We start from the raw sequence: 112,990 nt of genomic DNA, 5'->3' as shown, positions 1-112,990 counted from the left end.
GGACCATGACGGTACGCGCGAGGTGCTCGATGTTCACCTGGTGGACGATGCCGGTGCCCGGCGGGACGACCTTGAAGTCGTCGAAGGCGGTCTGGCCCCAGCGCAGGAACTGGTAGCGCTCCTTGTTGCGGCCGTACTCCAGCTCGACGTTCTGCGCGAAGGCGTCGTTGGTGCCGAACTTGTCGGCGATGACGGAGTGGTCGATGACCAGCTCGGCCGGGGAGAGCGGGTTGACCTTCGCGGGGTCGCCACCGAGCTCCTTGACGGCCTCACGCATGGTGGCGAGGTCGACGACGCAGGGCACGCCGGTGAAGTCCTGCATGATCACGCGGGCCGGCGTGAACTGGATCTCCTGGCTCGGCTGCGCCTGGGAGTCCCAGCCGCCGAGGGCCCGGATGTGGTCGGCGGTGATGTTGGCGCCGTCCTCGGTGCGGAGCAGGTTCTCCAGCAGCACCTTCAGGCTGTACGGAAGGCGAGCCGAGCCTTCCACCTTGTCCAGCCGGAAGATCTCGTACGACTCGTCGCCCACCTGCAGCGTGCTGCGGGCGTCGAAGCTGTTCGCCGACACGACAGTCTCCTTCATTGATGTGCGCGTACCACCGCAATCCTGCCGCCACGCGGTCTTGGCCGATCCGCTAAGGTAAGGCTAAGTTAGGTAACCCTTACCGAGGTGGCGGCTGCGGGGCGCCTCGGCAGATATCTCGATGTCGAGATAACTCTAGTACATGGGCGCGGGCTGGTCATGCCCGGCCCGTTGCGGGGTACCCGGTGTCGGCCGGGAGCCACCCGGCGTAACCGACACAAGGGGGGGCAGCCATGCCGCTCACGTTCCGCAAGAGTTTCCGCATACTTCCCGGGGTCCGGCTCAACATCAACCGCAAGTCGTGGTCCATCACCACCGGCGGCCGGCACGGGCCGAAGCACACCCACAGCAGCACCGGGCGCCGGACGACGTCGATGGACCTGCCGGGGCCGTTCGGATGGCGGCGCACCACACGCGCCCGGCGACGCTGAGGCCCCCTCCCGCCTCTCGCACAGGCGTTCGCACCCCATGTGATGAAGTGTGCACGACAGTCGGTCACCGTCGCGGCGGTGCCGTACGGGGATCACGTGCACAGGGGGCGCTGCGTGACGGCGGGCTCGACGACCGGATACGACCACCACGGGGCGCACTTCCTGGCCCTGCTCACGCCCGCGGCCGGGCCCGGCGAGGCGGGACGGATCAGACGGCGCCTCGGAGAGCGGGAGCCCCGCCACCTCACCTGGGTGCCGTTGTCCGCCGAGGCCCGCGCGAGCGCCGCCCAGGACCCCGACCCACTGGTGCGGCGCGCGCTCGTCCGGGCCAAGGACGTCACCTCCGACGACCTGGCCCTGCTGCTCCTGCGCCCCGATCCGGTCGTCGACCTGCACGTGTACGAGCACCGCTGGGCACGGTCGTGGATGCGCCGGCTCGTCCTGACGCCCGGGCGGCACGCCGACCCGGCGGCCCTCGCACCACTGCGCGAACGCATCCTCGCCACGCAACGGGAGCTGCCCGGCGTCCCGCACTTCGTGGGTGCCGGTGTCGTGAGCGACGTGCCCGAGGTGGTGGAGCACGCCCTGAGGGTGCGCGGCAGGGACCTCACCAGCGCCGAGCAACTGCGCGCGGTGCAGGGTCTGCTGCCCCATCCCGGCCGGCTGCGCGCGCTGTTCGAGGCGGCGGACGCACCGCTGCATCCCGCCGTCGCCGAACTCGCGCGCGCGGCGCTCGACTCCGGCGGCGACCGGCTGCGCGCCGCCGTCGTGACCGCCGAGGGGCCGCACGGGCTCGTGGCGGGACTGCGCGCGGGCGAGGCCGAACCGCGCTGGCGCCGGACGCTGGAGTGGGACGCGCTCGTCGCCGCGCATCGCGAGGAGCCGCTTCCCGAGGCCGCCGTGCGGTTCCTGGCCGCTCGCTCCGACTGCCCAAAGTCCGCGCTCGCCGAGCTGTACCGCACCCACCCGGCGGTCGTGGCCGACGTCGCCCGCGCCTGCCCCGCGCTGGTGCGCGCCGCCGCGGCCACTCCCGGTCACCCGGAACTGGCCCGGATCTGCGCCGCGCTGAGCAGGCAGGACACCGACCCGTCCGCCGCCCCCTCCCCCGCGGTTCTCGCCGACCTTTCCGCCGTGGTGCTGGACGCCGTCGCGCCCGCCCGCACGGCCGCCGCGGCCCTCACCGAGCTGGGCGCCACTCCGCCGTTGCGGGATCTGCTGCACCTCCGCCTCGGCGCGGACCCGGACCGGTGGGCCACGCTGCGCACCACCCTGTCCCGGTACAAGGGCGCGCTGGCCGCGCTGCTCGACGCCGTGGCCGAGGGCACCGCACCCGCCGGATCGGCGAAACCGCCCGCGCTGACGAAGCCGTACCGATTCCTGCTGTACGCGGCCGGGCCGGCCGATCTGAGCGCCCTGCTGCCGCGGCTGCCCGACGACCTGCTGACGGCGCTGCTCGGCAAGGGCTCGCTGCCGCCGCACGCGCTGGACACCGCGCTCTCGGCGGGCGATCCGCGGGTCGCCGCCGCCATCGGCGGCAATGTCGCGCTCGGCGCCGGTGCGCTGCGCCGGCTCACCGAGCTGGACGAACCGTCCGTCAACGCCGCCGTGTTCCTGAACCAGAAGGCCACGCTGTCGCTGCGTCGCGCGATCGCCTCGGGACTCCCCCGCACCCCGGGCCGCTCGGAGCGGGTGCCGCTCGACGAGAAGCTGCGCACCGCGCTGCTCGGCGACACGCTCCAGCATCTGCGGACGCCGCTCGTCACCAGCGGGGACCCCGAACTCGTGCACCACGCCTGGCCGTTCCTCAGCGACCGCGCACGGCACTACGCCGTCGTCCGGGTCCAGGAGCACGGCGGCGCGACGGAGGTGCGCCGGCTGCTCGGGCTGTTCGGCGAGGAGGCCCTCACCCACCCCGTACTCCGAAGGGCGCGGGAGACGGACGAGCCGGGCGGGCTGAAGGAGGACCTGTACCCCTTCGACGACCCGGACACCCTGCCCGCGCTGCTCGCCGAGCCGCGCGGGCGCAACGCCACCCGGCGCCTGATGCCGGTCCTCGTCCACGAGCCGTACGCCTACGACTTCGGGCGGCTGGTGGCGGCGCACCGCGCGACGCCCTTCCAGCCGGAGCCGGTCGAGGAGCTGTTGCGTCACGAGGACGTCGACGACACGGTCCGGGCGGCGTTCACGGAGGACGCCGACGACGGGCAGGACGCCGACCCGGCCGGGCGGCTGCGGTCCGCGCCCTTTCCGGGCTGGGCCTGGTTCGCGCGCATGGCGGGGCGCGGGCTGCTCGCCCCCGAGCGGCTGGTCGACACCGCCCGCCCGGCCCGCGCGGTGCTCACCGGTCTGCGCCGGCCCGACGACGCCGTGGCCGCCGCGGCCCGCGCGAGCGCCGCGGGCCTCGTACGGGAGCATCTGGCCGGTCACCCCGAAGGATGGGTCGTGGCGCTGCACCTCCTGCCGACGTACGAGGGGACGCTCGCCGAACTGATCCAGGTGGCCGCGCAGGTGGCGGGCCCCCGGCCCGACGCCGAGGACCTGGCCCGCCGGGACGCGCGCGAACTGGCCGCGGTGCGGGCGACCTCGGTGTCCGTCGCGGCCGTCCCCGCCCTCACCCCGGTCCAGGAGCGCTCGCTGCGCGAGGAGGCGGGGCCCCTCTCGGCGCTGCCCGCGGTGCATCTGCTGCGCACGCTCGTGCCGGGTGCGCCCGTGCCCATCGACCGGCAGGTGCTGCGCACCCTGGCGAACGCCTACCCCTACAGCGTGCCGGGGGTCGAGCGCCCCGACTGGCTCGTCGGGGCCTGTGCCGCGCACGGATCCGCCGCGGGCGGTGAGCCGGTGGTTCCCCGTGAGGCCCCGCTGCGGCCGCTGTCCGACATGGACGAGTACCGGCACGGGTTCGTCACGCCCCGCGAGATGGTCGCCCGGACGCCCGTGCGTGCCATGGACCCCGTGCCGAAGGCGTGGCGCACGCACGGCGCGGAGGGGCCGCAGCTGCGGGCCGCACGCACCCTGGTCGCCGAGCGGCTCGGCGTCGACGGCGGGCGCTGGCTGCGCGCCCTCGGCACGCTGGAGGCGGACGGGGCCGACCTGACCTTCGGCGAGGCCCTCGACGCGGGCACGGCGGACCGGCCCCTCGGAGAGGCGCCCGACTCGGGCGGCACGAGCGGCACGGGCAGCACAGGCGCGGAGGCCACGTCCGTCACTCCGTCGGGCGCGCGACTCCTGCTGCACGCCGACGTCGACGCGCTGACGGCCGTGCTCCCCCTGCTCGGCCCCGGGGCGGCGGCCGCGCTGACCGGGCACGCGTGCGCGAGCGGCCATCTGCCCGAGGCGCTCGTGGCGTGTCTCTTCGCCCGCGACGACCGCGACGCGCTGCTCGTGCTCGCCCGGTCGTGGCGCGAGCTGTACCGCGACCACGCGCTTCAGCTGCGGCTCCTCGGTCTCGACGAACCCGAGGTCAACGCGGCCCTGTACGGCAGGGCGCTGGGCGGCGCGGCCTCCATGGACGTGCGCCGGACGATCCTGTCCCGGCGGCCGCAGGGCCGCGCGGCGCGGGGCCCGGACGACCTGCTGCCGCTGGCGCCGGAGCTGCGCCGGGAGTTGCTGGGTTCCTCGTACTACTCCGTCCAGCGGGAGCACCTCCAGCGCATCCAGCTCGAAGCCGCCGACGCCGAGATCGTCGAGCACGCGCTCGCCTCGTGGGGCCGGCGGCGTCCTCAGCTCGATCATCTGCTCGCCGCACGCGCCTCGCTGCGGTCGGGCGGTCCGGAACACCTGCGGTCGCTCGTGGACCGGGGTTTGCTGAGTTCCGCCGCGGCCAAGCTGGCCGTGAAGGCGCTCGGCTCGGCCGACCCGGACGCGGTGCTCACCGCCCGCCTCGACCGCGAGCTCGGCGCGGACCGGCTGGTGGCGCGGTTGCGGTCGTGCAAGGCGTACAACGAGGAACTCCGTGTCCTCGAACTGCCGTACGTACGTGATTGGGGCCTGCTGCGCAGAGCGCACGAGGAGCAGCCCTTTCCGTCCGCCGTGTGGAGGGCGCTCGGGGAACTGCCGGACGCCCCCGACACGGTCACCGCGACCGGCATGGACTGGCAGCGGCTGCGCAGGCGCGCCCTGGTCGGGCGCAGCGCCGAATGCGCCCGCGCCGCCGTGGCGCACCGCGAACGGACGGGCCACCGCGACGTGCGGACCGCGATGTTCGACCACCTCGTCGAGCGGGGCCTGCTCACCGGCGGGGACCTGGTGCACCGCGCCGCGGGCGCGGCAGGGGTGCTGCACTACCTCGCCGAAGGAGCCGTGCGCCGCGAGCTTCCCGATCCCGTCCGCACGGCGGTGCGGGAGGCTACGGACGAAATCGCCAGACTTGCGACAAAGCTCATCAGTACCGACGAATCGTCATGGAAGCGACTGTTCGCGGCACTCACCGGACAGGACGTGAACTGGCTGCGCCCCGGATGCGCCACCACGGTCGCCGCACTGCTGGAACACAGCGCCCGAACTCCCGTGTGACGGACCCGCGATGACCCCCACCACCCGGAAGGGCGCGCTCCATTTTTCTTTATCTCACATCCGATATACGGTCGCGCCATGGCAGACGACTACCTCGTACGCATCGGCAAGCTCATCCGTGACGCCCGTCAGCACCGGGGCTGGACACAGTCGCAGCTCGCCGAAGCGCTCGGCACCAGTCAGAGCGCCGTCAATCGCATCGAGCGCGGCAACCAAAACATCAGCCTTGAGATGATCGCCCGAATCGGTGAGGCCCTGGACAGCGAGATCGTCTCGCTGGGCTACGCCGGGCCGATGCATCTGCGGGTCGTGGGCGGACGTCGTCTGTCCGGCTCGATCGACGTCAAGACCAGCAAGAACGCCTGTGTGGCGCTGCTGTGCGCGACGCTCCTGAACAAGGGGCGCACGGTGCTGCGCCGCGTGGCCCGCATCGAAGAGGTGTACCGCCTTCTGGAGGTACTCGGTTCGATCGGCGTCCGCACCCGGTGGATCAACGACGGGGTCGACCTGGAGATCGTGCCTCCGAGCGAGCTGGAGATGGAGGCCATCGACGCCGAGGCCGCCCGCCGCACGCGGTCCATCATCATGTTCCTCGGGCCGCTGCTGCACCGTATGGACCACTTCAAGCTGCCCTACGCGGGCGGTTGCGACCTCGGTACCCGCACCATCGAGCCGCACATGATCGCGCTGCGCCGGTTCGGGCTCGACATCGCCGCCACCGAGGGGCTCTACCACGCCCAGGTGGACCGCTCGGTGACTCCGGGCCGCCCGATCGTGCTGACCGAGCGCGGCGACACGGTGACCGAGAACGCGCTGCTCGCCGCCGCCCGCCACGACGGCGTCACCGTCATCCGCAACGCCTCCTCCAACTACATGGTCCAGGACCTGTGCTTCTTCCTGGAGGCCCTGGGCGTCCGGGTGGAGGGCATCGGCACCACCACGCTCACCGTGCACGGTGTACCGAACATCGACGTGGACGTGGACTACTCGCCCTCCGAGGACCCGGTCGAGGCGATGAGCCTGCTGGCCGCCGCCGTGGTCACCGAGTCCGAGCTGACGGTGCGACGGGTGCCGATCGAGTTCCTGGAGATCGAGCTCGCGGTCCTGGAGGAGATGGGCCTCGACCACGACCGCAGCGCGGAGTACTTCGCCGACAACGGACGTACGCGGCTGATCGACCTGACCGTCCGGCCCTCCAAGCTGGAGGCGCCGATCGACAAGATCCACCCGATGCCGTTCCCGGGCCTGAACATCGACAACGTCCCCTTCTTCGCGGCCATCGCGGCCTCGGCGCAGGGCAAGACGCTGATCCACGACTGGGTCTACGACAACCGGGCGATCTACCTGACGGACCTCAACCGTCTCGGCGGACGCCTCCAGCTCCTCGACCCGCACCGGGTGCTGGTCGAGGGACCGACGCGCTGGCGCGCCGCCGAGATGATGTGCCCGCCCGCACTGCGGCCCGCCGTGGTCGTGCTGCTGGCGATGATGGCCGCCGACGGGACGTCGGTCCTGCGCAACGTGTACGTCATCAACCGCGGTTACGAGGACCTCGCCGAGCGCCTCAACTCGATCGGGGCGCAGATCGAGACGTTCCGGGACATCTGAGGGGACCGGAGCCCGCGCCGCCGCACGGGTGCGGCGGCGCCGGCGACGGGCGGTGTCTCCGGCGGTCGCGGCGGTGTCAGTCCGCGACGACCGTGATGTCCTGCTCCCGGGTCGCGTGGAAGATCGGCAGGGGCAGCGGGCCGGAGCTCAGTTCCATGAGAGTGGCCGCGACGTGGGCCGGGCCGGGTACGAGGGTGCCCGGCTCGCGCTTCTCCGAGTTGGTCCAGCGGTGCAGGACGCCGTCGCAGACCGCGGCGGTGCCGCCGATGCCGTGCTGCACCTCGGAGTCCCCCTGCGACACCGCCGAGGACACGAACACCGGTCCGGTGCTGCTCGCGCATCGGTACGTCCCGGACAGGGTGATGGTGCCGTCGGCGACGACGCTTCCGGTCGCGTCGACGGTGAGTTCGTCGCCCGGGGTCGAGCGGGCGGACGCGGACGGGGCGGCGAGCAGGAGCAGCGCGGCACCGGCGGCCGTGACCACGGCATGACGCAGCGACATGGGGTACCTCCAGGGGCGGGGTGCGGGGACGGGCGCTCCACAGGTACCGGCCCGGCGGCCCCGGGGCGGCGACCGTCACCCCAACGGTGGCGAGTCCGTGGCGGATCCGCACCGTCCGTCCCGGGCCCGTCCGAGAGTTGTCCGCGTGTTGTCACGCTTCACGGCCGGCTGTTCCGATGAGTTCGCGGCGCGCGCATGGTCTATCCATGCGAGGGCGACGACACCGCCGCCGACACTCATCGCATCCGACGTGGAGGTGCACCATGTGTTCCCACCGGTCTTCGTGCCCGTCCGCGGACTCCATCGCCCCGCACATCGTGGCGGCCCACCCCGAGCAGGGCTGGAACCTCCTGTGCAACGGCGCGATCGTCTTCGACGACAGCGGCGAACTGCTCCCCGACGGCAGCGTCGTAGCGCCGCACCGGGTGTTCGTCGAGCAGCTCGCCGTCGCGGCCTGAACGTCCCGGGCTACGGCAGCACCGCGAAGCCGTCCAGTTCGACGAGGGCCTGTTCGTCCCAGAGGCGGGCCGCGCCGATCACGGCCATCGCGGGGTAGTCCCGCCCCGCCAACCGGCGCCAGACGCGGCCGAGTTCGGACGCGTGGACGCGGTAGTCGGCGACGTCCGTGGCGTAGACGGTGACCCGGGCGAGGTCCGACGGGGCGCCGCCCGCCGCGCGCAGCGCGGTCAGCAGATTCGTCAGCGCCCGCTCGAACTGCTCGGGCAGGGTCGCGCCCACCACCTTCCCGTCCGCGTCGAGCGAGGTCTGGCCCGCCAGGAAGACGACGCGGCTGCCGCTCGCGACGACCGCGTGGGAGAAGCCGGTGGGCGGCGACAGTCCGGGCGGGTTGACGCGCTCGGCGGTCATGGGGCCTCGCTCTCTCCTTCGGCACCGGAGTGCGGCCTGCGCTCCCGGGCGTTCCCCGGGGGCGGTGTCCCGGCCGGTCCGGCCGGCCGGTACAGCTCCTTGGCGATGACCGCCCGCTGGACCTCGCTCGCGCCCTCGTAGATCCGCGGTGCGCGCACCTCGCGGTAGAGGTGTTCGAGGAGGTGGCCGCGGCGCAGGGCGCGGGCGCCGTGCAGCTGGACGGCGGCGTCCACGACGTACTGGGCCGTCTCGGTGGCCAGCAGCTTCGCCATGGCCGCCCGCTTGGGCACGTCCGGGGCCCCTTCGTCGTACGCCGCCGCGGCCGCGTACACCATCAGGCGGGCGGCCTCCGTGCGCAGGGCCATCTCGGCGACCTGGTGGGCCACGGCCTGGAGGTCCTTCAGGGGGCCGCCGAAGGCCTCGCGCCGGCTCGTGTGCGCCAGGGTCGCGTCGAGTGCCGCCTGCGCCATGCCGACCGCGAAGGCGCCCACGCTCGGCCGGAAGCGGTTGAGAGTGTTCATGGCGACCCGGAAACCACGGTCCGGTTCGCCGAGCACGTCGTCGGCGGTGACCGGCACGGCGTCGAAGGCGAGGGCCCCGATGGGGTGCGGCGAGAGCATGTCGAGCGGGGTGCCGGTGAGTCCCGCCCGGTCACCGGGGACGAGGAAGGCGGTGACGCCGCGGGCGCCGGCGTCGGCGGTGGTGCGCGCGAAGACGGTGTAGAAGTCGGCCTCGGGCGCGTTGGAGATCCAGCACTTCTCGCCGGTCAGCCGCCAGGCCCCGGAGCCGTCCTTGTCCGCCCGCAGGGCGAGCGCCGCCGCGTCCGAGCCGGCGCCGGGCTCGCTGAGCGCGAAGGCGGCGACCGTCGTGCCGGCGTGGACGCCGGGGAGCCAGCGGTCGCGCTGGGCCCCGGTGCCGTACGCGTGCACCGGATGGGCGCCCAGGCCCTGGAGGGCGAGCGCGGTCTCGGCCTCCGTGCAGGTCTGGGCGAGCGACTCGCGCATCAGGCACAGGTCGAGCGCGTCGGAGGTGAACAGGCGGGCGAGCAGGCCGAGTCGGCCGAGTTCGGCGACGAGGGGGCGGTTGACGTGGCCCGGTTCGCCCTCCTGGGCGAGCGGGAGCAGCCGCTCACCGGCCAGTCCGCGCAGCTCCGCACACCAGGCGGTCCGCGCCGGATCGAGTGAGAATGCGGTCATCGCCGGTCCCCTCTCCCCCGGTGGCCCGCGCGTCGGGGCCGGTCGGGTCGCGCCTCCACGTTATCGCGTACCGTTGACTGTCGTCACCAACACGATACGCTCCTTGTGCGAGCCCACCACGACGAGGGGGCGAACCACCATGGACCCCAGGGATGCCGGTGACACCGTGCGGCCGACGGACTCGGCCCACGTCGACACGTTCCCCCGCGACCATCTCCCGCCCCCCGGGCAGTGGCCCGAGCTCCGCTTCGACCTCCCGGAGCTGCGCTACCCCGACCGGCTGAACTGCGCCGTCGAACTCCTCGGCCACGCCCGCCCCGAGCGCCCCGTGTTCCGCACGGCCTCCGGCGAGCCGTGGACGTACGGCCAGCTCCGCGCCCGCGTCGACCGCATCGCGCATGTGCTGACCGCCGAGCTGGGCGTCGTCCCGGGCAACCGGGTGCTGCTGCGCGGCCCGACCACGCCGTGGCTGGCCGCCTGCTGGCTAGCGGTCCTGAAGGCCGGGGCCGTCGCCGTCACGGTGCTCGCCCAGCAGCGGCAGCACGAACTGAGCACGATCTGCGCCATCGCCCGGGTGACCCACGCCCTGTGCGACGTACGGTCGGTCGACGACCTGGTCAAGGCGGAGATCCCCGGGCTCCAGGTCACCACCTTCGGCGGCGACACCCCGGACGACCTGCTGCTGCGCATCACGGGCGCGCCGGACGAACCGTACGAGGCCGTCGACACCGCGGCCGACGACGTCGCGCTGATCGCGTTCACCTCGGGCACGACCGGCCGGCCCAAGGGCTGCATGCACTTCCACCGCGATGTGCTGGCGATCGCGGACACCTTCTCCAAGCATGTGCTGCAGCCGCGCGACGACGACGTCTTCGCGGGCAGCCCCCCGCTGGGATTCACCTTCGGGCTCGGTGGGCTCGTCGTCTTCCCGATGCGCGCCGGCGCCTGTTCCCTGCTGCTCGAACAGGCGGGCCCGAAGCAGCTGTTGCCCGCGATCGCCGAGCATCGCGTCTCCGTGCTGTTCACCGCCCCGACCGCCTACCGGGCGATGCTGGCCGAGCTGGACGACCATGACACCGGGTCGCTGCGGCGCTGCGTGTCGGCGGGCGAGAACCTGCCGGCCGGGACCTGGCAGGACTGGCACGCGCGCACCGGACTGCGCATCATCAACGGCATCGGCGCCACCGAGCTGCTGCACATCTTCATCTCCGCCGCCGACGGGCACATCCGCCCCGGCACGACCGGCGTCCCGGTACCGGGGTGGCACGCGCGCGTGGTCGACGCCGACGGGGAGCCGGTGCCGGACGGGGAGCCCGGACTGCTCGCCGTGCGCGGCCCGGTGGGCTGTCGCTACCTCGCCGACCCGCGGCAGCGCGAGTACGTGCGCGGCGGCTGGAACATCACCGGCGACACCTATGTGCGCGACCCCGACGGCTACTTCCGCTATGTCGCCCGCGCCGACGACATGATCATCTCGGCGGGCTACAACATCGCCGGCCCGGAGGTCGAGGACGCGCTGCTGCGCCATCCCGACGTGGTGGAGACCGCGGTGGTGGGGAGACCCGACGAGGACCGCGGGCAGGTCGTCGTCGCCCACGTCGTGCTGCGGCCCGGCGCGCACCGGGACCCCGAGGCGCTCCGCGGCTTCCTCAAGTCCGAGCTGGCGCCGTACAAATGCCCCCGCGAGATCGTTTTCCTCGACGCGCTGCCACGCACCGCGACAGGGAAGCTCCAGCGCTTCCGGCTGCGCACCGGGACGGGTTCCAAAGCGGTCCCCGGTCCCCCCGCGACCGGTGGCGTGCCCACGGGCGGCGATTCCAAGTGATCTTCGCGCACTAGAGTGATCAACGTGTCAGAGCAGCACGCCCCCCGGTCCCTCATCGTCACGTTCTACGGCGCGTACGGCCGATTCATGCCCGGCCCCGTGCCGGTGGCCGAGTTGATCCGGCTCCTCGCCGCGGTGGGCGTCGACGCGCCCTCCGTGCGGTCGTCGGTGTCACGGCTCAAACGCCGTGGCCTTCTCGAACCGGTCCGCACGGCGGCGGGTGCGGCCGGGTACGCGCTCTCCCCGGACGCGCGGCAGCTGCTCGACGACGGCGACCGCCGGGTGTACGCGACGACGCCTCCCGAGGAAGAGGGCTGGGTGCTCGCCGTGTTCTCGGTACCGGAGTCGGAGCGGCAGAAGCGGCACGTACTGCGCTCCCGGCTCGCCGGACTCGGCTTCGGGACGGCGGCCCCCGGGGTCTGGATCGCCCCGGCGCGGCTCCACGAGGAGACGCGGCACACTCTTGAGCGCCTGCGGCTCGACCCGTACGTGGAACTGTTCCGCGGGGAACACCTGGGGTTCGCGGCGACGGCCGACGCGGTCGCCCGCTGGTGGGACCTGGCCGCGATCGCCAAAGAGCACGAGGCGTTCCTCGACCAGCACGCGCCCGTCCTGCACGACTGGGAGCGGCGCGCGGACACCTCGCCCGAAGAGGCCTACCGCGACTACCTGCTGGCCCTGGACTCCTGGCGGCACCTCCCGTACACCGATCCGGGGCTGCCCGCCGCGCTGCTCCCCCGGGACTGGCCCGGCGCCCGCTCGGCCGCGGTGTTCAGGGCGCTGCACGCACGACTGCGGGACGCCGGGGCGGAGTTCGCGCAGGTGCCCGGGGGATCCGGGGGCTCCGCCGGGTGTGACCCCGGTGACATCGACGGTGGCTAAGGGAACCCTCAGGCTCCTCCGTCCCTCTTCTCATCTTCCTTGCCTAGCGTCGTGAACCGCACGCCAGGAGAGGAAGAGGGACAGCACGGATGACCATCACGGCAAGGGCTCAGGGAGCCACCGTCTGGCTCACGGGACTGCCGAGCGCGGGCAAGACGACCATCGCACGCATCCTGGGCAGTCGCCTGAGGGCCGAGGGGCACCGCGTGGAGGTCCTCGACGGTCATCTGGCGGACCGCGCGCTGCGGGTCGGTGACCGGGTGCTGGTCAAGCACACGACACGGACCGTGAAGGCGGTCGTCGAGGATCTGGGCGGCGCCGCCGAGCTGACCGCGAACGATCTCGGCAGGATCGTGCTGCGCACCGCCGGTCCGCTCGCACTCGACGACTATGCCGAGGTACGCCGGACGGGTGCGTTCATCCTGGTCGACCCGGCCGACGGGGCGACGCTGACAGCCGGTATGGCCGACCTGTCCGCGTAGCCCGCGACGGCCGCTCCTTCGGCCCTCGACACCCTCAAGTGCCCAGCGTGAGGCGGGGTTTGGGGGCATCCGTGCGCCCGGTCCGCGGAGGCCTGCTGCCCGCCCGGTAGGGCATCGGCCAGGCGATCCCGGGGCCGTCGTACCCCTGCTCGGCCGCCGCGTGCAGGGTCCAGTGGGGGTCGTAGAGGTGCGGTCGGGCGAGCGCGCACAGGTCCGTGCGTCCGGCCAGGACGAGGGAGTTGACGTCGTCCCAGGAGGAGATCGCGCCGACGGCGATCACCGGGACGCCGGTCTCGTGGCGGATCCGGTCGGCGTACGGCGTCTGGTACGACCGGCCGTAGTCGGGCCGCTCGTCCGACACCACCTGCCCCGTCGACACGTCGACCGCGTCGGCACCGTGCGCGGCGAAGGCCCGCGCGATCTCCACGGCGTCGTCGCCGGTGGTGCCGCCGTCCGCCCAGTCGGTGGCGGAGATGCGGACGGTCATGGGCCGCTCCTCGGGCCACACGGCGCGTACGGCGTCGAAGACCTCGAGCGGGAAACGCAGCCGCCGGGCGAGGTCGCCGCCGTATCCGTCGGTGCGCCTGTTGGTCAGCGGCGACAGGAAGCCGGAGAGCAGATAGCCGTGGGCGCAGTGCAGTTCGAGCAGGTCGAAGCCGCAGCGTGCGGCCCGCCAGGCGGCCGACACGAACTGCTCGCGCAGATCGGTGAGCTGGGCGCGGGACAGCTCGCGGGGCGTCTGGCTCCCCGGCTTGTAGGGGATCGGGGAGGCCGCCACGAGGGGCCAGTTGCCGTCGTCCAGGGGCTCGTCGATGCCCTCCCACATCAGCTTCGTCGACCCTTTGCGCCCGGCGTGGCCGAGCTGCACGCCGATGGCGGTGCCGGGGGACTGCCGGTGCACGAACTCGATGATCCGCCGCCAGGAGTCCGCCTGTCGCTGGGTGTAGATCCCCGCGCACCCGGGGGTGATGCGGCCCTCGGCGCTCACGCACACCATCTCGGTCATCACCAGGCCGGCGCCGCCCAGTGCCCGCGCGCCCAGGTGGACGAGGTGGAAGTCGCCGGGGACGCCGTCGACGGCCGAGTACATGTCCATGGGTGAGACGACGACGCGGTTGCGCAGGGTCAGGCCGCGCATCCGGAACGGCGTGAACATCGGGGGTGTCCCGGGCGGGCAGCCGAACTCGCGCTCCACCGACTCCGTGAAGCGCGCGTCGCGCAGCCGCAGGTTGTCGTGCGTGACGCGGCGGCTGCGGGTGAGCAGGTTGAAGGCGAACTGCCGGGCGGGCTGGTCCAGATGGAAGCGGATGTCCTCGAACCACTCCAGGCTGGCGCGGGCGGCCCGCTGGGTGGAGGCGACGACCGGCCGCCGCTCCTCCTCGTAGGCGGCGAGGGCCCGGGTGAGGCCGGGCTGCTCCTCCAGGCAGGCGGCGAGCGCGAGCGCGTCCTCGACGGCGAGCTTGGTGCCGGAGCCGATGGAGAAGTGCGCGGTGTGCGCGGCGTCGCCGAGCAGGACCAGGTTCTCGTGCGACCAGTGGTCGTTGACGACGGTGCGGAAGGTCGTCCAGGCTGACTTGTTCGACCGCAGCGGCCGGCCGCCGAGGGTGTCCGCGAAGATCTTCCCGCACTGTTCGACGGACTGCTCCTCGTCGAGGTCCGCGAAGCCGGCCGCGCGCCACACCTCCTCGCGCATCTCCACGATGACGGTGGAGGCGTCGGGGGCGTACGGGTAGCCGTGCAGCTGCATCACGCCGTGCTCGGTCTCGGCGATCTCGAAGCGGAAGGCGTCGAAGGCGAAGTCGGCGGCGAGCCAGATGTAACGGCAGCGGTGTTCCTCGACGGACGGCCCGAACACGTCGGCGTGGGCGGCCCGGGTGGCGCTGTGCACGCCGTCGGCGGCGATCACGAGGTCGTGGGCCGCCATGAGCTCGGCCACGGGTGGGGCCGGCGCCCGGAAGCGGAGGTCGACGCCGAGCGAGCGGCAGCGGTCGTGCAGGATCTCCAGGAGCCTGCGCCGCCCGAGGGCGGCGAAGCCGTGGCCGCCTGAGGTGTGACGGACCGAGCGGTGCACGATGTCGATGTCGTCCCAGCGTACGAACTCGTCCTGGAGCGCCGCGTACACGACCGGGTCGGCGTGCTCGATGCCGCCGAGCGTCTCGTCGGAGAGCACGACGCCGAAGCCGAAGGTGTCGTCGGGGGCGTTGCGTTCCCAGACGGTGATCTCGCGGCGCGGGTCGAGGCGCTTGAGCAGCGCGGCGGCGTACAGTCCGCCGGGCCCGCCGCCGATCACGGCGACCCGCAGGGGGTCGCCCGGCCGTCCGCAGGTGCCGCTGTGCGTCGCCGTGGCCGTGTCGCGCGGTGTCGTCATGGCTATCGCCCCCGCCACTTCGGCGGCCGCTTCTCCGTGAAGGCGGCATGGAACTCGGCGTAGTCCTCCCCGTTCATCAGGAGGGCCTGGGTCGAGGCGTCGAGTTCGACGGAGGCGGCGAGCGGCATGTCCAGTTCGGCGGTGAGCAGGGCCTTCGTCTGGGCGTACGCGAGGGCCGGACCCTCGGCGAGGCGGTGGGCGAGCCGCCGGGCGGTCTCGTCGGCTCCGCCCTCGTCGGCCATTTCGCTGATCAGTCCGATGCGCTCGGCCTCGGGGGCGCGCACGGGTTCGCCGAGCATGAGCAGCCGGGTCGCGTGGCCGAGTCCGACGACCCGGGGCAGCAGATAGGCCGCGCCCATGTCGCCGCCGGACAGTCCGACACGGGTGAAGAGGAAGGCGAAGCGGGCGCTCGGGTCGGCGATCCGGAAGTCGGCGGCGAGCGCGAGGACGGCTCCCGCTCCTGCGGCCACTCCGTGCACCGCCGCGATCACCGGGAAGGGGCACTCGCGTACGGCGCGGACGACCTGGCCGGTCATCCGGTTGAAGTCGAGGAGCTGGGCGGTGTCCATGGCGAGGGTGGCGCCGATGATCTCGTCGACGTCACCGCCGGAGCAGAAGCCGCGGCCCTCGCCCGCCAGCACCAGGGCGCGGACCGACCTCTCGCGGGACAGCTGGGCGAGCAGGTCGCGCAGGTCGGCGTAGGCGCCGAAGGTGAGCGCGTTGAGTTTCTCGGGGCGGGCCAGCGTGACCGTGGCGACCCCGTCGGCGATCTCGCACCTGAGGTGCTGCCAGTCGGAGGTGCGGGCGGCGGATCCGGTGAAGGGACTCATGACGTGCGGCCTCCTCGGGCGGGGGCGGCGGTCTGCGGCCTGGGGGAACGGGGCGGCGGGTGCCGGAGGGCTCCTCCCTCACGAAGTTATCACCGATCCGTGACTGTCGTCACGACCACGCAATAGCCCGCGTGGTGTGTCGGGTGTCGCACCTCGTCGTCACGAGGCGACAGCGCACCGTCACCGAGTCACCGTTCCTCGATAGCCGCGTAACGGCTGGAGCACCTCGGGGAGACGGGGCGTCCCCCTGGGTACGCACCCTCATGCCGGGGCGAACGTCCCGGCGGATCACCGACCGACGTCCCGCAGCACCACCAAAAGGTCCCGAACGGCCCGCCGACCGCCTCTGCCCGGCGGCGCCGTACCATTCCTGAGGTTGAAAGCAGGACAGGCTGCTCCATGAACGGACTCGCCTTGCACGACACCCCGGCCCCCGCCTCCTGGCGCATCGCGCTGCCGCACACCGTCGCGGCCGTGCCCGTCGCGCGCGCTCTGGTGCGGACGGCACTGGCCGAGCTGGAGCACGCGGCCGACAGTGACACGGCGGAGCTGCTCACCGCGGAGCTGGTCGCGAACGCGGTGGAGCACACCGCGGGCACCGGCCCCATAGAGCTGGTCGTGGAGCTGCTGCCGACCGGCTGCCGGGTCGAGGTGCACGACCCGGACCCGGCGCCGCCGGGCCACCTCACGGTGCCCCACCCGGTGGGCGAGCCGGACCCCTGGCAGGAGCACGGGCGCGGCCTGCTGCTGATCCGTACCCTGAGCTCGTCCTGCGGCCACCGCCCCACCGACACGGGCAAGGCGGTCTGGTTCAGACTGCCTGTGGTACCTCGTCAGCGACGGCCTGCGTAGCCGTCGCCGCGGCCCGGGCCGCCAGCCGTGAGTTGCGGCGCCCGTAGAGCACGTAGACCAGGAGTCCGGCCGCGAGGAAGCAGGCGAACTGGATCCAGGTCGTCCAGCCCGTCTCGTACATCAGGTAGAGGCAGAAGCCCACGCCCAGCAGGGGCACGACGGGGTGGAGCGGCACCCGGAACGTGCGCGCCAGGCCCGGCTCCGAACGGCGCAGCGCGATCACGGCGATGTTCACGGCGGCCATCACGGCGAGGGTCCCGATGGTGCACAGGTTGACCACGGAGTCCAGGGACGCGAAGGCCGCGGGGATCGCGAACACGATCGCGACGATCAGCGTGCCGGCGACGGGCGTCGAGGTCCTCGGGGAGACCCGCTCGAAGACCCGCGGGATCAGGCCGTCGCGGGACATCGACATGAGGATGCGGGTCTGGCCGTACATCACCGCGAGGACCACCGACGCGATGGCGACCACGGCCCCGAAGGCGATGACCCCGCCGCCGACCGAGGAGCCGGTGACCTCGTTCACGACGTACGACAGCGCGGCGGGGCGGCCGCCGACCTCGTCCCCGCCGATGGCGCCGATCGCCGCGAGGGCGACCGCGCAGTAGAGCAGCGTGACCAGGCCGATGCAGACCAGGACGGCGATGGGGATGTTGCGGCGCGGGTTCTTGGCCTCCTCGCCGGCGGTGGTGATCGCGTCGAAGCCGATGTACGAGAAGAAGGCGGCGGTGGTGCCCGCGCCGATGCCGCCGAGTCCCGCCGGGGAGAACGGGGTGAGGTTGCCGTCCTTGAAGGCGCTGAAGCCGACGGCGCAGAACAGGACGAGGACGACGAGCTTGAGCACGGCCATCGCGGCCGTCGCCCGCGCGCTCTCGCGCACGCCGCGCACCAGCAGGACCGACGCCAGCGCGATCACGATGACCGCGGGGAGGTTGACGATCCCGCCGTCCGACGGGCCCGCGGAGAGCGCGGCGGGAAGCTGGGCGCCGGTGAGGCTGCCGAGCAGTTCGTTCACGTACTGGCTCCAGCCGACCGCCACGGCCGACACGGAGACGCCGTACTCCAGGAGCAGGCACCAGCCGACGAGGAAGGCGGTGCCCTCGCCCAGTCCGGCGTAGGCGAAGGAGTAGGACGAGCCCGAGACCGGGATCGCGCCGCCGAGCTCCGCGAACGAGAACGCGGTGAAGACGCAGGTGATGGCGGCGAGGATGAAGGACACGACCACGGCGGGTCCGGCTTGGGCGACCGAGTCGGACAGGCCGACGAAGATGCCGGTGCCGACGATCGCGCCGACGCCGAAGCAGATGAGCTGGAAGAGACCCATGGTGCGCTTGAGTCCGTGCCCGTCGAGGTCCGCGCCGGATTCGGCGATCAGCAGCTCGGGGGACTTGACGCGGCGGGTGGGCCTGAGGGTGGGAGCGGGCATGCGGGTGGTGCTCATTTCGGTGGTGCGGGTGCGGCTGGGTTGGCCGCGCGACGGGCTGCGGAAGGGGTGGTTCCGGGGCCGTCGAGGATGGTACGGGCAGGTCGGGCCGGTGTGCGACACGCGTCGGCATTCCCGGCCGGCGTACGACACGTGTCGCGGGCCCCGCCGGACGAAGGTGCCGTGCGCGGCGCGCGTACCGCCGGGCCGGGGAGCCACGCGCGGTACGGGTGGCACCGGGGCCGGCGGCGCGGGTCGTGCCGGGACCGGGGCACCCCGGGGCGCGACCTGCCCGGCGGTCAGGCGAGCGTGGCGACGAGGATCGCCTTGATGGTGTGCAGCCGGTTCTCCGCCTCGTCGAAGACGACCGAGTGCGCCGATTCGAAGACCTCGTCGGTGACCTCCAGGGAGTCCAGGCCGTGGGTCTCGTACAGCTCGCGGCCGACCTTGGTGCCGAGGTCGTGGAAGGCGGGCAGGCAGTGCAGGAACTTGACGTCGGGGTTGCCGGTGAGCCGCAGGACGTCCATCGTCACGGCGTACGGGGACAGGGCGCCGATGCGCTCGTCCCACACCTCCTTGGGCTCGCCCATGGAGACCCAGACGTCGGTCGCGACGAAGTCGACGCCGGCGACCCCTTCCGAGGGGATCTCGGTCAGCGTGACGCGTCCGCCGCTGCCCTCGGCGAGCTTGCGGGCGCGCGCGACGATCTCGTCGGCGGGCCAGTAGGACCGCGGGGCGACGATACGGACGTCCATGCCCAGCAGCGCGCCGGTGATCAGGTACGAGTTGCCCATGTTGAAGCGGGCGTCGCCGAGGTAGGCGAAGGCGATCTCACCCAGCGGCTTGTCGCAGTGCTCGGTCATGGTGAGCACGTCGGCGAGCATCTGGGTGGGGTGCCAGTCGTCCGTCAGGCCGTTGTAGACGGGCACGCCCGCGTAGGCGGCGAGCTCCTCGACGGACGCCTGGCTGTCCCCTCGGTACTGGATGGCGTCGAACATCCGGCCGAGGACGCGAGCGGTGTCCTTCACGGACTCCTTGTGCCCTATCTGCGAGCCGGAGGGGTCGAGGTAGGTCGTCGAGGCGCCCTGGTCCGCGGCGGCCACCTCGAACGCGCAGCGGGTGCGCGTGGAGGTCTTCTCGAAGATCAGCGCGATGTTCCTGCCCCGCAGGTACTGGGTCTCGGTCCCCGCCTTCTTGGCCGCCTTGAGCTCCGCGGCCAGCTCGATCAGACCGCGGAACTCCTCCTCGGTGAAGTCCAGCTCCTTGAGGAAGTGGCGGCCGGCGAGGGCGGTCGGGACTGTCGCCATGGGGGCGCTCCAGGGTTACGAAGACGAGGACCTTGGAATTCTATACGACACTCAGCATTTCTATACAGCACCCTGCCTCCTCGTGCGCGGCAGCCGCACCCCCTCCACGATGCCCCCACCTCCTGTACGCGGCGTCCCGACCGGCCCCACCGCGGGCGCCGACCGCCTACACGGCGTCCCGCTGGACCGGGCAGCTCATACAGCGCGGCCCGCCCCGGCCGCGACCCAGCTCACTGCCCGGGATCTCGATGACCTCGATGCCCTGCTTGCGCAGGTGCGTGTTGGTGGTGGAGTTCCGCTCGTAGGCGATGACGACGCCCGGCTCGACGGCGAGGACGTTGCATCCGTCGTCCCACTGCTCGCGCTCGGCCGCGTGGACGTCCTGGGTGGCGGTCAGCACACGGATCTCATTGAGTCCGAGCGCGGCGGCGATCGCGCGGTGCATGTGCTCCGGGGGGTGGTCGGTGACCTTGAGCTCCTTGTCCTCCACGCCCGGCTCGATGGTGTACGAGCGGAGCATGCCGAGGCCCGCGTACTGCGTGAAGATGTCAGCGTCGACCATGGTCATCACGGTGTCGAGGTGCATCAGGGCCCGCCGCTTGGGCATGTCGAGGGCGACGATGGTGCGCGCCGAGCCGGCGGCGAAGAGTTTGTGCGCGAGCATCTCGACGGCCTGCGGCGTGGTCCGCTCGCTCATGCCGATGAGCACGGCGCCGTTGCCGATGACGAGCACGTCGCCGCCCTCGATGGTGGACGGGTAGTCGGCCTGACCCTCCGACCAGATGCGGAAGCCCTCGTCACGGAAGAGCGGGTGGTGCCGGTAGATCGCCTCGAAGTGCACGGTCTCGCGCTGGCGCGCCGGCCAGCGCATGGCGTTGATGGAGACCCCGTCGTAGATCCAGGCCGAGGTGTCCCTGGTGAAGAGGTGGTTGGGCAGCGGCCCGAGCAGGAAGTCGTCGAGGTCCATGACGTGGAAGCGCACGGAGGTCGGCTCCGGGTGGACGTCCAGGAACTCCCGCTTGGTCATCCCCCCGACGAGGACGGACGCCAGCTCGGGGGCGGGCAGGGTCTCGAACGAGGCTCTCAAGTGGTCGGTGGCCAGCGGCCCGTACTCCTTCTCGTCGAAGACCCGGTCGAGGACGAGCGCTCTGGCCGCCGGGATCTCCAGCGTCTCGGCGAGCAGGTCACCGAAGAGGTGGACGGCGACCCCGCGGTCGCGCAGGACGTCCGCGAATCCGTCGTGCTCGGCGCGCGCCCGGCGCACCCAGAGCACGTCGTCGAAGAGCAGGGCGTCCTTGTTGCTGGGGGTGAGCCTTTTGAGCTCAAGATCCGGCCGGTGAAGGATGACGCGGCGCAGCCGCCCGGCCTCGGAGTCGACTTGGAATCCCATGCCTCCATCCTGACCATCCGGACGCGCGTTCACCCGCCGATCGCACGAGCTCGAACGCATTCATTTCGTCCTCTTGACGATAAGCCTGCCCCGCCTTTATCGTCTCACTGACGACAACCAGGAGTGGACGACGGGCGCACGGCGGCGGGAGATCATCCCCGCCCGGGGGACGCCCGACGACGAGGGGGTTTCCCATGGCCGACATCACGCGCCGGTTCGGCTGGCGCCATCTGCGCGGAGCGCCGACCGCGCACGTCCGGCACCACCGGTCGGGCCGGCTGGTCCACGACGGCCCCGGGCTCAGCTTCTGGTACCGCTCCCTGACCGCCGCGCTCTCCGAGGTCCCGGTCGACGACCGCGAACTGGCGATGACGTTCCACGCCCGCACCTCCGACTTCCAGGACGTCGCCGTCCAGGCGACCGTCACCTACCGCGTCGTCGACCCCGCGATCGCCGCCGCCCGCCTGGACTTCTCCATCGACCCCGACACCGGCGCCTGGCGCGGCACTCCCCTGGAACAGCTGGGATCGTTGCTGACCGAGACGGCCCAGCAGCACGCGCTGGACGTCCTGGCCCGCACCTCGCTGGCGTCCGCCCTGGTCGACGGCGTCGCCGCGGTGCGGGAGCGGATCGCCGGAGGGCTCGCGGCCGAGCCCCGGCTGCCCGCGACGGGTATCGAGGTGGTGGCCGTCCGCGTGGTCGCCCTGCGCCCGGAGCCCGAGGTGGAGCGGGCGCTGCGCACGCCGGCCCGCGAGCAGATCCAGCAGGACGCCGACAAGGCGACGTACGAGCGCCGCGCCGTCGCCGTCGAGCGCGAACGCGCCATCGCCGAGAACGAGCTCGCCAGCCAGATCGAACTCGCGCGGCGCGAGGAGCAGCTGGTCGACCAGCGCGGCACCAACGCGCGGTGCGAGGCGGAGGAGCACGCGGCCGCCGACGCGGTGCGGGCGGGCGCGGAGGCGGCGCGGACGGTGCGGCTCGCGGAGGCGGAGGCCACCCGCGCGCTGCGCCTCGCCGAGGCGGAAGCCACCCGCAAGGTGCGGCTCGCCGGGGCCGAGGCGCAGGCCGAACGCGAGGTCGGCGCGGCCCGGGCCGAGGCACAGGCCGCCTGGCTGCGGGTCCACGCGGACGTGGACGTCAGCACGCTGCACGCCCTCACGGGCACCCGGCTCGCGGAGAACCTGCCGCGGATCGACAGCGTCACGGTGTCGCCCGACGTCCTCACGGGGCTGCTCGCCAAGCTGGGCAACCCGGACGCCGGGGACGAACGGTGAGCCTCGCGCCCCGGGTGGTCCTCGTCCATCGCACCACGGAGTACGAGGAGCTCGTCGCCCGGCACGGGACGCACGGGCAGGCGGCGTTCTTCCTCTCCTCCCGGGGGCGCGACATCGCGGAGGTGGCCGAGCGGCACCGGCGGGACCGCGAGGCGCTGGCCGGTGTGGTGGCGGCGATCCCGCTGACCTGGCGTCAGGCCCGGGTCGAACGCGGCGACCTGGACCGGTTCCTGTTCGCCCCGGAGGACGTGGTCGTCGTGGTGGGCCAGGACGGGCTCGTCGCGAACGTCGCCAAGTACCTCTCGGGACAGCCCGTCATCGGCATCGACTCGGACCCGGGGCGCAACCCGGGGGTACTGGTGCGGCACCGCCCCGGGGACGCGGCGGCGCTGCTCGCCTCGGCACACCGCAGCCGGGCCGACGAGCTGACCATGGTCGAGGCCGTCGCGGACGACACGCAGCGCCTGGTGGCGCTGAACGAGATCTATCTGGGAGCCGCGGGCCATCAGACGGCCCGCTACCGGCTGGGGCTCGACGAGTACGGGGGTGCCGTCGAGCCCCAGGCCTCCTCCGGGGTCCTGGTGGGCACCGGGACGGGGGCCGGCGGCTGGCTCCGCTCCGTGTGGCAGGAGCGGGGCGGGGAGCTGACGCTGCCCGGCCCCACGGACGAACGCCTGCTGTGGTTCGTCCGCGAGGCCTGGCCGTCGCCGGCCACCGGCACCTCACTCGTGGCCGGCCACCTCACGGCGTCCGGCCGCCTGTCCCTGACCGTGGAGTCCGACCGCCTCATCGCGTTCGGGGACGGGATGGAGGGCGACGCGCTGGAGCTGGTGTGGGGTCAGACGGTGCGGGTGGGGGTGGCGGGGGTGCGGCTGCGGCTGGTGGGATGACGCCGGGGCGGGCGGGCCACGGCGGACGGCGACCAGGCCGTCCGCGACGCCCCGTCAGCAGTACGGCGGCTGGTTGGTCAGGGACGCCGCCACCCGCATCCACACACCGAACAGCCGGTACAGGGAGGGAAGTCGGCCCTCCGCCCGGACGGTCCGGCTGTCCGTGGCCGTGACGCCGGGGATGCCCTGGAGCGTGGCGGCCACGGAGGCCGACTGCCAGCGCACGGTGAGCTCACGGGGAGCCCGCGGTCCCGACGGGGGCGTCGGCTCGGCCCGTACGGCGTGGGCCGACAGAGCGGTGGTGACGGCCTTCTCGATGGCCTCGCGCGCCTCGTCCACCGGGCGCAGCCGGGCCGCGAAACGGTCCCGCGCGTACTTCACCGCGACGGTGGTGACGGAGTCGTCCCACGCGGTCGCCTCCTCGCAGGCGGTGTCGTCGCCGGTGAGCGCCACCAGGGGGACGCCGATCGCCGCGGCGGTGGCGTGGGCCAGCCCGATCTCGCCGACCGGACGCCCGTCCAGCCACATGTCCTCGATCTCGTGCCCCATGAAGCTGTGGCTGAGTACGCCGAGCACTCCGGCCCGGGAGTGGTACCCGACTCCGATCATGGCGTGGTGTCCGGGGGTGAGGCCTTCGAGCATGCCCATCTGCTTGGGCTTGCCGCGGACGAGGCGGACCGCCGGGTGCAGGGCCTCGGGGAGCAGGTTGCGCATCGGGCCGTGCGCGTCGTTGACGACGATGTCGGTGGCACCGGCGGCGAGGGCGCCGCGGACGGCTGCGTTGACGTCCTCCGCCATCATCAGCCGGCCCCGCTCGTAGTCCCGCCCGGCCGGCTGGACGTCGTCGGCGTCGACGAGTCCCGTGATGCCCTCCATGTCGGCACTGATGTAGATCCGCACTGCGCGCACTCCTCCGGTTGATCACTTGGGAGACGCCGGGCCGTCACGACATGGTTCCGGCGCCCGGGCCCGCCCCGGCCGCCCGCGCACGGAGTGCGGCCGGCGGGGACGGGAGCGTGTTCAGGGGGCCGGGGCCGAGGCCCCGGCCCCCTGAGTCGGGTGCGTACCCGTCACAGACGGGGGTCCACCGGTTCGGACTCCAGGGCCAGGACTCCGAACACCGCCTCGTGGACCCGCCACAGCGGCTCGCCGTCCGCGAGCCGGTCCAGGGCCTCCAGCCCCAGCGCGTACTCGCGGATCGCCAGCGACCGCTTGTGGTTGAGGAAGCGGCCGCGCAGCCGGGCGAGGTTCTCGGGACGGGTGTACTCCGGGCCGTAGATGATCCGGAGGTACTCACGTCCACGGCACTTGATGCCCGGCTGCACGAGCCGGCCCTGCTCGCTGCGCGCCACCGCGCCGACCGGCTTGACGACCATGCCCTCGCCGCCGCGGCCCGTCATCTCCAGCCACCAGTCGACGCCCGCCTGCACCGACTCGGGGTCACCGGTGTCGACGAAGAGCCGCCGGGTGGTCTGCAGCAGCCCGCTCCCGTCGTTCTCCACGAGGCGGTCGATGAGCGCGAGCTGCTCGTCGTGCGGCAGCCCGGCGAGGCTGCGGCCCTGCACCGCGAGGATCTGGAACGGCGCCAGCCTGACGCCCTCCAGGCCCTCCGTCGTCCAGCAGTACCGCCGGTAGGCGTCCGTGAACGCCTCGGCGTCCGCGGCACGTTCGCGCTGGCGGCCCAGCAGGTCCGCCACGTCGACACCACGCTCCGCCGCCCCTTCGAGCGCGGCCAGCGCCCCCGGGAACACGGCGCCGGACGCGGCGCCGACCGCGGCGTACTGGCTGCGCAGCAGCCCGGACGCCTTCAGCGACCACGGCATCAGCTCGGCGTCGAGCAGCAGCCAGTCGGTCTCCAGCTCCTCCCACAGCCCCGCCTCCGTCGCGGCGGCCCGCACCCGTCCGAGGATCTCCTCGGTGACGGCGTCGTCGGCGAAGAAGGGACGGCCGGTACGGGTGTACAGCGACCCCGTGGGACCGGTCGTGCCCGCACCGGACGGACCCGGGACACCGAACCGCTCGTGTGCCGCCGCCGCGTCCCGGCAGACCAGGGCCACCGCGCGCGACCCCATGTGCTTCTCCTCGCACACGACCCGGGGGACCCCGTCGTCCCGGTACTGCGCGAAGGCCTCGGCGGGGTGTTCCAGGTAGCCCTCGACGTGCGAGGTCGCGGTCGGCGCCATCGTCGGCGGCAGGTACGGCAGCAGTCGCGGGTCGACCGCGAAACGGCTCATGACCTCCAGCGCCGCCGCCGCGTTCTCCTCGCGGACCGACACCCGTCCGCCGTGCCGGGTCTCGACGACCCGGCGGCCGTGCACGTCCGCCAGGTCCAGCGGGCGTCCCTCGTGCCCGCCGGGCGCCTCGGTGGCGAGCGGCTTGGCCGGCTCGTACCAGACCCGCTCGGCCGGTACGTCGACGAGCTCGCGCTCCGGCCAGCGCAGCGCGGTGAGCTTGCCGCCGAAGACCGCTCCCGTGTCCAGGCAGATGGTGTTGTTCAGCCAGGTCGCCGTGGGCACCGGGGTGTGGCCGTACACGACGGCCGCGCGGCCCCGGTAGTCCTCCGCCCACGGGTAGCGCACCGGCAGCCCGAACTCGTCGGTCTCGCCGGTCGTGTCGCCGTACAGCGCGTGCGAGCGCACCCGGCCCGAGGTACGGCCGTGGTACTTCTCGGGCAGGCCCGCGTGGCAGACCACGAGCCGCCCGCCGTCGAGGACGTAGTGGCTGACCAGCCCGTCGAGGAACGCCCGTACGCCCACGACGAATTCGTCGCTCTCCCCCGCCAGCTGCTCGATGGTCTCGGCGAGCCCGTGGGTGTGCTGGACCTTGCGGCCCCTGAGGTGGCGGCCGAGCTTGTTCTCGTGGTTGCCGGGCACGCACAGGGCGTTGCCCGAGCCCACCATGGACATCACGCGGCGCAGCACGCCCGGGGTGTCGGGTCCCCGGTCGACGAGGTCGCCGACGAAGACGGCCGTGCGGCCCGCCGGGTGGACGCCGTCGACGTATCCCAGCGTGCCGAGCAGGCTCTCCAGTTCCGAGGCGCATCCGTGGATGTCGCCGATGATGTCGAAGGGGCCGGTGAGGTGAGTCAGGTCGTTGAACCGCTTCTCGGTGCGGACCTCGGCGCCCTCGGCCTCCTCCACGCCGCGCAGGACGTGGACCTTCCGGAAGCCCTCCCGCTCCAGGTGGCGCAGCGAGCGGCGGAGTTCGCGGATGTGGCGCTGGATGACGCGGCGCGGCATCTCGGCGCGGTCGGTGCGAGCCGCGTTGCGCGCGGCGCAGACATCCTCGGGCACGTCGAGCACGATCGCGATGGGCAGCACGTCGTGCTTCCTGGCGAGCTCGACGAGCTGGCGGCGGCTCTCCTGCTGGACGCTGGTGGCGTCGACGACGGTCCGGCGGCCCGCCGCGAGGCGCTTGCCCGCGATGTAGTGCAGCACGTCGAAGGCGTCGCCGCTCGCGCTCTGGTCGTTCTCGTCGTCGGCGACGAGGCCGCGGCAGAAGTCGCTGGAGATGACCTCGGTGGGCTTGAAGTGCTTGCGGGCGAAGGTCGACTTGCCCGATCCCGAAGCGCCGATCAGCACGACGAGGGAGAGGTCGGTGACAGGCAGGACCCGCCCGGGGGTGGTGGTGTCGTCGTGCGTCATGCGGCCTTCTCCTCCTTCGGGGACGGGGCGGTTGTGGTCAGTGCGAAGACGGCCATCTGGGTCGGCGGCCCCACCTCGGGGTCCTCCGGTCCGACGGGGGTGAACTCCACCGAGTAGCCGTGCCGTTCGGCGACCCCACGGGCCCAGGTGCGGAACTCCTCGCGCGTCCACTCGAAGCGGTGGTCGCCGTGCCGGGAGTGGCCCGCGGGAAGCGTCTCCCAGCGGACGTTGTACTCGACGTTCGGTGTCGTCACGAGGACGGTCCTCGGGCGCGCGGATCCGAACACCGCGTACTCCAGGGCGGGCAGCCGCGGCAGGTCGACGTGCTCGACGACCTCGCTGAGCACGGCGGCGTCGTACCCCTTGAGACGGCGGTCGGTGTAGGCGAGCGAGCCCTGCAGGAGCTTGACGCGCGAGGACTGACGCTCGCCCATGCGGTCCAGCTTGAGCCGTCGCGACGCGATGGTGAGGGCGCGCATCGACACGTCGACACCGACGATCTCGGTGTACCGCACGTCCTTGAGCAGTGCCTGCACCAACTGCCCCTGCCCGCAGCCGAGGTCGAGGACCCGTGCGGCGCCGGCGGCGCCGAGGGCGGCGAGGATCGCGTCCCTCCGCTGCACGGCGAGCGGCACCGGCTTCTCCTCCGTGTCGCTCTCCTCGTCGACGGCGTTGTCGATCTCCGCGACGTCGGTGTCGTCGGCCTCGGCGAGGCGGACGAGTTCGAGACGCTCGTTGGCCTGCCGGGTCAGCGACCAGCGGCGCGCGAGGTAGCGGCTGGTGATCAGCTTCTGCTCGGGGTGGTCCGGCAGCCAGCCCTCGCCGGCCCGCAGCAGCTTGTCGACCTCGTCGGACGCCACCCAGTAGTGCTTCGCGTCGTCGAGCACGGGGAGCAGGACGTAGAGGTGGCGCAGGGCCTCGGCGAGCGTGCGGTCCGCCGCCTCCAGCACCAGGCGCACATAGCGCGAGTCGCCCCACTCGGGGAAGTGGTCGTCGAGGGCGACGGCTTCGACCGTCACCGTCCATCCCAGCGGCTCGAAGAGCTTGCGTACGAGTTCGGCACCGCCGCGCGCGGGCAGTGCGGGCACCTCGATCCGGAGGGGCAGCGGTCGTGCGGGCAGCTCCGGTCTGGCGGCGCACTGGCCCTTCATCGCGCTGGAGAACACGCTGCTCAGTGCCACGGCGAGCAGCGAAGAGGCAGCGTACGGGCGGTCGTTGACGTACTGAGCGAGTGCGGCGTCGGGCGCGCCGCCGCGCCCCTTGCCCTTGCCCCGCCGGACCAGTGCCACCGCGTCGACCTCCAGCAGCAGCGCGGCGGTGCACCGCTCTTCGGACGCCTGTGGATACAGGACGTGCGCTGTGCCGTAGGACGTCGAGAACGCCTGCGCCTTGTCGGGATGCTTGTGCAGCAGGAAGCCGAGGTCGGTGGCGGGGCGTTCTGGGGTACCGGTGGTACTGATCGTCAGGAACACGGGGCTCTGCCTTAAAGCAGCTTCTGAGCTGCAAAAACGTGGTCGGATGCGACGCATTTCGGCGCGCCCTGACAACGTACAGTGAACATCCTGGGCAGACTCGGGATTTTCCCCGGACCCGCTGCCTGCGCCCGCGCGCGGACTCCTTCACGACTGTGAACCAGGTGCCAGCGGTTCGCGGCGGGGCGGTTGTTGTGACCGGTGCATGATGGGTGTATGGATCTTCGAGTCTTCACAGAACCGCAGCAAGGCGCGACCTACGAGACGCTGCTCCGTGTCGCCAAGGCCGCCGAGGACCTGCGCTACGACGCTTTCTTCCGTTCCGATCACTATTTGCACATGGGTTCCGTCGACGGGCTTCCCGGCCCCACCGATGCCTGGATCACGCTGGCCGGTATCGCCCGTGAGACGAGCCGGATCCGGCTCGGCACGCTGATGACCGCGGGCACCTTCCGCCTTCCGGGAGTCCTGGCCATCCAGGTCGCCCAGGTCGACCAGATGTCGGGCGGGCGCGTGGAGCTCGGTCTCGGGGCCGGCTGGTACGAGGCCGAACACGACGCGTACGGCATTCCGTTCCCCAAGGAGAAGTTCGGCCGGCTGGAGGAACAGCTCGCGATCGTCACGGGGCTGTGGACCACGCCCGTCGGTGAGCGCTTCTCCTTCGACGGCAGGTACTACCAGCTCAAGGACTCGCCCGCGCTGCCGAAGCCCGCGCAGTCGAAGGTGCCCGTCCTCGTCGGCGGTCACGGGGCGAGGCGCACTCCGGCCCTCGCGGCGCGCTACGCCGACGAGTTCAACATCCCCTTCGCTTCCGTCGCGGACACGGAGCAGCAGTTCGCCCGGGTGCGCACGGCGGCCGAGCAGGCCGGGCGCAAGGGCGACGATCTGGTGTACTCCAACGCCCTGGTGGCGTGTGTCGGGCGGACGGACGCGGAGGTGAAGCGCCGCGCGGACGCCATCGGGCGCGATGTCGACGAGTTGAAGGCGAACGGGCTCGCGGGCTCTCCCGCGGAGGTGGTCGAGAAGATCGCCCGGTACCAGGCGGTGGGTTCGCAGCGCATGTACCTCCAGATGCTGGATCTCGACGACCTGGACCACCTGGAGCTGATCGCCTCCGAGGTGATGCCCCGGCTGGTGTAGCTCGCGGCGCCGAGGGCCGTGGCCGACTCCCGCTGCACCGGCCGACGTCGGCATTCTCTACGGGGTGATGTCCGTCAACTCCGCGCACGACGGCGGCCCGTGCCGGTGGACGGGCCGGACCGCGCGTGACACCACCGCGGGGGTGTCGCCCCGCCGCGGCACGGCGGTGGGGCGTGAGCGGCCCCTACCCGGCGGCCCGATCCCGCTCCACCACGGCCTTCTGGTCCCTGACCGCCAGCCGTCGCAGCATCTCCAGGACGCGGTCCCGTGACTCGTCGGCCGCGTCGATGGCCTCCATGCACTGCCAGTACGTGCCCTCGTCGTCCGCCGCGCAGGCGACGGTGACGAGGGCGATGCCGACCTCGCCGAGGAGGGCCCCCAGGCACAGCAACGACTCCCGGGCGTCCCCCAGCTCGGAGAGCTGGGCGGCGCGCAGTGCCCCGAGGTCGAGGGCGGGCGCGCCGAGGACCCCGCAGCCCCGGCCCGCCAGTTCCGTCAACCCCAGGGCCTCACCCCGTAGTTCCGGAGGCCCCGACACGGCGAAGCGGCTGCCTATCGCCTGAGCCAGGGCGTGTGCCTGCCACGCCTCCGTCATCACCTCCGGGGTGTCGCCGCTCTCCGCCAGGGCACGCCTGCTCGTCACGATGAGCCGCACCGCGTCCATGCGCTGCCCCCGTCTGTCCCGACGCGCTTTTCGCACGTCCGCCCGAACTCCGTTGTTCACTACCCAGAGTGAGGGTCTGTGGGACGAAAAGCCAGAGGAAGCCCGAAATCTGCGGACACGGAATTGATTGAAGCCGACTCCATGACTTCATAGAGTGACGACGTCGCTTTCCGGCCGATGCCGTCACCTCTCCCCCGGCGCCGGGAACCTCCGCTCGTTGCGGTCGATCTTGGCGTCGAGGGCGGCGAGCGGGTCGATGCCGAGGACCTCGCACAGCTGGAGCAGATACGCGAGGACGTCGGCGACCTCGTCGGTGACACGGTGCGCGCTGTCCGCGTCGTCCATCACCCGGGCCGACTCCTCCGGGGTCAGCCACTGGAAGATCTCGACCAGCTCGGAGGCCTCCACGCTCAGTGCGGCCACCAGGTTCTTGGGGGTGTGGTAGGGCTCCCAGTTCCGGGCGGCCGCGAACTCGGCCAGTCTGCGCTGGAGCTTCGCCACGTTCAGGTCGTCCGTCACGGCCAGAGTCCCGCCTTCGGTGCGTACGTTCTCGTCACGACCGCAGGTCTACCACCGAGACGCCGGGCAGCCCGCGGGCCCAGGAGGCGTCGCTCACGGCGCCGAGCAGCCGGATGTGGCCGCGCTCGCACATCCGCACCGCCAGCCGCACCAGTTCCTGCGTCTGCCGGGCGTCCAGGCAGTGGTCGAAGCCGTCGGCCAGGACCGTGAGCGACTGGAGCGCCTGCGGGACCTCGCCCGCCTGGTCGACCTCCAGCACGCCGGGCCCGGTGAGCAGCACCAGGGCGAGCGCGAGGTACCGCAGTTCGCCGTCGCCGAGCAGTCCGAGCGGTGTGCGCACGCCGTCGCCGCGGTCGAGGAGTCCGCGGACGGTGCCGTCGCCGAGCGGTTCGGCCGACACGTCGGCGACCGGGCCCGAGCATCCGGCCCGTACCGCCGCCACCAGGTGCGCGTAGCGGTGGGCGCACTCCGAACGCGTGCGCCACAGCACCTCGGCGAGGTTGTCGCAGCCGCCCAGGAGCCGTCCCGGGCCGACCGGTGCGGGCGCGCGCATGCGCCGGGGGCTCGGGGAGCAGGCGTAGACGGACCGCAGGGCGAGCACCATCTGTTCGGCGGCGGCGAGGACTTGGCGTTCGCCGTCCGTGCGGCCCGCTACGCGCAACGGCAGCAGCGCGGTGCCGAGGCAGTCGTCCGGGAGCGGTCCCCTGGTCACCACGGACGACCCTCCCGTGTGCCAGGCCGCCTGGACGGACCGGCGACCGGGGTCGCGCAGGGCCGTCTCCAGCAGGATCCGTCCGCCCGCCGTCAACCGCTCGCCCACGATGCGCAGTTCGGGCTCGGCCTGTACGGCGACGTCGAGCCGCACCGGGCCCTCGGGGCCGTCCACCGTGCAGCCGATGCGGAAGCCGCGTCGCCGCTGGGCGTCCGGCCGGGCCGTCTCGGGCACGCAGGTGACCGGATCGGGGAACACCTCGGGCAGTCCGGCGCCGCCGCCGAGCCGCGCCAGCGCCTCGTACGCCCGCAGGGCGACGGTCTTGCCGCTGCCGCTCGGACCGGTGACGAGGGTGAGCGGTCCCAACGGGAACCGGACCCGGCGGTGGACGGCGAAGGCGGCGAGCCGCAGTTCGGTGATGCCCGGGCGGTCGGGGCGCGTGCGCGCCGTCGCGACGGCCTCCGGGGATGACACGGTCATATCCGGACCGTAGGCCTCCGCCGGGCGGCGAACCGTTCCGGCCCGGAGACCTTCCCACGATCGGGGGAGCGCGCCGCGGCCTGCCGCGCACACCGCGACCGGCTCAGGGCCCGGTTCGCCCCGGCCCCGGGGCCACGGGCCCTGGATCGAACCCCGCGCACCCCCGGACTGCGTACCGGACCCCGCACACCCCCCGGGGGGCTCCGTACCGGACTCGCCCGACTCCCCTTCAGACGCCGGGAACCCCGGCCCCCTCCATCAGCCCGCGCACCTCGGTCCCCGGCGGTGTCAGCAGGAACACGTTCCGGTCGACCCGGTGCATGCTGCTCGCGAGTCCGAAGACCACGCCCGTGCTGAAGTCCAGCACCCGCTTGGCGACATCGGTCTCCGCGCCGGTCAGGTCCAGGAGCACCGGAATGCCCGCCATCAGTGTCTCGGCGACCTCGCGGGCGTCCGCGAAGACATTGACCCGCAGCACCACGAAACGGCGCCGGGCCTCGGTCGGGGCGTCGGGGATCGCCCGGTGGCCGACGGCCGACGGCCATGCGTCCCTGCCCCGCAGCGGAACGACCTGGGCGAGCCCCTCCCACTGTTCGTCGGTGACGTCGTGGCTGTTCACCCGTCCACCCCGTCCTGACTCGCACTCAGTATCTGCACCGGGCAATTCTTACGCATGGTCACCCGTTCGGCCCAACAGCGACACGGTCCGCGACACGGTCGCACGCCCACTCGCTGCGGCAAACTGCGCATAGTCCAGCAAACCAGGCACCCAGCAGAGCGATCGAGGCCTCCTCATGAGTCTGAGCATCCGCAATCAGCTTCCCGGCACCGTCGTCTCCGTCACCGCGGGTGAGGTGATGGCGACGGTGAAGGTCCGTCTCGACGGCGGGCAGGAGATCGTCGCGGCGGTCACTCTGGAAGCCGTCGAGGACCTGGGCCTGACCGCCGGCTCCACGGTGCGCGCCCTCGTCAAGTCGACGGAGGTGTCCCTGGCGACCGGGCCGGTCGACGGAGTCAGCATCCGCAACCAACTGCCCGGCACGATCACGGACGTCGCCACCGGCGGGGCCATGGCACGCGTCAAGGTCGACGTCGCGGGCGGCGAGCTGACCTCGGCCATCACCAGGGACGCGGTCACCGAACTCGGCCTGGTCTCCGGCGCCCGCGTCGTGGCGCTCGTCAAGTCCACCGAGGTGTCGCTCTCCAACGCCTGACGCCCGGACCGCCCCTGCCCTCTCGACGGCCTGACAGCCGCGCCCGGCCCTGCGTCCCCACTTCATCCTGCCGGAGGGGCAGGGCATGAGCCGCCACCGGGGTGTCGCGACGGGTCCCGCCGTGGTCTGCGCCCAGGCACGGCCGCTACGAACTCCTGCCGCCCGGCGGGAGGTTCGTCCTGCCGGACCGGAGTGTCCTGGCGCGGGTGCGGGCGGTCTCCACGGCGCCGATGACCTGTCGAGCACCGGCGTCCATGCGTCGGACCTCCGGCGCCTTCGCCTCGCCCCTGACACCCGACGCATGCCCGATCACCGGAGTCGGACCCGCCGGGGCGCACGGCAGTGCATCCTGGAACTCCCGTTCGCCCGGGGGCCGTTGCATGCGAGCAGCACCCTGCCGCTGCCGGACGGGTGTGGTCGTGGTGGTCGTGGTGGTCGTCGTCGCCGAGTACGCGGGGGTTGTGGGGCGTGAGTGTGGAGGACTTCTCGAAGCGGCCGGGCGTCGCCTTCGTCGCGGGCGGTACGGGCGGCATCGGCGCCGCGGTCGTACGGACGCTGGCCGAGCGGGGCAGCGACGTGGCGTTCACGTATCGCGGCCGGCGGGCGGCGGCCGACGCGCTCGCCGAGGAGGTGGGTCGGCGGGGGCGCCGCGCGCTGGCACTGCGCGTCGACCTGAGCGACGAGGCGGCCACGGCACAGGCGGTCGCGGAGGCCGCCGCCTCCGGGGGGCTGCACACTCTCGTGTACGCGGCGGGTCCGCACGTGCCCATGGTGCATCTGAGCAAGGTCACACCGAGCCAGTACCGCGCACAACTCGACGCGGACGCGGGGGCGTTCTTCAATCTCGTGCATCCCGCGCTGCCGCTGCTGCGGGAGAGCCGGGGCAGCATCGTCGCGGTCACCACCGTGGCCACCCGGCGGTTCCCCGTGCGCGACGGGTTGTCGTCCGGCACGAAGGGGGCCGTCGAGGCGGTGGCCCGGGCGCTGGCCGCCGAGGAGGGTCGGTACGGCGTCCGCGTGAACTGCGTCGGCCCCGGCATGCTGACCGACGGCAACGCGGCGCGGCTGATCGGCTCCGGCGAGCTCGACGAAGCCGCGCTGGAGATCACCCGGCGGAACATCCCGCTGCGCCGCTTCGGCGCCGCGACGGACATCGCCGAGGCGGTCGTGTTCCTCGCCTCCGACCGCGCGGGATTCATCACCGGACAGGCGCTGGGCGTCGACGGCGGCTACAGCGTCTAGCTGTAGTGATCCGAAGGGTTGCCCCTCGGCCCTCCGCCGGTCAGCCGGAGAGTCCCAGGCTTCCGGTCAGCCGGAGCCGACGAGCCCCAGACCTCCGGGTCAGCCGGAGCCGACGAGCCCCCGACCCCGGTCAGCCGGAGCCGGCGAGTTCCAGTCCGCCCGACTCGGGCGGATCGTCGAGGAACTCGACCAGGGCCAGGGCCAGCAGGGCGCCGAGCGCGATCCAGAGCGTCACGGCGGCGGTGGGGTAGCTCCAGGCGAGCAGTGTGGCGGCCGCGACGGCGACCACGGTCCAGTTCAGCCAGCGTTTCGACCGGTGCACCCAGGTGCCGACGGATCCCGCCTCGAAGCCCGTGGCCTCGCGCACGGCACCGATGCCGGAGGTCCAGGCGGAGCGCACCCGGGACGCGGCCCGGCCGGTCCCGGTCAGCCAGGCCGCGAGCGCCACGACGACGCCGAGGGTGATCAGCATGCGGACCGTGGTCCGAAGGTAGCGGACGAGGGCGTCGTAGACGGCCCCCGCGGCCGGCTGCGAGACCTTCGCCGGCAGTTCGTCGAGATAGAGCGCGCGGCCGATCCAGAGACCCACCCCGAGGACGGCGGCGCCGAGCGCCACGGCGATGGCGACCGCGACGAGGGCCCGGCGTCTGCGCACGGCGGCCAGCACGGCCGCCGCCGCGAGGACCAGCGTCAGCACCGGCAGCCAGAACCCGACGAGTTGCAGCAGCCGGTAGCCCTTCTGGGCCTTGCCGACGGAGTCGGAGGTCAGGACCGTGAAGTCGGTGTGCACCTCGGGGATCTTCGACGCCACCGTCAGGCCCTTGTCGACGAGCACCTGTTTCACCTGGTCGATGACGGGCGCGAGATCGATGACCACGGAGTCGTCGGTGAGTTTCACCGCGCCGCCGCCGCTGCCGGTCAGCGCCTTGTCGACGGCGGCGTGAGCCCTTCTGTTCAGGTCCGTCCACAAGGTGGCGAAGGCGTCGCTGTCGACGAACTTCTCGGCAGTGCTGTGCACGAAGCCGGTGAGGCCGGAGGTGAGCGGGCCGCTCAGTTTCTCCAGGGCGGCGCTCAGCCGCGGCCGGTCCTCGGGCGCGACGGATTCGAGGAGTGTCTGGAGGTCGATGTGCTGCATCACCGCGTCGGTCACCCGGTCGGCGACTGCGGCCTGGACGTCCGGGTCGGAGGCGAGGGGCTTCATGGTCGCCACGTACCGGTCGGTGTCCGCGACCTCGCTCCGGGCCCAGGCGGCCACCGCGCTGAGCGGCGTGAGCACGAAGGTGAGGAGGATCAGCAGACCGGCCACGAGCGAGCGCAGCCGATGCCGGGGGGCGGTGGGGCCGCCCCGGCGCTCCAGCTCCGCGACCCTGGCCCGCAGGTCGGCGAGTTCCTTACCGCCGTCCGCGCCCGCCGTGCGTCCGGCCCCGTGGTCCTCGGGACTGGCCATGGATGCTCCTTGCGTGGGGTCGGGGGCCGGTGCGGCACGAAGCCGTCCGTCCGGCCCGCCGCCGGCCGCGTGTCAGCCCGTCTTGGCGCCGGGCTTGTGGACGGCGAGGGCCCAGATCACGAAGCAGTCGATGGCGATCACGACGAGGGACCACACCGGCGCGTACGGCAGGAACATGAACTGGAAGATGATGCTCAGCGAGGCGAGCAGGATGCCGGTCAGGCGTGCCCAGTCGGCGTCCTTGAGGATGCCCCAGCCGACGACGATCGCGATGGCGCCGAGGACCACCAGGATCCAGCCCCAGCCGGTGAGGTTGATCCGGTACACGTAACCGTTCACGCGCGTGTACACGGTGTCCTCGACGATGGCGGAGACGCCCTGGAGGACGTGGAGGACGCCGTTCACGCACAGGAGGACACCCGCGAAGACGGTGCCCCCGGCCGCCCAGGCGTCGCGGGTCCGGTGCGAGGCCCCCGTGCCCCCCGCGCCCGGCGCCGGCTGTTCCTGCTCTCCCCAGAGGGGCGCTTCGCCGCCCCCGGCGGAACCGGTGGAGGGGGCTGCGGCGCCGGTGGCGTGCGGAGTGTCCGACGGCTGCGAGGCGTCCTGGCTCATGTGCGACCCCTTGTGTGGTGTCGGCGTGCGGTGCCGGCCGGGCCCGCCCGTGCGGCGGGCACCGAGTCGAGTTCGAGCCTCGGTCCCGGCCCGTCGCTCCGCCACACGGGTTCGGCCGTTCGGGTGACGACCGCGCCGGCGTCGGCGGGCCCGTGCACGACGGCGGCCCGGCCCGCGCGACGGACCGCGTCGCCGGGCCCGTACCGGCGCCCGTACGAAACACCGAGGCGGGTGTTTCGTGCTAGATACGACATATGGCGCAGCCGCCCCTTCCCTTCCGCGACAGCCGTGCGCCCCGCCGCATCCGGGGCACGCGGACCGGGCGAGCACACCCGGGCGCCGTACCGCGGCGGGCACCCGGCCGACGACGCTGCGCCCCACAACCGACGCACCGCACGAGGCACGCGCCGATCCGTTCACGCCGGCCGGGGCGGGGCCCGCGGCGGTGTGGTGCCCCATGAGCCGCGCCGCGCCCCGCCGGCCCGCCGGGCCCTCGCCCGAACGGTCGCTGCTGGTATCGGCACTCGGCGACCCGGGCCGGCTGCCGGAGATCCTGGCGGCCTTCGCGGTCGCGCGGCACGGGCACGCGGCGGCCGACTCCGTGGCCCGGCTGCGCCACGACCACCCCGGGGCGAGCACCCCGGAACTGCGGGCTCAGGTGATCACGCGGGGCCATCGCGCGGTCGTCGCGGAGGGGGCGATGGTGGGCGGCCCGTTCCTCGTGCTGGTGCCCTTCGCGTTCTGCGCGGCGCTGCTGCGACAGGGGCGGACGGTTCTGGAGCTGGCCGCGCTCGACGGTCACGACCCCACGACGAGCGCCCGCGTGGCCGAACTCCTCGCCCTGCAGGGCGTGTACGAGGACACCCCGCGGGCGCAGGAGGCACTCGCGGGGATCGCCCGCGCCGAACCCCTCCCCCGCCTGAGGCGCTGGCCGGCCATGTGGCGGCTCACCGTGCGGATGGCCTATCTGCTGGGTCTGGTCACGACCGGCGACGACACCGCGGGCCAACGGCGGATGCGCAGGATCGCCGTCCAGACGGGGCGTTGGACACTGGTCGTCGCGGTCTTCCTGGTGGGCCTGGTGGTCCCGCTCGTCTGGCTGCCCTACCTGGCGTACGTCTATCGGCGTTCCGACAACCGTCTGATGGAACGGGCCCTCACCCAGTACGGCGCGGTCAGCGCACCCGCTCCGCGCCACCGGATCGCCCGTATCGAGCCCGAGGTGCTGTCCGCGGGACTGCGCGCGTGCGTCTCGCTGCTCGCGCCGCTCGCCCTGGTCACCCTGGCCGTCGTGGCGGACCTGCGTATCGCCGGGAGCAGATGGCCGGTGCTGGCGGTCGCCCTGGCGGTCGCGTCGTTCCTGGCCGGCGGTCTGTGGCTGTGGCTGCGCCAGCGCAGGCGCACCGGACGGGCGTGACGGCGGGGCCGGGCTCGGCGCCGCCCGGCACCCCTGCGGCGCGGCGGTACGCCAACGGCGGGCACCCGGGCCGGCCGCCGTCCGGCGCCCGGGTCACACGGCCTCCCGTACGGCGTCGAACGCCTCCCGGAGCAGGGCGCCGAAGTCGTCGACGGAACGCCGTGCGGGCCCCGCGGCGTCCTCCGACACGTGCGCGAGCAGGGCGCTGCGGATGACGGCGACCGACACGCGGGCCAGCACCGCGGCCCTTCGCGCGCGCCGGTCGTCCGGCTCGTCGGGGTGCTGCTCGGCCAGACGCACGACGAGCGCGTCGGCGATGCCGTCCTCGAAGTCGGTGAGCACGTGGGTGCGCCGGGCGCCGGTGGGCAGGGCGCGCGGCGGTGTGCCGACGAACAGGATGGCCAGGCCCTCGTCGAGCGCGCCGGCCGCCTCGACGAGGCCGTTGAGCACGGCGGTGAGCGGCGGTTCGCCGGCCGGGCGCCGCGGGATCTCCCGTCGCAGCAGGGGTACGAGGTCGAGGACCTCGGCGAAGACCAGGTCCTCCTTGGAGGGGAAGTAGCGGAAGAAGGTGCGCTCGGTGACGCCGGCCGCCGCGGCGATGTCCTTGACGGTCGTCTCCTGGTAGCCGCGTTCGGCGAACATGCGCGCCGCCGTCTGGAGCAGGGTCCGCCGCGTCGCGGCCTTCTTCCGGTCCCGCAGCCCCGGTTCGCGCTCGCCCGAGTCGTTCACCTGGTCATCCTGTCACGCCGTGGGCGCGGTGCCGGGCCCTCGTGCAGCAAAGTGTCAGTCGTGACACTTTGTGTATCGTGTCAGTCATGACACTTTTTGCTGGGCGGCTGCCTCTGCGCGCCCTGACATGCCGGACCCCGGGACGTCGCGGCCCGGGACACCCCGCCGCGGGACGCACCGTCACGAGACGCCGCAGGGCAGTCGCCGCGCTCACGGTCCTCGCCCTCGGCGGTGGAGCGGTGACGGCGGAGGCGGTGGTCCGGCACCGGGTCGGCGACCGTTTCGCGACCGCGGCGGCCGAGCGGCTGGGCACGGTCCCCGCCGTCGGCCTGGGCGGCACTCCCGTGCTGATGCAGCTGTCCCGGGGCGCGTTCCCGGACGTCGAGCTCACGGCCGACGGGGTGACCGCCCGGCGGATGACCGGGCTCGGCGTCGACGTCCATCTGCGGGACGTACGGCGGGCCGCGGGGACGGTCACCGTCGGGTCGAGCACCGCGGACGTCACCGTCGGCGCCGACCGGCTCGGCGGCGACGAGCTGAGACGGATGAACGGGGTGGTCGTCCCCGACCCGGGAACCGGACGGCTCCTCGTCCACCTCGGCCGCACGGGCGCGCTCACCGTCCCCGTCACCCCGTCGCTGGACGGCACGACCGTCCGCGTCACGCCCGCCCGGCCGACGTTCGACGGCGCTCCCCTCCCCGACGCGCTGTCCGCGAGGATCACCGGCAAGGTGCGGCGCACCGTCGAACTGACCGGCCTCCCCATGGACATGAAGCCGCAGAAGCTCGCCGTGACCGACGACGGGCTGCGGCTCAGCCTGCGCGGCGGCCGCGCCGCCCTCGACGGCTGACCCCGCCGGCGCGGCACGGGACACAGGGGACCGCACCACCGTCCCCGGCCGTCACCGCATCCGTCCCGACCGGCGCCGGCCCAGGTGGCGCGGGACCGTACCCATCCCCGCCGTCCCCGCATCCGTCCCGACCGGCGCCGGCCCAGGTGGCGCGGGACCGGGTCGATCCCCGACGCCCCCGGTCTCCGCCCCCGTCGGAACCGGCACCGGGCGTGCGGGACCGCACCGGCCCCCGCCGCACCGTATCGGCCGACGCCCGAGAAACCCCTCCCCGAACGTGCCGCTCGCCCCCGCAAGTCCCCCTTCAAGGAGTGGTTCTCCCATGGCTTCCCTGCTTCACCGGCTCGGCCGCGGCGCCTTCCGGCATCGCCGTGCCGTGCTGGCCGGCTGGCTCGTCGTGCTCGCCGCGGCCGTCGCCTGCGTGGCCGGCTTCGGCGGCACCACGAACGACGAGTTCACCATCCCGGGCTCCGAGTCGCAGACCGCGATGGACGCCCTCAGGACCGAACTGCCCTCGGCGGCCGGCACCAGCGCCCAGGTCGTCTTCGTCGCCCCCGAGGGCCACGAGATCACCGAACCCTCGTACGCACGGGCCGTCAGCGCGACCATGGCACAGGCCGGGAAAGCGCCGCAGGTCACCCACGTCACCGACCCGATGACCGCGGGCCTCGTCTCCCGCGACCGCACGACCGCCCTCGGGCAGGTGCGCTACGACGTGACGAAGGCCCAACTGGCCGCGGACAGCCTCACCGCCCTGGAGAGGACGACCCGGCCGGCCGAGGACGCCGGACTCACCGTGGACGTCGGCGGGTCCGCGTACGGCAGCGACAAGAGCACCGGTCACTCCAAGGAGGCGATGGGGCTGCTGTTCGCGCTCGTCGTGCTGACGGTGACCTTCGGCTCGCTGTTCGCCGCCGGCATGCCGCTGCTGACGGCGGTGACCGGCGTCGCCGTCACCCTGCTCGGCCTCCAGGCCCTGACCGGCGTGCTGACCGTCTCCGGCACCGCGCCCTCGCTCGCGTCGATGCTCGGCCTCGCCGTCGGCATCGACTACGCGCTGTTCATCGTGTCCCGCCACCGCTCCCAACTGGCGTCCGGCGCGGACGTCGAGGAGTCCGCGGCCACCGCGACCGCGACGGCGGGCGGCGCGGTCGTCTTCGCAGGACTCACGGTGGTCATCGCGCTGTGCGGGCTTGCCGTGGTCCGCATCCCGTTCCTGACCGTGATGGGCCTGAGCGGTGCCGCCGCCGTGCTGATCGCGGTGGCCGTCGCGCTGACCCTGCTGCCCGCCCTGATGGGCTTCGCCGGTGACCGGTTGCGTCCCCGGCCCGGTTCGCGGACCGCCCGCCGTGAGCGCGCCACCCCCGACGGCGGGCGGAGCGGACGGCCGAACCTCGGCGAACGGTGGGGCCGGCTGGCGATCCGCCGCCCGCTGCTCACCCTGGCCGCCGTGCTCGTCGCACTGCTCGCCGTGGCCGTCCCGGCGCGGGATCTGCACCTCGCCCTGCCCGACAACGGATCGGCGCCGGCGGGCAGCACCGAGCGCAGGACGTACGACATCGTCTCGAAGGAGTTCGGCCCCGGGTTCAACGGGCCGTTGCTGATCCTCGCCGACACCTCGCGCACCGCGGACCCCCGGCAGGCCGTGGCCACGCTCACCGAGGACCTCGAGGCCATGGAAGGCGTCGCCACCGTCGGCGCGCCCCAGCTCGTCGACCACGGTGACGCCGCGGTCGTCCAGGTGGTGCCGCGGACCGGGCCCGCCGACGAGCGGACCAGGGAACTCGTCGAGCACATCAGGGACCGGTCGGCCGACTGGCAGCGCGCTTCGGGCACCCGGGTGCGGGTGACCGGGAGCACCGCGGTCGGCATCGACGTCTCCGACCGGCTCGCCGACTCACTGGTGCCCTTCGCCCTGGTCGTCGTGGGCCTTTCGCTGCTGCTGTTGCTGCTGCTCTTCCGCTCCCTGGTCGTCCCGCTCAAGGCGGGCCTCGGCTTCCTGCTCTCGGTGGCCGCCACGTTCGGAGCGGTCGTCGCCGTCTTCCAGTGGGGCCTGCTCGCCGACATGCTGGGCGTGGCGCGGACCGGGCCGGTGGTGAGCATCCTGCCGATCCTGGTGATGGCGGTGCTGTTCGGACTCGCCATGGACTACGAGGTGTTCATGGTCAGCCGGATGCGCGAGGCGTACGTGCACGGGGCCGGGCCCCGGGACGCGATCCTGGCCGGCTCACGGCACGCCTCACGGGTGGTCACCGGCGCCGCCCTGATCATGTTCGCGGTCTTCGCGAGCTTCGTGCCGGGGAGCAGCAGCATGCTGAAGCCCATCGCGTTCGCGCTGGCCTTCGGTGTCCTCGTCGACGCGTTCGTCGTCCGCATGACCCTCGTACCCGCCGTTCTCGCCCTCGTAGGCCGGGCCGCCTGGTGGCTGCCGACGTGGCTGGCGCGGCTGCTGCCGGAGGTGGACATCGAGGGCGAGCACCTGCGCTCGGCGGGCGCGGGAACGCCCGACGCCGGCACGGCCCGGGAGGAGGTCCCGGCGGGCGCCCCGGACGAAGTCCCCTAGGGGGCTTCGGCGGACGGGCTCCCGGCAGCGGTCCTAGAGGCCGACGTCGCGGCTGCGGATGTCGTCCAGGGACTCGCGGCGTACGAGGAGTCGGGCGTGACCCGCGTGGACGGCGGCGACGGGCGGGCGGCCGACCATGTTGTACCCGGAGGCCATGGACAGGTGGTAGGCGCCCGCGACGGGCACCGCGAGGAGGTCGCCGGGCCGTACGTCGGCGGGCAGCGCGACGTCGGCGGCGAGGACGTCGCCGGCCTCGCAGTGCCGTCCGACCACGGTCACCGGGGCGGGGGCCGCGGCGCTGTGCCGGCCGATCAGGCGCGGCGCGTACGGCACCCCGTACAGCGCGGGCCGCGGGTTGTCGCTCATGCCGCCGTCGACGGCCACGAAGGTGTGCTCGCCGGTGTGCTTGACGGACAGCACGTGGTAGACGGCGACCCCGGCCGGTCCCACGACGGCCCGGCCCGGTTCGATGATCAGACGGGGCACGGGCAGTCCGGCCGCGGCGCACCCCGCGGTCAGTTCGGCGCGCACCTGCCGCGCCAGCGCGGTGAGGTCGAGGGCCGGTTCGCCGGGGCGGTACGCGATGCCGTGCCCACCGCCCAGATCGAGTTCGGGCAGCACGAGTCCGTGCTGCTCGTGCAGCCGGGCCATCAGCCCCACCAGCCTGCGCACGGCGGCGAGATACGGCTTGACAGTGGTGATCTGTGAGCCCAAGTGGCAGTGCAGACCGGTGAGTTCGAGCCGGGGCTGGTCGAGTATGCGGGCGATGGCGTGCTGGGCGTAGCCGTCGCGGAGGGACATGCCGAACTTCTGGTCCTCGGTGCCGGTGCGGATCTTGTCGTGGCCGCCGGCGCTGACGCCCGGCACCACGCGGACCATCACCTTCTGGCGGCGGCCGGGGCCGACCGCCGCGGCGAGCCGCGCGATCTCCGACGGACTGTCGATCACGATGCGGCCCACGCCCAGGCGCAGGGCGAGCTCCAGGTCGCGGGGCGACTTGGCGTTGCCGTGCAGCAGGATGCGTTCGGCGGGGAAGCCGGTGGTGACGGCGAGTTCCAGTTCGCCGGCGGAGCAGACGTCGAGGCCGAGCCCCTCCTCGCCGACCCAGTGGACCATGGCCCGGCACAGGAACGCCTTGGCCGCGTAGAGGACTTCGGCGTCGGGGAAGGCGTGCCGGTAGGTGCGGCAGCGCTCGCGCACCTCGCCCTCGTCCAGGACGTAGACGGGTGTGCCGAAGCGGTCGGCGATCTCGGCGAGCGGTACGCCGCCCACCGCCAGGTCGCCCGCACGGGGCTCGGTGGTGGACGCGGGCCACACCGACAGTTCGTCGGCGGTGGTGTGCAGGGCGGGTTCGTGCACGGTGGTCATCGTGGTGGCCTCCTCAGCCGATCCGTACGGCGGAGGCCGTGGCCGGTTCGGGAAGGGTCGGGCGGAGCGGGGCGGGAGCCGGGGCGCAGAACTGCGGGTCCACCGTGACGGTGGTGACGCCGAGGGGGGCGGTCAGTGCGCGCAGCGCGGGTTCGGCGAGCCTGATCCACGCCTGGCCGGGGCCGAGTGTCGCGGTGAGCCTGTGCGCGGAGGTGAAGCAGACGGCCGTACGGTCGCCCAGGGGGGTGCGGAACAGCCGGGCGACGCAGCCCGAGGGGCCCGGCCGGACCGGGACGAACAGGGGGCCGGCCGGGAACGGATCGCAGGGTTCGGGGTCTTCGCCGCTCAGAGGTTCTGACATGGGATGCCTCCTGGAGGATCCGGGGTGGTTCTGACGAGGAGCCTGAGCGCCCCGGCCGCGAGGACGCGGGCCGGGGCTCACCGACGACGTTATGCCCGTCTTCCCCGGCTTCCGGAAGTTCCCTGACGGGATGCTGACGGCGATCCGGCCAACGCTGACGGGACGCTGACGGCGGCCCTCGCGCGGCCCGCCCCGCGCCGTCAGAGCCGTGCCAAGAAGTGCTGTCCGGGCTGTTCGGGGCATCCGGCCGGGAGTGTGATGGAGGGTGATCCGACGAGAACCGCCCGCGCGTGAACGCGCGGGCGGGTGAGGAACGGTGAAGTGATGTCCGAGCCCGACGCGCCCCCTGCCGCCCGTGTCGTGGTCGGGGTGAGCGGCTCGCTGGGGAGTCTCACCGCGCTGTGCCGGGCCGCCGGTGAGGCGCGGCGGCGGGGCGCCGAACTGTGGCCGGTTCTGGCCTGGGAACCGCCCGGCGGGGACCTGGGGGCCCGGCGGGTGCCGACCGCTTCTCCGAGCGTCCAGGACTGGCAGCGGCTGGCCCGGGAACGGCTGGTCACCGCGCTCGACGAGGTGTTCGGCGGCGGGCCGGAGGTCGCCCTGCGCGCACTCGTCGCCCGGGGCGCCCCCGGGCCGGCGCTGGTGGAGATCGCCGACCGCGAGGACGACCTCCTCGTGGTCGGCGCGGGACGGCGCGGCCTGCTGCACCGCGCCCTGTGCTCCTCGGTCGGCCGCTACTGCCTCGCCCATGCCGCCTGTGCGGTACTGGCGGTGCCGCCGTCCCCGCTGGAGGCCGAGTTCGCGGCCGTCCACCGCCGCAATCTGTGGCGGCTGCGCCTGGACACCCGGGAGCTGGGGGTGGAGTCCGGGGCAGCCAAGCCGCCGACCGAGTAGGAGGACGCTCCGGCGCCGGCCAGGGCTCCGCCGTCCACGATCAGGTACTCGTCCCGGACCGGCCGCCCGGCGAACCAGGATTCGAGGATCTCCCGGGTGCCCGCCGCGTGTACCGGGCCTGGGCCGAGAACGAGGAGCCGGAGGTGGTTCCCCGTCCGGACGGCCCGTCCGTCACAGGTACCGGGTCCGCGCCCCGGGGTCAGCCGGACTGGCGGGGCAGGCGCACCACCTGGACGAAGAAGTCGTCGATCTGGCGGACGGCGGCGATGAACTGGTCCAGGTCGACCGGCTTGGTGACGTAGGCGTTGGCGTGGAGCTTGTAGCTGCGCAGGATGTCCTCCTCGGCCGCGGAGGTGGTGAGCACCACGACCGGGATGTGGGACAGCGCCGGATCGGACTTGATCTTCTCCAGGACCTGCCGGCCGTCGTACTTGGGCAGGTTGAGGTCGAGCAGGATCAGATCGGGCTGCGGCACGTCGGTGTGCGCCCCACGCCGGTAGAGGAAGTCGAGCGCCTCCTCGCCGTCCCGCACCACGTGCAGAGTGTTGCCGATCTTGTTGTCCTCGAACGCCTCCCGGGTCATCAGTTCGTCGCCCGGGTCGTCCTCGACGAGCAGCACGTCGATGGGGGTGGCTGCGGGGGTGGTCATGTCAGGCTCTTCTCCTCGGTGCCGGCCTTGCCGCCGGTGTCGGTACGGCCGTCCGCGTCGGTGCGCGTGCCGTCCGTCGTCTCGGTGCGCGTGCTCGCACCGGTGTCGGAGCCTGTGTCCTCGCCGGTGTCGGTGCGCGCGGTGTCGCCCGTGTCGGCGCGCGTGGCGTCCGCCCCGCCGGTGCCGGCGCCGTCCGTCGCGTCGGCCCGGTCGCCCTCCGCCGTGTCGGCGACGGACGGGAAGGTGAAGCAGAAGCGGGCGCCCTCGGTGTACGTGGTGTCCAACCAGATGCGGCCGCCGTGGTACTCGACGATCTTCTTGCAGAGCGCCAGGCCTATGCCGGTGCCCCCGTAGGCGTCACGGCTGTGCAGCCGCTGGAAGATCACGAAGACCTTCTCCGCGAACTCCTCCGATATGCCGATGCCGTTGTCGCTCACGGACAGCCGCCAGGCGTCGGCGTCCTCCGGATCGCGCTCGCAGGTGATGCGGATGTGCGGCGTGCGGTCGGGATGACGGAACTTGACGGCGTTGCCGACGAGGTTCTGCCAGAGCATGGTCAGCAGCGTCGGATCCCCGGTGATCCGGGGCAGTTCGTCCGGCCGGTCGACGACCGCGCCGGTGTCGGCGACGACGCTGTCCAGGTTGGTCAGCGCCTTGGAGAGCAGCTGGTCCAGATCGGCGGGCAGGCGGGCGTCGTTGACGCGGCCCACGCGGGAGAAGGTGAGCAGGTCGTTGATGAGGACCTGCATCCGCTTGGCGCCGTCGACCGCGAAGTCGATGTACTGCCGGGCGCGGTCGTCCAGCTGGTCGCCGTAGCGCTTCTCCAGCAGCTGGCAGAAGGAGGCCACCTTGCGCAGCGGCTCCTGGAGGTCGTGCGAGGCCACGTAGGCGAACTGCTCCAGCTCGGCGTTGGAGCGGCGCAGCTCCACGGCCTGGGCGTCCAGGTCGGCGGCCTGCCGGGCCAGGACGTCCTGCTGCTCGCGGGAGGCGTCGAGCGCGAAGACGATCCGCTGCCGCATGTCCTCCACGTCCCGCGCGACCGCGGTGACGTCCACCGGACCGCCGCCGGTGATGACATGCCCGAACTCGCCCCGCGCCACCCGGCGGGTGGCGGTGCGCAGGTCCTCCAGCGGACGCGCCACGAGCAGGCGTACGAGGACCGTCAGCGCCACGCCGGTCAGCAGGAACGCCACGACCATGCCGATCAGCACGGCGTCGCGCACCTTCCGGGCGTGATCCAGCCGGTCCTGGCCGTCCTGGACCGCCGTCCTGAGAGCGGTGTTCTGCGCGGCCAGCACCGAACGGATGCGGTCGAAGTCCTTCTTGCCGCGCTCCGCGGTCGCCCGGTCGATCGTGCGCGGTTCACCCCGCGTCACGCCGGCCACCAGGGGGTCGGCGTAGGCGCGCCGCCAGTCCGCCGCCCGCCGCTCGACCGCCTCCAGGTTCCCGAGGAGGTCGGAACGGTCACCGATGAGGTCACGGATCCGGGCGGCCGCGCGCCGCTCGTCCTTCTGTCCCTGGGTGTAGGGGGCCAGGAACTGCCGGTCGGCCGCGATGGCGTAACCGCGCACGCCCGTCTCCTGGTTGAACAGGGCGGACTGGAGCCGGTACGCCTCCGTCTGGGCCGGCTCGACGTGCTGGAGCATCTCGTCGGTGACCGAGGCCGTCCGCTGAAGCATCGCGGCGCCCACCGCCGTCCCCACGACCACGAGCAACGCCATCAGCGCCAGCACCAGCCGGAACCAGCCCTGCACGGTCAGCCGGCGTCCGGCCCACGGCTCGGCGGTCATCCTGCGTATCCCGTCCTCGGACTCAGTGTTCTCCCTCACGCTCGTCACCGGCCTCAGTCCCAGCGCAGCCAGAGCACGGCGACGTCGTCGTCCAGCCCGCCCTGCCCCTCGGCCAGGCCCTCGGCCCGTTCGATGAGCCCGTCGACGAACGCGGCCGGCGCCAGGGGGACCAGCTCGCGTGCGACGGCCAGCAGCCCCTCCTCCCCCAGCCGTTGCGTGCCCCGGCCGACGCGCCCCTCGAACAGGCCGTCGGTGAACAGGACGAGCGCCGCGCCCTCGGGGACCGAGAGCTCCTCCACCCGCCAGCGCGCCCCGCCGGGCACGATGCCCAGCGCCGGCCCGCCCAGGACCTCCACCCACTCGACGGCGCCGCCCCCGCACAGCAGCGCACCCGGGTGTCCCGCCCGTACCGTCCGGACCCGGCGCTCGCCGGGTGTGGCGGTGAGGACGACCAAGGTGGCGAAGACGCCCGCCTTGGCCCGCTCGGCCATCAGGATCTCCTCCAGCCGGGCCACCTGGTCGGCTCCGGTGACGCCGCTGAGCACCAGGGTGCGCCACGCGATGCGCAGGGCCACCCCCAGGGCCGCCTCGTCGGGTCCGTGGCCGGAGACGTCTCCGATCATCGCGTGCACGGTGCCGTCGGCGCCCTGCACGATGTCGTAGAAGTCGCCGCCGAGCAGCGCGTGCGCGCGGCCGGGGCGATAGCGGGTGACTACTTCGACGCCGTCGCCGCGCAGCAGCGGCCGCGGCAGCAGACCCCGCTCCAGACGGGCGTTCTCCTGCGCCTGCATCTGGCTCGCCTGCAACGCCACCGCGTCCTGCTCGCCGTGCTTGCGCTGGATCGCGTAGCGGACGGCCCGCCCGAACAGTTCAGGCTCGACACGGCCCTTGACCAGGTAGTCCTGGGCGCCCGCCGCCACCGCGGCCAGTCCGGTGCCCTCCTCGGCGAGGCCGGTCAGCACCACGACGGCGACCTGTTCCGCGCGGTCGCGCACCCGGGACACCGCCTCCAGACCCTGGGCGTCCGGGAGGTGCAGGTCCAGCAGGACGCAGTCCGGCAGTTCGGTCGCGAGCACGTCGCAGGCCTCGGCCATCGAACGCACCCATCGCAGACGCATCTTCAGCGCGCTGTCGGCCACCAGTTCCTCGACGAGCAGGGCGTCGCCGGGGTCGTCCTCGACCAGCAGGACCGACGGCTCCTTGTCCCCCCATGCCGCGGCACGATCGAGCGCGGGCGAAACCACGCCGGCAGCCCCGGGCTGCGACATCTTCATGAAAGACCCCCACCCACCACCTTCCGTCCACACCGGGACGGACAACCCCGCGAGCATACTCAGGCGCGCGCGAGGGGCGCAGGGGGCGGGGCGGTACGGGCAGGGACGACGGCCGGCGCGGCCTGCCGAAGTACTGCTCGGCGCGACTCGGCGTCGGTGTGCGACGTCGAGGCAAGGATCCGAGATCTGCTCTCCTCAGCTGTCGAAGTCGACGGTCAGGCTGTCGGAGACGGGGAAGGTCTGGCAGGTCAGCACATACCCTTCGTCGACCTCGGCAGGTTCCAGCGCGTAGTTGCGCCGCATGTCCGCCTCGCCGAGGGTGACCCGGGCGCGGCAGGTGCCGCAGACGCCGCCCTTGCACGCGAAGGGCAGGTCGGGGCGTACACGGGAGGCCGAGTCGAGAAGGGTGGCCTCACGGGAGAGCGCGGAGGTGGTCGACCGGCCGTCCAGGACGACGGTGACCTGGCTCGCCGGTCCGTCGGTCCGGGGTTCCTCGTGGCGTACGGCGGCGGGTTCCTCGCCGGCGAAGAAGAGTTCCTGGTGGACCCGGTCGCTGGGCACTCCCAGCTCGGCGAGCACCTTCTGGGCGTCCAGGACCATGCCGTGGGGGCCGCACAGCCACCAGTGGTCGGCTTCGGAGACGTCGACCAGTCCGTCGATGAGCGCGCCCAGCCGGTCGGCGTCCAGCCGGCCGGTCAGCAGTTCGGCCTCGCGGGGTTCGCGGGACAGTACGTGGGCGAGCTGGAAGCGGGCGGGGTAGAGGTCCTTCAGGTCGGCCAGTTCGTCGGCGAACATGACCGAGTCGGTGCGCCGGTTGCCGTAGAAGAGGGTGACCCGGGACCGGTCGTCGGCGGCGAGGACGGACTCGGCCATGGAGAGCATCGGTGTGATGCCGGAGCCGGCCGCGATCAGCACGTGGTGTCCGGGCGTGCCGAGGTCAGGGGTGAAGGCGCCGGTCGGGGCCATCACCTCGACGGTGTCGCCCGGCCTCATCTCGTTCACCAGCCAGGACGAGAACAGCCCACCGGGCACCACCCGCACTCCGATGCGGGGGCGGGCGCCCACCGGGGAGCAGATCGAGTAGGAGCGCCGCTCGTCCCGCCCGTCGACCTCGCGCCGCAGCGTGAGCGACTGGCCGGGTGCGAAGGCGAACTCCTCCGCCAGCTCGTCGGGGATGTCGAAGCTCACCGCGACCGCGTCCGAGCACAACCGCTGGACGGCGGCCACCCGCAGGAGGTGGAAGGCCGGGCGGCGGCGCGTGCGCCGTGCGGGAACCGGGGCTTCGCCGGCAGGGGCCAACAGATCGGCCATCAGATCTCCTTGACGTACTCGAAAGGCTCGCGGCAGGTGCGACAGCGCCACAGCGCCTTGCAGGAGGTGGCACCGAACCGGGAGCTCTCCTCGGTGTCCGCCGAGCCGCAGCGGGGACACACCACCTCGCGCCGTGTCGGCGCCAGCACGAGGGGCACCGGACCGGACGCTCGGCGCGGTGCCGGACCGGGCGGAGCGATGCCGTGTTCGGCCAGCTTGCGCCGCCCCTCGGGGGTGATCCAGTCCGTGGTCCACGGCGGGTCGAGAACCGTGCGGACCTCCACGCGGGCGAAGCCGGCGGCCCTCAGCCCGGCGGCGACCCCGGCCCGCATCTCGGCCATCGCCGGGCAGCCGGAGTAGGTCGGGGTGAGGCTCGCGACGACCGTTCCGTCGTCGCCGACCTCGACCTCGCGCAGTACGCCGAGGTCCGCGAGGGTGAGCATGGGCAGCTCGGGGTCCGGGACCTGCTCGGCGATGTGCCGGGCGTGCCGCGCCTGCGTGAGTACGGTCACCACGTCGCCTCCGGGTGAGCGCGTGCCACGGACTGAAGCTCTGTCAGCAGCGGGGCGAGGTGATCCGTGTGCCGGCCCTGGCGGCCCGGGCCCTCGGCGCCCGCGACCGTGTCCGGCGAAGGCGCGTCGGGCAGGGCGAGACCCGCAGCGTCGGCGACCTGCCGGAGAACGGCGAGGACCTCGTCCCGGGCGTCGTAGGCGTCGAAGAGCTCCCCCAGGTACGCGATCGCCTGCTGGAACCCGGCCCGCATACGGCGGTGCGACTCCTCGGTGCCGTCACCGAGTCGGATCACCCACTCGGCGGCGTACTGACGGTGGTAGGTCAGTTCCTTCACGCCCTTGGCCGCGACGGCCGCGAGCACGGGGTCGGACGCGGCGGTGAGCCCTTCGAAGTGGGCGAGCCGCCAGCTGGACAGGATCAGCAGCCGCGCCATGGTGAACGCGAAGTCGCCGCCCGGCAGTTCGGCCAGGGTCACGTTGCGGAAGTCGTCAGGGTCGCGGAAGTAGGCGTAGGCGTCCTCGCCGCGTTCCGTGCCGTCGGCCTGGCCGGCCCGCGAGTAGAGCAGGCGGGCCTGCCCGAGCAGGTCCAGGCCGATGTTGGCGAGCGCCACCTCCTCCTCCAGTTCGGGGGCCCGGGTGGTCCACTCCGCCAGCCGCTGGGCGCTCACCAGCGCGTCGTCACCGAGGGCCACGCACAGCGCGGCGAGCTCCGTGGCGTCGACGCCGTCCGGGACGGTGGTGTCCACGCCGTGCAAGGGGTCCTCGAAACCGGTGCCGTACGCCCACCGGGTGTCGTCCTCATGGCCCTCGGCGAGGGTCATGTAGACGTGGTCGTCGCTCATGCCCTGCTCCTAGATGTGGGGGACGTCGTCGGGGATGTCGTAGAACGTCGGGTGGCGGTAGACCTTGTCCGCGCTGGGCGCGAAGAACGGGTCCTTCTCGTCGCGGGTGGAGGCCGCGACGTGCTCGCTGCGCACCACCCAGATCGACACGCCCTCGTTGCGCCGGGTGTACAGGTCCCGGGCGTGGGTGAGCGCCATCCGGTCGTCGGCCGCGTGCAGCGATCCGACGTGGACGTGATTCAGCCCGCGCTTGCCGCGCACGAACACCTCGTACAGCGGCCAGTCCCGCTTCTCGCCGGTCATACCGCCGCTCCCTTCTCCGCCTTCTCCGCCTTCTCCGCCTTCTCCGCCTTCTCCGCCTTCTCCGCACGGGCCGCCTGCTTGGCCGCGTGCGCGGAAGCCGCTTCCCGTACCCAGGAACCCTCTTCATGTGCGGCGCGCCGCCGCTGGATCCGCTCGGTGTTGCACGGCCCGTCGCCCTTGATCACGCGCATCAGCTCGTCCCAGTCGGGGGTGCCGAAGTCGTGGTGGCCGCGCTCGGCGTTCCAGCGCAGCTCCGGGTCGGGCAGGGTGACGCCGAGCTTCTCCGCCTGCGGGACGGTCATGTCGACGAACCTCTGACGCAGTTCGTCGTTGCTGTGCCGCTTGATCTTCCACGCCATCGACTGCGCGGAGTTGGGCGAGTTGTCGTCCGGCGGACCGAACATCATCAAGGACGGCCACCACCAGCGGTTCACCGCGTCCTGAACCATCTCCCGCTGCCCGTCGGTGCCGCGCATCATCGTCATCAGCAGCTCGTAGCCCTGTCGCTGATGGAACGACTCCTCCTTGCAGATCCGCACCATCGCCCGCGCGTAGGGCCCGTAGGAGCTGCGGCACAGCGGTACCTGGTTGCAGATCGCCGCGCCGTCCACGAACCAGCCGATCACGCCCACGTCGGCGAACGACAGGGTCGGATAGTTGAAGATCGACGAGTACTTCTGACGGCCTTCGATCAGCCGCTCGGTCAGATCGGCCCGGTCCGCTCCCAACGTCTCCGCCGCCGAGTACAGGTACAGGCCATGACCCGCCTCGTCCTGCACCTTGGCGAAGAGGATCGCCTTGCGCCGAAGTGACGGCGCACGCGTGATCCACTCCCCCTCCGGCTGCATACCGATGATCTCCGAGTGGGCGTGCTGAGCCACCTGCCGGATCAGCGTCTTCCGGTAGCCGTCGGGCATCCAGTCACGCGGTTCGATCCGCTGGTCCCGCGCGATCGTCGACTCGAATTGCTCCTGGAGCGCGGGGGGAGCGTCAAGTGCGGCCGACGCGTCGGCCTGCTGTGCAGTCATCTGTGATCACCGATCCCTACCGACCGTTCGTTCGGTAGATGATATGACAAGGTTCCCGGGTTTCGGCAAGTGCCGGAGTGCGGTCGATTCCGGTCGAGGCGGTCGCCTGCCGGTGAAGCAAGGCGTCCGGGCGTCGCAAAAGCCGCGTACGGTACCGCGGTGGCCCTCCGTTCGCCCGAGCCGCTCCCGCGCCCCGGCCTCCGCCGCCAGGAGTTCGGGGAGGCGCTCACCGCCATGTGTAGAACCCCTGCCCGGTCTTGCGGCCGAGTTCGCCCCGGGCGACCTTCTCGCGCAGCAGGCGGGGCGGCGCGAACCGCTCACCGAGGGTGGCGTGCAGGTGTTCCGCGATGGCCAGGCGTACGTCCAGACCGACCAGGTCGGTCAGGCGCAGCGGCCCCATGGGGTGCTTGTAGCCGAGGCTCATGGCGTCGTCGATGGCCTCGGCCTCGGCCACGCCTTCCTGGACCATCCGGATGGCCTCCAGTCCCAGGGCGACCCCGAGACGGCTGCTGGCGAAGCCGGGCGAGTCCTTGACGACGACGTCCTTCTTTCCGAGGCAGCGGGTCCAGCCGAGGGCCGCCTCGGTCGTCGCGGCGTCCGTGCCCGGCGCCACCACGATCTCCACCAGTTCCGAGGCGGGCACCGGGTTGAAGAAGTGCATGCCCAGGAAACGGCCGGGACGGCTGAGGGCGGCGGCCAGCTCGGTGACGGACAGCGAGCTGGTGTTGCTGGCCAGGACCGTCGTCGCGCTCACCGCCTGTTCGGCGGCAGCGAGGACACGGGCCTTGAGTGCGGAGTCCTCGGGGACCGCTTCCACGACCAGGTCCACCTCGGCGGGCAGCGCGTCCACCGACTGCACGGTGGACACCCGGGCGAGGATCTCGCCGGCCGGTTCGTCGAGCCGGTCGCGTTCGGCGGCCCGCTTCAGTCCCGTGGCGACCCGGTCCAGGGCGGCGGCCGCGGCCGCGGCACCGTTCTCGACCACGGTGACGATCGACCCGGCGGTCGCGTAGGACTGGGCGATACCGGCGCCCATACGGCCGCCGCCGATCACCCCGACGACAGCCGGTGCGGTGCTGGTGGTCACTTGCGGCTCCTTTTCTCCAGGAAGCGGGACATGCGGTCCTTCTTGTCCTCGCCCTCGAACAGCACGGCCTGCGCCAGGTCGTCGGCGACCGGGTGGGCGCCGGGCGAGTCGACGACGAGCTTGGTCAGGCGCAGCGCCGTGGCGGAGGACCGGGCCATGCGGTCGAGCAGCGCATGCGCCTCGTCCAGGAGCTTCTCGGCCGGTACGACGTCGATGACGAGCCCGGCGGCCAGTGCCGCCCGCGCGTCGAGGTTGCGTCCGGCGAGCAGCACCTGCTTGGCGACCGACTCGCCGACCAGTTCGGGCAGCCGCCAGCACGCCCCGGCGGCGGCGAGGATGCCGAGACCCGGCTCGGGGTTGCCGAACACGGCGTCGGGGCCTGCGATGCGCAGGTCGCAGGCGTAGGCCAGTTCCGCACCGCCGCCCAGGGCCCAGCCGTCGACCGCCGCGACGGTCGGCATGGGCAGTCGGCGCACCCGCTCGAACAGGCGGCTGTTGATGCCCTGCAGGGCCTCGTCCCGGCCGCGTCGCAGCAGCTCGGCGATGTCGGCGCCGCCCGCGAAGACGCGGCCGTGTCCGGTGAGCAGCAGCAGCTTCGGGTCGCGCTCCAGTTCGGCGCACACCTCGTGCAGTTCGGCGATCATCTGCCCGCTGATGGCGTTGCGGGCCTCGGGCCGGTGCAGGGTGACGACGACCCGGTCGTCACGCTCCTCGACGAGAAGGGTCTCGTGGCTCGTGGCGCTCATGCCGCTCACACCCGCTCCACCAGCATCGCCACGCCCTGCCCGACGCCGACGCACAGGGTCGCGAGTCCCCTGCGGGCGTCCTCCCGCTCCAGGCGGCCCAGCAGGGTGAGCAGGATGCGGGCGCCGGAGCAGCCCAGGGGATGACCCAGGGCGATGGCTCCGCCGTCGGCGTTGACCTTGTCCTCGTCCAGCTTCAGGCGCCGCGTCACGGCGAGCGCCTGGGCGGCGAACGCCTCGTTCAGCTCGACGGCGTCGAGGTCCGCGGTGTCCCAGCCGGCCCGGACCAGGGCCTTCCGGGTGGCGGGGACCGGTCCCAGCCCCATGAGGTGGGGACGGACACCGGCCGAGGCGGAGGTGACGATCCGGGCCCGCGGGGTGAGCCCGTACCGCTGCACGGCGGCGGCGCTCGCCACGACGAGGGCGGCCGCGCCGTCGGACAGCGGTGAGGAGGACCCGGCGGTGACGATGCCGTCCTCGCGGAAGAGGGTGCGGAGCGTGCCGAGCTTCTCCAGGGTGGTCGAGGGGCGGGGGCCCTCGTCTCGCGTGACCTCGCCGTCCTTCACAGGGACGGGCACGATCTCGCGGTCGAAGCGGCCGGCCTCCTGGGCGGCGACGGCCCGCTGGTGGCTGCGCAGCGCGAAGGCGTCGGAGTCGGCGCGGGTGATGCCGTCGAGTGCGGCGACCTCTTCGGCGGTCTCGCCCATCGACAGGGTGAGCTTCACCGTCTCGGGTCCGGCGCCGGAGGGGACGGCCCGGTCGGCGGCCGTGAAGCGGGGATTGGTGAACCGCCAGCCCAGCGACGTGTCGTGCACCTCGCCCGGCTTGGCCCAGGGAGTCCCGGGCTTCTGCATCACCCACGGTGCACGCGTCATGGACTCCGCGCCGCCCGCCACGACCAGGTCGGCCTCGCCGGCGCGGATCGCCTGGGCGGCCGAGGCGACAGCGGTCAGGCCCGAGGCGCAGAGCCGGTTGACGGTGTAGCCGGGCACGGTGTGCGGGAGCCCGGCAAGGAGGACCGCCATGCGGGCCACGTCCCGGTTGTCCTCGCCGGCCTGGTTGGCCGCACCGAGGATCACCTCGTCCACCTCGTCGGCAGGGATGCCGGAGCGACGCACGGCCTCACCGACCACGAGGGCGGCCAGGTCGTCGGGGCGTACGGAGGCCAGGGCGCCGCCGTAGCGGCCCTGGGGGGGTGCGCGCCCCGTCTATCAGGTAGACGTCTTCGGACATCAGTTGGACTCCTCGGCGGCGGCGGGGCGGCGGGACTGCAGGACGGCGAATCGGCCGGTGACGAAGGCCGCGTCGGACAGGGTGGCGCTGGCCGCGGGGTTGGCGGCGCTGCCGTGGAAGTCGCTGAAGGCGGACGACTGGTTGACGAAGACCTGGCCGGTGAGGTTCTCGGAGAGGTGGACACCGGCGTCCAGGGCGGCTTCCTCGGCGGCGGCCAGCACCTCCTCGTCGGTGGAGTGGACGGCGGCGGTCAGCGCGCCGTGCGCGCGCACCGTCTCGCGGAACAACTCCAGGCTGTGCCCGGTGGAGTCGGTGGCGATGACGAAGGACACCGGCCCGAACCATTCCCGGGTGTACACGTTCCGGTCGGCCTCCGCGTCCAGTCGCGCCACGAGCGGCGTCCGCACGTCGGCTTCCGCGTACTCCGGGTGTGCGACGGGCGTCGACGCGCGCACCGTACGGCCGATGTCGGCGGCCTCCTTCAGACGAGCCCGCACACCGTCGTTGACGATCGCGCCCAGCGTGCCGGCGGCACGGGCGGGGTCGCCGAGCAGCTTGTCCAGGGCGGCGGCGAGGTCGGCGGCGAACTCGTCGGCGGTCCGCGGGCCCTGGTCGGTGGCGATGCCGTCGCGGGGGATCAGCAGGTTCTGTGGGGTGGTGCACATCTGTCCGCTGTACAGCGAGAGCGAGAAGGCGAGGTTGCCGAGCAGACCGCGGTAGTCGTCGGTGGAGTCGAGGACGACGGTGTTGAGACCGGCCTTCTCGGTGTACACGGCGGCCTGGCGGGCGTGGGTCTCCAGCCAGTCGCCGAACTCGGTGGAACCGGTGAAGTCGACGATCCGTACGTCCGGGTCCAGGGCGAGCGTGGCGGCGTCCCGGCCACCGGGCGCCTCGGTGGCGAGAAGGACGAGGTCGGGGCTGAAGCCCGCCTCGGCCAGCACCTCCCGGGCGATGCGCGTGGTGATCGCCAGGGGCAGCACGGCGCCCGGGTGCGGCTTGACCACGACCGGATTGCCGGTGACGAGCGAGGCGAACAGGCCCGGATAGCCGTTCCAGGTGGGGAAGGTGTTGCAGGCGACGAGCAGCGAGACGCCACGGCCGACGGGGGTGAACTTCTTGTCCAGTTCCAGGGCGCCGCCCTTGCGCTGCGGCTTGCTCCAGCGGGCGGCGGCCGGGTGCTGCTTCTGCGCCGCCCACGCGTAGGCCACCGCCTCGAGGCCGCGGTCCTGGGCGTGCGGGCCGCCCGCCTGGAAGGCCATGACGAACGCCTGGCCCGTGGTGTGCTGCACGGCGTGGGCCAGCTCGAAGCTGGCCGCGTTCAGCCGGGCGAGGATCTCCGCGGCGACCCCGGCGCGTGTGTCCGGGCCGGCCGCGCGCCAGGCGGGCGTGGCGTCGCGCGCGGCGGCCACGGCCGCGGCCGGTGAGAGCCGCGGGTAGCTGATGCCCAGCGGGAAACCGTAGGGGGACTGCTCCTCGGGCGCCACGCGCCCCTCCCCCGGGTGTCCTGGCAGGTCGAAGGGCCTGCCGATCTGCTCCCGGAACACCGCCTCGCCGAGCTTCGCGGCGTCCTCGCCGTACACCGACTTGCTGGGCGATTCCGGATAGGGAGTCCAGTGCTCCCGGCTCTTCGTCGCGGCCACCGCCTGTTCCAGCAGGGTGCGATGGCGCGCGAAGAGGTCGGGCACCTCAGTGGTTGCGTGATGCATGTGACTCCCTCTTGACAGGCCCTGGCATGGCTTGAATTACTTGGCCACGTCGCACGCTAACCGAATGTTCGGTCGGGAGACAAGGTGGTATAAGTCATGGCAGATGCACCATCCGCCATCACGGATCCGACGACGCGCATGTTCGCCGCCGACCAGGCTTCCCGTCTTCTCGGCATCGAGCTGCTGGAGCACGGCGAGGGGACCGCGGTGCTCCGCATGACCGTGACGGCGTCGATGGTGAACGGACACGGGACCGCCCACGGCGGATATCTGTTCCTCTTCGCCGACACCGCCTTCGCCTGTGCCTGCAACAGCCACGGCCCGGTCACGGTCGCCTCCGGAGCGGATGTCACGTTCGTGGCGCCGGCCCGCGAGGGAGATGTGCTGACGGCCACCGCCCGGGAGATCACCCGTTTCGGCCGCAGTGGCATCTACGACGTGAGTGTCGTACGCGGCGAGACGGTGATCGCGGAGTTCCGCGGCCGCAGCCGCAGTGTTCGGAGCAAGGAATTCGAGGAGCCGCAATGACCAGCGAACCGACCGCATCGGTGGACACCACGCGCCGCCACGGTGAACCCCTTCCGGCGGAGCTGCTGGACGATGCCGAGCGAATGCCGCGCGAGGAGGTGGAGGCCCTCCAGCTGAGCCGCCTGCGCCGGACCCTGCGGCACGCCTACGACAACGTCGAGCTGTACCGCGAGAAGTTCGACAAGGCCGGCGTGACGCCCGACGATTGCCGGACGCTGCAGGACCTGGCCCGATTCCCCTTCACGACCAAGGCCGACCTGCGCGACACCTACCCCTTCGGCATGTTCGCCGTCCCCATGTCCGACGTGCGGCGCGTCCACGCCTCCAGCGGCACGACCGGCCGCCCCACGGTGGTCGGCTACACCGAGAAGGACATCTCGACCTGGGCGGACGTGATCGCCCGCTCGATTCGCGCCGCCGGCGGCCGCCCCGGGCACAAGGTCCACATCTCCTACGGCTACGGCCTGTTCACCGGCGGCCTGGGTGCCCACTACGGCGCGGAACGCGCCGGATGCACCGTGATCCCCGCGTCCGGCGGCATGACCGCCCGCCAGGTCCAGATCATCCAGGACTTCCAGCCCGAGATCATCATGGTCACCCCCTCCTACATGCTCACCATGCTCGACGAGTTCGAGCGCCAGGGCGTGGACCCTCGGACGACGTCCCTGAAGGTGGGGATCTTCGGCGCCGAGCCGTGGACGGAGGCGATGCGCCGTGAGGTCGAGGAGCGCATGGGCATCCACGCCGTCGACATCTACGGGCTGTCCGAGGTGATGGGCCCCGGTGTGGCGCAGGAGTGCGTGGAGACCAAGGACGGCCTGCACGTGTGGGAGGACCACTTCCTTCCCGAGATCGTCGACCCGCTCACGGACGACGTCCTCGCCGACGGCGAGAGCGGTGAGCTCGTCTTCACCTCGCTCACCAAGGAGGCGCTGCCGGTCATCCGCTACCGCACGCGGGACCTGACCCGGCTGCTGCCCGGCACCGCCCGTCCCGGCTTCCGACGTATCGAGAAGATCACCGGCCGCTGCGACGACATGATCATCCTTCGTGGGGTGAACGTCTTCCCGTCCCAGATCGAGGAGGTCGTCCTGAGCGTCCCCGGTGTCGCGCCGCACTTCCAGATCCAGCTGACCACCCGGGGACGCATGGACCACATGACCGTCAGCGTGGAGGCCGGGCCGGGCACGGGACCGGAGCAGCGGGAGGCCGCCGCCCGCATGATCGCCAAGGGCGTGAAGGACGGCGTCGGCGTGACGGTGGAGGTGTTGATCGTGGAGCCCGAGACGCTGGAGCGTTCCCTCGGCAAGCTCCGCCGGGTCAAGGACCTGCGTCAGGCGTGACGCGTTTCCTTGCGACAATGACCGGATGAGCAACACGCCCATCGGACGTCCCGCACAGCGCGGGGAGCGGCCCGCCTACGACCGTGACTCCCTCCTGGAAGTCGCGGTGGAGGTCTTCAACGAGCGTGGCTACGACGGCACCGGCATGGAGGATCTGGCCCGGCGCCTCGGCCTCAGCAAGTCCAGCATCTACCACCATGTCGCCGGCAAGGAGGAGTTGCTCTCCCTCGCCCTCACGCGCGCCCTGGACAAGCTGTTCGCCGTGCTGGACGAGGACCTGCCGGCGGACACCTCGGCGACGGCCCGGCTGCGCCACGTCGTCCGGCGCAGCGTCGAGGTACTCGCGTCGGAGCTGCCCTACGTCACGCTGCTGCTGCGGGTGCACGGCAACAGCGACACCGAGCGGCGGGCGCTCACGCGACGCCGGGAGTTCGACCACCGGGTCGCCGGCCTGGTCACGCACGCCGCGGCCGAGGGCGGTATACGCGACGACATCGATCCCCACCTGGCCGGCCGCCTGCTGTTCGGTACCGTGAATTCCCTTGTCGAGTGGTACAGATCCGACGGAGACCTCCCGGTGACGACCCTGGCCGACTCCCTCACGATGGTGCTCTTCGACGGTCTGAGCCGTCAGGAAGCCGCCGGTGCCGCCCCGGAACGTCCCTCCGGGCGCATGCGGGACTGAGGACGCGGACGCCGGAAACTCTCCCAAGGGACGGGCACCACCCCGTGCACCGCGCGAGAGCCTCCGCCGCCTCGCGGAGCACCAGGTCAGGAGCTCTTCGCGGCCGGCTCCAGAATCGCCACGCACTCCACGTGATGCGTCAACGGCCGACAGCCCCTCCCACCCACTCGGCAGGCCGAGCTGCCGCGGCCGGCCCACTCCAGACGCCAGCTGGCTCATCATGACCCACGCCACTTCTCCGGCCGTCATAATGGACTCATGTCCTCCAGCCCACAGCATTCCGCACCCACACCCAGCAACTTCTCGGGCGCGGTCGCCGAGGACCTCGCGCTGTACCGGGAGAAGTTCCGACGCCGTCTGCCGGAGTCGCTGGACGAGTTGCACGGGCCGACCCACGGTGTCGTGGATCTGCCGCTGCACATGGCCTGGTCCGGCATGACTTCATACGACCTGGGCAAGCCGCGCCAGCGCATGGGCCTGTACCGCACCGTCCTGCACGAGGGCCTGCGTGATGACCTGCCCCACTACCTCAACCAGGACCTGCTCCTCCAGCTGTGGCCAGTACTGCGCACCCTCGTCGGCCGCACAGTACGCGCCGTATGGGAAGACGCCTTCCCTCAGCTCGCCTCCCGCACCCAAGCAGCCGCGTGACGGACATGCCGGAGCTGCACACGCGGCTCCTGGCGGATGTGATCGCACTCGGCTCTCCGTATCCCCTGGTTCTCACAGGCGGCTATGCCGTGCGGGCGCACCGCCTCGTGAACCGCCCGAGCGAGGACCTTGACGTCGCTACCGAGAACCCGGCGCCCATGGCCGACATCGCGGCCACACTCCGGGCCGGCTTGGAAGCCCGCGGATGGAAGGTGCACGCGCTGGAGACTGCCCCGCTGTCCGCCCGCTTCACCGTGTCCGACCCGTCCACCGGGCAGGAATGCGAAATCGACATCCTCAAGGAGATCTTCTGGCGGCCGGTCGCCCAGAGCACGTACGGCCCCGTCCTCGCGGAGGAGGACGTGATCGGGACGAAGGTCCGCGCCCTCGCCGACCGCGGAGCGCCCCGCGACCTGATCGACGTGTTCGCAGCCTCCCGCCGCTGGACCAATGCCGAGCTCGAAGAGTTCGGCCGCCGCCATGCCCGCGGCCGCTTCGAGCGCGAGGATCTGCAGGCGAACCTCACAGGCGCCGAGTGGACCGACGACGAAGCCTTCTCCGCCTATGGACTTGATGACGCCACCATTACCGCTCTCCGCTCCTGGGCGGTGGAGTGGGCCGACGTCCTCGCGACCCGTCTCCTCGAAGACGCCGATGATCCGGACATCGACTGATCAGGGTTGGAGCCGACCCTCGTGTGTCCTCACGCCCTTTTCTCGGGGTCTCAGCCGTCGGGAAATGGACTTGATCGGGCCGGTGCGCCGCCAGACGCCCGTACGCCACGTCCAGCGGCCAGCCGCAGGCGCGCCCCGTCGCGGGGCGGCCAGCACCGTGCCCCACCCTGCCAGGAAGGCTGTCCGGGCCGAGGTGTGCGTCGCCCTGGCCTGCCGCGGACCCATCGCAGCCCTCACGGGGATGGGGCAGCCATCGACCGCGATCAGATCCCTGACGCAACATCAGTCCGAGCGTCATATCAGCGTCAGACCACGCTGAGAGGCGTCCTGTCCTTGACGCGTCCCACCCCTGTCGATCCTGCAAATCGTCTGACGAAACGACAGATCAGCGAGTCTCTGAGAGCGGGGACAGAAGTTCTTGACCACTCCACGTGGTGGATGCGTGGAAACAGGTGAAAGTGACTCACGGCGAGCCCCTTCACGAACAAATCCGCAGGTCAGTGACCTCTCGCAGCCACCTCGAGGATCGCCACGCACTCCACGTGATGCGTCATCGGGAACAGATCGAACGCCCGCAGCGTCCGCACCCGGTATCCCCCGTCGCGGAAGTACGCCAGGTCGCGGGCGAGGGCCGCCGGGTCGCAGGCGACGTAGGCGATGCGGCGGGCGCCCAGGGACGACAGGTGCTCGACCGTCTTCTTGCCGGCACCGGCGCGGGGCGGGTCGAGGACGATCAGGTCGACCTCGGTGATACCGGTGCGTGGGAGGACCGACTCGACCTTGCCCTGCTCGATGCGGACCCGGTCGAAGGCGGCGACGTTGTGCCGGGCGTCCTCGACCGCTCGCTTGCCCGACTCGATGCCGAGGACCGCGCCCGTGTCGCCGAGACGGTCCGCAAGCGCGCCCGCGAAGAGACCGACACCGCAGTACAGGTCGAGCGCCATCTCACCCTTGCGCGGCAGCAGGCCCTGCATGACGGCCTTCACCAGGGTGTCGGCCGCCATCGGGTGGACCTGCCAGAAACCGCCGCTGCCGACACGGTAGGTACGGCCGTCGGCACGCTCGCGCACGAACGCGCGGCCGTGGACCCGGTGGATGCCGCCGTCCTTCTCCTCGACGCGCATCACGGAGACGGGCTTGTCGAGCTCCACGAGGGGCAGGCGGGCCCCGGGCCGTGGCTCCAGGATCACCATGCGGTCCTGGGATCCGGTCGCGGCGATCGCGTCGACCGAGGCCATCCCGGACCAGTCACGCTCCTCGATGCCGAGTTCGCTGACACCGGGCGCCGCGATCATGCAGTGCTCGATCGGCTCGACCTCGTGCGAGCGGTGGCGGCGCAGCCCGGCATTGCCGTCGGCGTCCACGGCGTACTGGACACGCGTACGCCAGGCCGGCACCTGGCCGGCGGGCAGCTTGTCGCCCTCGGCGGGCATCACCGTGCCGTCCCAGCCGGCCTCCTCGGGCGTGAGGCCCGCGAGCCGCTGCAGCTGCTCGGCGATGACCTCGCCCTTGAGGCGGCGCTGGGCGCCCGGCTTGGCGTGCTGCCAGTCGCAGCCGCCGCAGCGACCGGGGCCCGCGTAGGGGCAGGGCGCCTCGACGCGGTCCTTCGAAGCGTCCAGGACCTGTACGGCGTCGGCGCGCAGGAAACGCGCGCCCTCCTCGCCCTCCGTGACCCGGGCGACGACCCGCTCGCCGGGCAGGGCGTGCCGGACGAAGAGGACCTGGCCCTCACTGGTGCGGGCGATGCAGTGCCCGCCGTGGGCGACGGGGCCGATCTCGACCTCGTACTCGGCCCCCACCAGCGACTTCTTCGGTTCTGCCTGCATGGCGGGGTGACTCCAGTTGAGAAAAGGGGGAACGGCCGGACAACAGCCCACCAGTCTACGTGGACGTTGTCCGGCCGTTCACCACGAGGCCGTCGGTGCCAGGCCCTGTCCGACCGTCCCCGCGGGCGACGCCGGGACGGTCGGACAGGCCTCAGCCCTTCGTCTGCGAGGACTCCTTGGTCCGCTCCTCCGCCGGACCGCGGCGCACCGCACCCGGCGCGTTCCAGTCCTGCCGCTTGCGGGCGCGCTGCTTGGCCGCCTCGGAGGACACCAGCTGGTAGGGCACGGACGTCACCATGACGCCCGGGGTGAACAGCAGGCGGCCCTTGAGGCGCAGGGCGCTCTGGTTGTGCAGCAGGTGCTCGTACCAGTGGCCGACCACGTACTCGGGGATGATCACGGACACCGCGTCGCGCGGGGACTCCTTGCGCAGCCCCTTCACGTACTCGATGATCGGCCGCGTGATCTCGCGGTACGGCGAGTCGAGCACCTTCAGCGGTACGTCGATGCCGCGCCGCTCCCACTCCTCGCGCAGGGCCTTGGTCTCGGCCGGGTCGACGTTGACGCTGAGCGCTTCGAGGGTGTCGGAGCGCAGCAGCTTGGCGTAGGCGAGGGCGCGCAGCGTCGGGCGGTGGATCTTGGAGATCAGGACGACGGAGTGGACGCGGGAGGGGCGGACACTGTCGTCGGAGGGGCCCTCGGGGGCGGCGATCTCCTCGGCGACCCGGTCGTAGTGCCGGCGGATCGCGCTCATCGTCGCGTAGAAGATCACCATGCCGAGCAGGGCGACCCAGGCGCCGTGCGTGAACTTGGTGACCAGGACGACGACCAGGACCAGGCCGGTGAAGAAGGCGCCGAAGGCGTTGATGGCCCGGGAGCGGACCATGTGACGCCGCTTGGCCTGGTCCTTCTCGGTGGCCAGGTGTCGGTTCCAGTGCCGGACCATGCCGGTCTGGCTGAGCGTGAACGAGACGAAGACGCCGACGATGTAGAGCTGGATGAGGCGGGTCGAGTCCGCCCCGTAGATGACGACCAGCAGGGTCGCGGCGCCCGCGAGGAGCACGATGCCGTTGGAGAAGGCGAGGCGGTCGCCGCGGGTGTGCAGCTGGCGCGGGAGGTAGCGGTCCTGGGCGAGGATCGAGCCGAGCAGCGGGAAGCCGTTGTAGGCGGTGTTGGCGGCCAGGAACAGGACCAGCGCGGTGGCGGCGGCCAGCACGATGAACAGGAAGCTGCCCTTGCCGAAGACAGCCTCGGCGACCTGGGAGATCACCGGGTTCTGGACGTAGTCGGAGCCGACCGGGGCGCCGTTGTGGATCAGGTCGTTGGCCGGGTTCTCGGCCATCCGGACCTTGGTCGACATGGCCAGCGCGATGATGCCGCAGAACATGGTGACGGCGAGCAGGCCCATCATCGCGAGGGTGTTCGCGGCGTTCTTCGACTTGGGCTTGCGGAAGGCCGGGACGCCGTTGGAGATCGCCTCGACGCCGGTGAGCGCGGCACAGCCGGACGAGAAGGCGCGCAGCAGCAGGAAGACGAGGGCGAAGCCCGCGAGCCCCTGGTGCTCGGCCTTGATGTGGTAGTCGGCGGTGGGCGCGCGCATGGTGTCGTCGAGGACGAGTCCGCGGAAGGCGCCCCACGCGATCATGATGAAGACGCCCGCCACGAAGACGTACGTCGGGATCGCGAAGAGCTTGCCGGACTCCTTGACGCCCCGCAGGTTCATCAGCGTGAGGAGCACGATGACGGCGACCGCGCAGGCCACCTTGTGCTCGACGACGAAGGGGATCGCGGAGCCGAGGTTCTCGATGCCGGAGGCGATGGAGACGGCGACGGTCAGGACGTAGTCGACGAGCAGGGCGCTGGCGACGGTCAGTCCCGCCTTGGGACCGAGGTTGGTGTTGGCGACCTCGTAGTCGCCGCCGCCGCTCGGGTACGCGTGCACGTTCTGCCGGTAGGAGGCGACCACCGTGAACATCAGCACGACGACCGCGACAGCGATCCAGGGGCTGAAGTGGTAGGCCGACACACCCGCGATGGACAGGACCAGCAGCACTTCTCCGGGCGCGTACGCGACGGAGGAGAGCGGGTCGGAGGCGAACACGGGAAGGGCGATGCGCTTCGGCAGGAGCGTTTCTCCGAGCCGATCACTGCGCAGTGCGCGCCCGATCAGAATCCGTTTGGGCACGTCGGTCAGTTTGGACACAACAGAGAAGCGTAAGGGTTCGAACACGGGGCCGCCCACCCGCCGCCCCGCTTCCGCACAGCATCTGCTCTCCGAGTGAAAACGGGGACCTGTCCGGCTGCGGATTCCGTGGCCGGACGGATCCACGTGTCTATATGACAAAACCCCGCCCTTGCCCCCGCCGTGGAGGATCGATGCATGTGACCGCGGAGCTGATCGGAGCCGCCGCCGCCCTCGTCGGCCTCGGAATCCTGACCCTGGTGAGTGTCCGCAGCATCACACGCCGCTGAGCTCCTTCTCCTCGGTCGCCGCCCGAAACCCGCAGGCGAACGTGCACAGGGGTGCCCCGGACGGACCGCGCGTGTGTAGCTTGGGCGGCGGTCTGAGACCCTGTTCACCCTGAGCCGTAACCATCAGATTCGGAAGGACGGTCGTGCACATCGTCATCATGGGCTGCGGAAGAGTGGGCTCCGCTCTTGCCCAGACCCTGGAGCAACAGGGGCACACGGTCGCCGTGGTCGACCAGGACCCCACCGCCTTCCGACGACTGGGCTCCGGGTTCGGCGGCCGTCGTGTCACCGGAGTCGGCTTCGACCAGGACACCCTGCGCGAAGCGGGCATCGAGGAGGCCGGCGCGTTCGCCGCGGTCTCCAGCGGTGACAACTCGAACATCATCGCCGCCCGGGTGGCCCGCGAGATGTTCGGCATCGAGAACGTGGCCGCGCGCATCTACGACCCGCGCCGCGCCGAGGTCTACCAGCGCCTCGGCATCCCGACCGTCGCCACCGTCCGCTGGACGGCCGACCAGATGCTGCGCAGGCTGCTGCCCTCCGGCGCCGAGCCACTGTGGCGCGACCCCACCGGCGGGGTGCAGCTCGCCGAGGTGCACACCTCCTCCGGCTGGGTCGGCCACAAGATCAGCCGCCTCCAGGACGAGACGGGCGTGCGCGTGGCCTTCCTCACCCGGCTGGGCGAGGCGATCCTGCCCTCCTCGCAGACGGTGCTGCAGGAAGGCGACCTGGTGCACGTCATGATGCGCTCCGACGAGGTGGACAAGGTCGAGGCGGCGTTCGCCAAGGGTCCTGAAGAGGAGGCCGGTCACTGATGAGGGTCGCCATTGCCGGTGCCGGTGCCGTGGGCCGCTCGATCGCGGGTGAGCTCCTGGAGAACGGCCACGAGATCCTGCTGATCGACAAGGCGCCGACCGCCATCTCGGTCGAGCGCGTGCCGCAGGCGGAGTGGCTGCTCGCCGACGCCTGCGAGATCACCTCCCTGGACGAGGCCGCGCTCCAGCGCTGCAACGTGGTCATCGCGGCCACCGGTGACGACAAGGTCAACCTCGTCGTCTCCCTGCTCGCGAAGACCGAGTACGGGGTCCCGCGGGTCGTGGCCCGCGTGAACAACCCGAAGAACGAGTGGCTCTTCAACGAGTCCTGGGGCGTCGACGTCGCCGTCTCCACCCCGCGCCTGATGTCGGCCCTCGTCGAGGAGGCGGTCAGCGTCGGCGATCTGGTGCGCCTGCTGCGCTTCAGTCACGGCGACGCCAACCTCGTCGAGCTGACCCTGCCGCCGGAGTCCGCGCTCGCGGGCACCACGGTGGGCGACGTCGAGTGGCCGCAGGACACCTCACTGGTGACCATCATCCGCGGCACCCGCGTCCTCACCCCCTCCCAGGAGGACTCCCTGGAGGCGGGCGACGAACTCCTCTTCGTGGCCGCACAGGCCCGCGAGGAACAGCTGGAGGATCTGCTGTCGGTGCGCCGCGAGGACGCGACCGAGTAGACGGCCCGGAGCGTGTACGACGAAGGGGCGCCCGGAGATCTCCGGGCGCCCCTTCGTCGTGTGCGGGCTTGTCGTACGCGGGTCGTCACGGACCGCCGTCCGGGGCCGTCACGGCCCGTCGCCTGCGGACCGTCGGCCGCAGGGAGTGCCGTCCCGCGGCGGGGCGGGCTACGCCTCCCGGCGGTGGCTGGCGGGTGCCGAGTCGCCGCGCTCCGCCGCGAGGGCGGCCTTGCGCTCCTTCTCAGCCTTCTCCTCCGCCTCCATCTCGGCGAAGACGTCGATCGGTGCGGGCGCCTTGGCGAGGAAGACCCAGGTGAGCCAGACGGCGAGGAGGAACGGCGGGATCTTCAGGGCGATGAGGACCCAGCCGAACTGGGTGGTGTCGGCCCACCAGTAGAGCGGGAAGAGCACCGCGCACTTGGCGAGGAGGATCAGGCCCCAGGCCCAACTGGCCTTGGCGTACGCCTTCTTGCGGCCGGGGTTGCGGGTGCGCCAGGAGAGGTTCTCCTTGAACACCGGTCCCAGGATCAGGCCGATCAGCGGGACGCCCGCGAGGGTCGTGACGATGTAGGCGATGGCCAGACCGAGCGTGTAGAGCATGCCCGGCAGGTAGAAGTCCTTGGCGTTGCCCGTCATCATCGCGAAGACCACGCCGAACGCGACGCCGAACACCCCGCTGAAGGCGTGCTTGACGGTGTCCCGCATGACGAGGCGGACCACCACGAGCAGCAGGGACACGCCGAGGGCGGCGATCGCCGACCAGTGCAGGTCCTTGTTGATCGTGAAGATGGTGACGAAGAGCAGGCCGGGCACGACCGTCTCGACCATGCCCCGCACGCCGCCGAACGCATCGAAGAGCGCGGCCTCGGTCACGGCCCTGGAGTCCTGCTGGGCGTCTTCGGTCGGCTTGTCGAGCGACGTCACCGGCTACTCCCGTCCGAGCGGTCTGAGTTCGTACTTCGGGTTGAACAGCACCCTACGGCCCCGGCTCATCGAAATCCGGCCCGATGCGATCAACTTGCGTCCCGGTTCGATCCCGACGATGGAGCGCCGGCCGAGCCAGACCACGTCCAGGGCGGCCGATCCGTCGAACAGCTCGGCCTCCAAGGCCGGGACACCGGCCCGCGGGCGCAGAGTGACCGTGCGCAACGTACCAGTAACCGTGACGATCTGGCGGTCGTGGCAGTCACCGATGCGGGTGCACCCGGTGGTCTCGGTGTCCTCCCGCAGCTCCTCGGACTCCAGGTCCTCCTGGGACGAGGAGAGCCGGTCTATCATCCGCCGGAACCGGCCCGCCGGCTTTTCGGAACGAGGAACAGCACTCATACCGAAAGCGTACCGGGGGCCGCCGACCCGTACGTACCCCCGGCACCGCCGTACGAACCCGCGTGCGACTCATCGCTCGAACCGGTAGCCCATCCCCGGCTCCGTGATGAAGTGCCGCGGGTGCGAGGGGTCCACCTCCAGCTTGCGGCGCAGCTGGGCCATGTAGACGCGGAGGTAGTTGGTCTCCGTGCCGTACGACGGTCCCCACACCTCCTGGAGCAGCTGCTTCTGCCCGACGAGGCGGCCCGTGTTGCGCACCAGGACCTCCAGGAGGTGCCACTCGGTGGGCGTCAGACGGACGTCACGGCCGTCGCGGTTGACCTTCTTGGCGGCCAGGTCGACGGTGAAGTCGTCGGTCTCGACGATCACGTCGTCCTCGCCGCCCCCGGTGGGCTCCGCCCGACGCACCGCGGCCCGCAGCCGCGCCAGCAGCTCGTCCATGCCGAAGGGCTTGGTGACGTAGTCGTCGGCGCCCGCGTCGAGCGCCTCGACCTTCTCGTCGGAGGAGTGCCGGGCCGAGAGCACCAGGATCGGCACCCGGGTCCAGCCGCGCAGCCCCCTGATCACCTCCACGCCGTCCATGTCGGGCAGCCCCAGGTCGAGCACGACGACGTCCGGGTGGCGGGCGGCGGCGAGCTGGAGCGCGGTCGCCCCGTCGGGTGCCGCGTCGACCTCGTACTTGCGTGCCCTGAGGTTGATCACCAGGGCCCGGGTGATCTGCGGCTCGTCGTCGACCACGAGGACCCTCGTGGGGGTCCGCGGGTCGCCCCCGGTCGAGCTCAGCATGGGACCTGCCTTTCTGCGCCTGATGGTGTGGTGGCCAGGTCGGGGCGGCGGTCCACCGCCCGCACCGTGAGCACCATGGTGAGTCCGCCGCCGGGGGTGTCCTCGGCGTTCAGGGTGCCGGTCATCGCCTCGGCGAAGCCGCGGGCGACGGCGAGGCCGAGGCCCACGCCGGCGCCGCGCGGGGCGTCGCCGTAGCGCTGGAACGGCGCGAAGATGCGGTCCTTGGCCTCGTCGGGGACGCCCGGTCCGCGGTCGACGACCCGCACCTCCACCCGGTCGGCGATGGCGCTCGCGGACACCAGGACGCGTTCGTCGGCAGGGCTGTACTTGACGGCGTTCTCGACGAGGTTGGCGACGGCCCGCTCCAGCAGTCCGGCGTCGACGGCGACCATCGGCAGGCTCTCCGGGATCTCCAGCTCCACGCTGTCCTCGGGGACGCCGCCGAGGGCCATCGGCACCACCTCGTCGAGGTCGATCTCGCGGATCAGCGGGGTGACCGTGCCGGTCTGCAGGCGGGACATGTCCAGCAGGTTGCCGACCAGGTGGTCGAGGCGGTCGGCGCCGTCCTCGATGCCTTCGAGGAGCTCCGCCCGGTCCTCCTCGGACCATTCGACGTCCTCGGAGCGCAGCGAGGAGACCGCGGCCTTGATCCCGGCCAGCGGGGTCCGCAGGTCGTGGCTGACGGCGGCCAGCAACGCGGTGCGGATGCGGTTGCCCTCGGCCAGCTCCTTGGCCTGGGCCGCCTCGTGCTGCAGCCGCTGCCGGTCCAGGACCACCGCGGCCTGCGCGGCGAACGCGGCGAGCACCCGGCGGTCCGAGGCCGGCAGGACGCGCCCGGACAGGGCCAGCGCCATGTGGTCGCCGACCGGCATGTCCACGTCCGCGTCCTCGGGACGGGTGGACGGCTCGGGTCCCACGCTGCCCGCGCAGGTCCACGGATCGACGTCGCTCTCCCGCTCCAGCAGGGCGACCGACTCCATCGAGAAGGTCTCCCGGACCCGCTCCAGGAGGGCCTCCAGGCTCGTCTCGCCGCGGAGCACACTGCCCGCGAGGAAGGACAGGATCTCCGACTCGGCCCGCAGCCGGGCCGCCTGGTGCGTGCGGCGGGCCGCCAGGTCCACGACCGACGCCACCGAGACGGCGACGCCGACGAAGATCGCGATGGCGACGATGTTCTTGGGGTCCGCGATGGTCAGCCGGTGCAGGGGCGGCGTGTAGTAGTAGTTCAGCAGGAGCGTGCCGAGGGCCGCGGAGGCCAGTGCCGGGTAGAGGCCACCGAGGAGCGCCGCCGCGACGGTCACCGTCAGGAACAGCAGCATGTCGTTGGCGAGGCCGAGGTCGACGGTGTTCAGCAGCAGCGCGAGGACGACCGGGCCGAGCACGCCGACCAGCCAGCCCCAGATGATCCGGGAGCGGCCGAGCCGTGCCCCGCGCGCCACCGGCAGGCCGCGCCCCTTGGCGACCTCTTCGTGGGTGACGATGTGGACGTCCAGGTCGGGGCCGGACTCGCGGGCGACGGTGGTGCCGACCCCCGGCCCGAAGACGTACTGCCAGGTCTTGCGGCGGGAGGAGCCGAGCACGATCTGGGTGGCGTTGACACCCCGCGCGAAGTCCAGGAGCGAGGCGGGGATGTCGTCGCCGACGACGTGATGGAAGGTGCCGCCGAGATCCTCGACGAGGGTGCGCTGGACGGCCAGCTCCTTGGGCGAGGCGGAGGTCAGTCCGTCGCTGCGCGCGATGTAGACGGCCATCACCTCGCCGCCCGCGCCCTTCTCCGCGAGCCGGGCCGCGCGCCGGATCAGCGTGCGTCCCTCCGGCCCGCCGGTCAGGCCCACCACGATGCGCTCCCGCGATCCCCAGATCTTGGAGACCCGGTGCTCGCTGCGGTACTCGGTGAGGTACTCGTCGACCCGGTCGGCGACCCAGAGCAGGGCGAGCTCGCGCAGGGCGGTGAGGTTGCCGGGCCTGAAGTAGTTGGACAGGGCGGCGTCGACCTTGTCCGACTTGTAGATGTTGCCGTGTGCCATCCGCCGCCGCAGTGCCTGCGGCGACATGTCGACGAGCTCGATCTGGTCCGCCCTGCGCACCACCTCGTCCGGCACGGTCTCCCGCTGCCGTACGCCCGTTATGGACTCGACGACGTCGCCGAGTGACTCCAGGTGCTGGATGTTGACCGTCGAGACGACGTCGATGCCGGCCGCGAGCAGTTCCTCGACGTCCTGCCAGCGCTTGTCGTTGCGCGAGCCGGGCACATTGGTGTGGGCGAGTTCGTCCACCAGGGCGACGGCCGGGGCGCGCTCCAGCACGGCATCCACGTCCATCTCGGTGAAGACGGAGCCGCGGTGCTCCAGTTCCCTGCGCGGCACCTGCTCCAGGCCGTGCAGCATCACCTCGGTGCGCGGCCGGTCGTGGTGCTCCACGAAGGCGACCACGCAGTCGGTACCCCGTTCGACGCGCCGGTGCGCCTCGGAGAGCATGGCGTACGTCTTGCCGACGCCCGGTGCCGCACCGAGGTAGATCCGAAGCTTGCCGCGTGCCATGAGCTCTATTGTCTTCCTGTCACTGCCGTGTACGCAGCGTCGACCTTACGGCCATGAATTCCGACAAAGGAGGCGTCGGGGCAGGCGGGGGGCGTCTTTGACGCAACTCTGACGCGATCCGCGCCGGCGCGCGGAGGTGGTGCGGGCGTGTGCCGCTCTCCGCCCGGTGCCGCAGCGGCAGCCGCGCGGCCGGCGGTGACCCGCCGTGGAGGGAGGTGTGCTCCCGAAGCGGGACGCGGCGGCGCCGTTAGTGTTCGACGATCTCGCCGTCGCTCAGCTCCAGCACCCGGTCGGCGAGGTCGAGCAGGGCCGCGTCGTGCGTGGCGACGAGGGCGGTGACCTGCTCGCTGCGGACGACGGCGCGCAGCAGTTCCATCACGGCGATACCGGTCTCCGCGTCGAGCTGCCCGGTGGGCTCGTCGGCGATCAGGAGGGCGGGGTTGTTGGCCAGGGCGCGGGCGATGGCCACGCGCTGCTGCTGGCCGCCGGACAGCTCGCCGGGCCGCTGCGCCGCGTGGTCGGCGAGGCCGACGAGCGAGAGCAGCAGTTCCACGCGCTCCTCGCGCTCGCGCGGGTCGGCCCGGCGCAGCCGCAGCGGCACGCCGACGTTCTCGGCGGCGGTGAGGATGGGGATGAGCCCGAAGGACTGGAAGACGAAGCCGATGCGGTCGCGGCGCAGTCCCAGCAGGCCGTTCTCGTCGAGGCCCGACAGGTCGAGGCCGTCCACGGTGATGCGGCCCTCGTCCGGCTCGTCGAGGCCGCCCACGAGGTTGAGCAGGGTGGTCTTGCCGGATCCGGAGCGGCCCTTGAGGGCGACGAGCTCGCCGCGCGGCACGTCGAAGGAGACCCCGCGCAGCGCGTGCACGGCGGCGGCTCCGGTGCCGTAGGAACGATGGACGTTCTCGACCCGCAGCATGGTGTCGGTGGCGACCTGACTCATGTTCCTCCCCCGTCGGCCGGGCGCCAGTATGTCCAGCGGGCGCCCGGCCGGGCAATGGGTCAGCCGAGGTTGTCACCGTGGGTCAGCGTCTCCCAGGCCACGAACAGGTTGTTGCTGCCGGCCGGGCGGTTCTGCTCGGTCAGCCGCTGTGTGTTGGTCATCGCGATGCCCAGACGGTTGTGCAGGGCGTTGTAGCCGACCTCGGTCACCGGTCCGAGCCCGAGGTTCAGGGACCCGCCGCACAGCCAGCTCGGTGCGGCCTCGCCCAGCTGGTACTTGGACTGGAAGCCGAGCGCCTGTCGCAGCCGCTCGCCGACGTCGGTGCCGTACAGGTCCTGGCCCTGGATGCGGCTGGTCTCGGCGATGTGCGAGATGGCGGAGATGCCGTAGCCGGTGTGCGTGAAGTCGCGGCAGGTCTCCTGGGTGAGTCCGGTGACGAAGGTGGACTGCCCCTGCCAGTAGTTGACGATCTTCGCCTTGGTGTCGAGGTTCTGGCTCGGCACGGTCTTCGGCACGTCGCCGTCCGAGGCGAGGTAGACGTAGGCGGCGGTACGCGTCCGGAACTTCGCCATGGCCTTGTCGTACGACGTCCTGTCCTCCAGGAAGACGGAGATGCCGACGGCGGCCTCCATCATCGACAGCTCCCAGTTCCCGTTGGAGTTCGAGCCGTTGATGATCTCGGGCAGGTAGACGTCGCGCAGCATGGTCGCGAAGCGGCCGGAGTTGGCCCACGTCCCGGTGTACGTGTACTTGATGATCTCGGCGGCCTTCGGCCAGGAGGAGCCGGCCCAGCCGGTCTGCAGGGGCGCGTTGCTGTTGGTGTGGTCCTTGATCACCGCCGACCAGGCGTCCATCAGCTCGATGGCCTTCTTGGCGTACCGGTCGTCGCGCGTGATGTACCAGGCGAGCGCGTCGGTGTACGCGGCGATCGCGTCCTCGCGCTCGTCGGTGCACCCGTAGTTGGGGTTGGAGTACGAGCCGCACTCGACGGTCGCGCGGGGTTTGGCGGTGCGGCTCAGTGAGGCGTACTTGCTCGCCGTCATCTGGTCGAAGGCGCCCTTCCAGGGCTGGGCGCCCGCGTTGACCTTGGTGCGTGCGAAGTCGAGCTGGCTCTTGGAGACGGTGACTCCGGGGTGCGCGAAGACGGCGGGCGCGGCCTCGGCCCGATGGGCACCGGGCCAGGAGACGAGGGTGCCCACGAGCGCCGCGGTCGCGGCGGCGACGGTGGCGAGGACGACGGGGCGCCGTCTGCGGTGGTGCCGTGTGGGGGTGTCGGGCATGCGGGGGCCATCCATTCTCGTATGTGAACGACACATGGAATGCTGAACACGCGCGTTGGCCGGTGACCATAGGTATGGACCAGACTTCCGTCAAGGCCTGAAGAAGGACCCGCAGCTCAACTGCCGTTCATCGATGAGAACTTGGCCGGGCCTGGACATGCGAAAGGGCCGCACCTCCCGTGGGGAGGTACGGCCCGAGCTCGTGTGCGTCCCTCGGCCGGCGGGCCGGTGGTCCCGGGTCCGTCGGTCGCGGAGAACCCCGGTCAGCGGACCTCGGTGATCTCCGGCCCGCGCTGGAGCTGTCCCATGCCGCCGGAGAAGCGGGAGCCGCCCTGCTCCTCCTGCTGGACACCCTCGGGGACCATCTGCGCGTCGTTCGGCAGCTTCAGGACGATCGGGTCGCGGGGGGCCATCGGGCCCTCGCCGCGGACGACGACCGTGTCCCGGAAGATCTGCTCCAGCAGACCCGCGGCCTGCGGCTGCACCGCGCCCTGCCCGGAGATCACTCCGCGCAGGAACCAGCGGGGACCGTCCACGCCGACGAACCGCACGACCTGGAAACCGCCCGTGCCGTCCGGCAGCTGCACCGGAACCTGCGCACGCAGCTCCCAGCCCAGCGGGCCCTCGACCTCGTCGATGACACCGCCCTGCTGGGTGATGCCGGAGGCGATCTCCTCGCGCACCTCGCCCCAGATGCCCTCGCGCTTGGGAGCGGCGAAGGCCTGCAACTGGACGGCACTGTCCTTGAGGACCACGGTCGCCGCGACGATCGCGTCGCCCGCGACCTCGACCCGCAGTTCCATGCCGTCGACCCCGGGCACGAAAAGCCCGCCCAGGTCCACCCGGCCCTCGGCCGGCTCACGGACCTCGGAGCTGTCCCAGGGTCCGTCGGGGCGGGGCTCGGGCTCGAGCCTCACGCGCTCCCGCTCCTCCGCCTCGTCCGCCTCAGTGTCGACGCCGTCGACGACCTGCTCGGCCTCGCCCGCCGCGTCCTCGGCGGCACTGCCCTTCTTGCGACGTCCGAACACGTCACTGTCCTTCCCGGTCGGATACGACCGAAGCGTATCGATTCCCACCCGTTGTGCTGCCCACGGCGGCATGACCGCCGGTGGACCCGAAGCCCCCTGCGGCCCGCGCCGTGTCGGGAAGCTCCGCCACCTCCTCGAAGCGGACCCTCTCGACCTGCTGGACGACCAGTTGAGCAATCCGGTCGAAGCGCTCGAACCGCACGGACTCGCGCGGGTCGAGATTCACCACGATCACCTTGATCTCCCCACGGTACCCGGCATCCACCGTCCCCGGGGCATTCACCAGGGCGACACCGCAGCGGGCGGCGAGCCCGGAACGGGGGTGCACGAAGGCCGCGTACCCCTCGGGCAGCGCGATGGACACCCCGGTGGGGAGCACGGCCCGCTCACCGGGCGCCAGTTCGCAGCTCTCGGTGGTGCGCAGATCGGCTCCCGCGTCACCCGGGTGTGCGTACTCGGGGAGCGGTACGTCGGGGTCCACGCGTCTGATCAGCACGGGGAGTTGTCCGCCGGGGTCACGGGTCACGGGTTCACCTCGAAGGCACGGGCACGCCGGATCTGGTCCGGGTCGTTCATGGCCGCGTGGATCTCCTCCTGGCGGCCGTTCTCGATGAAGTGGTCGACCTTCACCTCGACGAACAGGGCGTCCGCGCGGACGGCCACGGGCCCGTCGGGGCCGCCGATCCGCCCGGTGGCGGTGGAGTAGATCTTCCGGCCGGCCACCGCGGTGACCTCGGCCTCCAGGTGGAGCACGGTGCCGACGGGCACCGGGCGCCGGAAGTCGGTCTCCAGCCGCCCGGTCACGGCGATGGTGCGCAGCAGCCAGTTCAGCGAGCCGAGCGTCTCGTCCAGCGCGGTGGCGAGGACGCCGCCGTGCGCGAGGCCCGGGGCGCCCTGATGGGCGGGCCGCACGGTGAACTCCGCGGTGATCCGGACACCTTCGCCGGCGCGGGCCTCCAGATGCAGCCCGTGCGGCTGCTCACCGCCACAACCGAAACACTGTTCGTAGTGGGCACCGAGGAGTTCCCCGGGGGCGGGCGCGTCGGGGTGCCGCACCGGCGCGACGGCGTCGGCGGGAGGCGTCAGAGCTGCGGAAGTACCACTCACAGGCGCAGACCTTACCCGCGAGTCGGCCCACCGTACGCACCGTGTCAAGCTTGGCTTCATGCAGCTCTCCGCCTCGCCGTACGAAGAACGCCTCACCGCACCCCGCTCCTGGTGGCTGGTGTGCTTCATGGTCGGGGTCGCGATGGCCCTGATCCTGCTTCCGTTCGGCACGCTGCCGTTGCTGGGCGGCCTGGTCGGCGGAACCGCGGTCTCGGCGGTCGTGGCCAGTTCGTACGGCTCGATCCGCATCCGGGTCGTCGGTGACTCGCTGATCGCGGGCGAGGCGAAGATCCCGCTCGCGGCCCTCGGCGACGCCGAGATCATGGACCAGGAGGAGGCGCGCGCCTGGCGCACGCACAAGGCCGATCCCCGCGCCTTCATGCTCCTGCGCGCCTACATCCCCACGGGCCTGCGCGTCCAGGTCACGGACCCGGAGGACCCGACGCCGTACCTGTACCTGTCGACCCGGGAGCCGGAGCGCCTGGCGGCGGCCCTGAGGTCGTCCCGCGCCGAGGCGTAGCCCGCGCCCGCACCGTCCGGCGACGGCCGCGTACGCGCTCCACGGCGACCTGCTCCGTCGAGCCTGGCCCGCTCACGCACGTGTGCCCTGAGGCGGCTCCAGGGGCCCGCGAGACCGCGCCGTGCGCGTCTTCCCGGCCCGATCGGCCGGGGCGCGCGGAGCGGACGTGCCTCAGCGGCCCAGCTCTCGGGGGATCTCGCCGAGGCGCAGGGGGTCCGCCGGCTTCTCCAGCGGCGGCAGTTCGGGCAGCGCGTCCCACGGCACCTGCATCTTCCGCAGGTCCTTGCGGATGCGGGACGCCAGGCGTCTGGTGTCGCGGCGGTTCATGAGCGCGCCGACCGCCGCTCCGACCATGAACGGCATCAGGTTGGGCAGGTCCCGCACCGTCCGCTTCATGATCTGCTGGCGCATCTCGCGCTTCATCTGGCCGCCCAGCGCGGCGTTGACCGTCGACGGCTTCGTCACGTCGATGCCGCGCTCCCCCGACCAGGAGTTCAGGTACGCGGTGCTGCGCTCCTTGAGGTTGCCGGGCGGTCGCAGACCGTAGACCTCGTGGAGCTCGGCGATCATCTTGAGCTCGATCGCGGCCACGCCGGTGATCTCGGCGGCGAGCTCGGTGGGCATCGCCGGCGGCACCGGGAGCATGGCGGCGGCACCGATCCCGGCGCCGACCGTGGACGTCGCGGCGGCCGCGCCCGCGACGAGCTTGTCCGCGAGCTCCTCGGGCCCGAGGCCCGGGAATTGCCTGCGGAGGGTCGCGAGGTCCCGTACGGGCACACGCGGGGCGTTCTCGATGATCCTGTCGGCGACATAGGCCAGCCCCGCCTTGGCGCGGCTGCTGCCCTTCTGGACGCCTTTCAGGACCCCGTCCCTGACACGCGCCGCGCGGCGCGTGGCCGTGCGAGCAGGAGGGCTCTGAGAGGCCTCCAGGGCGCCGCCTGAGGGCGGCTCGTCGAGCGAGGCTGATCCCGGTGCGGAAGAGCCTCGCTCGTCGTCACGTACGCCTTCAGAGCCGCCGTACGGCCCTTCGTCCGCTCCCCGCCTGGAGGAGCGGCGCTTCCAAGGTGGGGTCGAGCCAGTCACGGCCGACCCTGCCTCAGTCGCAGTCGCGGCAGATCGGCTGGCCGTTCTTCTCGCGGGCCAGCTGGCTGCGGTGGTGCACCAGGAAGCAGCTCATGCAGGTGAACTCGTCCTGCTGCTTGGGCAGGACCCGGACGGCGAGCTCCTCGTTCGAGAGGTCCGCACCGGGCAGTTCCAGGCCTTCGGCGGCCTCGAACTCATCTACGTCGACGGACGAGGTCGACTTGTCGTTCCGGCGTGCCTTCAGCTCTTCAAGGCTGTCCGAGTCGACGTCGTCGTCGGTCTTGCGTGGGGTGTCGTAATCCGTTGCCATGTCGCTCTCCCCCTCTGGGTGTCTGCGGTGTCTCCAGCGCACGTAACGCGTGAGAGGCCGGACTTGTGCCCGACCCGAGGCGGAGATTTTGCCTCACATCAAGGTCTGTTACTCAATCGACACCCAACCGGACTCCTCAAGAGTGATCGGCTTGGATGGCGATGCGGACCGTACACGGTCCTAAGGGCGCACTTCAAAGGCGTCTCACCGTGTACTTCCCGTGATCAAGACCCCCGAAAACCCGGATTTTCCCGGCTTTCCGACAGCCTGCATGATCACGGAGAGTAGATGGCCTGAAAATCGCCCTTGTGATCGATCACACACGGCTCTCCCGGACGGGTGGCCGGAAAATTCCGCGCAAAGCGAACATCGCCGCGTGTGCGGGACATGCTCTCAGATCGGAAGGGTGACGCGCATCACGAGCCCACCTCCGTCACGCGGCTCCGCGGCGATGTGCCCACCGTGCGCGCGGGCCACCGACCGGACGATCGACAGGCCGAGGCCCACGCCCTTGTCGCTGCCCGTGCGCTCCGTGCGCAGCCGCCGGAAGGGCTCGAAGAGGTTGTCGATCTCGTACGCCGGCACCACTGGACCCGTGTTCGACACGACCAGGACCGCCTGTCCGTGCTCGGCCGCCGTGGTGACCTCGACCCAGCCGCCCTCCGGCACGTTGTACCGGACGGCGTTCTGCACGAGGTTCAGGGCGATCCGCTCCAGCAGCACGCCGTTGCCCTGGACGACGGCGGGCTTCCGCTCGCCCCGGATCTCCACGCCCTTGGCCTCCGCCTCGGCATGCACCTGATCGACGGCCTGCTCGGCGACCTCGGCGAGGTCCACCGGCTTGCGCTCGACGATCTGGTTGTCGCTGCGGGCGAGCAGCAGCAGGCCCTCGACGAGCTGTTCGCTGCGCTCGTTGGTGGCGAGGAGCGTCTTGCCGAGCTGCTGGAGCTCGACCGGCGCCCCCGGGTCCGAGAGGTGCACCTCCAGGAGGGTGCGATTGATCGCGAGCGGGGTGCGCAGCTCGTGCGAGGCGTTCCCGACGAACCGCTGCTGGGCGGTGAAGGCGCGCTGGAGCCGCTCCAGCATGTCGTCGAAGGTGTCCGCCAGCTCCTTGAGCTCGTCGTCCGGCCCGTCCAGTTCGATCCGCCGGGAGAGGTCCGAGCCGGCCACCGCGCGCGCGGTGCGGGTGATCCGGCCGAGCGGCGAGAGCACCCGGCCGGCCATCGCGTAGCCGAAGGCGAAGGCGATGATGGCGAGGCCGAGCAGGGCGAGCAGCGAGCGGCTGAGCAGGTTGTCCAGGGCGGCCTGGCGCTGCTGGTCGATGCAGTGGCTGATCGCGGCGTTGAAGGCATCGAGCGACAGGCCCGAGTTCACCGCGGGGCAGTTGTCGCTGGTGACCTTGATGTCGGTGCCGCCGGCGATCCTGAAGAGCGGCTCGTTGCCGGTGTTCAGCGCCTGCGCCGCGAGCAAGTAGATGATCGACAGCAGCATGATGCCGGCGATCAGGAACATGCCGCCGTAGAGCAGCGTGAGCCGTATGCGGATGGTCGGGCGCAGCCAGGGGAACGGGGGTTCCGGCCTTCTGGGTTCCCAGGTGGGCTTGGGGGGCGCCGCGGGGGGCGCCGGGGTCGCGGCCACGGCGGATCAGATCCTGTAGCCGGAGCCGGGCACGGTGACGATGACCGGGGGCTCGCCGAGCTTGCGGCGCAGGGTCATCACGGTCACGCGTACGACGTTGGTGAAGGGGTCCGTGTTCTCGTCCCAGGCCTTCTCCAGCAGCTGCTCGGCGGAGACGACGGCGCCCTCGCTGCGCAGCAGCACCTCCAGGACGGCGAACTCCTTGGGCGCGAGCTGGACCTCCTTGCCGTCGCGGAAGACTTCCCGGCGGTTGGGGTCGAGCTTGATCCCGGCACGCTCCAGGACGGGCGGCAGCGGCACGCTCGTGCGCCGCCCGAGGGCACGCACGCGTGCCGTCAGCTCGCTGAACGCGAACGGCTTGGGCAAATAGTCGTCGGCGCCGATCTCCAGCCCCTCCACGCGGTCGCTGACGTCGCCGGACGCGGTGAGCATCAGCACGCGCGTGGGCATCCCGAGCTCGACGATCTTCCGGCAGACGTCGTCGCCGTGCACGAGCGGGAGGTCGCGGTCGAGGACGACCACGTCGTAGTCGTTCACGCCGATGCGCTCCAGGGCGGCCGCACCGTCGTACACGACGTCGACGGCCATGGCCTCCCGGCGCAGTCCGGTGGCCACCGCATCGGCGAGCAGCTGCTCGTCCTCGACGACGAGTACGCGCACGTCGCTAGTCCTTCCTCTGTCCACCCGCGCGACGGCACTTGGGCGCACGCGGGCAGGGCTTGTCACGGGTGAGGGCTCCATCCTGCCCTTTTCGGCCGTAAACCGGCTGTAAGACGGTGGGAGGGGGACGGGACTCCGGTCCTGGGGCCCGGGAATGCCAGATTTTCTCGTCGGGTTGAGGTTTCCACGGAAGGAAGCGGGGGGAGGACGGCTTTACACCCCGCGATCACGCTCTGCACAGGGCAAGCCACCTTGTGGTACGTCCAACCGCTTCCGCAGAGCGGGCGTGGATGTCCGGCACCGTCGCCGCCCGGCCTGGGCAGCGCTGGGCACCCATCTGGAGACGTGATCGCCCCTTCCGACGGCACACCCCCGTGCCACCCGACCCACGACCCAGGACGAGGGGGCGCAGCATGGACGCATTCACCGCAGGACTTCTGCAGCGCATAAGGGCGACCGAGTCCGACCTGACGCGGGCTCGCGAAACAGGCGACGACTTCCTCGCGGAGGTCGAGCAGGGCGAGCTCGACGACCTGCACCGCCTCGCCGCCGAGCACGGTGTGGAGGTCGGCGCGTCGCGCGTCTGATCGGTTCGTAAAGGAGCGGGGCCCCGGTATCGATCCAGTGCCGGGGCCCCGCTCCTTCGTGTTCCCGCGCGCTTCTTCCGGCACCGGTCGTGGTGCCGTGGGCGCGGCCGGGCTCAGTCGTGCCAGGCGCCGAAGTCCTCCAGGAGCTGCTGGAGGGGCTCGAAGACGCCGGGCGAGGCGGCGACCGCGAGATCGCGTGCGGGGCGCTCTCCGGGGCGTCCACCGGTCAGCGCGCCCGCCTCCCTGGCGATCAGGTCGCCCGCGGCGAGGTCCCAGGGGTGCAGTCCGCGTTCGTAGTAGCCGTCGAGACGGCCCGCGGCCACGTCGCACAGGTCGACCGCCGCGGAGCCGGAGCGCCGGATGTCCCGCAGCAGCGGGATCAACCGCTGGGCGACGTCGGCCTGGTGGGTCCGGACCTGAGCCACGTAGTTGAAGCCGGTCGAGACCAGGGCCTGGTCGAGGGGCGGCGCGGGACGGCAGGCCAGCCTGCGCTGCCCGGCCCAGGCGCCGACGGCGTAGGCGCCCCGGCCGCGCACCGCGTGGTACGTCTCGCCGCGCATCGGCACCGCCACCACCCCGACGACGGTCTCCCCGTCCTGCTCGGCGGCGACGGACACGGCCCAGGTCGGCAGTCCGTACAGGTAGTTGACCGTGCCGTCGAGCGGGTCGACGACCCAGCGGATGCCGCTCGTGCCGTCGCTGGAGGCGCCCTCCTCCCCGAGGAGACCGTCGTCCGGGCGGTGTTCGGCGATGAGGTCGGTGATCAGCTTCTCGGCGGCGATGTCCATCTCGGTGACGACGTCGATCGGGCTCGACTTGGTGGCGGCGACCGCGAGGTCCGCCGGACGCCCGTCCCTCAGCAGCTCGCCGGCGCGCCGCGCCGCTTCCTGGGCGAGCTGCAGCAGTTCGGTGTGCAGGGGCTCGGTCACGGGGCTCCTCACGCGTACGGGCTGTCGGCGCCCGCGGCGGCGGGCTTGGGGGCACGGGCCGGGCAGCAGCCCACCGGGCACACGTCGTGGCTCGCGCCCAGCGCGCCGAGCGCACAGGGGGCGACGTGCCGTCCGTTCTCCGTCGCGGCGCGCTCCAGGACGAGGTCGCGGATCGCCGCCGCGAAGCGCGGATCGGCGCCCACGGTGGCGGAGCGGCGCACCGGCAGCCCGAGCTCCGCCGCCTTCGCCGTCGCCTCCGTGTCCAGGTCGTACAGGACCTCCATGTGGTCCGACACGAACCCGATGGGGGCCATCACGACGGCCGGGACGCCGGCGCCGTGCAGCTCCTCCAGGTGGTCGCAGATGTCCGGCTCCAGCCACGGGATGTGCGGGGCTCCGGAGCGCGACTGGTAGACGAGCCGCCAGGGGTGCTCGACGCCGGTCTGCTCGCGCACCGCGTCGGCGATGAGCCGCGCGACGTCCAGGTGCTGCCGGACGTAGGCGCCTCCGTCGCCGTGCCCCTCGACGGGGCCGGAGGTGTCCGCCGCCGTGTCCGGGATGGAGTGCGTGGTGAAGGCGAGGTGGGCACCTGCGCGCACGTCCTCGGGCAGGTCGGCGAGCGCCTTCAGGACGCCTTCGAGCATGGGCTCGACGAATCCGGGGTGGTTGAAGTAGTGCCGCAGCTTGTCGGTCCTCGGCGGCTCCAGCCCCTCCGTCTCCAGGGTGGCCAGCGCCGTGGCGAGGTCCTCGCGGTACTGACGGCAGCCGGAGTAGGAGGCGTAGGCGCTGGTCGCGAGGACGAGGACGCGGCGGCGGCCGTCGGCGGTCATCTCGCGCAGGGTGTCGGTCACGTACGGCGCCCAGTTGCGGTTGCCCCAGTACACCGGCAGGTCGAGGCCGTGGTCGGCGAAGTCCTTGCGCAGGGCGTCCAGCAGGGCGCGGTTCTGGTCGTTGATGGGGCTGATCCCGTCGAACAGGAAGTAGTGCTGCCCCACCTCCTTGAGCCGTTCCTTGGGGATGCCCCGCCCTCGCGTCACGTTCTCCAGGAACGGAACCACGTCGTCCGGGCCTTCCGGGCCGCCGAACGAGAGCAGGAGCAGGGCGTCGTAAGGGGTGGCATCGAGCGCATCTGGCATGCGTCCGATCCTGCCACCCGTCACTGACGGGCGGGGAACGGCGGGGCGGTGGGAGAGCAGGCGGCGGGCGTGAAGAGGGTCCGGACGGGCGCCCGGAGGGGGACGCGACGGGGGCGCGGACGGGCCGCACGAAGCTTCGGAGGGCGTGCGGAAGCGGTCGGCGAGCGGGGCTCGGCGCCGTACGGCAGGCGCGTGCGGAGCCGGGCGTGAGAAGCCTGCGGGGCCGGTCGGCGAGGCGCGTGCGGAAACGGGCGGCGAGCCGGGCACGAGGAGCCCGAGCGGCCGGGTGACAAGGCTGTGCGGAAGTCGGCGGCGAGCCGGGCGTGAAGAGCCTGCCGGAGCCGGGGCCGCGTCGGGCGCGGAGCCTGCGTGAGGAGCGCGCAGGGGGCGTGCGTAAGGGTGACCTCACCCGTAAGCTGTATCGGCCACCTTCACGCCTTACAGAGTTCGCGTCGCCCGTCATGCCCGGGCAGCCGAGCCGAGCCGACCGGAGACCCCCGTGCCCAGCCCGTACCGTGCCTTGTTCGCCGCCCCCGGCTCAAAGGGCTTCTCCGCCGCGGGCTTCCTCGGCCGGATGCCGCTGTCGATGATGGGCATCGGCGTCGTCACGATGATCTCCCAGCTGACCGGGCGGTACGGGCTCGCCGGTGCGCTGTCGGCGACCATGGCGCTGGCCGCGGCCGTCCTCGGCCCGCAGGTCTCGCGCCTCGTGGACCGGCACGGACAGCGGCGGGTGCTGCGACCCGTGACGCTGTTCGCCCTGGCGGCGGCCGCCGGGCTGCTGTGCGCCGCCCGTTTCGAGTGGCCGGACTGGGTGCTGTTCGTGTGCGCGGCGGGCATCGGCTGCGTCCCGAGCGTCGGCGCGATGGTCCGGGCCCGCTGGGCCGCCCTGTACGGGGGCACCCCTCAGCTGCACACCGCGTACTCCTTCGAGTCCGTGGTGGACGAGGTCTGCTTCATCTTCGGGCCGATCATCTCCATCGGCCTGTCCACGGTGTGGTTCCCGGAGGCGGGGCCGCTGCTCGCCGCCTGCTTCCTCGCGGCCGGCGTCTTCTGGCTGACCTCCCAGCGCGCGACGGAGCCCGTGCCGCACCCGCGCGAGCACCACGCCGGCGGCTCCGCGCTGCGCTCGGCCGGGCTCCAGGTGCTGGTGGCCACCTTCGTGGCGACCGGCGCGATCTTCGGGGCCGTCGACGTGGTCACCGTGGCCTTCGCCGAGGAGCAGGGGCACAAGGGTGCGGCGAGTGTCGTCCTCGCGCTGTACGCGGCGGGTTCGTGCGTCGCCGGCGCCGTGTTCGGGCTGCTGCACTTCACGGGGGCGCCCGAACGCCGGTGGCTGCTGGGCATATGCGCGATGGCCGTGAGTATGATCCCCCTCCTACTGGTCGGAAACTTGCCGTTCCTGGCCGTGGCGCTGTTCCTTGCGGGGCTGTCCATCGCTCCCACGATGATCACGACGATGTCCCTCATCGAGCAGCACGTACCACGCGCGAAACTGACCGAGGGCATGACCTGGGTGAGCACCGGACTCGCGGTCGGGGTCGCGCTGGGCTCCTCCGTGTCCGGCTGGGTGATCGACGCCGCCGGCGCGAAGGCCGGGTACGGGGTTCCGGCGGTGTCCGGGGCCGTCGCGGTCGCGGTCGGTTTCCTCGGGTATCGCCGGCTGAACAGGCCGGTTCCGCAGCGGGGAGGGTCCCATGAGCACCACAGTGAGCGGGAAGAGCGGCACGTGGCGTAACTGGGCGGGGAACGTCACCGCCCGTCCCGTACGGGAGGTCACCCCCGCCTCGGTGGACGAACTCTCCGCCGCGGTGCGGAAGGCGGCCGACGACGGTCTGCAGGTCAAGGCCGTCGGTACCGGGCACTCCTTCACGGCCGCCGCCGCGACCGACGGTGTGTTGATCCGCCCTCAACTGTTGACCGGCATCCGCGGGATCGACCGCGAGGCGGGCACCGTCACCGTCGAGGCCGGCACTCCGCTCAAGCGGCTCAACATGGCTCTCGCCCGCGAGGGACTGTCGCTCACGAACATGGGCGACATCATGGAGCAGACCGTGTCGGGGGCGACCAGCACCGGCACGCACGGCACGGGCCGCGACTCGGCCTCGATCGCCGCGCAGATCAAGGGCCTTGAGCTGGTCACGGCGGACGGCTCGGTCCTCACCTGCTCCGAGAAGGAGAACCCCGAGGTCTTCGCGGCGGCCCGTATCGGCATCGGCGCGCTGGGCGTCGTCACCGCGATCACCTTCGCCGTGGAGCCCATATTCCTGCTCACGGCCCGCGAGGAGCCGATGACCTTCGACCGGGTCACCGCCGACTTCGACGAACTGTTCACCGAGAACGAGCATTTCGAGTTCTACTGGTTCCCGCACACCGGCAACTGCAACACCAAGCGCAACAACCGCAGCGCGGGTCCCGAGAAGCCGGTGGGGCAGATCGGCGGCTGGATCGAGGACGAGTTCCTCTCCAACGGCGTCTTCCAGGTGGCCAATCTGCTGGGCCGCGCCGTACCCGCCACGATCCCGGCGATCGCGAAGATCTCCAGCCGTGCGCTGTCCGCGCGGACCTACACCGACATTCCCTACAAGGTCTTCACGTCTCCGCGCCGGGTGCGCTTCGTGGAGATGGAGTACGCCGTCCCGCGCGAGGCTTTGGTGGAGACGCTGCGCGAGCTGAGGACGATGGTCGACCGCTCGTCCCTGCGGGTCAGTTTCCCGGTCGAGGTGCGCACGGCTCCGGCCGACGACATCGCGCTGTCGACGGCGTCCGGGCGGGACAGCGCCTACATCGCCGTCCACATGTTCAGGGGAACCCCCTATCAGGCGTACTTCACCGCCGCGGAGCGGATCTTCACCGCCCACGAGGGGCGCCCGCACTGGGGCAAGGTGCACACGCGCGACGCCGCGTACTTCTCCGAGGTCTACCCGCGCTTCGGCGAGTTCACGGCGCTGAGGGACCGGCTGGACCCGGACCGGCGCTTTGCGAACGACTACTTGCGTCGGGTGCTGGGCTCGTAGGCGCGCTCGGGGTGGGGGTCGCACCGTCGCTCCCGGCCTCCGCGCCCGGCGAGGCGCTCGCCTCGGGCATCGGCGTGGCCGTCGCACCGACATCGCCGTCCCCCTTGAGGGTTCCGGTGTCACCGCCTCCGGAGGACGGCCGCTTCGAAGGGGGGTCCGTCGAGGGCGTCGTGGTGGGCTCCGGCGTCGTGGCGCCGGTGCCGGAGCGGCTCCCCTTGAGGGCGTCACCGACGGTCGTACTCCTGCCGGCACCGCTGAAATTCTGTCCCGAGGCCAGCTCGTAGGTGGTGATTCCGGCCATCGTGACGCCGAAGACGAGTGCCGCGGCGACGACCGGCCGCCGCCAGCTCCTGACCCGCGCGCGATAGACGGTCCCTTCGGTGAACTCCCCCGGCACCGGCGTCCGCCGGGGCGCCGATTTCGGCTTGGCCTGCACCGTCGCGTCCCGCAGCTGTTCCCCGGTGCGCTTGAGGAAGTGCTGGAAGAGGGTGCCTCCGCAGGTCGCGATCACGCTGACCAGGCCGGCGCCCAGGATCGTCCCGTAGACGCCGAAGTACGAGGCGAACTTCGCGGCCACCACCGCCGCCACCGCGCTTCCCGCGACTTGAGGCAGGCTCAGGTCGACCCGTTTCCTCCTCGGCCCCTCGTCGGCATCCGGCTCATGGACACCCGGCTTCTCGCCGACTTCGGACTTCTTACGCATCCCCGGACCTTGCCTGCCTTTCCCGAACTTGGTCGACCGACTGCACGAGAAGGGGACGTATGGGCGAAACGATTGGTTCCGTTTCCGACGATTAGGTGAAGTGCGCCACGTTCCATGGTCACGAATACGGCGCTTCGGGCGGCCAACTACCACCCCTTGACCGAAGTTGGGCGGCGCGCCGATCCACGTAGGTGGCCCGAATGGAGTACTGTTGCGAGCCCTGGGTCCGGACTCCCGCCAGGGTGTCCGGGGCCTTGCAGGACCGCCGGGAGGGGGCTCGTTGCACAGGGTGATGAGGTTCGTCACTTAGCGTTGCGAAAAGGTAACCGTGCCATAACGGCGCTCCCGGGCCCATGCCCGACACGCCGGGCAACTCGGCAAGGTTGTGGCAGGCTGCACCCGGGCAGGCCACACTCGACTAGCGGAAGCAGCGACGCACGTGACGTCGGCAGGCACCACCCGGGAGGTCCCCATGCCCGAACTGCGTGTCGTGGCCGTCTCTAACGACGGCACACGGCTGGTGCTGAAGGCTGCGGACAGCACGGAGTACACGCTTCCGATTGACGAGCGTCTGCGCGCCGCCGTACGCGGCGACCGTCCCCGCCTCGGCCAGATCGAGATCGAGGTGGAGAGCCATCTCCGCCCCCGCGACATCCAGGCGCGTATACGTGCCGGCGCCTCCGCGGAAGAGGTCGCCCAGCTCGCCGGAATCCCCGTCGACCGCGTGCGCCGCTTCGAGGGGCCCGTGCTCGCCGAGCGCGCCTTCATGGCCGAGCGCGCGCGGAAGACCCCGGTCCGCCGCCCCGGCGAGAACGCCGGACCCCAGCTCGGCGAGGCCGTCCAGGAGCGACTGCTGCTGCGCGGCGCCGAGAAGGACACCGTGCAATGGGACTCGTGGCGCCGCGACGACGGCACCTGGGAGGTCCTGCTGGTCTACCGGGTCGCGGGCGAACCGCACTCGGCGAGCTGGACGTACGACCCGCCGCGGCGTCTGGTCCAGGCCGTCGACGACGAGGCGCGCTCGCTGATCGGCGAGTCCGACGACCTCGCCGCACCCGAGCCGAGCTTCCCGTTCGTCCCGCGGATCGCGCGGCTGCCCCGGGACCGTCCGCTGGACCGCGCCCTGGACCGGCAGATGGAACGGCCGAGCCTGCCCGCCCCGTCCCCGGAGCCGGTCGAGGAGTCCGGCGACCGGGATTCGCTGACCAGCCTCCTGGAGGCGGTGCCCAGCTTCCGGGGCGACATGGTGGTGCCCGAGCGGCCCTCGACCACGGAGCGGCCCGCCGCGGAGGAGCCCGACCCCGAGCCCGAGGCGGAGGAGCCCCCGGCTCCCGCGGCGTCGGCCGGTGCCGGTTCGGCGTACGCGGACGTCCTGATGCCGCGTTCGGTGGGCAGCCATCGCGACCGTCTGGTCGGCGCGACCGACCGGCAGGCCGAGGCCGACGGCGTACGGCCGGGCCGCCGAGCGGCGGTACCGAGCTGGGACGAGATCGTCTTCGGTACGCGACGGAAGAAGCAGGACTAGTCAGTTGTCCGACGAAGGGGCCCGCACCGGTTCGGCGCGGGCCCCTTCGCTGTCACTGGGGGTCGGGTCCCACCGCGACCGGACGGCTCCCGTCCCGGGACCACTCGGACCAGGAACCCACGTACAGGGCCGCGGGGATGCCCGCCACGGCCAGGGCCAGGACCTCGTGCGCGCCGGAGACACCGGAGCCGCAGTAGACGCCCACCTCGGAAGTGGCATCGGCGCCCAGCGACTTGAAGCGGTCGGCGAGTTCGGCGGCGGGCAGGAACCGTCCGCCGCTCTCGACGTTCTCCGTGGTCGGCGCGGACACGGCGCCGGGGATGTGCCCGCCTACCGGGTCGATCGGCTCGACCTCGCCGCGGTAGCGCTCACCCGCGCGGGCGTCGAGCAGGACTCCGGTACGCGCAAGGGCCGCCGCGCCGTCCGCGTCGAGCAGCGGGCGCGCACCCGGTGCTGGTGCGAAGCTTCCGGGCTCCGGGGCCGGCCGCTCCGAGGACACCGGCCCGTTCCAGGCGGCGAACCCTCCGTCGAGGACGCGTACCGACGGATGCCCCGAATAGCCGAGCAGCCACCAGGCGCGCGCGGCGGCCCAGCCCTGGCCGCCGTCGTACACGACGACATCGCGGTCCGCGGACACGCCGGCGGCTCGCATCGCGGAGCCGAAGATCTCGAGATCGGGCAGGGGATGCCGCCCGGCCGCCCCGGCCGGACCGGCGAGTTCGGAATCCAGATCGACGAAGACGGCTCCCGGGATGTGCGCCTTCTCGTACTCGTCGCGCAGGTTCGGGCCGCCCAACTGCCAGCGGACGTCGAGCAGGACCGGCGGGTTCGGTCCTGCCAGATCGCTCGCGAGTTCAGGTGCGGTGATGATGGCGTTCATGGCCACCATCCTTGCGCACGGGGTGGCCGCGTCGTCCAGCTCCGGCTACTGTGCTCGGCCGGACAGGTCCGATCACGAGGCGTACGGGATCGGGCACATGCTGTACAGCTGATGGACACCACCCGGCAATCGCGCCGAAACGGATAAGAAACGACACTCCGGGCATTCTCCGACCGGGACCGCTGAGCGGCGGTGCGACCGGAGCGCGCGGTGTGACCGGTGGTGCGAACATCGGCACGGGGCTTGCACGGGTGCCGCTGCGGTACCCGTGTTCGTAGGCGGAAGGTGACCGGCCACCGCGAGGGGCCGAGAAGAGAGTGACGATGACCGAGGCACGGGGGTCGACCGGCCTGAACGGCACCACGCACGCTCGGCGCACACCCGGCACACCCTGCTGGGTGAGCCTGATGGTGCACGGGATGGCCACGACCCAGGAGTTCTACGGACAGCTGTTCGGCTGGGAGTTCCGGCCGGGACCGCAACAGCTCGGCCCGTACGTGCGGGCTCTGCTGGACGGTCACGAGGTGGCGGGGATCGGCCAGCTGCCACCCGACCGGCATCTGCCCATCGCCTGGACGCCCTACCTCGCCTCGGACGACGTGGACGTGACCGCGGAGACCGTCCGGCACAGCGGCGGCACGGTGGGGGTGGGTCCCCTCGACGCCGGGGAGGCAGGGCGCATGGCGATCGCCTCGGACCCGACGGGCGCCGTGTTCGGCATCTGGCAGGCCGCCGAGCATCTGGGCACGGGGATCACCGGGGTGCCCGGCACACCCGCGTGGAACGAGCTCGTGACCCGCGACACCGACAGCGTGGTCAAGTTCTATCAAGGGGTCTTCGGATACCGGCTGGAGCCGACCGTCTCGGCCGACTTCGACTATGTGACCCTGCACATCGAGAGCCGCCCGGTGGCCGGCGTCCACGGCGTCGGGAACGCGCTGCCGCGCGACCGCGGACCGCACTGGCTGACGTACTTCGAGGTCGCGGACGTGGACGACGCCGCCCAGCATGTCGTCGAACTCGGCGGGCATCTCCTCAAGTCCGCCCACGACTCGCCGTACGGGCGGGTGGCGACGGTGGCGGACCCCGAAGGCGCGTTGTTCTCGCTCATCCACGCCGACCGCCGGGATTCCTGAGGGACCTGGGCCGGCCGGCCCCGGTGACGTCCCGGGACTCACGCCCCGCGAGATCAGGCCGAGGCCACCGGCAGCACGTCCGGTGACAGGGCGCCCGCCCGGGCCGTCGCGGCCGTCATCCGACGGCGATGGTGCCGGCGGCACAGCACCTCGTACCCGATGTCCTCGGACTGGTTGACGTCGCCGACGACGACCTGGGCGCCCTCGACGACCATCTCGCCGCCTATGGTGCGGGCGTTGTGGGTCGCGCGGGCGCCACACCAGCACAGGGCCTCGACCTGGAGGACCTCGACCCGGTCGGCCAGCTCCACGAGCCGCTGGGAGCCGGGGAACAGCTTGGACCGGAAGTCGGTGGTGATCCCGAAGGCGTAGACGTCGAGGCCCAGGTCGTCCACCACGCGGGCGAGCTGGTCGATCTGCGCGGGGGCGAGGAACTGCGCCTCGTCCGCGATCACGTAGTCCGCCCGGCCGCCCTGGGAGAGATGGTCGACCAGGTATCCGTACAGATCCTGGTCGTCCGCCACCTCGACGGCGTCCGTGACCAGGCCCAGGCGAGAGGAGAGCTTGCCCTCGCCCGCCCGGTCGTCACGCGTGAAGATCATGCCCTGCAGGCCCCGCGCCGAGCGGTTGTGCTCGATCTGGAGAGCCAGCGTCGACTTCCCGCAGTCCATGGTTCCGGAGAAGAACACCAGCTCGGGCATGGGGTGTTGAGCACCTTTCGGCAACGGGAGTACGGGGCGGGGGTACGTGATCAGCGTACGGGAACAGCCTAGGAGCGTACGTGCAGGAGGGGCACGAGCTGTTCGGCGGGGGTCATGGAGCCGTGGTTGCCGACCATCGCGGACTCCTTCGGTTCCCGCTCGGACGCGATGATCAGCACGTCGTCGCGGGCCGCCGCGACGACGTCGCCGATCCGGGCGTACACCCGCTCGTCGACCTGCGGGCCGAACCAGCCCGCGGCGATCGCCTCGTCCCGCGAGGCCACCCAGAACTGCTCGCCGAGCACCTCGCGCCAGCAGGTCAGGACGTCCGCCGCGGCACCCGGCACCGCGTAGACGTGGCGGGCGCGGCCCTCGCCGCCCAGCAGGGCGACCCCGGCGCGCAGCTCCCAGTCCTCGTCGAAGTCGATGCGGTGCTGCTCGTCGAACGGGATGTCGACCATGCCGTGGTCGGCGGTCACGTACAGCGCCGTGCGGGGCGGCAACTGCTCCGCGAGGCGCTGGACCAGTCGGTCGACGTACATGAGCTGGCCGCGCCAGGGGTCCGAGTCGACGCCGAAGCGATGGCCCTTGCCGTCCACCTCGGCGTAGTACGTGTAGACCAGCGAACGGTCACCGGCGGCCAGTTGCTCGGCCGCGAGGTCCATGCGCTCCTCGCCGGACAGCCGTCCGTGGAACGTACCGCCGGACAGCGCGATCTTCGTCAGGGGCGTGTTCTGGAAGGTGGGCGACGAGACCTGCGCGGTGTGCACGCCCGCCGCGTCCGCCAGCTGGAAGACCGTCGGATAGGGCTGCCAGGCGGTGGGCTCCGTCCACGGGTTCCAGCGGAGCTGGTTCATCAGCTCGCCGGTCGCCGGATTGCGGGCCGTGTAGCCGGGCAGGCCGTGCGCGCCGGGCGGCAGGCCGGTGCCGACGGAGGCGAGCGAGGTCGCGGTGGTCGCGGGGTAACCCGCGGTGATGGGGCGGCCCGTACCCCCTCGGGACGACGCCAGGAGCGACGCCATGAAGGGGGCCTCTTCGGGGTGGGCCTTGAGCTGCTCCCAGCCGAGACCGTCGATCAGGAAGACGCAGTTCCGGTCGGCCGCGTCCAGCTCCGGTATGGCGGCGGTCAGGCCGGGCACGCCCATGCCCGCGGCGAGCGTGGGCAGCAGGTCCGCGAGGGAACCGGCGCCGTACTCGGGGACGGGCGCGGAGTCCACGGCGAGCGGCTCCGGCTGGTCCCAGGCGGAGGGGGGCGGAGCGGGCGCGAAACGCCCGCCCTCGTGGGCTGCGGAGGGGAACGGATGCGACATCAGCGGGTGATGTCCGCGGTCGCCTCGGAGAGGGACTGCGCGAAGGCCAGGGCCTGGCGCACCGTCTCCGGGCCGTCGCCGGCCTCGCTGACACGCAGGCTCAGGTCGTCGGCCGTCGAATTGCCCGTGTAGCCGTGGTCCGCTTCACAGTTGGGGTCGCCGCAGGCGGCGGGCTCCAGGTCGATGCGGGAGACCGCGCCCCAGCCGATGGTCAGGACGACCTCGCGGGGCAGGGTGCCCGGTGTGTACGACTCCGGGTTCGAGACGACGCGGCTGACGACGACCGACGAGATCCGGCCGAGTTTCACCGACTCCGTCGACGTCGTGGCGTACGGCGTCGGGGAGGTGCTGTCCGCGGCCTGCTCGTCGGTGTGGCTCACGATGAAGCGGTTTCCGGTGAGGACGAGGACCGTGACGTGCCGGCGCACCTCATTGGCGTCGAACGTCGTCTCCTGGTGGACCAGGTACGACCGGATGGTCTCGCCGCCGATCGCGGCCTCCACCGCCTCGGCCACGAGGGCCGGGTAGTAGCCGCTGCGCTCGATCGCCGCTCGCAGCCCCTGGGTCGTCGTACTGGTCTTGGCCATGACGTCCATCCTACGGTGGCCCACTGACTGCGAGGCACCGCTCGCGGGTGTCCGTCGCGCACGGACCGGGCACCGGGCGGGCACGGCGCGGATCACCCGCCGCGGGCCCGCAGCGGCCCGGCTCAGACCACGGGGAGCGTGCGGGGACCGAGGTCGTCGCGCACGGGGGCACGGGCCAGCCGCACGGTGGCCCCGAGCACGCTGAGGCCGTGCGGCGCGACCACCACGGGCTCCAGCGACACGGCGACGACCTCGGGATGGTCGTCGACCAGCCGCGACACCCGCAGCAGCAGCTCCTCGAGGGCAGCCGTGTCGACCGGCGCGGAGCCCCGCCAGCCGAACAGCAGCGGCGCCGTCCTGATCGACCTGACCAGGGAGGCCGCCTCCCGGTCGGTGACCGGGACCAGCCGGTGCGCGGTGTCGCCGAGCAGCTCCGAGGCGGCCCCGGCGAGCCCGAAGGACAGGACCGCCCCGGCCGCCGGGTCGATGACGGCGCGTACGACGGTGTCCACTCCACGCGGCGCCATCGCCTGCACGACGGGGCGCAGCTCCTGAGGCGTCCCGAACAGGTCGGTCAACTCCGTGTACGCCCGTCGCAATTGTTCTTCGTCCGCGAGGTCGAGCCGGACTCCTCCCAGGTCGGCGCGGTGCCGCAGGTGCGGGGCGGTGGTCTTGAGGGCCACGGGATAGCCGAGGGTGCGCGCGGCCCGCACGGCGTCGTCGGGCGTGGGCGCGGGCAGGGCCCGGCGCACGTCGATGCCGTAGCGCCCGAGCAGGACGCACGCCTCCTCCGTGCCGAGCGTCAGTCCCTCGCCCCGTGCGAGGAGGGCGTCGATCTGCGCGGCCGCCCCCTTCTCGTCGATGTCCTCGTACTCGGGCACCTTGCCGGGCTGGGCGGCGTCGCGTCGCCACTGGGCGTATCTGACGGCTTCGGCGAGAGCGCGGACGGCGCGCTCGGCCGCGGGGTAGGCCGGGATGAGGCGGCGGTCCGGCTCCGGTGCGGCTCCTGCTGCGCCGGGCGGACCGGGGGTCCGCGATGCGGGCGGGGCCGGGGCGGCGGGGGTGCGGGTGGCGTCAGCGGCTCCGGGAGCCGGGGCCGCGGCCTGGGGCGCGGTGCTCGCCGCCGCGGACAGCGCCTCGGCGAGTCCGCCGAGCTCGACGTGCACGACCAGCACCGGCTTCGTGGGGGCCTCGGCGGAGGCCGAACGCAGGGCCTCGGCGAGGGCCGCGTCCCGGGCGGACGTCTCCCCCACCGCCGGGATCGCCGTCACCACGACGGCGTCGCAGCCGCCCTCGGACAGGGCGTGGGCCAGCGCGTGCCGGAAGTCCTCCGCCGATGCCGCCGTGGTCAGGTCCAGCGGGGGCAGTGGACGCAGCCCCTGGGCGAGGCATGCGTCGTAGGTGAGAAGTCCCAGCGACTCCGAATTGCCGAGGATGGCGACTCGGGGGCCCTGGGGCAGCGGCTGACGGGCCAGGAGCAGCCCGGCGTCGACCAGTTCGGTGATGGTGTCCACGCGGATCACCCCGGCCTGCCGCAGCAGGGCGGACACGGTGGCGTACGGCAGGCGGGTGGGCCGCACGGTGTGGCCGAGGGGCGCCACTCCCCCGTGCCGCGCGCCCTGCACCACGACCAGCGGCTTGGCCGCCGCCGTCCGCCGGGCCAGGCGCGTGAACTTGCGCGGGTTGCCGATGGATTCGAGGTACATGAGGGCGACGTCGGTGTCCGGGTCGTCGTACCAGTACTGGAGGACGTCGTTGCCCGAGACGTCCGCGCGGTTGCCCGAGGAGACGAAGGTGGACACGCCGGTCACGCCGGTGACGCCGCCGCCGCGCCGGTGCAGCCTGGACAGCAGGGCGATGCCGATGGCCCCGGACTGGGCGAACAGCCCTATCCGCCCGGGGCGCGGCATCTCCGGGGCGAGCGAGGCGTTGAGGCGCACCTGCGGGGACGTGTTGATGACGCCGAAGGCGTTGGGGCCGATGATCCGCATGCCGTACGAGCGTGCCTGGCGCACCAGTTCGCGCTGGAGTCGGCGTCCTTCGGGGCCGCTCTCCGCGTATCCGGCGGAGACCACCACGAGTCCCTGCACCCCGTGCACCCCGCACTCCGCGACGACTTCGGGGACGTACGGTGCGGGGACGGCGACGACCGCGAGGTCGACGGGCTCGGTGATGTCGCGCACGGAGCGGTAGGCGGGGACTCCGTCGAGTTCCTTCTCCTGGAGCGCCTTATTGACCGCGAAGAGGCGGCCCGTGAAACCGGCGTCGCGGAGGTTGGCGAGGACGCTGCGGCCGACGCCGCCGGGGGTGCGGCCCGCGCCGATGACGGCGACCGAGCCGGGGGCGAGCAGCCGCTGCACGGACCTGGCCTCGGCGCGCTGCTCCCGCGCCCACTGGACGGCACGCGAGCGGTCGGTGGGTTCGAGGTCGAACTCCAGGCGTACGACGCCGTCCTCGAAGCTTCGCTTCTGGGTGTAGCCGGCGTCCGTGAACACCTTGATCATCTTGTTGTTGGCGGGCAGCACCTCGGCGGCGAAGCGGCGGATGCCGCGCTCACGGGCCACGGCCGCGATGTGTTCGAGGAGGGCCGAGGCGACACCGCGGCCCTGGTGGGCGTCCTGGACGAGGAAGGCGACCTCGGCCTCGTCGGCGGGGGCGGACGCGGGCAGGCCGTCGGCATTGATGCGGTCGTAGCGTACGGTGGCGATGAACTCGCCGCCCACCGTGGCCGCGAGACCCACCCTGTCCACAAAGTCGTGGTGCGTGAAGCGGTGGACGTCCTTCGCGGACAGGCGCGGATACGGCGCGAAGAAGCGGTAGTACTTCGACTCGTCGGACACCTGCTCGTAGAAGCTGACCAGGCGCTCGGCGTCATCGACGGTGATGGGCCTGATGCGTGCGGTGCCGCCGTCGCGCAGCACCACGTCGGCTTCCCAGTGAGCGGGGTACGCGTGCCCGTCCGGCGAGGTCTGCATGGGCCCCAGAGTACGGCTCGCGTCCGACAACGGCGCGAGGCAGTCTGTGGAGGACGGAAGCCGGATCGAGGCCGCGATCCGGCGACACTCGGGACGGGACTCCGGACCGCTCCGGGCAGTCTTCACGTTATGGGACACTGGTCTAGACAACCCTGAACACCTGAAGGGCAGCATCACATGGCTGAGCGCCGCGTCAACGTCGGCTGGGCTGAGGGCCTCCACGCCCGCCCCGCCTCCATCTTCGTCCGGGCCGCCACGGCCTCCGGCATCCCCGTGACGATCGCCAAGGCCGACGGGAACCCCGTCAACGCGGCCTCCATGCTCGCGGTCCTCGGCCTGGGTGCCCAGGGCGGCGAGGAGATCGTCCTCGCCTCCGACGCCGAGGGTGCGGACACCGCCCTCGACCGCCTCGCCAAGCTCGTCGCCGAGGGGCTCGAGGAGCTCCCGGAGACCGTCTGAGCGCATTGCCGGCGACGGCGGACTTCGCCCCGAGAGGCGAAAGAACGCCGTCCCGCACATCCGCCGAAGGGCTCGTCCGAGATTCTCGGACGAGCCCTTCACTTTTCCCGTTTTCGGGCAGCAGAAATAATCCCCCTCGAATTACTCCTCTTTGTATACGGCGCCCGTGTTAATGCCGCACGCCCGTCATGTTTACGGGATGTTGCGAAGTCCTCACACGTTCCGCCCGGTCCCCGCCGCCGGGAAAACGGAGCCGGTGCGCGGCCGTCGCACGCTCCGCGTGCAGAGCCGTGATCGACCGGGCCCGCTCGCTGTCGCCCCGCGCGACGGCGTCCACGATCCCGCCGTGCTCCGCCCAGGACTCCGCCGGGCCGGCCGGCACCTCCACGGTGTACATCCAGGCGATCTTGTGCCGCAGCTGGGCGAGCGTGGAGGTCAGCGCCGGACTGCCGGAGGCCTGCGCGAGGGTCTCGTGGAACCAGCCGCCCAAGGAGCGCAGATCCTCGCTGTGCCCCCTCCGGGCGCGCTCCTGACCTAGCCTGACCAGGCCCCGGAGCACCTTCAGATGGGCCTCGGTCCGACGCTGGGCGGCCCGCGCCGCACCCAGCGGCTCCAGCAGCATCCGCATCTCCAGCAGGTCCGACGCCTCCTGCTCGGTCGGCTCGGCGACACACGCGCCCGCGTGCCGCCGGGTGACGACGAAGCCCTCGGCCTCCAGAGTGCGCAGGGCTTCGCGCACGGGGACACGCGAGACGCCGTAGCGGCGGGCGAGCAGTTCCTCGGTGAGCCGGCTGCCGCGCTCGTAGACGCCCGCGACGATGTCGTCACGGATCGCCGTGCATACCGAGTGCGCCGGAATACGCATGACCGGACCTCCGCTTTAATGCCCGCGAAACGCCATCGATTGACGCCTGTTCAGTGACTCTATTGCAGGCAGCCGGAATTTCCGACGGGAGGCCGGAATCCATGGATATTTTTTGGACAGATGCCCGGCCGAAACGACGATGCCCCGGCTCGGTGAGCCGGGACATCCAAAGTCGTGAAGAAGTCGCGGAGCGGACGTCGGAGGTTCACACCGCGCGGGCGGCTGCGCGTCGGACGTCCGCGCCCCGCGGGCGGAGGTGCGTCAGACGCTCACACCGCGCGCGCGGAGGTAGCCGACGGGGTCCATGTCCGAGCCGTACTCCGCGGTCGTGCGGGCCTCGAAGTGGAGGTGCGGTCCGGTGGTGTTCCCGGTGGACCCGGAGAGGGCTATCTGCTGCCCCGGGGTGACCGCCTGGCCGACGGAGACACCGATGGACGACAGGTGGCCGTACATCGTGTACGTACCGTCGTGCATCTTGATCACGACCTGGTTGCCGTAGGCGCCGCCCCAGCCGGCCGTGACGACCGTGCCCGAGCCGACGGCGTGGACCGGGGTGCCGGACGCCGCGTGGAAGTCGACGCCGGTGTGGCTGCCGGAGGACCAGAGGCTGCCACCGGTCCTGTAGCCCGTGGAGACGTACGAGCCGGTGATCGGCAGGACGAAGGAGTTGAGGCGCTTGCGCTCGGCCTCACGGGCTGCGCGCTCCTTGGCCTCACGCTTCTTCTTGGCCTCCTCGGCGGCCCGCTTGCGGGCGGCCTCCTCGGCCTTCTTCAGCACCGCGGCCTCGTCGGCGGCGCGCTGCTGCGCCACGGCCTGCTCGTCGATCTGCTCGGCGACCGAGTCGCCGAGGGTGACGACCGGGGTCAGTCCGGTCTGCTCGACGGAGGTTTCCGCGGCGAGCGCGGGGGCGGCCAGCGCCCCGACGACGCCGGTGGTGGTGAGCGCCGCGACGCCTACGGCGTTCGTGGTGGTGCGCTTCACGCGGCTCGGACGACGATGCTTCCCGGTGCCACAGGTGAACGCCATGTAGGGGCTGGTCCTTTCCTTCCCTCTCGCCTACCGGGTTAGCTGACGGGTTCGGAGCAGGAAGGTCTCCTACGGACCCCCTCCGGGAGGGCGTCCGATTCACCCCAGGGACTGCGTATGGGTCCCCGGCTCCCCTGGCTCGCGCCGTACGGGGACTCGGCGATGGCTGTCCGGTGCCGCGGGCGCGGCGCATTGCCTGGCGAACAGCCGGATCGACGCTAGACGGGGCGTCTTTCAAACAACAAACGGATCACGGTTTTTGTAGTGCATGCCACAGGGCAGACAGGCAACCTCTCTACCAATACGGACAAATTGAGGAGGAAGTCCGGACAAAGCGAGGCCCAGGTGACGTATGCGTCACCCGGGCCTCCGGGATGTCGCGCCGCTCTACTCGGCCGTCACGACGGTCACTTCACCGATTCCGAGGGCCTGGACGGGCTCCTTGATCTGCTCGGCGTCGCCCACCAGGACCGTCACCAGCCGGTCCACCGGGAAGGCGTTCACGACGGCCGCCGTGGCCTCCACGGTGCCCGTCGCGGCCAGCTGCTGATACAGCGTCGCCTGGTAGTCGTCGGGCAGGAACTGCTCGACCTGGTCCGCGAGTGTGCTCGCCACGGCCGCCGCGGTCTCGAACTTGAGGGGCGCCACACCGACCAGGTTCTGCACGGCGACGTCCCGCTCCGCGTCGGTCAGACCCTCCGCCGCGAGGGTGCGGAGCACCTTCCACAGGTCGTCGAGCGCCGGACCCGTGTTCGGGGTGTCCACGGAGCCACTGATGGCGAGCATCGCCACGCCCGTGGTGCCCGCGGAGGACGACGGCGCGGCCCGCAGGACCTGGCCGAACGCCCGTACGCCGTAGGTGTATCCCTTCTCCTCGCGCAGGACCCGGTCCAGGCGCGAGGTGAGGGTGCCGCCGAGGCAGTAGGTGCCGAGCACCTGGGCGGGCCACACCCGGTCGTGCCGGTCGGCCCCCACACGGCCGATGAGCAGCTGCGTCTGGACGGCGCCGGGCCGGTCGACGATGATCACGCGGCCCGTGTCGTCGGCGCTCACCGGCGGCACCGGGCGGGGCTCGGCGGACGAGCCGGTCCAGGAGCCGAGCGTGTCGCCGAGCAGTTCGTCGACGTCGACGCCGGTGAGGTCACCGACGATGACCGCGGTCCCGGTCGCGGGGCGCACGTGCTTCTCGTAGAAGGCGCGCACGGCCGCCGAGTCGATGTTCTCGACGGTCTCCTCGGTGCCCTGCCGCGGGCGCGACATGCGCGAGGTCGACGGGAAGAGCTCCTTGGAGAGCTCCTTGGCGGCGCGGCGGGCCGGGTTGGCCGACTCGTGCGGGATCTCGTCCAGCCGGTTGCGCACCAGCCGCTCGACCTCGCTGTCCTCGAACGCCGGTGCCCGCAGGGCGTCGGCCAGCAGACCGAGCGCCTTGGGCAGGCGGGAGACGGGGACTTCGAGCGACAGACGCACGCCGGGGTGGTCCGCGTGCGCGTCGAGCGTGGCGCCGCAGCGCTCCAGCTCCGCGGCGAACTCCTCGGCGGAGTGCTTGTCCGTGCCCTCCGAGAAGGCCCGCGCCATGATGGTGGCGACGCCGTCCAGACCGGCCGGCTCGGCCTCCAGGGGCGCCGCGAGCAGCACCTCGACAGCGACGACCTGCTGACCGGGGCGGTGGCAGCGCAGCACCGTCAGACCGTTGTCCAGCGTGCCGCGCTCGGGGGCCGGGAATGCCCAGGGCTTGGCCTCGCCCGCCTGGGGCTGCGGGTGGAAATCCATGCTCGCGAGCTCGGTCACTTCGCCGACTCCTCGTCTTCGTCGGTGGTTTCGGCGGCCTGAGCGGCCTCGGCGATCGGCTCGTAGACGAGCACCGCGCGGTTGTCGGGGCGCAGCCGGGCCTTGGCGACCTCCTGGACCTCCTCGGCAGTGACGGCGAGGACGCGCTGCACGGCGGTCAGGGCGAGCTGTGGGTCGCCGAACAGGACGGCGAACCGGCACAGTTCGTCGGCGCGGCCCGCGACCGTGCCCAGCCGGTCCAGCCACTCGCGCTCCAGCTGGGCCTGCGCCCGCTCCATCTCCTCGGCGGTGGGGCCCTCCTCGGCGAACCGGGCGAGCTCCGCGTCGACGGCGGCCTCGATGACCGGGACCTCGACGTCGCCGGACGTCTTCACGTCGAGCCACCCGAGGGAGGGCGCTCCGGCGAGCCTGAGCAGGCCGAACCCGGCCGCGACGGCGGTGCGGTCGCGGCGGACCAGCCGGTTGTAGAGCCGGGACGACTCGCCGCCGCCGAGGACGGTGAGGGCCAGGTCGGCAGCGTCGCACGCGCGCGTGCCGTCCTCCGGGAGCCGGTAGGCGGCCATCAGGGCGCGCGCCGGGACCTCTTCCTCGACGACCTCGCGCAGCTGCTCGCCGATGACGTCGGGCAGCGAGCCGTCGCGCGGTGCGGGCTTGCCGTCGTGTCCGGGGATCGAACCGAAGTACTTCTCGACCCAGGCGAGCGTCTGCTGCGGATCGATGTCACCGACGACCGACAGGACCGCGTTGTTGGGCGCGTAGTACGTGCGGAAGAACGCGCGCGCGTCCTCCAGGGTCGCGGCGTCCAGGTCCGCCATCGACCCGATGGGGGTGTGGTGGTACGGGTGGCCCTCCGGGTACGCCAGCGCGGTCAGCTTCTCGAACGCGGTGCCGTACGGGACGTTGTCGTAGCGCTGACGACGCTCGTTCTTCACGACGTCCCGCTGGTTCTCCATCGACTCGTCGTCGAGCGCGGCGAGCAGCGAGCCCATGCGGTCGGCCTCCAGCCAGAGTGCGAGCTCCAGCTGGTGGGCGGGCATGGTCTCGAAGTAGTTGGTGCGCTCGAAGCTCGTCGTGCCGTTGAGGGAACCGCCGGCGCCCTGGACGAGCTCGAAGTGGCCGTTGCCGTGGACCTGCTTGGAGCCCTGGAACATCAGGTGCTCGAAGAGGTGAGCAAGTCCGGTACGGCCGTTGACCTCGTGGCGGGAGCCGACGTCGTACCAGAGGCACACCGCCGCGACCGGGGTCAGGTGGTCCTCGGAGAGCACCACGCGCAGGCCGTTGGCCAGGCGGTGCTCGGTCGCTGTCAGGCCGCCGGAGCCTGCCTCGGCTGTGGCCGTGTGACCCATGGGCATGTACGTCCCTTCGATCGCGGAAAACTGCCTTTTCCTGTCGGTCCTGCCACTGTATGCAAGCGCGCGGAAAGCTGGCGAAGTTCCCGCACCCCGTACGCCGAGAGCGAGACTCACGTGTACTACGGTCCCTGCCGGGCGAGTCGGCGGGACACGCCGCGGACGGAAACCCCGCTGTGCCGTGGGCAGGTCTCCCCGCGCGCCTCGGACGCGGCCCGGAACTCGGCGAGGGCAGGTCCGGGAACCGGTCGTGGACAGGTACGGGGACCGTCGTGGACAGGTCCGGTGATTGTCTTCGCGCGGGCCGGGGACTCGTCACCGACCAGGTCCGCGGCCTGTCGCGGAACGCGGCCGGGACCCTCCGCGGACCGGGTCCGGGACCTGTCACGGAAGGGTCGCGAGACCCGCTACGGACGGGTCGCGGTCCACGTTGTCAGTGGGGCGGTCCACAATGGTCCGCGTCAGATCCCGTTCATGCCCCGGCAGAGACTGTGAAGGAGCCGCAGCAGCGATGGCCCGCCGCAGCACGAAGACCCCGCCGCCCGACGACTCGTACGAGGAGAAGATCCTCGACATCGACGTCGTGGACGAGATGCAGGGCTCCTTCCTTGAGTACGCGTACTCGGTCATCTACTCGCGAGCCCTGCCGGACGCCCGGGACGGGCTCAAGCCCGTGCACCGCCGCATCGTCTACCAGATGAACGAGATGGGCCTGCGCCCCGACCGCGGCTACGTGAAGTGCGCCCGCGTCGTCGGCGAGGTCATGGGTAAGCTCCACCCGCACGGCGACGCGTCGATCTACGACGCGCTGGTGCGTCTGGCCCAGCCCTTCTCGATGCGCCTGCCGCTGGTCGACGGCCACGGCAACTTCGGCTCGCTGGGCAACGACGACCCGCCGGCCGCGATGCGTTACACCGAGTGCCGGATGGCCGACGCCACGTCACTGATGACCGAGTCCATCGACGAGGACACGGTCGATTTCACGCCGAACTACGACGGCCAGGAGCAGGAGCCCGGGGTCCTCCCCGCCGCGTATCCGAACCTCCTGGTCAACGGCTCGCAGGGCATCGCCGTCGGCATGGCCACCAACATGCCGCCGCACAACCTCGGCGAGGTGATCGCCGCCGCCCGGCACCTGATCCGCCACCCCGGCGCCGACCTCGACACGCTGATGAAGTACGTCCCGGGCCCCGACCTGCCCACGGGCGGCCGGATCGTCGGCCTCTCCGGCATCCGGGACGCGTACGAGAACGGCCGGGGCACCTTCAAGATCCGCGCCACGGTCTCCGTGGAGAACGTGACCGCGCGCCGCAAGGGCCTCGTCGTCACCGAACTGCCCTTCACCGTCGGCCCGGAGAAGGTGATCTCGAAGATCAAGGACCTGGTCGGCTCCAAGAAGCTCCAGGGCATCGCGGACGTCAAGGACCTCACCGACCGTGCGCACGGACTGCGGCTGGTCATCGAGGTCAAGAACGGCTTCGTGCCGGAGGCCGTCCTCGAACAGCTCTACAAGCTGACGCCGATGGAGGAGTCCTTCGGCATCAACAACGTGGCGCTGGTGGACGGTCAGCCGCTCACCCTGGGCCTCAAGGAGCTCCTGGAGGTCTACCTCGACCACCGCTTCGAGGTCGTCCGCCGTCGCAGCGAGTTCCGTCGCGGCAAGAAGCGCGACCGGCTGCACCTGGTCGAGGGGCTCCTCGTCGCCCTGCTGGACATCGACGAGGTCATCCGCCTCATCCGCTCCAGCGAGAACTCCGCGCAGGCCAAGGAGCGCCTGATCGAGCGGTTCTCGCTCTCCGAGGTGCAGACGCAGTACATCCTCGACACGCCGCTGCGCCGGCTCACCAAGTTCGACCGCATCGAGCTGGAGTCGGAGCGCGACCGGCTGAACGGCGAGATCGACGAACTGACCGGGATCCTGGAGTCGGACACGGAGCTGCGCAAGCTCGTCTCCGCCGAACTGGCCGCGGTCGCCAAGAAGTTCGGCACCGACCGGCGCACCGTGCTCCTCGAGTCCGCGGGCACGCCCGCCACGGCGGTCCCGCTCCAGGTGGCGGACGACCCCTGCCGGGTGCTGCTGTCCTCCACGGGCCTGCTGGCCCGCACGGCGAACGGCGAAGCGTTCGCGGACGACGCGGAGGCCCGGCGCACCAAGCACGACGTGATCGTCTCCGCGGTGCCCGCGACCGCGCTCGGCGAGGTGGGCGTGGTCACGTCCTTGGGCCGCCTCCTGCGCCTGAACGTGATCGACCTCCCGCAACTGCCGGAGACGGCCACGGCGCCCAATCTCTCCGGAGGCGCGCCCATCTCGGAGTTCCTGTCCTCCCTCGAGACGGACGAGACGGTGGTGTGCCTGACGACGCTCGACGAGTCGTCACCGGGACTGGCCATCGGCACGGAACAGGGCGTCGTCAAGCGTGTGGTCCCCGACTACCCCTCGAACAAGGAGGAGTTGGAGGTCATCACGCTCAAGGACGGCGACCGCATCGTCGGCGCCGCGGAGCTGCGCACCGGCGAGGAGGACCTCGTCTTCATCACGGACGACGCCCAGCTGCTCCGCTACCAGGCCTCGCAGGTCCGCCCGCAGGGCCGGGCCGCGGGCGGCATGGCGGGCATCAAGCTCACCGACGGCGCCAAGGTGATCTCCTTCACCGCCGTCGACCCCGCGGTCGACGCGGTGGTGTTCACGGTCGCGGGTTCCCGCGGCACCCTGGACGACTCCGTCCAGACCACGGCCAAGCTCACCCCGTTCGACCAGTACCCGCGCAAGGGCCGCGCCACGGGTGGTGTGCGCTGCCAGCGGTTCCTGAAGGGCGAGGACTGCCTGTCGCTGGCCTGGGCCGGCGCGACGCCCGCTCGGGCCGCGCAGAAGAACGGCACACCGGTCGAGCTGCCGGACGTCGACCCGCGCCGCGACGGCTCGGGCGTGTCCCTCGCGAAGACGGTGGCCGTGGTGGCGGGCCCGGTGTAGTCCGCCGGCCCTCTCGCCTCAGAGGCCAGGGGCCCTGACCGCCGCGGTCTCAGCGGTCGGGCTCCGGGTCGTCGGGGGCCCGTACGTAGCGGAGGACGCCCCACATGCTGTGCTCGTCGGCGTGTGGGGCGTCCTCCTTGCATGCCTCCAGCTCCTTGGCCAGAGCCGCCGCGTCGATGCCGGAGCCGATCAGGACGAGCTGGGTGAGGCGTTCCTCGGCGCGGCCCCAGGGTTCCGGGTAGAAGCGCAGGAACCTTCCGACGGCGTGGACGGCGTAACGGTTGGCGGTGTCCTGCACGCCGAAGTCGACGTACCCCTTGATGCGGTAGAGACCCTCCGGCCGGCTGTCGAGGAAGGCCATCAGCCTCCGCGGGTCGAGCGGCACCTCGGAGCTGAAGGAGACGGAGTCGTAGGCAGCGTGCAGATGACCGGTGTGACCGGGCGCCGCGTGCCCGTGGCCGTCCTGTCCCTCCTCGCGCTCCTGCCCGTGCTCGCCCTGGTCGTGCAGATCGTCGAAGGACAGCTGTCCGATGCGTTCCTCGCTCGGCCGGCAGTCGAAGAGGAACTCCGGATCGACACGACCGTACGTGGCGGGGACGACGGCGGCGCGGCCGGCGAGTTGCCGGACGGTGCGGAGCACTCGTTCGCCGTCGGCGGCGCGGTCGACCTTGTTGACGACGACGAGGTCGGCGATGCCGAGGTGCCGGTCGATCTCGGGATGCCGTTCCCGGGTGGAGTCGAACTCGGCCGCGTCGACGACCTCGACGAGCCCCCCGTACACGATCCCCGGGTGCTCGCTGGCAAGCACCATCCGCACCAGTTCCTGGGGCTCGGCCAGTCCGCTCGCCTCGATGACGATGACGTCGACACGCGCCGAGGGCTGGGCCAGCCGTGTCAGGTACTGGTCGAGCTCGTCGGCGTCGACGGCGCAGCAGAGGCACCCGTTGCCCAGTGAGACGGTCGAGTCGCCCAGCGCCCCGGCCACCGCCATGGCATCGATCTCGATCGCCCCGAAGTCGTTGACGACGGCCGCGATACGGCTGCCGCCGCTGCGGTGCAGGAGGTGGTTGAGCAGCGTGGTCTTGCCCGAGCCGAGAAACCCGGCGAGCACGACGACGGGAATCTGCCCGGGCACACCCTGCGCGTTCGGGGGACGCTCGGGACTGGACGGCTGGTTCAACGGGCGACCTCTTTCACACCGGTACGTGCACCGGCTCGCGGACCGGCTCCCGTACGAGCACGGCTCACACACCGGCACGCGTACGGACAATCAATGCCGACCCAGCATACGAGTGGGGGGAAACGCCCCGAAGTGAACGATTGTTAGCGGCGCTCACGGGGCACACGTTGGACATGGCGCCGGGACACACGACCCGCACTTCCCTCCGTGCGCCTCCTCTCCGCCTCCCTGCCGATCAGAGCCGCTCGGCAACACTGGGAGACGGCAAGCGCGCCGCCCACCGCTCGCCGGTCCGCTCCCTGTCGCCCCACCACCGACGACCGGCGTAAGGTCGCCTGATTCGGGGGTTGACATGACCACACAGAACTTTGGGGCGCGGAGCTCGGGCTCTGCCGTGACGGCAGGGCTCGCCTTCGCGGCCGGCGCCCTCATGGTCCTGGCCCTCCAGCAACGGCGCCTGGAAGCCCTCCGTCTACGGGTCGCGCAGGGGGAACAGGCCGACGGAAGGAACGCGAGGCTCGCGGAGCAGCAGCGCTTCCAGACGTATCTGCTCGACAAGGCTCTCGGAGATCCGGACCTCGCCGAGGTGCTCAGCACCATCGACGAACTGGACCCGGTCCGGCGGCGTCAGTACCTCTTCGCCAACGCGCTGTACACGAACGCCCTGCGTGCATACCGGGCCGGAGACGTCGACCGGGACGAGTTGCGCGGCCATCTCAGGGTGATCTGCCAGAGCACGATCTTTCGCGACTACTGGGACGCCACCCGCCACCATCGCGCAAGCCTCAAGAAGACCTCGCAGGAGGCGCGCGTGGGCCGAATGACGGACGCCCTCATACGCGATCTGGACCAATCGGACACGGAGGAGTGGTGGGTGGTGGGTGAGCCACCGACGGAACGGGACTGATGTTTGGGGCGTGAACAAGCAGTCGCCGTAGGCCAGTTGGCCTAGCAGGGTCAAAGGTTTAAGCCGTTAAACTCTCGGCTACTGTGTCCCCGTTTTCACCGTCTAAACTTGAGGACCGGGATCACCTTGAAAATCCTGCGCCGCATTGGCGCGTCTCCACGCGAGCGAGGCAGCCTGTCGGGTGAGACGTGCCCCGACATCTTCGAGCTCAGCGACGGGAACTTCGCCGTCATCGGCACCGAGGCGACAGCGACGCTCGACACCCAACTCCCCCATGACGCCGCTCGCGCGGACTACGAGCGCATCGTCGTCATCAGCCGGGAAACACTCATCCGCGCGAAGGCGGACATCCCCGACAGTTGAAACGGGCTCAGGGCCATCGCAGGACCCGCCCGCGGTCCGTCGAGATCCATCGGTCACCCCGACCCTTCTCCGGACCGCGGCCACGAGACTGGGCCCGCACCCCGCCATCTCACGAGCCCCGCGGACATCCCCACCGCCGGCGGCCCGAGCGACGCCGACGCTCACCGCGCACCGTGCCGCTCGACACGAGCTTCCCGAGGTCCAGCACCGACCGGTGCTGGACCTCTCGCGTGCCAGGACCTGCCGCTTCTCGCGCCGCCACGGAGCGACGCAGCCACGATCCCGGGCACCATCGGACGGGCGCCTACACGGCTTCCGGCACGGCCGCCGGCGCCCCCGGCCCCACATACCGTGCCGCCGGGCGGATGATCTTCGAGTCCTCCGACTGTTCCAGGATGTTGGCGCTCCAGCCGACCACGCGGGCGGCGGCGAAGGTCGGGGTGAACATCTCCCGGGGCAGGCCGCAGAGTTCCATGACCACGCCCGCGTAGAACTCCACGTTCGTGTGCAGTTCCCGGCCCGGCTTGAGCTCGGCGAGGATCGCTTCCACCTGGCGTTCGACCTCGACGGCGAAGTCGACCAGCGGGCCGCCGAAGGACTGCGCGATGCCCCGGAGCATGCGCGAGCGGGGATCCTCCGTGCGGTAGACCGGGTGCCCGAATCCCATGATGCGATCGCCGGCCAGGACGCGTTCACGGATCCACGGGTCGACGCGCTCGGGGGTGCCGATCGCGTCGAGGGTGTCCAGGGCCCTGCTGGGAGCACCGCCGTGGAGGGGTCCGGACAGGGCACCGACCGCTCCCACGAGGCACGCCGCCACGTCCGCTCCCGTGGACGCGATCACGCGTGCCGTGAAGGTTGATGCATTGAAACCGTGGTCAATGGTTGAGATGAGGTATTGCTCGACCGCACGAGCCCGCCCGGCATCGGGTTCGGAGCCCGTCAACATGTACAGATAGTTGGCGGCGTACCCGAGGTCCTCGCGCGGCTCCACCGGGTCCAGGCCCTGGCCGAGGCGGTACAGCGCGGTGAGCAGTGTCGGGACGGCCGCGGTGACCGTGAGCGTGTCCGCGAGACGCCGCTCGGCGTCGATGTCGTACACGGGCCGGAATCCGGCTGCCGCACCGAGGAGCGACAGCGCCGTACGCAGCCCGGCGAGCGGTCCCGAGAGGCGCGTCGCCGCCGCGATGGCGGGCAGCGCGGCGCGGACCTCGTCCGGCAGTCGGCGCAGCCGTGCCGTCCGCGCGGTGAACGCCGCACGCTGTGCCGCGTCGGGCAGTTCGCCGTGGACGAGCAGATGCCAGACGTCCTCGAAGCCGCGGGTCTGCGCGAGTTCGACGGCCGAGTACTGGCGGTAGTGGTAGAAGCCCTCCAGCCCCCTGACGTCACCCAGTCGGGTGTCGGTGACGACGACGCCCGCGAGTCCTCGCGGTACGTCGACGGAGGTGGTGGACGCGGCCCGGTTGATCGGCATGTTTCCTCCCTGGACTTGACTCGACTTTCCATGCTTGACTCAATCACTGTCAATATTGATTCGATCAATACGCTGATCCATGGATACGGTGGCGCCATGAGGGATCGAGAAGCGGCTGCGTCCGGGCACGAGGGCCGACGGCTCAGCACCAAGGAGACCGCCGAGCTGCTCGGCGTGAAGCCCGAGACCGTGTACGCCTATGTGAGCCGCGGCCAGCTGAGCAGCCGGCGCGAACCGGCCGGCCGCGGCAGCACCTTCGACGCCAAGGAGGTGGAGGCGCTCGCGCGCCGCAACAGGCGTGACAGCGGGGCGAGTTCGAGCACGGGCGACGAGTTGTCCGTGCGCACCCGCATCACCCTCATCGACAAGGACCGGTACTACTTCCGCGGGGTCGACGCGACGGAGTTGGCCGCGGCGTACTCCTACGAGGAGATCACCGAGTGGCTCTGGACGGGACAGCTGCGCCCGGGTGTCACGTTCACCGCCCCTGAGACGTCCGTCGCCGTCGCGCGTCGCGCCGTGGACGCGCTGCCCGAGCACAGCGGCCCGACCGACCGGCTGCGCGTGGCGGCGATCGCCGCTGCCGCCGCCGATCCACTGCGCTTCGACCTCACCGAGAACGCCGTCCTGGGCACCGGACGGACCCTGATCCCCACTCTCGTGGCGGCCCTTCCGCCCCTGCGTCACGACCACCGCGACGAGGGCCCGCTCGCCCACCGCCTGTGGGGCCGGCTGACCGGACGTACACCGGACGACGCGTCACTTCGTGTGTTGGACACGGCACTTGGCCTGCTCGTGGACCACGACCTCGCCGCCTCGACCCTGGCGGTCCGGGTCGCGGCGTCGGCCCGCGCCCACGCGTACGCCGCGGTGTCGGCGGGCCTCGGCGCACTCGAGGGCCCCCTTCACGGCGCGGCCAGCAGACTCGCCCACCGGATGCTCCTCGACGTCCTGGACCGGGGCACGGCCGCTCCCGTCGTCGCCGACGAACTGCGCGCCGGGCGCCGTGTCCCCGGGCTCGGTCACCGGCTCTACCCCGGCGAGGACCCCCGTGCTCGTGCTCTGTTCGCCCTGCTGGAGGACGTCCCCGCCGCCGGACCCGCGCTGGCGGCGGCCCGGGACGTCGTGACGACCACGGCCCGTCACGCGCCCCTGCACGCCAATGTCGACCTGGCGCTGGCCGTCCTCACCGTCTCGTCCGGGATGTCGGCCTCCGCAGGGGAGACGGTGTTCGCCGTCGCCCGCACGGCGGGCTGGATCGCCCACACCCTGGAGGAGTACGCGGAGCGCCCCCTGCGCATGCGCCCGAGCGGCCGGTACGTGGGGGAACGCCCTCCGCAGCCGCTTCCCCGCTAGGAGATGCGCTCCCGTCCCGGTCCGCACGCCCTCGCGTGCGCCTGAACGACCCCAAGTGCGCCCCCATCGGCGGGGCCGGAAGTCGCCCCGGCTCAAGTCAGGTTAGGCTCACCTCTGTGAGTATGTGCACGACCGCGTCGCGGCACCTCGACGAGCCCCTCGCGGGGACCGCGGCCACCGCGAGGACATGGCTGCTGATCGAACAGCCCGGCCCCTGGGGTGCGAAGGCGCTCACTTCGAGCCACCTGGACCCCACGATCGGGCGTGCCCTCGAAGCAGCCGCGAAAGGCACGGGCGTGCGGATCGCGCTGATCCGCCGCCCCGGACGGCACGCCGACTGCGGGACGCTCGCGGAGCGCCATGTGTACGTGGCGCACACCGCTCCCGGAAACGTGTGGCTGCACAGCGCCATGACGACCGATCCCGAGCACCTGCTCGACCTCGACTTCGCCGCCCTCGGCATGGGCGACAGCCACACCTTCGACAGTGTTCTCCAGGGCGCGCCGCACACGGGCGACCCGCTCGCGCTCGTCTGCACCAACGGCAAGCGCGACCGCTGCTGCGCTCTGCTGGGACGCCCCCTCGCCGCCGAACTCGCCCTGTCCGGCGCGGCGGGCGTCTGGGAGGTCACCCATCTGGGCGGACACCGCTTCTCGCCGACCGTGCTCGTCCTGCCGTACGGATACGCGTACGGCCGCGCCGAGGCGCACGCCGTCAAGGAGATCGTCCAGGGCGCCCGGGAGGGCCGGATCGTCACCGAGGGCTGCCGCGGGAACTCCGCGTGGGAGCGGCCGGGCCAGGCGGCCGAGCTGGCCGTGCGCACGGCGGTGGGAGAGCACGCGGCCGAGGCCCTGACCGTGATCCGCACGGAAGGCGCCGCTCCCCGCTGGGAGGTCACCGTCGCGCACACGGACGGACGTCTGTGGCGTGTCTTCGTCGCGCAGGGCGCCGCGCTGCCGCCGCGTCCGGAGAGCTGCGGTTCGGTGCTGGGCTCGCCCGCCCGGATGGACGTCGTGGCGGTGCGGGCGATGGGGCGGGCGACCGTCGCGGTGGCCTGCTGACGCCGGGCAGACGCACTCGCCGGCGCTCGCCGGCCTCGTACCGGGGCTCCGTGCCCCGGTCCCCACGACTCCCCCACCGGACGATCAAGAGATCCGCGCCACACTTCCTTCGGCCGGGTGCGCCCGCCCCCGTACCGTCATAGCCATGAGCCCCACTCCCCCCGCACGACGACTGCGCCTCGGTCTGCCGCGGCGGGTGTTCTCGCAGGTGCTGCTGATGCAGGTGGCGATCGCCGCGGGAGTCGCCGTCCTCGCCACCGGGCTGTTCCTCGCACCGCTCAGCGCGCAGCTCGACGACCAGGCGATGCGCCGCGCGCTGGCGATCGCGCAGACCACGGCGGCTCAGCCGCAGATCGCCGACGATCTCCGCACCACACGGCCGTCCGCGGCCGGCCCGGTGCAGGCCGAGGCGGAGCGGATCCGGATGGCCAGTGAGGCCGAGTACATCGTGGTGATGGACATGCAGGGCATCCGGTGGTCGCACACCGATCCCTCGGAGATCGGCCGGAAGGTCTCCACGGACCCCCGCCAGGCGCTGCGCGGCGAGGACGTCATGGAGATCGACACGGGCACCCTGGGCCGCTCCGCGCGGGGCAAGGTCCCGCTGCGCGACGCCCACGGGAAGATCATCGGTGCGGTCTCGGTCGGCATCAAGTACGACAGTGTGCGAGCGCGGCTGATCGACGCGATCCCGGGTCTGTTCGCGTACGCGGGCGGGGCGATGGCCGTAGGCGCGCTGGCCGCCTATCTGATCTCGCGGAGGGTTCAGCGACAGACACGTGATCTGGCCTTCTCCGACATCTCGGCACTGCTCGCGGAGCGCGAGGCCATGCTGCACGGCATCAGGGAGGGCGTGGTCGCGCTCGACGGCGCCGGCCGCGTACGCCTCCTCAACGACGAGGCGCAGCGTCTGCTGGGCCTCGGCTCGGAGGCCATCGGACGGTCCCTGGACGACGCGCTCGGCCCGGGACGCACGACCGACGTGCTCGCCGGGCGCGTGACCGGGACCGATCTGCTCACCGTCCGCGGCCAGCGCGTCCTGATCGCCAACCGGATGCCCACCGACGACGGCGGCGCCGTCGCCACCCTGCGCGACCGCACCGAGCTGGAGCAGCTCGGCCGGGAGCTCGACTCCACCCGCGGCCTGATCGACGCCCTGCGCGCCCAGGACCACGAGCACGCCAACCGCATGCACACGCTCCTCGGACTGCTCGAACTGGAGATGTACGACGACGCCGTCGACTTCGTCGGAGAGGTCGTCGGCGACCACAAGGTGACCGCGGAGCAGGTCACGGAGAAGGTCCACGACCCGCTCCTCGCGGCCCTCCTGGTCGGCAAGGCGACCGTGGCCGCCGAGCGGGGCGTGGCCCTGTGGATCTCGGACAGGACACTGTTGCCGGACCGTCTCGTCGACCCCAGGGGACTGGTCACCGTAGTCGGGAACCTCGTCGACAACGCGCTCGACGCCGTCGCGGGCAAGCCTCACGCGCGCGTGGAAGTGGAACTGCGTGCCGAGGGCCGCACCGCCGTGCTCCGCGTGCGGGACACCGGGCCCGGGATCCCGCAGGAACAGCGGGAACTGGTCTTCACGGACGGATGGACCACCAAGAAGCCCCCGGCGCACGGGAAGCGCGGCATCGGGCTCTCCCTGGTGCGCCGGCTGGCCGAGCGGCAGGGCGGCAGCGCGCGGATCGCCGACGCGGACGGCGGGGGCGCGGAGTTCACCGTGGTGCTGCCGGAGGCGCTGACCGAACCCCTGCCCGACGAGGCGGCCGGGCGGGCGGACGGCCCCGTCCCCGCACTGGCACCGCGGCTCGTACGGCAGTCCCCGTCCCCCGAGGCCGCCGCCGGCCCTGGAGTCACCGCCGCCCCGGACGCCGAGGAGGAGTCGCGATGATCGAGGTACTGGTCGTGGACGACGACACCCGGGTCGCGCGGGTCAACGCCGCCTACGTCGGGAAGGTGCCCGGCTTCCACGTCGCGGGCGAGGCGCACAGCGCGGCGGAGGCCCTGAGCCGGATGGAGGCGCTGCCCCGGGTGGACCTGGTCCTCATGGACCACTACCTGCCGGACGACACGGGTCTCGCCGTCGTCCGGGAGATGCGGCGCCGCGGCCACCAGACCGACGTGATCATGGTGACCGCGGCCCGGGACATCTCGACCGTGCAGGCCGCGATGCGACAGGGCGCCCTCCAGTACCTGGTCAAGCCGTTCGCCTTCGCGGGGCTGCGCGCCAAGCTGGAGGCCTACGCAGCCCTGCGGCGCACCCTGGACGGCGGCGGTGAGGCCGAGCAGCGCGAGGTGGACCGAATCTTCGGCGCGCTGTCCGCGGGCGCGGAGCCGGATCTGCCCAAGGGGCACTCCCCCTCGACCGCGGAGCTGGTGCGCCGCGCGCTGGTGAACGCGGAGGGGCCCCTGTCGGCCCAGGAGGTCGCCGACGAGACCGGGCTGAGCCGGCAGACCGCGCAGCGCTATCTGAAGCTTCTGGAGCGCACCGGGCGGGCCAGGCTGACCCTCAAGTACGGCGACGCGGGCCGCCCGGAGCATCGCTACGTCTGGGCGACCCGCGTCTGAGCTGCGTGCGTCGGCGGATCAGCCCGCGGCCTTCTTCACGAACTCGGTGGTGTACGTCTTGCTCAGGTCCACATCGGCGTTCTTGATGTTGGGGTTGAACGCCTTGAGGACCTTCTCGACGGTCTCGGGACCGTTCTCGGGCATCACGCCGTCCTTGGTGAACATCGGCAGCGTGCTCTGGATCGCGCCCGCGTACAGCGTCTTGTTGCCCTGCGA

Annotated in this window: 99 protein-coding genes, 3 pseudogenes and 1 riboswitch (2 of these 103 cut by a window edge); of the genes and pseudogenes, 38 read left to right on the top strand and 64 right to left on the bottom strand. The window is 72.0% G+C overall.

Translation table 11 applies throughout. The annotated features are described in order from the left end of the window. On the bottom strand, window positions 1-568 hold the 5' end (the start) of the coding sequence (gene acnA / locus ACZ4IF_RS12740) for an aconitate hydratase AcnA (RefSeq protein WP_467562066.1). 2,147 nt of this gene lie to the left of the window's left edge; the window shows 568 of its 2,715 coding nt (coding positions 1-568); the start codon lies at window positions 566-568; the stop codon falls past the left edge of the window. Between the two features lie 248 nt (window positions 569-816). On the opposite strand from acnA, the gene ACZ4IF_RS12735 reads away from it, so the two are divergent. The 3 genes from ACZ4IF_RS12735 to ACZ4IF_RS12725 all read left to right on the top strand — a co-directional run bounded on the left by ACZ4IF_RS12735 (window position 817) and on the right by ACZ4IF_RS12725 (window position 7,134). Then, complete coding sequence (locus tag ACZ4IF_RS12735; protein ID WP_359495774.1) at window positions 817-1,014, top strand: DUF4236 domain-containing protein; 198 nt, start codon at window positions 817-819, stop codon at window positions 1,012-1,014. Between the two features lie 114 nt (window positions 1,015-1,128). Continuing rightward, entirely contained in the window at window positions 1,129-5,526 is a 4,398-nt protein-coding gene (locus ACZ4IF_RS12730) for a hypothetical protein (protein ID WP_467562064.1), read from the top strand. 78 nt (window positions 5,527-5,604) lie between these two features. Further along, window positions 5,605-7,134 (top strand): helix-turn-helix domain-containing protein, encoded by a 1,530-nt coding sequence (locus ACZ4IF_RS12725; RefSeq protein ID WP_345648384.1) that lies wholly within the window; start codon window positions 5,605-5,607, stop codon window positions 7,132-7,134. 76 nt (window positions 7,135-7,210) lie between these two features. Here the strand turns inward: ACZ4IF_RS12725 and ACZ4IF_RS12720 are convergent, their stop codons facing one another. Continuing rightward, the gene (locus tag ACZ4IF_RS12720) at window positions 7,211-7,636 is read right to left on the bottom strand and encodes a DUF6299 family protein (RefSeq protein ID WP_467562061.1); all 426 of its coding nucleotides are present in this window, start codon (window positions 7,634-7,636) and stop codon (window positions 7,211-7,213) included. A 263-nt stretch (window positions 7,637-7,899) separates the two neighbouring features. Here ACZ4IF_RS12720 and ACZ4IF_RS12715 point away from each other — a divergent pair, with 263 nt between their 5' ends. Beyond that, entirely contained in the window at window positions 7,900-8,094 is a 195-nt protein-coding gene (locus tag ACZ4IF_RS12715) for a DUF5999 family protein (protein ID WP_028802216.1), read from the top strand. Between the two features lie 10 nt (window positions 8,095-8,104). On the opposite strand, the gene ACZ4IF_RS12710 is transcribed toward ACZ4IF_RS12715, so the two are convergent. Further along, window positions 8,105-8,503: a RidA family protein gene (locus tag ACZ4IF_RS12710; protein WP_467562059.1), complete on the bottom strand. Its 399-nt coding sequence runs from the start codon at window positions 8,501-8,503 to the stop codon at window positions 8,105-8,107. Continuing rightward, a complete protein-coding gene (locus tag ACZ4IF_RS12705) occupies window positions 8,500-9,699 on the bottom strand; it encodes an acyl-CoA dehydrogenase family protein (RefSeq protein ID WP_467562057.1) in 1,200 nt (399 codons plus the stop codon). The genes ACZ4IF_RS12710 and ACZ4IF_RS12705 overlap by 4 nt, the downstream gene beginning before the upstream one ends. Window positions 9,700-9,838: 139 nt before the next feature. Here ACZ4IF_RS12705 and ACZ4IF_RS12700 point away from each other — a divergent pair, with 139 nt between their 5' ends. The 3 genes and pseudogenes from ACZ4IF_RS12700 to ACZ4IF_RS12690 all read left to right on the top strand — a co-directional run. Continuing rightward, on the top strand, window positions 9,839-11,524 hold the full coding sequence (locus ACZ4IF_RS12700; RefSeq protein WP_467562055.1) for an AMP-binding protein: 1,686 nt from the start codon (window positions 9,839-9,841) through the stop codon (window positions 11,522-11,524). A 15-nt stretch (window positions 11,525-11,539) separates the two neighbouring features. After that, window positions 11,540-12,406: a PaaX family transcriptional regulator gene (locus tag ACZ4IF_RS12695; RefSeq protein WP_467562053.1), complete on the top strand. Its 867-nt coding sequence runs from the start codon at window positions 11,540-11,542 to the stop codon at window positions 12,404-12,406. 98 nt (window positions 12,407-12,504) lie between these two features. Then, window positions 12,505-12,888: pseudogene (locus tag ACZ4IF_RS12690) on the top strand (elongation factor 1-alpha C-terminal domain-related protein); the annotation flags it as partial. A gap of 34 nt (window positions 12,889-12,922) precedes the next feature. Here ACZ4IF_RS12690 and ACZ4IF_RS12685 read toward each other — a convergent pair. Further along, entirely contained in the window at window positions 12,923-15,256 is a 2,334-nt protein-coding gene (locus ACZ4IF_RS12685) for a bifunctional salicylyl-CoA 5-hydroxylase/oxidoreductase (RefSeq protein WP_467562051.1), read from the bottom strand. A 2-nt stretch (window positions 15,257-15,258) separates the two neighbouring features. Beyond that, window positions 15,259-16,086: an enoyl-CoA hydratase family protein gene (locus ACZ4IF_RS12680; RefSeq protein ID WP_467562049.1), complete on the bottom strand. Its 828-nt coding sequence runs from the start codon at window positions 16,084-16,086 to the stop codon at window positions 15,259-15,261. 399 nt (window positions 16,087-16,485) lie between these two features. On the opposite strand from ACZ4IF_RS12680, the gene ACZ4IF_RS12675 reads away from it, so the two are divergent. Beyond that, window positions 16,486-16,938: an ATP-binding protein gene (locus ACZ4IF_RS12675; RefSeq protein ID WP_095937188.1), complete on the top strand. Its 453-nt coding sequence runs from the start codon at window positions 16,486-16,488 to the stop codon at window positions 16,936-16,938. Here ACZ4IF_RS12675 and ACZ4IF_RS12670 read toward each other — a convergent pair. From ACZ4IF_RS12670 to ACZ4IF_RS12660, 3 genes are all read right to left on the bottom strand, one after another. After that, window positions 16,898-18,364 (bottom strand): amino acid permease, encoded by a 1,467-nt coding sequence (locus ACZ4IF_RS12670; protein WP_467562047.1) that lies wholly within the window; start codon window positions 18,362-18,364, stop codon window positions 16,898-16,900. The genes ACZ4IF_RS12675 and ACZ4IF_RS12670 overlap by 41 nt on opposite strands. A 296-nt stretch (window positions 18,365-18,660) precedes the next feature. After that, a complete protein-coding gene (gene argF, locus ACZ4IF_RS12665) occupies window positions 18,661-19,668 on the bottom strand; it encodes an ornithine carbamoyltransferase (protein WP_467562045.1) in 1,008 nt (335 codons plus the stop codon). Between the two features lie 166 nt (window positions 19,669-19,834). Beyond that, window positions 19,835-21,058, bottom strand: a complete 1,224-nt coding sequence (locus ACZ4IF_RS12660) for an arginine deiminase (RefSeq protein WP_467562043.1) — start codon at window positions 21,056-21,058, stop codon at window positions 19,835-19,837. 194 nt (window positions 21,059-21,252) lie between these two features. Between ACZ4IF_RS12660 and ACZ4IF_RS12655 the strand changes: the two genes are divergently transcribed. Together ACZ4IF_RS12655 and ACZ4IF_RS12650 are read left to right on the top strand one after the other, a co-directional pair. Beyond that, complete coding sequence (locus ACZ4IF_RS12655) at window positions 21,253-22,332, top strand: SPFH domain-containing protein (protein WP_467562041.1); 1,080 nt, start codon at window positions 21,253-21,255, stop codon at window positions 22,330-22,332. Further along, window positions 22,329-23,222 carry a hypothetical protein gene (locus tag ACZ4IF_RS12650; protein WP_467562039.1) on the top strand — a complete coding sequence of 298 codons (894 nt, stop codon included), beginning with the start codon at window positions 22,329-22,331 and terminating at the stop codon, window positions 23,220-23,222. The genes ACZ4IF_RS12655 and ACZ4IF_RS12650 overlap by 4 nt, the downstream gene beginning before the upstream one ends. A 54-nt stretch (window positions 23,223-23,276) precedes the next feature. Here the strand turns inward: ACZ4IF_RS12650 and ACZ4IF_RS12645 are convergent, their stop codons facing one another. The 3 genes from ACZ4IF_RS12645 to ACZ4IF_RS12635 form a co-directional block, all read right to left on the bottom strand. Then, window positions 23,277-24,122, bottom strand: coding sequence for a M55 family metallopeptidase (locus tag ACZ4IF_RS12645; protein ID WP_467562037.1), 846 nt, complete (start codon window positions 24,120-24,122; stop codon window positions 23,277-23,279). Between the two features lie 170 nt (window positions 24,123-24,292). Next, window positions 24,293-26,866, bottom strand: a complete 2,574-nt coding sequence (locus ACZ4IF_RS12640; protein ID WP_467562035.1) for a polynucleotide kinase-phosphatase — start codon at window positions 26,864-26,866, stop codon at window positions 24,293-24,295. Beyond that, window positions 26,863-28,338, bottom strand: a complete 1,476-nt coding sequence (locus ACZ4IF_RS12635; protein ID WP_467562033.1) for a 3' terminal RNA ribose 2'-O-methyltransferase Hen1 — start codon at window positions 28,336-28,338, stop codon at window positions 26,863-26,865. Before ACZ4IF_RS12635 ends, ACZ4IF_RS12640 begins: the two co-directional genes overlap by 4 nt. 216 nt (window positions 28,339-28,554) lie before the next feature. Between ACZ4IF_RS12635 and ACZ4IF_RS12630 the strand changes: the two genes are divergently transcribed. Continuing rightward, window positions 28,555-29,478, top strand: a complete 924-nt coding sequence (locus ACZ4IF_RS12630; RefSeq protein WP_467562031.1) for an LLM class F420-dependent oxidoreductase — start codon at window positions 28,555-28,557, stop codon at window positions 29,476-29,478. Window positions 29,479-29,662: 184 nt separating this feature from the next. On the opposite strand, the gene ACZ4IF_RS12625 is transcribed toward ACZ4IF_RS12630, so the two are convergent. The 4 genes from ACZ4IF_RS12625 to ACZ4IF_RS12610 form a co-directional block, all read right to left on the bottom strand. Continuing rightward, window positions 29,663-30,142 carry a DUF6099 family protein gene (locus ACZ4IF_RS12625; protein WP_028802231.1) on the bottom strand — a complete coding sequence of 160 codons (480 nt, stop codon included), beginning with the start codon at window positions 30,140-30,142 and terminating at the stop codon, window positions 29,663-29,665. 183 nt (window positions 30,143-30,325) lie between these two features. Next, window positions 30,326-30,661: a nucleotide pyrophosphohydrolase gene (locus tag ACZ4IF_RS12620; protein WP_467562028.1), complete on the bottom strand. Its 336-nt coding sequence runs from the start codon at window positions 30,659-30,661 to the stop codon at window positions 30,326-30,328. A 34-nt stretch (window positions 30,662-30,695) separates the two neighbouring features. Further along, a complete protein-coding gene (locus tag ACZ4IF_RS12615) occupies window positions 30,696-31,853 on the bottom strand; it encodes an AAA family ATPase (protein WP_467562027.1) in 1,158 nt (385 codons plus the stop codon). Between the two features lie 229 nt (window positions 31,854-32,082). After that, a complete protein-coding gene (locus tag ACZ4IF_RS12610) occupies window positions 32,083-32,472 on the bottom strand; it encodes a cell division protein SepF (protein WP_345656029.1) in 390 nt (129 codons plus the stop codon). A 175-nt stretch (window positions 32,473-32,647) separates the two neighbouring features. Between ACZ4IF_RS12610 and ACZ4IF_RS12605 the strand changes: the two genes are divergently transcribed. Together ACZ4IF_RS12605 and ACZ4IF_RS12600 are read left to right on the top strand one after the other, a co-directional pair. Further along, window positions 32,648-33,067, top strand: a complete 420-nt coding sequence (locus ACZ4IF_RS12605; RefSeq protein WP_467562026.1) for a TOBE domain-containing protein — start codon at window positions 32,648-32,650, stop codon at window positions 33,065-33,067. Between the two features lie 474 nt (window positions 33,068-33,541). After that, a complete protein-coding gene (locus tag ACZ4IF_RS12600) occupies window positions 33,542-34,309 on the top strand; it encodes an SDR family NAD(P)-dependent oxidoreductase (protein ID WP_359493168.1) in 768 nt (255 codons plus the stop codon). A gap of 130 nt (window positions 34,310-34,439) precedes the next feature. On the opposite strand, the gene ACZ4IF_RS12595 is transcribed toward ACZ4IF_RS12600, so the two are convergent. Both ACZ4IF_RS12595 and ACZ4IF_RS12590 read right to left on the bottom strand, forming a co-directional pair. Continuing rightward, a complete protein-coding gene (locus ACZ4IF_RS12595) occupies window positions 34,440-35,756 on the bottom strand; it encodes a hypothetical protein (RefSeq protein WP_467562025.1) in 1,317 nt (438 codons plus the stop codon). Window positions 35,757-35,828: 72 nt separating this feature from the next. Beyond that, window positions 35,829-36,368, bottom strand: a complete 540-nt coding sequence (locus ACZ4IF_RS12590) for a DUF7144 family membrane protein (RefSeq protein WP_467562023.1) — start codon at window positions 36,366-36,368, stop codon at window positions 35,829-35,831. A 457-nt stretch (window positions 36,369-36,825) separates the two neighbouring features. On the opposite strand from ACZ4IF_RS12590, the gene ACZ4IF_RS12585 reads away from it, so the two are divergent. Continuing rightward, on the top strand, window positions 36,826-37,785 hold the full coding sequence (locus ACZ4IF_RS12585; RefSeq protein ID WP_467562021.1) for a hypothetical protein: 960 nt from the start codon (window positions 36,826-36,828) through the stop codon (window positions 37,783-37,785). 93 nt (window positions 37,786-37,878) lie between these two features. On the opposite strand, the gene ACZ4IF_RS12580 is transcribed toward ACZ4IF_RS12585, so the two are convergent. Further along, entirely contained in the window at window positions 37,879-38,514 is a 636-nt protein-coding gene (locus ACZ4IF_RS12580; RefSeq protein WP_467562019.1) for a TetR family transcriptional regulator, read from the bottom strand. Window positions 38,515-38,600: 86 nt separating this feature from the next. Between ACZ4IF_RS12580 and ACZ4IF_RS12575 the strand changes: the two genes are divergently transcribed. Further along, window positions 38,601-39,365, top strand: a complete 765-nt coding sequence (locus ACZ4IF_RS12575; protein WP_467562017.1) for an LmeA family phospholipid-binding protein — start codon at window positions 38,601-38,603, stop codon at window positions 39,363-39,365. A gap of 322 nt (window positions 39,366-39,687) precedes the next feature. After that, window positions 39,688-41,928 carry an MMPL family transporter gene (locus tag ACZ4IF_RS12570; RefSeq protein WP_467562015.1) on the top strand — a complete coding sequence of 747 codons (2,241 nt, stop codon included), beginning with the start codon at window positions 39,688-39,690 and terminating at the stop codon, window positions 41,926-41,928. Between the two features lie 33 nt (window positions 41,929-41,961). On the opposite strand, the gene lysA is transcribed toward ACZ4IF_RS12570, so the two are convergent. After that, window positions 41,962-43,296, bottom strand: coding sequence for a diaminopimelate decarboxylase (lysA, locus tag ACZ4IF_RS12565; RefSeq protein WP_467562013.1), 1,335 nt, complete (start codon window positions 43,294-43,296; stop codon window positions 41,962-41,964). A 13-nt stretch (window positions 43,297-43,309) separates the two neighbouring features. Then, window positions 43,310-43,657, bottom strand: coding sequence for an SAV_915 family protein (locus ACZ4IF_RS12560; protein WP_467562011.1), 348 nt, complete (start codon window positions 43,655-43,657; stop codon window positions 43,310-43,312). Between the two features lie 324 nt (window positions 43,658-43,981). Here ACZ4IF_RS12560 and ACZ4IF_RS12555 point away from each other — a divergent pair, with 324 nt between their 5' ends. Beyond that, on the top strand, window positions 43,982-44,548 hold the full coding sequence (locus ACZ4IF_RS12555; protein WP_467562009.1) for a universal stress protein: 567 nt from the start codon (window positions 43,982-43,984) through the stop codon (window positions 44,546-44,548). On the opposite strand, the pseudogene ACZ4IF_RS12550 reads toward ACZ4IF_RS12555, so the two are convergent. The 13 genes and pseudogenes from ACZ4IF_RS12550 to paaN all read right to left on the bottom strand — a co-directional run. Next, window positions 44,536-44,690 (bottom strand): annotated as a pseudogene (locus ACZ4IF_RS12550) (NAD-dependent formate dehydrogenase); the annotation flags it as partial. The gene ACZ4IF_RS12555 and the pseudogene ACZ4IF_RS12550 overlap by 13 nt on opposite strands. A 57-nt stretch (window positions 44,691-44,747) precedes the next feature. Continuing rightward, a complete protein-coding gene (locus tag ACZ4IF_RS12545; RefSeq protein WP_345656043.1) occupies window positions 44,748-45,197 on the bottom strand; it encodes a response regulator in 450 nt (149 codons plus the stop codon). Continuing rightward, window positions 45,194-46,987: a sensor histidine kinase gene (locus tag ACZ4IF_RS12540; protein ID WP_467562337.1), complete on the bottom strand. Its 1,794-nt coding sequence runs from the start codon at window positions 46,985-46,987 to the stop codon at window positions 45,194-45,196. Before ACZ4IF_RS12540 ends, ACZ4IF_RS12545 begins: the two co-directional genes overlap by 4 nt. Window positions 46,988-47,040: 53 nt before the next feature. Further along, the gene (locus ACZ4IF_RS12535) at window positions 47,041-48,261 is read right to left on the bottom strand and encodes a PP2C family protein-serine/threonine phosphatase (RefSeq protein WP_467562007.1); all 1,221 of its coding nucleotides are present in this window, start codon (window positions 48,259-48,261) and stop codon (window positions 47,041-47,043) included. Between the two features lie 195 nt (window positions 48,262-48,456). Further along, window positions 48,457-49,572, bottom strand: coding sequence for a 1,2-phenylacetyl-CoA epoxidase subunit PaaE (gene paaE / locus ACZ4IF_RS12530; RefSeq protein ID WP_467562005.1), 1,116 nt, complete (start codon window positions 49,570-49,572; stop codon window positions 48,457-48,459). Beyond that, window positions 49,572-50,087 carry a 1,2-phenylacetyl-CoA epoxidase subunit PaaD gene (gene paaD, locus ACZ4IF_RS12525; RefSeq protein ID WP_359493053.1) on the bottom strand — a complete coding sequence of 172 codons (516 nt, stop codon included), beginning with the start codon at window positions 50,085-50,087 and terminating at the stop codon, window positions 49,572-49,574. The genes paaE and paaD overlap by 1 nt, the downstream gene beginning before the upstream one ends. Further along, window positions 50,081-50,926: a 1,2-phenylacetyl-CoA epoxidase subunit PaaC gene (paaC, locus tag ACZ4IF_RS12520; RefSeq protein WP_467562003.1), complete on the bottom strand. Its 846-nt coding sequence runs from the start codon at window positions 50,924-50,926 to the stop codon at window positions 50,081-50,083. The genes paaD and paaC overlap by 7 nt, the downstream gene beginning before the upstream one ends. 9 nt (window positions 50,927-50,935) lie before the next feature. Then, entirely contained in the window at window positions 50,936-51,229 is a 294-nt protein-coding gene (gene paaB / locus ACZ4IF_RS12515) for a 1,2-phenylacetyl-CoA epoxidase subunit PaaB (protein ID WP_467562001.1), read from the bottom strand. After that, on the bottom strand, window positions 51,226-52,257 hold the full coding sequence (gene paaA, locus ACZ4IF_RS12510) for a 1,2-phenylacetyl-CoA epoxidase subunit PaaA (protein WP_467561999.1): 1,032 nt from the start codon (window positions 52,255-52,257) through the stop codon (window positions 51,226-51,228). Before paaA ends, paaB begins: the two co-directional genes overlap by 4 nt. A gap of 226 nt (window positions 52,258-52,483) precedes the next feature. Further along, complete coding sequence (locus ACZ4IF_RS12505; RefSeq protein WP_467562335.1) at window positions 52,484-53,293, bottom strand: 3-hydroxyacyl-CoA dehydrogenase family protein; 810 nt, start codon at window positions 53,291-53,293, stop codon at window positions 52,484-52,486. Between the two features lie 47 nt (window positions 53,294-53,340). Continuing rightward, window positions 53,341-54,090 carry an enoyl-CoA hydratase/isomerase family protein gene (locus ACZ4IF_RS12500; RefSeq protein ID WP_467561997.1) on the bottom strand — a complete coding sequence of 250 codons (750 nt, stop codon included), beginning with the start codon at window positions 54,088-54,090 and terminating at the stop codon, window positions 53,341-53,343. 5 nt (window positions 54,091-54,095) lie between these two features. Next, window positions 54,096-55,320, bottom strand: a pseudogene (locus tag ACZ4IF_RS12495) (thiolase family protein). Next, entirely contained in the window at window positions 55,320-57,026 is a 1,707-nt protein-coding gene (paaN, locus tag ACZ4IF_RS12490; protein WP_467561995.1) for a phenylacetic acid degradation protein PaaN, read from the bottom strand. Before paaN ends, ACZ4IF_RS12495 begins: the two are co-directional and overlap by 1 nt. Before the next feature lie 96 nt (window positions 57,027-57,122). Here paaN and paaI point away from each other — a divergent pair, with 96 nt between their 5' ends. The 5 genes from paaI (at window position 57,123) to ACZ4IF_RS12465 (ending at window position 60,907) form a co-directional block, all read left to right on the top strand. Then, window positions 57,123-57,554, top strand: coding sequence for a hydroxyphenylacetyl-CoA thioesterase PaaI (paaI, locus tag ACZ4IF_RS12485; RefSeq protein ID WP_467561993.1), 432 nt, complete (start codon window positions 57,123-57,125; stop codon window positions 57,552-57,554). Next, window positions 57,551-58,897 carry a phenylacetate--CoA ligase PaaK gene (gene paaK, locus ACZ4IF_RS12480; protein ID WP_467561991.1) on the top strand — a complete coding sequence of 449 codons (1,347 nt, stop codon included), beginning with the start codon at window positions 57,551-57,553 and terminating at the stop codon, window positions 58,895-58,897. The genes paaI and paaK overlap by 4 nt, the downstream gene beginning before the upstream one ends. Window positions 58,898-58,922: 25 nt before the next feature. Beyond that, complete coding sequence (locus ACZ4IF_RS12475; protein WP_467561989.1) at window positions 58,923-59,582, top strand: TetR/AcrR family transcriptional regulator; 660 nt, start codon at window positions 58,923-58,925, stop codon at window positions 59,580-59,582. Between the two features lie 258 nt (window positions 59,583-59,840). Beyond that, window positions 59,841-60,233 (top strand): hypothetical protein, encoded by a 393-nt coding sequence (locus tag ACZ4IF_RS12470; RefSeq protein ID WP_467561987.1) that lies wholly within the window; start codon window positions 59,841-59,843, stop codon window positions 60,231-60,233. Between the two features lie 5 nt (window positions 60,234-60,238). After that, window positions 60,239-60,907, top strand: coding sequence for a nucleotidyl transferase AbiEii/AbiGii toxin family protein (locus ACZ4IF_RS12465; protein WP_467561985.1), 669 nt, complete (start codon window positions 60,239-60,241; stop codon window positions 60,905-60,907). A gap of 497 nt (window positions 60,908-61,404) precedes the next feature. Here ACZ4IF_RS12465 and ACZ4IF_RS12460 read toward each other — a convergent pair whose 3' ends face one another. Both ACZ4IF_RS12460 and ACZ4IF_RS12455 read right to left on the bottom strand, forming a co-directional pair. Continuing rightward, window positions 61,405-62,733: a class I SAM-dependent RNA methyltransferase gene (locus tag ACZ4IF_RS12460; protein WP_467561983.1), complete on the bottom strand. Its 1,329-nt coding sequence runs from the start codon at window positions 62,731-62,733 to the stop codon at window positions 61,405-61,407. A gap of 151 nt (window positions 62,734-62,884) precedes the next feature. Continuing rightward, entirely contained in the window at window positions 62,885-64,936 is a 2,052-nt protein-coding gene (locus tag ACZ4IF_RS12455; RefSeq protein WP_359493023.1) for an APC family permease, read from the bottom strand. Between the two features lie 412 nt (window positions 64,937-65,348). On the opposite strand from ACZ4IF_RS12455, the gene ACZ4IF_RS12450 reads away from it, so the two are divergent. Then, complete coding sequence (locus ACZ4IF_RS12450; protein WP_095937148.1) at window positions 65,349-66,020, top strand: potassium channel family protein; 672 nt, start codon at window positions 65,349-65,351, stop codon at window positions 66,018-66,020. Beyond that, entirely contained in the window at window positions 66,020-66,697 is a 678-nt protein-coding gene (locus ACZ4IF_RS12445; RefSeq protein ID WP_359493020.1) for a potassium channel family protein, read from the top strand. Before ACZ4IF_RS12450 ends, ACZ4IF_RS12445 begins: the two co-directional genes overlap by 1 nt. A 168-nt stretch (window positions 66,698-66,865) precedes the next feature. Here ACZ4IF_RS12445 and ACZ4IF_RS12440 read toward each other — a convergent pair whose 3' ends face one another. The 9 genes from ACZ4IF_RS12440 to ACZ4IF_RS12400 form a co-directional block, all read right to left on the bottom strand. Next, window positions 66,866-67,621, bottom strand: coding sequence for a DUF3159 domain-containing protein (locus ACZ4IF_RS12440; protein ID WP_359493018.1), 756 nt, complete (start codon window positions 67,619-67,621; stop codon window positions 66,866-66,868). Window positions 67,622-67,624: 3 nt separating this feature from the next. Beyond that, entirely contained in the window at window positions 67,625-68,023 is a 399-nt protein-coding gene (locus tag ACZ4IF_RS12435) for an OB-fold nucleic acid binding domain-containing protein (protein WP_078629174.1), read from the bottom strand. Between the two features lie 69 nt (window positions 68,024-68,092). After that, complete coding sequence (locus ACZ4IF_RS12430; RefSeq protein WP_095937145.1) at window positions 68,093-68,809, bottom strand: response regulator; 717 nt, start codon at window positions 68,807-68,809, stop codon at window positions 68,093-68,095. Beyond that, window positions 68,803-71,349, bottom strand: a complete 2,547-nt coding sequence (locus ACZ4IF_RS12425; RefSeq protein WP_467561979.1) for a DUF4118 domain-containing protein — start codon at window positions 71,347-71,349, stop codon at window positions 68,803-68,805. The genes ACZ4IF_RS12430 and ACZ4IF_RS12425 overlap by 7 nt, the downstream gene beginning before the upstream one ends. Window positions 71,350-71,596: 247 nt before the next feature. Next, window positions 71,597-72,289 carry an ABC transporter ATP-binding protein gene (locus ACZ4IF_RS12420; RefSeq protein ID WP_028802250.1) on the bottom strand — a complete coding sequence of 231 codons (693 nt, stop codon included), beginning with the start codon at window positions 72,287-72,289 and terminating at the stop codon, window positions 71,597-71,599. A gap of 59 nt (window positions 72,290-72,348) precedes the next feature. Next, complete coding sequence (locus ACZ4IF_RS12415) at window positions 72,349-73,569, bottom strand: alginate lyase family protein (protein ID WP_467561977.1); 1,221 nt, start codon at window positions 73,567-73,569, stop codon at window positions 72,349-72,351. 263 nt (window positions 73,570-73,832) lie between these two features. Beyond that, window positions 73,833-74,597, bottom strand: coding sequence for a DUF3710 domain-containing protein (locus tag ACZ4IF_RS12410; protein WP_028802252.1), 765 nt, complete (start codon window positions 74,595-74,597; stop codon window positions 73,833-73,835). A 1-nt stretch (window position 74,598) separates the two neighbouring features. Next, complete coding sequence (gene dut, locus ACZ4IF_RS12405) at window positions 74,599-75,123, bottom strand: dUTP diphosphatase (protein ID WP_095937141.1); 525 nt, start codon at window positions 75,121-75,123, stop codon at window positions 74,599-74,601. Further along, window positions 75,120-75,704, bottom strand: coding sequence for a PaaI family thioesterase (locus tag ACZ4IF_RS12400; RefSeq protein WP_359493002.1), 585 nt, complete (start codon window positions 75,702-75,704; stop codon window positions 75,120-75,122). The genes dut and ACZ4IF_RS12400 overlap by 4 nt, the downstream gene beginning before the upstream one ends. A gap of 58 nt (window positions 75,705-75,762) precedes the next feature. Between ACZ4IF_RS12400 and ACZ4IF_RS12395 the strand changes: the two genes are divergently transcribed. After that, on the top strand, window positions 75,763-76,224 hold the full coding sequence (locus ACZ4IF_RS12395; RefSeq protein ID WP_359493000.1) for a DUF3093 domain-containing protein: 462 nt from the start codon (window positions 75,763-75,765) through the stop codon (window positions 76,222-76,224). A gap of 171 nt (window positions 76,225-76,395) precedes the next feature. Here the strand turns inward: ACZ4IF_RS12395 and ACZ4IF_RS12390 are convergent, their stop codons facing one another. From ACZ4IF_RS12390 to ACZ4IF_RS12375, 4 genes are all read right to left on the bottom strand, one after another. Continuing rightward, complete coding sequence (locus tag ACZ4IF_RS12390) at window positions 76,396-77,307, bottom strand: hypothetical protein (RefSeq protein WP_467561973.1); 912 nt, start codon at window positions 77,305-77,307, stop codon at window positions 76,396-76,398. Window positions 77,308-77,320: 13 nt separating this feature from the next. Further along, a complete protein-coding gene (locus ACZ4IF_RS12385) occupies window positions 77,321-77,617 on the bottom strand; it encodes a DUF4193 domain-containing protein (protein ID WP_003997302.1) in 297 nt (98 codons plus the stop codon). A 393-nt stretch (window positions 77,618-78,010) separates the two neighbouring features. Continuing rightward, window positions 78,011-79,255, bottom strand: a complete 1,245-nt coding sequence (locus ACZ4IF_RS12380) for a sensor histidine kinase (protein ID WP_359492995.1) — start codon at window positions 79,253-79,255, stop codon at window positions 78,011-78,013. 6 nt (window positions 79,256-79,261) lie between these two features. Then, complete coding sequence (locus ACZ4IF_RS12375; protein ID WP_010983842.1) at window positions 79,262-79,915, bottom strand: response regulator transcription factor; 654 nt, start codon at window positions 79,913-79,915, stop codon at window positions 79,262-79,264. Between the two features lie 413 nt (window positions 79,916-80,328). Here ACZ4IF_RS12375 and ACZ4IF_RS12370 point away from each other — a divergent pair, with 413 nt between their 5' ends. Then, window positions 80,329-80,502, top strand: coding sequence for a hypothetical protein (locus ACZ4IF_RS12370; protein ID WP_179332611.1), 174 nt, complete (start codon window positions 80,329-80,331; stop codon window positions 80,500-80,502). A gap of 113 nt (window positions 80,503-80,615) precedes the next feature. On the opposite strand, the gene ACZ4IF_RS12365 is transcribed toward ACZ4IF_RS12370, so the two are convergent. Both ACZ4IF_RS12365 and ACZ4IF_RS12360 read right to left on the bottom strand, forming a co-directional pair. After that, entirely contained in the window at window positions 80,616-81,431 is an 816-nt protein-coding gene (locus ACZ4IF_RS12365) for an inositol monophosphatase family protein (protein WP_467561970.1), read from the bottom strand. Between the two features lie 8 nt (window positions 81,432-81,439). Next, complete coding sequence (locus tag ACZ4IF_RS12360) at window positions 81,440-82,567, bottom strand: ferrochelatase (RefSeq protein WP_467561968.1); 1,128 nt, start codon at window positions 82,565-82,567, stop codon at window positions 81,440-81,442. A 499-nt stretch (window positions 82,568-83,066) separates the two neighbouring features. Here ACZ4IF_RS12360 and ACZ4IF_RS12355 point away from each other — a divergent pair, with 499 nt between their 5' ends. Together ACZ4IF_RS12355 and ACZ4IF_RS12350 are read left to right on the top strand one after the other, a co-directional pair. Further along, on the top strand, window positions 83,067-84,305 hold the full coding sequence (locus ACZ4IF_RS12355) for an MFS transporter (RefSeq protein WP_467561966.1): 1,239 nt from the start codon (window positions 83,067-83,069) through the stop codon (window positions 84,303-84,305). Beyond that, the gene (locus tag ACZ4IF_RS12350; RefSeq protein WP_467561964.1) at window positions 84,265-85,584 is read left to right on the top strand and encodes a D-arabinono-1,4-lactone oxidase; all 1,320 of its coding nucleotides are present in this window, start codon (window positions 84,265-84,267) and stop codon (window positions 85,582-85,584) included. Before ACZ4IF_RS12355 ends, ACZ4IF_RS12350 begins: the two co-directional genes overlap by 41 nt. Here ACZ4IF_RS12350 and ACZ4IF_RS12345 read toward each other — a convergent pair. Further along, window positions 85,508-86,287, bottom strand: coding sequence for a hypothetical protein (locus ACZ4IF_RS12345; protein WP_467561962.1), 780 nt, complete (start codon window positions 86,285-86,287; stop codon window positions 85,508-85,510). The two genes, ACZ4IF_RS12350 and ACZ4IF_RS12345, sit on opposite strands and share 77 nt — an antisense overlap. 472 nt (window positions 86,288-86,759) lie before the next feature. Here ACZ4IF_RS12345 and sepH point away from each other — a divergent pair, with 472 nt between their 5' ends. Next, complete coding sequence (sepH, locus tag ACZ4IF_RS12340; protein ID WP_359492982.1) at window positions 86,760-87,812, top strand: septation protein SepH; 1,053 nt, start codon at window positions 86,760-86,762, stop codon at window positions 87,810-87,812. Between the two features lie 52 nt (window positions 87,813-87,864). On the opposite strand, the gene ACZ4IF_RS12335 is transcribed toward sepH, so the two are convergent. Next, entirely contained in the window at window positions 87,865-88,692 is an 828-nt protein-coding gene (locus ACZ4IF_RS12335; RefSeq protein ID WP_467561959.1) for a sulfurtransferase, read from the bottom strand. Between the two features lie 323 nt (window positions 88,693-89,015). On the opposite strand from ACZ4IF_RS12335, the gene ACZ4IF_RS12330 reads away from it, so the two are divergent. Continuing rightward, window positions 89,016-89,828 (top strand): VOC family protein, encoded by an 813-nt coding sequence (locus ACZ4IF_RS12330; RefSeq protein ID WP_467561957.1) that lies wholly within the window; start codon window positions 89,016-89,018, stop codon window positions 89,826-89,828. 53 nt (window positions 89,829-89,881) lie between these two features. On the opposite strand, the gene ACZ4IF_RS12325 is transcribed toward ACZ4IF_RS12330, so the two are convergent. From ACZ4IF_RS12325 to ACZ4IF_RS12310, 4 genes are all read right to left on the bottom strand, one after another. Further along, window positions 89,882-90,529 (bottom strand): thymidine kinase, encoded by a 648-nt coding sequence (locus ACZ4IF_RS12325; protein ID WP_028802266.1) that lies wholly within the window; start codon window positions 90,527-90,529, stop codon window positions 89,882-89,884. A gap of 68 nt (window positions 90,530-90,597) precedes the next feature. Further along, window positions 90,598-91,839, bottom strand: a complete 1,242-nt coding sequence (locus ACZ4IF_RS12320; protein WP_359492974.1) for an alkaline phosphatase family protein — start codon at window positions 91,837-91,839, stop codon at window positions 90,598-90,600. Beyond that, complete coding sequence (locus ACZ4IF_RS12315; RefSeq protein ID WP_345656064.1) at window positions 91,839-92,426, bottom strand: DUF5998 family protein; 588 nt, start codon at window positions 92,424-92,426, stop codon at window positions 91,839-91,841. Before ACZ4IF_RS12315 ends, ACZ4IF_RS12320 begins: the two co-directional genes overlap by 1 nt. Window positions 92,427-92,548: 122 nt before the next feature. After that, the gene (locus ACZ4IF_RS12310; RefSeq protein WP_467561955.1) at window positions 92,549-95,401 is read right to left on the bottom strand and encodes a bifunctional acetate--CoA ligase family protein/GNAT family N-acetyltransferase; all 2,853 of its coding nucleotides are present in this window, start codon (window positions 95,399-95,401) and stop codon (window positions 92,549-92,551) included. Window positions 95,402-95,578: 177 nt separating this feature from the next. Between ACZ4IF_RS12310 and ACZ4IF_RS12305 the strand changes: the two genes are divergently transcribed. Next, complete coding sequence (locus tag ACZ4IF_RS12305) at window positions 95,579-95,860, top strand: HPr family phosphocarrier protein (RefSeq protein ID WP_426680975.1); 282 nt, start codon at window positions 95,579-95,581, stop codon at window positions 95,858-95,860. A 169-nt stretch (window positions 95,861-96,029) separates the two neighbouring features. Here the strand turns inward: ACZ4IF_RS12305 and ACZ4IF_RS12300 are convergent, their stop codons facing one another. The 4 genes from ACZ4IF_RS12300 to ACZ4IF_RS12285 form a co-directional block, all read right to left on the bottom strand. Beyond that, window positions 96,030-96,725, bottom strand: coding sequence for a GntR family transcriptional regulator (locus ACZ4IF_RS12300; protein ID WP_467561953.1), 696 nt, complete (start codon window positions 96,723-96,725; stop codon window positions 96,030-96,032). Between the two features lie 261 nt (window positions 96,726-96,986). Then, window positions 96,987-97,751 (bottom strand): M23 family metallopeptidase, encoded by a 765-nt coding sequence (locus ACZ4IF_RS12295; RefSeq protein ID WP_467561951.1) that lies wholly within the window; start codon window positions 97,749-97,751, stop codon window positions 96,987-96,989. A gap of 12 nt (window positions 97,752-97,763) precedes the next feature. Then, window positions 97,764-97,923: riboswitch (cyclic di-AMP (ydaO/yuaA leader) on the bottom strand. 215 nt (window positions 97,924-98,138) lie between these two features. After that, entirely contained in the window at window positions 98,139-99,539 is a 1,401-nt protein-coding gene (locus tag ACZ4IF_RS12290) for a M16 family metallopeptidase (RefSeq protein WP_359492962.1), read from the bottom strand. Beyond that, window positions 99,536-100,891: a M16 family metallopeptidase gene (locus ACZ4IF_RS12285; protein ID WP_467561949.1), complete on the bottom strand. Its 1,356-nt coding sequence runs from the start codon at window positions 100,889-100,891 to the stop codon at window positions 99,536-99,538. Before ACZ4IF_RS12285 ends, ACZ4IF_RS12290 begins: the two co-directional genes overlap by 4 nt. Window positions 100,892-101,399: 508 nt before the next feature. Between ACZ4IF_RS12285 and ACZ4IF_RS12280 the strand changes: the two genes are divergently transcribed. Then, window positions 101,400-103,859 carry a DNA gyrase/topoisomerase IV subunit A gene (locus ACZ4IF_RS12280; RefSeq protein WP_467561947.1) on the top strand — a complete coding sequence of 820 codons (2,460 nt, stop codon included), beginning with the start codon at window positions 101,400-101,402 and terminating at the stop codon, window positions 103,857-103,859. A gap of 49 nt (window positions 103,860-103,908) precedes the next feature. Here the strand turns inward: ACZ4IF_RS12280 and ACZ4IF_RS12275 are convergent, their stop codons facing one another. Next, complete coding sequence (locus tag ACZ4IF_RS12275) at window positions 103,909-105,039, bottom strand: CobW family GTP-binding protein (protein ID WP_467561945.1); 1,131 nt, start codon at window positions 105,037-105,039, stop codon at window positions 103,909-103,911. 394 nt (window positions 105,040-105,433) lie between these two features. Between ACZ4IF_RS12275 and ACZ4IF_RS12270 the strand changes: the two genes are divergently transcribed. Next, window positions 105,434-105,946 carry a DUF6082 family protein gene (locus ACZ4IF_RS12270; protein WP_467561943.1) on the top strand — a complete coding sequence of 171 codons (513 nt, stop codon included), beginning with the start codon at window positions 105,434-105,436 and terminating at the stop codon, window positions 105,944-105,946. Window positions 105,947-106,072: 126 nt separating this feature from the next. Further along, window positions 106,073-106,309, top strand: a complete 237-nt coding sequence (locus ACZ4IF_RS12265; RefSeq protein WP_345656150.1) for a hypothetical protein — start codon at window positions 106,073-106,075, stop codon at window positions 106,307-106,309. A 304-nt stretch (window positions 106,310-106,613) separates the two neighbouring features. On the opposite strand, the gene ACZ4IF_RS12260 is transcribed toward ACZ4IF_RS12265, so the two are convergent. Beyond that, window positions 106,614-107,783 (bottom strand): citrate synthase, encoded by a 1,170-nt coding sequence (locus ACZ4IF_RS12260; RefSeq protein ID WP_467561941.1) that lies wholly within the window; start codon window positions 107,781-107,783, stop codon window positions 106,614-106,616. 96 nt (window positions 107,784-107,879) lie between these two features. Here ACZ4IF_RS12260 and ACZ4IF_RS12255 point away from each other — a divergent pair, with 96 nt between their 5' ends. From ACZ4IF_RS12255 to ACZ4IF_RS12240, 4 genes are all read left to right on the top strand, one after another. Beyond that, window positions 107,880-109,139 (top strand): citrate synthase, encoded by a 1,260-nt coding sequence (locus tag ACZ4IF_RS12255; RefSeq protein WP_467561939.1) that lies wholly within the window; start codon window positions 107,880-107,882, stop codon window positions 109,137-109,139. Between the two features lie 116 nt (window positions 109,140-109,255). Beyond that, window positions 109,256-110,200: a sucrase ferredoxin gene (locus tag ACZ4IF_RS12250; protein ID WP_467561937.1), complete on the top strand. Its 945-nt coding sequence runs from the start codon at window positions 109,256-109,258 to the stop codon at window positions 110,198-110,200. 145 nt (window positions 110,201-110,345) lie between these two features. Beyond that, window positions 110,346-112,097: an ATP-binding protein gene (locus ACZ4IF_RS12245; protein ID WP_467561935.1), complete on the top strand. Its 1,752-nt coding sequence runs from the start codon at window positions 110,346-110,348 to the stop codon at window positions 112,095-112,097. Next, complete coding sequence (locus tag ACZ4IF_RS12240) at window positions 112,094-112,774, top strand: response regulator (protein ID WP_359492944.1); 681 nt, start codon at window positions 112,094-112,096, stop codon at window positions 112,772-112,774. Before ACZ4IF_RS12245 ends, ACZ4IF_RS12240 begins: the two co-directional genes overlap by 4 nt. 18 nt (window positions 112,775-112,792) lie before the next feature. On the opposite strand, the gene ACZ4IF_RS12235 is transcribed toward ACZ4IF_RS12240, so the two are convergent. Continuing rightward, window positions 112,793-112,990, bottom strand: the end of a protein-coding gene (locus tag ACZ4IF_RS12235) for an ABC transporter substrate-binding protein (RefSeq protein WP_467561932.1). 861 nt of this gene lie beyond the right edge of the window; 198 of the gene's 1,059 nt are visible here — the last part of the coding sequence; its start codon lies beyond the right edge, outside the window; its stop codon occupies window positions 112,793-112,795.

It is taken from the genome of Streptomyces sp. NPDC025784 (assembly GCF_055558435.1).
The sequence above is the reverse complement of the archived record's forward strand: the minus strand, read 5'-3'. Positions and strand labels throughout refer to the sequence as shown.

Excerpts from the sequence above, each read along its gene's own strand:
- ACZ4IF_RS12430 (WP_095937145.1), bottom strand. The coding sequence starts at position 68,809 with ATGCTGAGCTCGACCGGGGGCGACCCGCGGACCCCCACGAGGGTCCTC.
- ACZ4IF_RS12435 (WP_078629174.1), bottom strand. The coding sequence starts at position 68,023 with ATGAGTGCTGTTCCTCGTTCCGAAAAGCCGGCGGGCCGGTTCCGGCGG.
- ACZ4IF_RS12505 (WP_467562335.1), bottom strand. The coding sequence starts at position 53,293 with ATGGGCGCCGGTATCGCCCAGTCCTACGCGACCGCCGGGTCGATCGTC.
- ACZ4IF_RS12330 (WP_467561957.1), top strand. The coding sequence starts at position 89,016 with ATGACCGAGGCACGGGGGTCGACCGGCCTGAACGGCACCACGCACGCT.
- ACZ4IF_RS12465 (WP_467561985.1), top strand. The coding sequence starts at position 60,239 with ATGCCGGAGCTGCACACGCGGCTCCTGGCGGATGTGATCGCACTCGGC.
- ACZ4IF_RS12315 (WP_345656064.1), bottom strand. The coding sequence starts at position 92,426 with ATGGCCAAGACCAGTACGACGACCCAGGGGCTGCGAGCGGCGATCGAG.
- ACZ4IF_RS12655 (WP_467562041.1), top strand. The coding sequence starts at position 21,253 with ATGGCCGACATCACGCGCCGGTTCGGCTGGCGCCATCTGCGCGGAGCG.
- ACZ4IF_RS12245 (WP_467561935.1), top strand. The coding sequence starts at position 110,346 with ATGAGCCCCACTCCCCCCGCACGACGACTGCGCCTCGGTCTGCCGCGG.
- ACZ4IF_RS12535 (WP_467562007.1), bottom strand. The coding sequence starts at position 48,261 with ATGAAGATGTCGCAGCCCGGGGCTGCCGGCGTGGTTTCGCCCGCGCTC.
- ACZ4IF_RS12500 (WP_467561997.1), bottom strand. The coding sequence starts at position 54,090 with ATGAGCGCCACGAGCCACGAGACCCTTCTCGTCGAGGAGCGTGACGAC.
- ACZ4IF_RS12725 (WP_345648384.1), top strand. The coding sequence starts at position 5,605 with ATGGCAGACGACTACCTCGTACGCATCGGCAAGCTCATCCGTGACGCC.
- ACZ4IF_RS12735 (WP_359495774.1), top strand. The coding sequence starts at position 817 with ATGCCGCTCACGTTCCGCAAGAGTTTCCGCATACTTCCCGGGGTCCGG.
- ACZ4IF_RS12625 (WP_028802231.1), bottom strand. The coding sequence starts at position 30,142 with ATGGACGCGGTGCGGCTCATCGTGACGAGCAGGCGTGCCCTGGCGGAG.
- ACZ4IF_RS12595 (WP_467562025.1), bottom strand. The coding sequence starts at position 35,756 with ATGGCCAGTCCCGAGGACCACGGGGCCGGACGCACGGCGGGCGCGGAC.
- ACZ4IF_RS12350 (WP_467561964.1), top strand. The coding sequence starts at position 84,265 with ATGAGCACCACAGTGAGCGGGAAGAGCGGCACGTGGCGTAACTGGGCG.
- ACZ4IF_RS12285 (WP_467561949.1), bottom strand. The coding sequence starts at position 100,891 with ATGCCCATGGGTCACACGGCCACAGCCGAGGCAGGCTCCGGCGGCCTG.
- ACZ4IF_RS12240 (WP_359492944.1), top strand. The coding sequence starts at position 112,094 with ATGATCGAGGTACTGGTCGTGGACGACGACACCCGGGTCGCGCGGGTC.
- ACZ4IF_RS12710 (WP_467562059.1), bottom strand. The coding sequence starts at position 8,503 with ATGACCGCCGAGCGCGTCAACCCGCCCGGACTGTCGCCGCCCACCGGC.
- paaE (WP_467562005.1), bottom strand. The coding sequence starts at position 49,572 with ATGGCCGATCTGTTGGCCCCTGCCGGCGAAGCCCCGGTTCCCGCACGG.
- ACZ4IF_RS12280 (WP_467561947.1), top strand. The coding sequence starts at position 101,400 with ATGGCCCGCCGCAGCACGAAGACCCCGCCGCCCGACGACTCGTACGAG.
- paaC (WP_467562003.1), bottom strand. The coding sequence starts at position 50,926 with ATGAGCGACGACCACGTCTACATGACCCTCGCCGAGGGCCATGAGGAC.
- ACZ4IF_RS12360 (WP_467561968.1), bottom strand. The coding sequence starts at position 82,567 with ATGCCAGATGCGCTCGATGCCACCCCTTACGACGCCCTGCTCCTGCTC.
- ACZ4IF_RS12445 (WP_359493020.1), top strand. The coding sequence starts at position 66,020 with ATGAGGGTCGCCATTGCCGGTGCCGGTGCCGTGGGCCGCTCGATCGCG.
- ACZ4IF_RS12310 (WP_467561955.1), bottom strand. The coding sequence starts at position 95,401 with ATGCAGACCTCGCCGGACGGGCACGCGTACCCCGCTCACTGGGAAGCC.
- ACZ4IF_RS12575 (WP_467562017.1), top strand. The coding sequence starts at position 38,601 with ATGACACTTTTTGCTGGGCGGCTGCCTCTGCGCGCCCTGACATGCCGG.
- ACZ4IF_RS12475 (WP_467561989.1), top strand. The coding sequence starts at position 58,923 with ATGAGCAACACGCCCATCGGACGTCCCGCACAGCGCGGGGAGCGGCCC.
- ACZ4IF_RS12670 (WP_467562047.1), bottom strand. The coding sequence starts at position 18,364 with ATGCCCGCTCCCACCCTCAGGCCCACCCGCCGCGTCAAGTCCCCCGAG.
- sepH (WP_359492982.1), top strand. The coding sequence starts at position 86,760 with ATGCCCGAACTGCGTGTCGTGGCCGTCTCTAACGACGGCACACGGCTG.
- ACZ4IF_RS12460 (WP_467561983.1), bottom strand. The coding sequence starts at position 62,733 with ATGCAGGCAGAACCGAAGAAGTCGCTGGTGGGGGCCGAGTACGAGGTC.
- ACZ4IF_RS12295 (WP_467561951.1), bottom strand. The coding sequence starts at position 97,751 with ATGGCGTTCACCTGTGGCACCGGGAAGCATCGTCGTCCGAGCCGCGTG.
- ACZ4IF_RS12260 (WP_467561941.1), bottom strand. The coding sequence starts at position 107,783 with ATGCCGATCAACCGGGCCGCGTCCACCACCTCCGTCGACGTACCGCGA.
- ACZ4IF_RS12470 (WP_467561987.1), top strand. The coding sequence starts at position 59,841 with ATGTCCTCCAGCCCACAGCATTCCGCACCCACACCCAGCAACTTCTCG.
- ACZ4IF_RS12605 (WP_467562026.1), top strand. The coding sequence starts at position 32,648 with ATGAGTCTGAGCATCCGCAATCAGCTTCCCGGCACCGTCGTCTCCGTC.
- ACZ4IF_RS12615 (WP_467562027.1), bottom strand. The coding sequence starts at position 31,853 with ATGACCGTGTCATCCCCGGAGGCCGTCGCGACGGCGCGCACGCGCCCC.
- ACZ4IF_RS12395 (WP_359493000.1), top strand. The coding sequence starts at position 75,763 with ATGCAGCTCTCCGCCTCGCCGTACGAAGAACGCCTCACCGCACCCCGC.
- ACZ4IF_RS12255 (WP_467561939.1), top strand. The coding sequence starts at position 107,880 with ATGAGGGATCGAGAAGCGGCTGCGTCCGGGCACGAGGGCCGACGGCTC.
- ACZ4IF_RS12370 (WP_179332611.1), top strand. The coding sequence starts at position 80,329 with ATGGACGCATTCACCGCAGGACTTCTGCAGCGCATAAGGGCGACCGAG.
- ACZ4IF_RS12555 (WP_467562009.1), top strand. The coding sequence starts at position 43,982 with ATGTCCGAGCCCGACGCGCCCCCTGCCGCCCGTGTCGTGGTCGGGGTG.
- paaI (WP_467561993.1), top strand. The coding sequence starts at position 57,123 with ATGGCAGATGCACCATCCGCCATCACGGATCCGACGACGCGCATGTTC.
- ACZ4IF_RS12345 (WP_467561962.1), bottom strand. The coding sequence starts at position 86,287 with ATGCGTAAGAAGTCCGAAGTCGGCGAGAAGCCGGGTGTCCATGAGCCG.
- ACZ4IF_RS12560 (WP_467562011.1), bottom strand. The coding sequence starts at position 43,657 with ATGTCAGAACCTCTGAGCGGCGAAGACCCCGAACCCTGCGATCCGTTC.
- paaB (WP_467562001.1), bottom strand. The coding sequence starts at position 51,229 with ATGACCGGCGAGAAGCGGGACTGGCCGCTGTACGAGGTGTTCGTGCGC.
- ACZ4IF_RS12630 (WP_467562031.1), top strand. The coding sequence starts at position 28,555 with ATGGATCTTCGAGTCTTCACAGAACCGCAGCAAGGCGCGACCTACGAG.
- ACZ4IF_RS12320 (WP_359492974.1), bottom strand. The coding sequence starts at position 91,839 with ATGTCGCATCCGTTCCCCTCCGCAGCCCACGAGGGCGGGCGTTTCGCG.
- ACZ4IF_RS12335 (WP_467561959.1), bottom strand. The coding sequence starts at position 88,692 with ATGAACGCCATCATCACCGCACCTGAACTCGCGAGCGATCTGGCAGGA.
- ACZ4IF_RS12570 (WP_467562015.1), top strand. The coding sequence starts at position 39,688 with ATGGCTTCCCTGCTTCACCGGCTCGGCCGCGGCGCCTTCCGGCATCGC.
- ACZ4IF_RS12715 (WP_028802216.1), top strand. The coding sequence starts at position 7,900 with ATGTGTTCCCACCGGTCTTCGTGCCCGTCCGCGGACTCCATCGCCCCG.
- paaN (WP_467561995.1), bottom strand. The coding sequence starts at position 57,026 with ATGCATCACGCAACCACTGAGGTGCCCGACCTCTTCGCGCGCCATCGC.
- ACZ4IF_RS12420 (WP_028802250.1), bottom strand. The coding sequence starts at position 72,289 with ATGAGTCAGGTCGCCACCGACACCATGCTGCGGGTCGAGAACGTCCAT.
- ACZ4IF_RS12325 (WP_028802266.1), bottom strand. The coding sequence starts at position 90,529 with ATGCCCGAGCTGGTGTTCTTCTCCGGAACCATGGACTGCGGGAAGTCG.
- ACZ4IF_RS12680 (WP_467562049.1), bottom strand. The coding sequence starts at position 16,086 with ATGAGTCCCTTCACCGGATCCGCCGCCCGCACCTCCGACTGGCAGCAC.
- ACZ4IF_RS12305 (WP_426680975.1), top strand. The coding sequence starts at position 95,579 with ATGGCTGAGCGCCGCGTCAACGTCGGCTGGGCTGAGGGCCTCCACGCC.
- ACZ4IF_RS12385 (WP_003997302.1), bottom strand. The coding sequence starts at position 77,617 with ATGGCAACGGATTACGACACCCCACGCAAGACCGACGACGACGTCGAC.
- ACZ4IF_RS12585 (WP_467562021.1), top strand. The coding sequence starts at position 36,826 with ATGAGCCGCGCCGCGCCCCGCCGGCCCGCCGGGCCCTCGCCCGAACGG.
- ACZ4IF_RS12720 (WP_467562061.1), bottom strand. The coding sequence starts at position 7,636 with ATGTCGCTGCGTCATGCCGTGGTCACGGCCGCCGGTGCCGCGCTGCTC.
- ACZ4IF_RS12685 (WP_467562051.1), bottom strand. The coding sequence starts at position 15,256 with ATGACGACACCGCGCGACACGGCCACGGCGACGCACAGCGGCACCTGC.
- ACZ4IF_RS12640 (WP_467562035.1), bottom strand. The coding sequence starts at position 26,866 with ATGACGCACGACGACACCACCACCCCCGGGCGGGTCCTGCCTGTCACC.
- ACZ4IF_RS12705 (WP_467562057.1), bottom strand. The coding sequence starts at position 9,699 with ATGACCGCATTCTCACTCGATCCGGCGCGGACCGCCTGGTGTGCGGAG.
- ACZ4IF_RS12300 (WP_467561953.1), bottom strand. The coding sequence starts at position 96,725 with ATGCGTATTCCGGCGCACTCGGTATGCACGGCGATCCGTGACGACATC.
- lysA (WP_467562013.1), bottom strand. The coding sequence starts at position 43,296 with ATGACCACCGTGCACGAACCCGCCCTGCACACCACCGCCGACGAACTG.
- ACZ4IF_RS12660 (WP_467562043.1), bottom strand. The coding sequence starts at position 21,058 with ATGGGATTCCAAGTCGACTCCGAGGCCGGGCGGCTGCGCCGCGTCATC.
- ACZ4IF_RS12700 (WP_467562055.1), top strand. The coding sequence starts at position 9,839 with ATGGACCCCAGGGATGCCGGTGACACCGTGCGGCCGACGGACTCGGCC.
- argF (WP_467562045.1), bottom strand. The coding sequence starts at position 19,668 with ATGGCGACAGTCCCGACCGCCCTCGCCGGCCGCCACTTCCTCAAGGAG.
- ACZ4IF_RS12540 (WP_467562337.1), bottom strand. The coding sequence starts at position 46,987 with ATGACCGCCGAGCCGTGGGCCGGACGCCGGCTGACCGTGCAGGGCTGG.
- ACZ4IF_RS12675 (WP_095937188.1), top strand. The coding sequence starts at position 16,486 with ATGAACGGACTCGCCTTGCACGACACCCCGGCCCCCGCCTCCTGGCGC.
- paaA (WP_467561999.1), bottom strand. The coding sequence starts at position 52,257 with ATGACTGCACAGCAGGCCGACGCGTCGGCCGCACTTGACGCTCCCCCC.
- ACZ4IF_RS12545 (WP_345656043.1), bottom strand. The coding sequence starts at position 45,197 with ATGACCACCCCCGCAGCCACCCCCATCGACGTGCTGCTCGTCGAGGAC.
- ACZ4IF_RS12590 (WP_467562023.1), bottom strand. The coding sequence starts at position 36,368 with ATGAGCCAGGACGCCTCGCAGCCGTCGGACACTCCGCACGCCACCGGC.
- ACZ4IF_RS12415 (WP_467561977.1), bottom strand. The coding sequence starts at position 73,569 with ATGCCCGACACCCCCACACGGCACCACCGCAGACGGCGCCCCGTCGTC.
- ACZ4IF_RS12425 (WP_467561979.1), bottom strand. The coding sequence starts at position 71,349 with ATGGCACGCGGCAAGCTTCGGATCTACCTCGGTGCGGCACCGGGCGTC.
- paaK (WP_467561991.1), top strand. The coding sequence starts at position 57,551 with ATGACCAGCGAACCGACCGCATCGGTGGACACCACGCGCCGCCACGGT.